Source organism: Myxococcus sp. MH1, assembly GCF_059738865.1.
The window spans coordinates 8,256,419-8,369,314 of the sequence record NZ_AP026947.1; the positions used below are offsets into that span (position 1 = coordinate 8,256,419).

Consider the following 112,896-nt stretch of genomic DNA (forward strand, 5'->3'; position numbering starts at 1 on the left):
CAGGGGCAGCACGCACACGTGCGTGGCGTGGCGGCCCAGGAAGCGCTGACGGCTCTCGTTGCTGTGGAACCCCGCGAGCCCCGGGTCACCCGTCACCGGGGCGTCCGGCGCGTGCGGCTGCACCGTGCCCACGTTGACGTCGATGGACACCGCGCAGCGATGCTCCACCACCGCCCGCCACGCCGTCGCCGACGTGAAGAAGGGCGTCCCCACACTCGCATCCGTAATCTCAGTAGCGCCCACATCCAGCGCGGCCAGGCGCCGATAGGCTTCCCCCGGGCGCAGGTGGACGATTCCGCGAAGCACGCGGGCTCGGGCTGCGTACCGACTGGACGCAACGGCGTCCTGCGCCACGGCCAACATGTGCTTGAGGGTGGTGGTCGCAGCGGTCTCGAAATCCTTCGCCCCCCGCAGCGCGCTCATGAGCTGCGGCATCTCCTCGTGCATCCACTCGCCTCCGTCCGGTGCCATCCGAGAGTACCCGCCAAGGGCCGCATCGGAGGGGAGGCAGTGTAGCGGAGATGAAGAACGCGGAAGGAGCGGCCCCTCCTTCCGCGTTCCCGAACCTCGCTGACGGCTGGGCACCCGGTTTCCCGTGGCGCCGCGTCGGAATCCCATGCGTGATTCATGCCAGACACGCATTTCACGTCTTTTCACGGGTTTGGCTCCGAAAGGGGCCTCCAGAGGCCCGAATCCGCGTCCAACTGGTACGCAGCCGCGTCCCAAAGCGACGCAGATGGGACGTGTGAGGGGGGCTCGCTATGCTTGACGCCCCTTATGACGGATTTTTCTCGGCTTCCCACGCTGCCTGGGGTGGGGGCGACCATTGGTCCGTACGAGCTGCTCGAGGTGCTCGGGCAGGGGGGCATGGGCGTCGTCTACCGGGGGCAGCATCCGGAGACGGGCGAGGCGGTGGCGGTGAAGACGGTGCGCGCGGCCTCGGAGGTTCCGCTGGCCAGCATCCGTCGGGAAATCCATGCGTTGCGCCGGCTCCGGCATCCGGGCGTGGTGCGAATCGTCGCGGAGGGCGTGACGCGGGGGCTGCCCTGGTACGCCATGGAGCTGCTCCGGGGACAGACGCTGCGGCTGGCCACGCCCGCGCCGGGGACGGGAGCGCTGGACCGCGAGCGGCTGAAGACAACGCTCAACCTGACCCGGCGGCTGTGCTCGGCGCTGGCGTTCCTGCACGGCAACGGGCTGGTGCACCGGGATCTCAAACCGGAGAACGTCTTCCTGCGTCCGGATGGGACGCCGGTGCTGGTGGACTTCGGCATCGCCGCGCGCTTCGGCGGCTCACGGGGGCGCGAGACGCTGGACGTGAGCGGCGTGGTGGTGGGCAGCGACACGTACATGGCGCCGGAGCAGCTCCGGGGCGACTACGTGGACGCGCGGGCGGACCTCTACGCCCTGGGCTGCATCCTCTACGAGCAGCTCACGGGACGGCCGCCCTTCGTCCCCGGCCGAGAGGGGCCGCTGCCCCATCAGCACCTGCACCTGACGCCCGTGCCGCCGGGCCTGCGCGTGGAGGGCGTGCCCGCGGCGCTGGACGCGTTGGTGTTGCGGCTGCTCGCCAAGCGCCCCCAGGAGCGGCCCGGGTACGCGGAGGACGTGTCGTCCGCGCTCGAGGCCCTGGGCGCGGAGCATGGTGAGGAGGGCGCCGCCGCGGCGCCCCGGACGCCGGCCTATCTGTATCGGCCGGACCTGTCGGGACGCGGTGGTGAGCTGGGCCGGCTGCTGGCGGCGCTCGACGCGGCGTCGCGCGGACAGGGCGGCCGGGTCTTCCTCGGCGGAGAGAGCGGCGCGGGCAAGACGCGGCTGGCGCTGGAGCTGGCGGCGGAGGCGGGCTGGCGGCGCATGGCGGTGGTGACGGGCGAGTGCGTGGCCATGGGCGAGGGCGGCACGGATCTACACGCCGCGCCCCTCCAACCCCTGCGTCCGCTGCTGCTCGCGGTGGCGGACCGCTGCAACGAGCGCGGCGCGGCCGAGTCGGCGCGGCTGCTCGGTCCACGGGGCCGCGTGCTCGAGGCGTACGAGCCGTCCTTGTCGCAGCTGCCCGGTCAGCGCGAGCTGCCCGAGCCCCCTGCCCTGCCCGCGCAGGAGGCGCGCCTGCGCGTGTTATCGGCGCTGCGCGACACGCTGTGCGCGCTGGCGGAGGCGCAGCCGCTGCTGCTGGTGCTGGATGACTTGCAGTGGGCGGACGAGCTGACGCTGAGCTTCCTGTTGGAGCTGGACGCGCGGCACCTGGCGAAGCGGCCGGTGTTGCTCGTGGGCACCTACCGGATGGACCAGATGGGGCAGGCCCTGCGCGAGGTGGTGGGCGCGTCCGACGCGGTGCGAGTCGAGGTGGGCCGGCTGGACGCGAGGAGCGCGGGGCAGATGGTGCGCGGCATGCTCGCGCTGCGCGAGGTGCCCGAGCCCTTCGTCGACGCGCTGGTGCACGAGACGAGCGGCAACCCCTTCTTCATCGCGGAGTACCTGCGCGCCGCCATCGACGCGGGCCTGCTCTTCCGCGCGCCGTCCGGCGAGTGGCTCTTCGAGGCGCAAGGCAGCGCCGGCGGCCGGCCCCTGCCCCTGCCCGGCAGCATCGCCGAGCTCATCGAGCGGCGCCTGTCGGACCTGGGCGAGCACGGGCGCGCGCTGGCGGAGGTCGCCTCGGTGCTGGGGCGCGAGCTGGATGAAGAGCTGCTGCTGTCCGCCGCCGCGCTGCCGGAGGGCGCGAGCGCGGAGGCCGTGGAGGAGCTGCGGCGTCGGCAGGTGCTGGAGGAGTCCGAAGGAGGCCGGCTGCGCTTCGTGCACGACAAGCTGCGCGAGGTGGCCTACGCGCGAATCCCGGACCCGCGCCGACGCACGCTGCACCATCGCTGCGCGGAGCGACTGGAGACGCAAGGCGCGACTTCACCCTCGGGCCTGACGCCGCTGGCCGCGGGGCTCGCCCACCACTGGTCCCGCGCGGGAGTGCCCGAGCGGGCCAGCGGCTGGTTCGCGCGGGCGGCGGACGCGGCGCGCGCGGCGTATGCCAATGGTGACGCCATCTCCTTCTACGAGTCCGCGCTGCGCGAGGCCGCGGCGTCCTCGGGGAACGCGCATGCGTCCGGCCCGGACGCGCCCCAGGTGGCGCTGGATGTCGTCTGGGAATCGCTGGGTGAGGTGCTCGCGCTGACCGGACGACAGCAGGCCGCGCGTCAGGCCTTCCTCCACGCCCTGGCACGGATTGAGCAGACCCAGCGTGTCCGTCGCGCCAATGTGTTGCGGAAGGTGGGCAAGTCCTTGCAGACGCACCATCAGAACGAGGAAGCGCTGCGGGTGTATGCCCAGGCCCAGGCCGAGCTGGGTCCCATGCCCGACAGCGTCTCCTCCTTGCCCGGGCAGGTGGAGGCCGCGTGGTGGCACGAGTGGGTGCAGCTGCAGGGTGAGCGCATCACCGTGCACTACTGGCTGGCCCAGCTCGACGAGATGCGGGCCCTGGTGGAGGGAGTGCGTCCGGTGATGAAGGCCCACGGCACGCCGCTGCAGCGCGCGCGGTTCTTCAACTCGCTGGTGCAGATGCAACTGCGCAGCGAACGCTATCGAGCATCGACAGAGACCGTGGCCCACGCCCGGGCCTACGCGGAAGCGGCGCTGGAGTCCGAGGGGGAAGCGGAGCACGCGGGGGCCCGGTGCGTGGTCGCCATGGTGTTGCTCTTCCATGGCGCGCTGGATGAGGCACAGAGCTGGATGGAGGAGTCCCTGCGCGGAGCCGAGCGGCAGGGAGACGTGACGTTGCAGACGCGCTGCCTCACCTACCTCACCGTCATCCTCCGCTTGAGGGAGCGGGTGGCGGAGGCGAGCGAGGCGACGGAGCGTACGCTGGAGCTGGCGACTCGCTCCGGCATGTCGGACTACCTGGGCGCGGCGCACGCCACCCGGGCCTGGGTGGCCTCGCGCGCCCGGGACCTCGTCTCGGCGAGACAGGCCGCCACGGAGTCGCTGCGGCTGTGGCAGGCGCTCTCGCTCGTGTACCCCTTCCAATGGCTCGCGCGCTGGCCCCTGCTCGCCGTGGAGCTCTCGGAAGGGGCGCTGCCCCAGGCGTTGGAGCAGGCCCGGGCGATGCTCGAGGCCCACCAGCAGCGGCAGCCGGACGTGCTCACGCAGGGATTGACGCAGGCGTTGGCGCTGGCGGACGCGGGTCGGGAGGAGGAAGCGCGGAGCGCGCTCCTCCAGGCCTGTGAGTCGGCCCGGCGGCTCTGCTATCTGTAACTGGATTGACCGCAGGTGCTTCCTTCCACCCGCCAGGGCCTCGGGGCCCGTGGCCTTGTCTCCGAGGTGCGCATGGCAGGCCCGTATGTGTATTTCTTCTTCAAGCCCGAGCGCGTCACGCTGCTGGAGGGCTTCTCCACCCAGGTCACCGTGTGGGGCGTCCCGTCGCGCAGTCCCAACCTGCCCGAGAACGTGACCAGCAAGATGAACTTCCGCATCGAGGGCAGCGACGGCTCCATCGGCCTCTCCCAGCCGGCGCCGGACGTCCTCGAGATTTCCGGACTGGATGACAACATCAAGCCCGCCACCGTCATCGCCGCGCCCAAGAACAACGACACCGAGTTCCCCCGCATCGAGGCCCGCCTGGAGTGCTCGGTGGACCAGTCGGATTTGCTCATCTACGCGCCGGACGGGAACATCTACTGGCTCAAGCCCGAGGAGTGGCAGAAGGCCCAGAAGCTGTCCCCCAAGGACAAGAGCCTGACGGGAGATCTGGAAACGCTCCTGAAGAACGAGACGGTGGTCGCCAACCTCCCGGTGCCCGCCTACGTCGCGGCGCCCACGAGCACGGCGGCCGAGAACCTGTCCGACGCCGCCGAGCCCATCACCTGCTTCCTGCTCAACCTCAACAGCATCCTCTTGAGCTACAGCCCGGGCGCGAACCTGAAGGCCGGCGAGCAGGGCCCCGTCTACCGCAATCCCGACCCCCAGCCTTGATGCGCCCTTTCAACTTCGACACCGGCAGCGCGTCCCCCGGGACGTCCAAGCAGTTCCGCCAGGGGACCCACCGGGTGATGACACCCGAGCAGACGCTGGAGCGCGTGCAACGGCTCATGCCCGTCATGGGCATCACCCGCGTCGCCAACGTCACGGGGTTGGACACGATTGGCCTCCCGGTGGTGATGGTGACGCGGCCCAACGCGCGCTCGCTGGCGGTGTCGCAGGGAAAGGGCACGAGCCTCGCCGCGGCGAAGGCGTCCGGGCTGATGGAGTCGGTGGAGGCGTACCACGCCGAGCACGTCACCCTGCCCCTGAAGCTGGCCACGTACAACGAGCTGCGCTTCCGCGCGCCCGTGGTCGACGTGGACAGGCTGCCTCGCCTGTCGGTGAGCCTGTTCCATCCCAACTGGCGCACGCTCTGGGTGGAGGGCGTGGACCTGCTGGGTTCGGGCCCGCTGTGGCTGCCCTTCGACCTGGTGCACACGGACTTCACGCTGCCGCTGCCCACGGGGAGCGGCGCGTTCCTCATGAGCAGCAATGGGCTGGCCTCCGGCAACCACGTGCTCGAGGCGATGCTGCATGGGCTGTGTGAAGTGGTGGAGCGCGACGCGACGGCGCTCTGGCAGGTGCGTGGCGAGCAGGCGCAGGCCGGCACGCGACTGAAACTCGACTCGGTGGACGACGCCGGATGTCGCCACGTGCTGGACCTCTACGAGCGCGCGGGCATGGCCGTGGGCGTCTGGGAGACGACGAGCGACATCGGAGTGCCCGCGTTCAGCTGTTACATCGTCGACCGGGAGCCCGAGCCGCTGCGCCCCGTCGCGGTGGCGGGTGGCATGGGCTGTCATCCCTCGCGAGCGGTGGCCCTGCTGCGCGCCCTGACGGAGGCCGCGCAGAGTCGACTCACGCGCATCAGCGGGGCACGAGATGACCTGCACCGCAAGGCGTACGAGGCCGCGCGCGAGGGCGTGACGGCGGAGCGACTGCGCAAGCGGCTGGCCGAGGATCCCGCGGTGCGGGAGTTCCAACAAGCGCCCCATCACGACGCGGACACGTTCGAGGAGGACCTCGCGTGGGTGCTCGCGAGGGTGCGCTCGGTGGGCGCAAGCCAGGTGGTGGCGGTGGACCTGACGAAGCCGGAGCTGGGGCTGCCCGTCGTGCGGGTGGTGGTGCCGGGACTGGAGACGACGCACGAGGCGCCCGGATATCAGCCAGGCCCAAGGGCACGGCAGATGATGCGCGGAGACGCGCGATGAAGGTCTTCATCTTCACCGGCCCCACGCTGCGCGCCGAGGAGGCGAAGCTGGAGCTCGACGCGGTGTACCTGCCTCCCGCTCAGCAGGGCGATGTCTACCGCGCGGCGTGCGAGAAGCCGGTGGCCCTGGGCATCATCGACGGGTTCTTCGAGCACGTGCCGGCGGTCTGGCACAAGGAGCTCCTCTGGGCGATGTCAGAGGGCATCCACGTCTTCGGGGCCTCGAGCATGGGGGCGCTGCGGGCCGCGGAGCTGGCCACCTTCGGAATGGAGGGCGTGGGCTCCGTCTTCGAGGACTTCCGTCAAGGCGTGCTGGAGGACGATGACGAGGTCGCGGTGGCGCACGCGAGCGCCGAGCATGATTGGCGCCCCCTGTCCGAGGCGATGGTCAACATCCGCGCCACGCTCGCGGCGGCGCAGGCAGCGGGTGCGGTGAGCGAGCCTGTTCGCGCCTCGCTCGAGCAGCGCGCCAAGGCGCTCTTCTACGTGGAGCGCGCGTGGCCGAAGCTGCTGTCCGGATTTCCCCGCGCGGAAGTGGAGGCGCTGGAGGCCTGGCTGCCGAAGGGGCGCGTGGATGTGAAGCGCGCGGACGCGGTGGCGATGCTGCGCATGATTCGCGCGCGCGTGGAGGCGGGCCTTTCGCCCAAGGAGACCCGCTTCCCCTTCCAGCACACGGATGCGTGGGAGGAGGCGCGACGGCGCGCGGCGCGGCAGCCGCTTCGACAGACGGCACGCGCCTCGGATGGCGTGGGAATCGAGGCGCTCCTCGATGAGCTTCGCCTGCGCGGAGAGCTGAAGGACGCGCGACGGGCGAGCATGGCGCGAGCGCTCGCGGTGGAGGAGGCAAGACGGCTGGGGCGCGTCCCGGATGCAGGGGAGCTGCACGCGACGAAGGAGGCGCTGAGCCACGAGCGGCACCTCACGCCGGAGTCCTTCGAGCGGTGGAAGACGGAGCAGCACGTGGACGACGTCGCCCGGCTGCTGCGGGACGAGTCCCATGTGCGCTGGGTGGAGGCGCTCATGGAGCCGGATGTCTTGCGGCACCTGGCCGACCACCTGCGACTGACGGGCGAGTACGCCACCCTGCTGGAACGCGCGCGCGACAAGGAGCAGGTGCTCGACGCGGCGGGGCTTTCACTGCCCAAGCTGGAGGACGCGGGCATCACCGAGGGCGCGCTGTGGGCCTGGTACTTCGAGGAGAACCAGGGGCGCATGGTGCCCTCGCAGTTGGAGCAGGCCGCGCGCGACGAGGGCTTCGCCGACGTGGCCTCCATGCGCAGGGCCGCGCTGCGTGAGCTTTGCTACGTCCTCACGAAGGCGGGCGCCGCGGCCTGAGAGGGATTGGACCTCCCCCCGCAAATCTTGCATGACCGGGTTCACCCAAAGCCCGTGCTAGACCCCGCGCGCGCTCGGCGGCGCGAGGGGTTTGGCACAGGGGGAACATCCGATGGACGCACCCGAGGAGCAGCGCGAATCACCCAGGCCCGGCTTCTTCAAGCAGTGGGGGCAGATGCTGGTGGGGACGCCCATCGTCGCCGCCCTGCTCATCGCCTGGCAGGACCCCATCGTGGTCTTCGGCCACGAGCTGGCTCCTCCAGTGAAGAGCTTCCTGAGCCTCCTGCTGGTCGTCCTGGTGGCGGTGGCCTGTACCGAGGTCATCCTGCGCCTCATCGCGGTGTGGCGCGACAACCGCGCGGACGAGAATCTCACCATGATGGTGCGAGTGCTCGCATCGAAGTACTCGATGGAGGGGGCGGACCCGGAGAGGCCCATGGCCATCTGCGTCCTCGAACACCTGAAAGCGCATCACGACTTCGGCACGGTGGAATGCCCCGATTGCGGCGGGGAGGGGTGCAAGCACTGTGGCCTCACAGGGGTCCATCTCGATTACACCGAGGGCCCCTGCGGCACCGACTGCCCCCTCCGCCCCGTCGTCCCGTCCTGACGCGCTCCGTCGCCGGCTACTTCCGCGGAGCGCTCGCGCGACGCGCGACCTTCTTCCGCGCATCCGCCGAGGGCTTCTTCACCTCCACCACCGAGCCCTCCGAGGGCACCGGTTGCAGGACGAAGACCCGGTCCAACCGGCGGCTGCCTCGCTCGACGGGCGTGCTCAGGTCGTAGTCGAAGTCATACGCCGCCACCACGCGCAGGCCCGCGTTGCGGAACAACCGGTTCGCCTGCGCCGCGTCGTACGTCCGGAAGAACCAGGTCGTCTCGATGAGCCAGTCCTTCCCCGGCCCGGTGATGCGCAGCCGGTTGCGCATGGGCGAGCGGCGGGCTCGCCGGTCCGGCAGTCCCTCGTGCGTGTTGCAGACGACCTTGTCCTTGCCCACCTTCCCCAGCCAGCGCTCGTGCTCGGCCGACGTGCGCGCGTAGTCGGTGAGGTGGAAGCCCAGCACGTAGAGCCCCTGGGGCTTGAGCAGCCGCCGCGTCCCCTTCAGGTGCGCCAGCGCCGCCGCCTCGCTGTCCAGGTAGCGGAAGGTGGAGACCAGGTTGTGGGCGACGTCCACCTTGCCCTCCAGCGAGGGCTCGAAGAACTCCTCCATGCGCGACACGGAGAGCTTCACCTGACGGCGGCGCGCGGGCGTCAGCCGCTTGCGCGCATGCGCGAGCATCGCCTCGGAGATGTCGTAACCGGTGACCTTCAGTCCCCGGCTCGTGGCCTCGGCCACCAGGCGACCGGCGCCGCACGCGGGCTCCAGCCACTGCTTGCCCCCCGTGCCGTGCCGTTCGCTCAGCGCCTGGAGGAAGTCCACCTCTCGCACGGTGTCGGTGCCGAAGATGGCTTCGTAATACTCGGGGTGCTCGTACCAGTCAGTGCGTTTTTCCATGGGAGGCGTGCCCGCTCGGGCGCGCGCATCCTCCGGTCCTCCGGCTCGAAAGCCAAGTCAAAGCGTGCCTCGCCCTCACGCGGGCTCGTGCGTGGGTGACACCAGCGACGAGCGCTCCGACATCGCCTCGCGCAGGCGCCCCCCGAACATCCGACGCAGGAGCACCATGCCCAGCGGCAGCGGCAGCCACAGCGTGTACCCGCGCAGCAACATCACCGCGGTGAGCCCCACCTCCACCGGCACGCCCAGCGACGACAGCGTCCCCACCGCGGTGGCCTCGAACGTGCCCACGCCTCCGGGGATGATGCTCAGGGTCATCACCAGCGTCGCCAGCATGAACGCGGCGAACACGGCGGCGAAGTCCACCGGGTGCCCCACCGCCTGGAACATGCACGACAAGGTGAGCGCATCCAGCGCGAAGGTCGCGAGCTGGAACGCGCTCGCTCGGACCAACAGCCAGGTGTCCCGCACCAGCGCGGGCGACACCTGGGAGATGGACTCGAGCAGCGAGGTGAGCCCCGGGATGCGGCGTGCCCAGCGCGGCGGTCGCCACCCACCATGCCGCGTCAGCCAGAGGATGCCGAACGGCACCGCGCACGCGAGCACCGCGAAGGCCGTGGCCAGTCCGAGGAGGGCCGCGTGCAGCGACGCGCGATACCAGAGGATGAAGATGGACACCGCCACGGCCACCGCGTGCGCCAGGTAGAAGGACACCATGTCGACCAGCAGCGCGCCCGTGGCCGCCCGGGGCGGCGCGCCCTCCCGCTGCAGCCCCTTCATCACCACCACCGAGCCGCCGATGCCCGCGGTGGGCACCAGTTGGTCGAACGAGAGCTTCATCAAGGCCAGGCTCGCGGTGCGCAGCCAGGGCGCCTTCACGCCCTCCACCTCCAGCACCACCCGCCAGCATCCCGCCATCGTCAGGTACGAGAGGAACTGGAGCGCCACGCCCACCAGCAGCCACTCCGGCCTCGCGCGCTGGAGCATCTGGGCGAACTGCTTCTCCTCCCCGAAGCGCAGCACCACGAACACCGTGAAGGCGACCAGCAGCACCACGCCCGGCAACCAGCCCCACACGTTGTGTCGGCCAGAGGCGGGCTCCGACGGGTCGCGCGCGGAGCCGTCACCCGACATGGAGGCGTCCTCGTGCATGCGCGCGCACCAGCCCGCCCTAGTGAGCGGAGGCCTCCGTCGCGTCTTCCCGACGGGCCTCCGCGGCCGTCAGCAGCCGCGCGGCCATGCGCATGAAGTCGGCCTCGGTGATGATGCCCACCAGCCTGCGCTCGCGGTCCACCACGGGCAGACAGCCGAAGCGATGGTCCAGGAGCTTGTAGATGGCCTCTCGCACCGGCAGGTCCGGCCGCACCATCTCCACATCCCGTGACATGAGCCGGGTGACGGAGATGGGCTCGTGGCCTGCAGCCGCGAGCTGCCGCGACAGCGCGCGGAGCAGGTCGCGATGGCTCACCATCCCCACCAGCCGGCCGTCGCGCACCACGGGCAGGTGGCGGATGTGATGGAGCTTCAACAGGTCGTCCACTCGGACCAGGTCATCGGTCTCGTCCAGCGTGACGACATCCCGGGTCATCAGGTCGCCCACGGTGAGCATGACGTGTCCGCCTCCCCGTCGGTCCACGAGCTGCCGCACACCTCGCGTTTCTCGGGCCGACTATTCCCGAGGGTGCACCCTCGCCCCCGTTCGCGCAGCGACAGGGCGGACAGACGGGCAAGGGGCCGGCGCTGTCTCACCCTCGGGCCCGACGCTCGAAACCGGAAGTGTCAACCACGAGCGCCCGGCAGGTTGCTCACCTGGCGCTCCCGCGGCTTCCACACCGGCGACGGACATCACACCTCCGTCGCGTGGCGCCCAAGGCCTCCTGCTTGAATTCACATCCACCCTGGCGCGTCACCAGGACAGTGGAACAGCGGCAAGGCCGCCTCTGCTGGAGACACCCGCAATGGCTCTCATCCTTCTCGTCGACGATGACTCCACCCTGCTCGAGATCTACACCGAGGCCCTCCGGGGTGAGGGCTGGGAGGTGGCCTCGGCCCGCGACGGCGAGATGGCCCTCGCGCTGGCGCAGGCGCTGCCCCCGGACCTCATCCTCACCGACGTGTCGATGCCGGGGATGAACGGCCTGGAGCTGTGCCGGCACCTGCGCGCCGACGAGACGCTGTGCCACGTCCCGCGCATCGTCCACAGCAGCATGGAGCGGCTCGCGAGCCTCTCGGGCGACGTCTTCCTGAGGAAGTCCGGGGACCTGACCGAGCTGCTCGCCTGCATCACCCGGTGCTTGTCGCGGGGCTCGCTCGCGCCCACCATGCCGGCGGCGGCGGCGTGAGCGGCCACTCCACCTCGAACACCTCCTCGAGCCTCCCCGACGACAGGGAGGCTCAAGGGCCTCAGTGCGCCGGGTGGCCCACCAGCCGCGCCAGCGCGAACATGAGCGCCAGGCCCACGAAGAGCGCCAACACGTTGCGGCCCGGCTGGTCCTTGCCGTGGCGGTGCACGTGCGGCAGCAGGTCCGACACGGCGATGTACAGGAACGTGCCCGCGGAGAACGCGAGCGCCTTGGGCGCCATGCTCTCGAAGCGCAGCACCGCGTCGAAGCCGAAGTAGATGAGCGCGCCCGCGGGCACCATCAGCCCGTACAGCGTGGAGAGCAGCAGGATGGAGCCCTTCGAGCGACCCTCCGTCTTCAGGATGGACGCGAGCGACAGCGCCGAGGGCACCTTGTGCGCGACAATCGCGATGAGCGCCATCAACCCCACGCCCTCCTCCACCGCCGAGCCCAGCGCGATTCCGTCGAACAGCGTGTGCGTGGACAGGCCGAGGAACGCGGTGAGCCCCAGCACCTGACCGGGCTCCGTGTGGCGGCCGTGGCCGGACATGTGGTCGCCGGGCAGGTCCTCCCCCGCGTGCGCCACCAGGTAGCGCTCCAGCACCAACAAGAAGACGAAGCCCCCGGGCACCAGCGCGAAGGCCCACCAGCCTCCGCCCTCGTACGCCTCCGGGAGCATGTGGAAGAACGCCGCGCCCAACATCACGCCGGCGGCGAAGGCCAGGAAGCGGACCAACTGCGTCTGCTGCTGGTTCCACAGCACCACCAGCGCGCCCAACAGCGCGCCGATGACGACGATGAGTGAGTAGAGGGCCACCGTGGCCAGGACCGACATGGGGCGCGCACCCTACAACAAATCCGTCACGTCAGTAGTAGCGCCTCACCACCAACAGCCCGACCCGTCCCGGCTTCACGTCCACCGTGTGCTCCGACACCCTCCCGCCCCCCTCCACCCGCACCACGTGGCTCCCCGCCGACACCCGGAAGCGCGCCACCTGGAACTCCGCAGGCAGGGAAAGCCAGGAACGCAGGTCCGCCGCGTTGCCGGCGTTGAGGATGAGGAAGGCCAGCGCGCCCAGCTCCTCGCTCTTGGTCGCCGCGCCCACGCCCGCCGCCAGGCCCGCCTTCACGGCCACGCCGGCAATCTGCTTCGCCAGCATCCCGCCGATGCGCGTGTCCAGGTGCAGCCTCGCCACGTCCGCCATGGACGTCACCGTGACGGCGCGCACGTGCTGCTCGCCCAGCGTCACGCCCACCTGCGGCGCGCTGCCCCGGTCCCGGTAGACGGGCACCTCGATGAGGTTGCCGCCGTTGACGTCGCGCGACGCGGGCTGCTTCTCCGGGGAGAGCCCCGCCTCCACGACGACGACGATCTGGGCCTCGTCCCGCGCCAGCGGAGGGTGCTCGACGCCCGGGTACTTCGCCTTCAGCTCCTCGTAGAGCTGGTCGCGTCCGGTGTACTTCGCCAGTCGGAGCAGCGGCTCCGCGAGCTCGCCCAGCCGGGGCTCCAGCTCGTACGCCTTCGCATAGTCGATGTAGGCCGCGTCCCAGTCGCGCTGGTCCTCGCGGATGACGCCGCCCAGGTAGCGGGCGATGGCGAGCTGCTGGTAGGGCTTCTTCTCCTCGACGACCATCTTCTGGAGGCGCTCGTTGACCTGGCGCACCTCCACCATGGCCGCCTCGTCGTCGCCCAGCTCCGCGTAGTTGAGCGCCTGGATGACGGAGATCATCAGCTTCTCGAAGTCCTCGCCGCGGTAGGCGCGCTGGCGCTCGTTCGTCACCAGCGCTCCGGCCTCCTCGCTGACGGAGACGGCGTCGAGCTGCGCGCTGAGCTTCTCGGCCTGCTCCAGCACCGCGTTGCTCTCCGCCCACTTGCGGGCCGAGTGCAGCACCATCCCCTTGTCCAAGAGGATGAGCAGCGTGTCCTTCGCCGAGCCGTCCTTGGCCAGGGCCTCCAGTTCGGCCAGGGCGTCGTTGTAGCGCCCCGATTGATACGACTCACGGACGCCGCGCGTGCGGGACACGTAGTCCCCCGCGCAGCCGGACAACAGCAGCGCGCTCACCAGCGCGAGCGCGCCCCAACCACGGGGGCGCGCCGGAGGGTGGTGGAGAGGAATCATGAGCAGTCGAGCCTTCACCACGAGCCGGCGGCCACCGTCGACGGAGCTACCAGCTCACGCCGCGCTTCTCGAACTTCTTGCGGATCTGCTTCTCGTCCGTCCACTCGATGAGGCCGGTGCGCACGTTGCTGAGCTTCGCGGTCATCTTGTAGTACACGAGCTTGTCGCGGCCGACCTCCTGGATGATGGAGGCCAGGTCACCCGACATCAGGAAGTCCACGGACACCTGCTGCCCGGGGCCCTTCGCCGCGTTCGGGTTCACGTAGCCGGACTGCTGGTACTCGTACTCCTCCGCGATGTCCTGGCGCGCGGCCTGGTCCACCATGGCGAAGCGGCCCGTCTGCGCGAGCGCCGTCTGGATCTTGTCCCCCAGGGAGCGCATGTCGATGTGCTCGGAGGTGCTGTTCTTCAGCTTGCCCACGAGGACGATGGGCAGCGAGCCGTCCGGCCGGGGCGTGGAGAAGCGCGGCGAGGAGGCCAGCGACTCCGCCATCTTCTTGGCGATGAGCTGCAGGTCGTTCTCGTTGAACTGGTCCGACAGCATCTCGATTTCGTTCGGGTCCTCGTACGTGCCACGCGTGAAGGCACGCGGGCCACCACACGCGGCGAGCGAGGCGGCGAGGCAGGCGGTCAGAAGCAGGCGATGAATCTTCATGGTGCGGTGACTCCTAGTTCCATTCGCATTCGAAGCGGCTGCCTTCGAAGTTCCACTTGTAGGCGAGCACCGCGTCGCGACGGTAGCCGGCCGTCAGGCGACACTGGCTCATCAGCGAGGCGCGCGGATAGTCGAAGGTGTACGTCTGCGCCTTCGAGCGCTCCTGCGCGTTGAGCTGGGAGGGATGCGTGAGCGTGGGGCTGGCGCTGGCGGCCACCATCACCGAGTGCTTGCCGTACGTCTTCAGGGGCACGCGGCCGGCCAGCTGCACCCGGCGCACGGTGCGCGCCACCAGGATGTCGCTGCGGTCCACGTTCGTCTCGTGGCGGTTGCGGCGCTGCAGCAGCTCCGAGATGTTCGCCGTGAAGACGCGGGTGAGGTCCCCGTCCTCCACGAAGAAGTAGAGGAACGCCTCGCGCGCCACGCGGCTCTCCCCCGTGAAGTCCAGGGTGATGAGCAGCTCCAGCTCCCGGTTGGGCGTGATGCCGTGGCGCGACACCGCCGCCAGCACCTTCTTGTCCACGCCCGCCTTCTTCAGCTTGATGAGCCCGTCCGCGCTCGCGTCACACGCGCAGCGGCGCTCTTCAATCATCTTCACCAGGTCCGCCGGCTCGAAGCCCGCCTGGGACAGCTTGGTCAGCTCCTCGTCCGTCAGGGGCAGCTGGTCCGAGCGCTCGTAGATGCGCGGCAGGTTGTTCGGGTCCCACTGGATGATGTTGTAGGTCTGCACGTTCCCTTCGGGGAACGGCAGGGCGATTCGAGGGCTTCCATTCGCCGTGGACAGGCTGACGGGCGACTGGCTCGCCGCCAGCGCCAGGGTCGCCGCGAGGACTTGGGCAATCATGTCGGGACCTCCCCCTCTAGAAGCGATAACCCACGGCCATGCCCAACCGGTGCGTCACGCCGCCACCGCCGATGGGAATGTCCGGAGTGTAGAACAACCCGAGCGACACCCGGTCGCGCGAGCCCATGAGCACCTCCGCGCCCACCTGGGGCGAGATGCCGAAGTGCAGCTCCTCCTTGTTGCCCCGCCCGCTGCCGGACGAGTCGTCCACGTAGTCGGGCGTGTAGATGGCGCCCGCCTTCAGGCCCAGCGAGAACACCAGCGGCCAGCCCCAGCTGCGGAAGCGCGGGCCCACCATGACGTTGGTGCGGCCGCCGTCGAAGACGTAGGTGACGTTGGCATCCAGCGCGAACCAGTCAGCGCCCCACCACGACACCGTGGCGCCGACGTAGAGCGGGGGGCCCTCGGGCGCGTCCCGGGGAGGCTCCTCGTCGTTGATGGCCGCGCCCCACTCGAGCTGGAACGACACGCCCGTGCTGCTCGAACCCGAGTAGCCGCCCTTGCCATATTCGGATTCCTCGGGCCCATCCGTGCGGCCACGTTCCTGCGCGGCCGCGGTCAACGGCGCCGCCACGGCCAGCGACAGGAGGGCTCCGCACAACCTGGAATGACGCTTCATCTCGAAGACTCCCACATGCGGTAGGTGCGAAAATTCCACTGCGTCCGACGTCCGGCCCCCGCCAATATTCAAAACACCGCTCGGGCTGGCAAGCGCACCTTGGGCCCGGGCCGTTCTCTCAGGAAGCGCGAGGCCCCGGAGGGGTGGCGTCCTGGGGAGCGTCCGGCTGGGGGTCGACCTGCACGGGGGGCGCCTGCCGGGACTCGGTGCGGGTGAAGGGCAGCCACTGGGGGTGGGCCCTGAGGAAGATGACCAGCTTCTCGCGGACCAGGGCGCGCAGCTCGAAGAGGCGGTCCGGGTTGGCGGCGCTGACGAGCGCGCGGATGGTGAGCGTGCGGTCCTGGGCCTCCAGGACGACCACCGTCTGCACGCGGCCGTCCCAGAGGGCCTTGGCCTCGTTGTCGAGGATGCGCTTGAGCTCCCCGCGCAGCGCGTCCACGTCCGTGGAGTAGTCCACCTGGAGGGTGACGGCGCCGAGCAGCTCGGGGCTGACCTTGCTCCAGTTCTGGAAGGGCTTGTCCAGGAAGTAGGTGATGGGGATGACCATGCGGCGCTGGTCCCAGACGCGCAGCACCACATACGTGAGGGTGATCTCCTCCACGGTGCCGAACTCGGTCTCCACCACCACCTGGTCGCCGATGCGCACCGGCTGGGTGATGGACAGCTGGATGCCGGCCAGCAGCGTGGCGATGGACTTCTGCGCGGCCAGACCAATCACGATGCCGGCGATACCGGCCGAGGCCAGCAGCGACACGCCGACGTTGCGCACCACCTCGAACTGCATCAGGAGCAGCGCGGCGGCCACCACGTACGTCGCCGCCTCGAAGACCGCGCGCAGCACGGCGAACTGGGTGCGCAGCGAGCGCGCCCGGGCCGGGTCGCGGCTCTCGGAGTTGACCCGGTTCTGGATGAAGTCCGCGAACACCCGCAGGAAGCGCAGGATGAACCACGCCACCGCGACGATGATGAGCGAGTAGCTCACCCGGTTGAACACCGTCTGCGTGGGGCGCGGCAGCAGCAGGAAGGACGTGCCCACCGCCAGCAGCACCGCGAAGAACGGCAGCCGCAAGGGCCCCTTCCCCGCCACCACCAGCTGGTCGTCCAGTTCGATGCTCGTCCAGCGCGCCAGCCTCAGGCCGAACGCCAGCGACACCTTCTCCAGGAGCAGCGACAGCCCCACCGAGGCGAGCAGCACCACCAGGAGGCCCAGCCACTGCCACGGCTCCAGGCCCAGCACCGTGCCGGAGAAGAAGAACGGCGGCAGCCACTCCGCCACGCGGGGGCCGTACGCCTCGAAGAGGGGGTCCACCAGCCGGACGGTGGACTCACTGAAGACCCAGAGCAGCGCGCCGTCCTGCGTCACGCGCTGGAGCCGGACGCTCACGTTGGCCCCGTCCAGGGGGATGGTGCCCACCAGGTCGAAGCGGGGGTCGGCCGGGTCTCCCTCGGGGGCCTTGGAGAGCGCCGACAGGTCGATGGAGAGCTTGCGGTCCAGCACGAACTTGAGCCGGCGCGCCAGCTGGGCGCCGCGCTCGGGCTGCTGGGCCTTGGGGATGAAGTCCAGGTCCAGGTAGTGGGCCGCGGAGGCGTAGTCCCCCCGGTGCGCGGCGGACAGGAAGCCCTGCGCCGTGGCATGGGGCGTCTGGCGGTCCATCGCCGCGGAGGGTGGCGGCAGACCCGAGTTGAGCGCCTGGGCGGGCAGCGCCCCGAGGACGAGTCCCATCACGAGGAGGGCCATCCAGGCCCTTCCGTCTGTGTGCATCATGCGGCCCTCCTTACTCCTTTTCGGCCCCTTTGCCGGAAGAAGTCGGGGCCTGGCCCCCTGGCGGAGGGGCGCCGAGGGGGACGTCGGGGACACCACCCCTCTCACCCCGTGGGAAAGGCGTTGGTGCGCCGGCTGGGGGTAGGATAGAAACGGCGCCCAAGGAAGGTCGACGTGTCCGAGAAGCGAAGAATCCTCCTGATTGACGACAGCGAAATCACGCTCGCCATGGAGAAGGCCGTGCTGGAAGCGCGCGGCTACGAGGTCGTCGCCACCTCCACGCTGATGGAGTTCGAGAAGACGCTCCAGGCCTGGCGCCCGGACCTCATCCTCACGGACATCCACATGCCCGAGGCCAAGGGCACCGACATCTGTCGCACCCTGAAGAACGAGTACGGCACCCAGGACATCCCCATCGTCCTGTTCTCCAGCCTCCCGGACGTGGAGCTGTCCAAGCTGGCCGAGCAGGTGGGCGCCGACGGCTTCCTCTCCAAGGAGAACGGGCTGGAGGCCATGGGCGAGAAGATCGACGAGCTGGTGCAGAGCATCCTCTGGTGATTCGCATGCCGCGCCCCGTCCTGGTCGCCGCCCTCTGGGGCCTGGTGCTGGTGCTCGGAGGCTGCAGGCGCACGGACCCCGCTCCCCGCCCGCCCGAGACACCCGAGGCGGGCGCGTCCCCCACGGCCGCGGCCTCCTCGCCGGGCGCCATCCTCTTCGTCTCCGCGGACACGCAGGGCTACCTGGGCCCGTGTGGCTGCAGTGAGAACATGCGCGGTGGCATCGCCCGCGCGGCCTTCCAGGTGAGCGAGGCCCGCCGGGGCGCGCTGCCCGTGCACTATGTGGACGGCGGCAACAGCCTCTTCGGGGAGAAGACGCTCAAGCCCGGGCAGGTGCCGCAGGAGGAGCTGAAGGCGAAGGCGCTCGCGGACGCCATGCGGATGATGGGGCTGTCGGTGCGCGCCACCGGCCCGCTGGACGACACGCGCGGCGCGGCCTTCCGTCAGGGATTGGGGCTGCCCGAGGTGGCGGACGGCGCGGTGAAGCTCCTGCCCGCGGGTCCTCGCAAGGTGGGCGTGGTGGCGGCGGACTCGCCGGAGCAGTTGGTGGCGGCGAGCGCGAAGGCCCGCTCGGACGGCGCGGACTTCGTGCTGGGGTTGTTGGATGCGCCGTTGGAGGAGGCGCAGAAGGCGGCGGAGCTGCCGGGGCTCGCGGTGGATGTGCTGGTGGCCACCCGCTCCGCGTCCGAGCTGAGCGGCGAGCAGAACCGGCTGGTGAAGGCCACGGTCCCCGTGGTCGCGCCGCAGAGCAAGGGCCGCTCGCTGGTGCGCGTGGACCTGAGCTACGCGAAGGCGCCCGGGAGCTTCTCGCTCCAGAAGGGACAGGCCGACCTGGAGCGCGAGGTGGCCGCACTGGAGCAGCGCACGGCGCTGTTGGACAAGGAGATCAACCTCCCGGGCATCGACCCGAAGCTCAAGGCGCTCAAGCAGGGCAAGCGCGACGAGCTGGTGGCGCGCAAGCAGGCGCTGGTGTCGGCGCCGCCCGCCGCGTCGCCCGACGTCAATGGCTTCACGGTGCGCTTCGTGCCGCTGGAGTCGGGGCTGCCGTCGCTGCCGGACGCGCAGGCGCTGGTGGCGCGCTACGACTCGGAGGTGGGCAAGCTGAACCTCGCGTGGGCGAAGGAGCACGGCCAGGACTGCCCCGCTCCCGCGAAGGGACAGGCGGGCTTCGTGGGCAACGAGCCGTGTCGCTCGTGCCACGAGGAGAGCTTCCCCGTCTGGGAGAAGTCCAAGCACCACCACGCGTGGCAGACGCTGGAGGAGGTGGGCAAGCAGCACCACCTCAACTGCGTGGGCTGTCACGTGACGGGCTGGGAGCAGCCGGACGGCGTGTGTCGGTTGGACAAGGTGGCGGGGCGCGAGGACGTGGGCTGCGAGAGCTGCCATGGCCCTGGCTCCGTGCACTCGGAGGAGCCGAGCGCGGACAACATCATCGCGTCGCCGGGTGAAGCGTTGTGCGTCACCTGCCACAACCCGGAGAACTCGCCGCACTTCGACTTCGCGACGTACCTGCCGCGAATCCTGGGACCGGGTCACGGGAAGCCCCTGGACGCCGCGTCACCCGACAAGCCGGCGGACGAGCGGAAACCCGCGAAGCCGTAAACCCGCAGCGTTTGCCTGGTTGGCCGCACCCACGGTGGGTGCTTCATTCGGCCATACCGGGCGACTCGTTGTTTGACTGTCAAGAAAAAGGGCGAATACTTGGGGCTTCGCCTGCTTCTGGGCGCACTCTTCTTGCGACCGCATGCTGCCCTTCTGCCTCCTCGTGCTGAACCTGGCCTCGCTTCCCGCCTCGCCGGGAGTGCCGCCACCCATGCCGCCGCCTCCCGCCGGCATGCGCGTGCTCGCCGCGAGCGAGACGCCGGCGCCCGCCGCGGCTGAGCTGAAGCCCGCGCCCGCGACGGCCACCACCATCGCTCCCACCGCGCAGGCGAGCATGCCAGACAGCGGCACGGCCACGCGCCCCACCGGGCTGGCGACCGAGCCGTCGCGCGCAGGCACGGCCGATTCAGCGAAGGGCGCAAAGGTCGAGGGCGCATCGCCGTCGAGCGGCTCGCCTTCCGCGACGACGGTGGCAAAGGGCACGAAGGTCGAGAGTATCTCGCCCTCCACGGGCTCGTCTTCCGCGACGGCGGCGACGGGCACGAAGGCCGAGGGTGTCTCGCCCTCCACGGGCTCGCCTTCCGCGACGGCGGCGACGGGCACGAAAGCCGAGGTCGCCTCGCCTTCTACAGGTTCGACCTCGGCGACGACCGTGGCGAAGGGCACGAAGGTCGAGGGCGCATCGAACGTTGTCGCGCCTCCCGCCGCGGGCACCGCCGACGCGGCGAAGGACGTGAAGGACGAGGGCACCTCGGGCGCGGACATGGCGAGCAAGCAGGAGCCGGTGGCTCCCGCGACCGACGCAGCGCCGGGGGATGACGAGGCCGACGAAGCGCGCGCCCTCGCAGGCGCTCCTGACGACGCGGACGAGGAGCCCGAGGCCACTCGCGAGGTCGTCGAGTCCGAGTCCGCGGAGCTGGAGGAGATGCGCGCGCTGGAGAGCGTGACGCTGGACCCCACCGCGAAGCCGAGCGCCGAGGTGATGCAGTCGCTGCGACGCCTGGGCCTCGCCAACCCGCTGCGCATGCGCATGCTGGACGCGCTCGAGGAGCCCACCTTCCGCGAGGACGACTCTCCCGAGCAGCTCCCGCTCATCACCAACCTGGCCACATTCGACGTCCGCAGCATCCAGGACCGCTACGACATCCCGGTGGAGATGCAGCCCCTGGTCGCGCAGTACATCCAGTTCTTCCAGGGGCCCGGCCGCCGCTGGTTCCGCAAGTGGATGTCCCGCTCCGCGCGCTACCTGCCGGTGATGCAGCCCATCCTCGAGAAGCACGGCATGCCGCTCGACACCGTGTACCTGGCGATGATCGAGAGCGGCTTCTCCGCGCACGCCTACTCATGGGCGCACGCCTCCGGGCCGTGGCAGTTCATCTCCAGCACGGGCAAGCAGTACGGCCTCAAGCAGGACTTCTGGGTGGACGAGCGCAGGGACCCCCTCAAGGCGACCCACGCCGCGGCCACCTATCTCAAGGACCTCTACCGGGAGCTGGGCCACTGGTATCTGGCATGGGCCGGCTACAACACGGGCTCCGGTCGCGTGCGGCGCATGATTGACCGCCACGGCACGCGCGACTTCTGGGCGCTCTCCGAGGAGAAGGGCCTGGCGAAGGAGACCAAGCACTACGTGCCCAAGCTCATCGCCGCCGCGCTCGTCGCGAAGAACCCGTCCGCGTTTGGCTTCTCCGACGAGGAGTTCGACTACGAGCAGCCCCTGGAGTTCGACGAGGTGGAGCTCACCGACGCCACGGACCTGGACGTGGTGGCCCGCGCGGCGGGCGTGAACATCCAGGACGTGCAGGACCTGAATCCGGAGCTCAAGCGCTGGTGCACGCCGCCCGCGAGCACGAAGCACCCCTACAAGCTGCGGCTGCCCAAGGGCGCGGGCCCCCGGTTCGTCGAGGGGTTCAAGCGCATCTCCCCCGCGGAGCGGCTGACCTTCCGCGTGCACAAGGTGAAGCGCGGCGACACGCTGTCGCAAATCGCGGAGCGCTACGGCACGGCCTCCGAGGCCATCCTCCAGATGAACCGGCTCAAGAGCGCGCGCACGCTGAAGCTCGGCGCGGACCTGGTCATCCCCATCCCCGCGAGCAAGGCCGCCGGAGCCTCGGGCGGCGCCATCGCGAGCAAGGTGGCCCAGGCCCGCCGCAGCGGCGTCGTGGCCCACCGCCCCGAGGACGAGGTGCCGGCCGGCACACCCAAGGGCCCCGTGGCCGCGGGCCCCGTGAAGACGGAGACGCTCAACGGCCGCACGCGCGTGACGTACGGCGTGCAGTCCGGCGACAGCCTCTGGGTCATCGCCACCAAGTTCAACGTGTCGGTGGATGACTTGAAGAAGTGGAACAACCTGCGCCGGCGCAACCCGACGCTGCAGGTGGGCTCGCTCGTGTACGTGTGGCCCCAGGGCACGGCGCAGGTGCAGGAGCGCGCGGGCACCGTCGTGGTGGCCAGGCAGGTCGCGTCGAACGCGGGCAAGCCCGTGAGCAGCGGCAAGGTGCACGCGCTGGCCGAGGGCGAGACGCTCTGGTCCGTCGCGCAGCGCTACGGCGTCAGCGTCCAGGACATCATGCGGTGGAACAACATCAAGGACCACCGCACCATCCCCACGGGCAAGGTCCTCTCGCTGAGCGCGCCGTGAGCGCCTTCTCGACAGGGGCCTTCCGGACACGATGACGCCGGGCGAGTGAATTGCATCGGGTGGGCGCATGACTTCGCCCATTTCGCGGAACGGCGCGCTCACCCACCCCTTCCCGCCCGACACCGACCCGCTCCTCGCTCCGAGCAGCCTCGGGACACACCTTTCCCGGGCCTCCGGCAACATCGTGGAGCCAGCGCCACGGCAGGTCTCCAGCATCCCGGTAACGCGACGTCCGTCCCACGGAATCGGAACGTCTCAAATCGAAGACACGTCCGTGCGGGCCGGCGGCACGCGCGTGGACCTCACCGGGTCCACTTCACGCCAGGGCCTCCCTCCGGACCCAGTCACCCGCGCCACCCCGTGGTTGGGCGGACACGCGCACCCGGCGGCGGTCAGCGCGCCAGATGCCAACTCGCGAACAGTCGCTTCCGTCGAACCGAGGCCCACGCTCTCCGCGAGCCTGGCGGATGAGATCGCCCGCGTGGCCCCCGAGGCGACCCCGGCGATGCCGATGGCCTCCAGCATCGCAAGCGCGAAGGGCCACGTGCCACCAGAGCCGAGGCCCGTGCTCCCCCTGTCTGCGCGTCAGGATGATGCGAAAGCGCGCGCCTCGCGCGAGCCGTCCCCCGTGATGCCGATGGCCTCCAGCTTCGCAAGCGCGAAGGGCCTCGTGCCGCCCGAGCCGAGTCTCACAATCGCGCTGTCCGCGAGCCGGGGGGATGCGCAAGCTCGCGCGTCGCTGAATCTGGAGCCCACGCTCGCGCTGCCCGCGAGCCTGGCGGATGCGCAAGCCCGCGCGTCACTCGTATCCAAGGCTGGCCTCGGCGCCGTGAAGCCGGCCACCTCGTCGCGGGTTTCCCAACACGACACCACCCCGCTCGCAGGCTCGGTGAACGGCTGGGGCCTCTCCACATGGACACCCTCGCCTTCCCCGCTCGGCAACGCGCGCTTCGCCGACGTCGTACAGCTGTCGCCCGTGGCCTCGGGACAGGAGGTGCTCGGCCCGGGCTCACGCGGTGAGGGCATCCGCGCGGTGCAGGGCGCGCTGCTCGAGATGGGCTTCGCCCTGCACGGCGGCGCGGACGGACAGTTCGGTCCCCAGACGGTCCGCGCGCTGCGCAACTTCCAGGTGCACGCCAGCCGCACGCTGCCGGGCATCAAGGTGACGGGCGCGCTGGACGCGGCCACGCTCAAGGCGCTCGACTCGCTGGCGCCCGCGCCCGGTGCCCGCGGACAATCGCGCGGGATTCCTCCCGCCATCTACGAAGGCCAGCCCGTGCGCGTCATCGTCGCGCTGCGCGAGCACCGCACCTTCCTCTACGACGCGGAAGGGCGACTGGTGGACATCTTCCCCAACGCCTCGGGCACCCAGGCCACGCCCACGCGCGCGGGCCTCAAGGTCGTCCGCTCACGTCTGGACCAGGCCGCCGCCGAGGCCGCCGGGGCTCGCCTCTGGAACGACAAGCACGTCTTCGGCACGCGCATCCTCGACCTGTCGTGGGCGGACGGACGCCACTCCGCCGAGGAGCTGCATGGCACCAACGCCCCCGCCCTGCTCGGCATGGACGTGTCCCATGGCTGCATCCGTCACTCGAACGAGGCCATCATCGTGCTCCACGACGCGCTGTCCGCGGGGGACCGCGTGGCCATCGTGGAGCACGTGAACGACCCGCACCTGGGCGCAGCAGCCCCGGTGCCGGTCTCCTGACCGACGAGCCGCTTACCCCTCCTCGAGCAGCGCCTTGAGCTCCCGCACCCGACGGGTGATGAGGTCGCGGTCCACCGTGCGGTAGACCTCCGGGAGCAGCTCGCGGCTGGTGCACTCCTGCACCGCCACCAGGTTCTGCAGCTCGATTTCCAGCGGGTAGCTGGGCGGCACGAAGTCCGCGAGCACCGCGACCAGGTCCTCCTTGGACACGGCCTCGCGCCCCTCGGCCAGCGCGCGGAACTTCGAGCGCACCATGACGGCCTCGATGTCCGCGCCGCTGAAGGCGCGCACGCCCTCCGGAATCAGCTTGGAGTAGGACTCGATGCCCTCCACGGACACGCCCGTCTTCTTGGACATGGCCTGGAACAGCTCGTCGCGCTCCGCGTCCGTCTGCGGATAGAAGAGCGCCAGGTGCTCCTCGGCGCGACCCTGCCGCTTCAGGTCGATGGGCAGCAGGTCCGGCCGCGCCGTCATCAGGAACCAGACGATCTTCCCGCGGTACTGCGTGTTGCCCATGAAGGAGGCAATCGAGCCGAACACGCGGCTGCTCGTCCCCGAGTCCCCGCCCGAGTCGCGGTTGCCCAGGAACGTGTCCGCCTCGTCGATCATCACCGCCACCGGCCACAGGGCCTTGAGCAGGTTGAAGATCTTCTCCAGGTTGGCCTCGGTGACGCCCTGCCACTGGCTGCGGAAGTTCAGGAACTTCACCACCGGGATGCCAATCTCCCCGGCGAAGCAGCTCACCATGAACGTCTTGCCCGTGCCCACGGGGCCCGACAAGAGGTAGCCCATGGGCATGACCTCCAGGCGCCCCTTCTTCAGCGCGGAGGCGGCCTGCCGCAGCATCTGCTTCGCCTTGGCGTGACCCGCCACCGCGTCCAGGGTGTGCGCCGGCTCGATGAACTCCAACAGGCCGTGGCACTCCGCCTGGATGATCTCCTTCTTCTTCTCCTTGAGGAGCTCCGCGGTGATGCGCACCTCGCGCTCCAGCGCCTCGGTGAGCACCCGGTCCAGGTTGATGCGCGACAGACCCGCCGTCATCTTCGCCAGGCCCGCGAGCGGCACGTCGGACAGCGACTGCAGCCGCTTGCCCTCCAGCTTGTAGCGCACGTACTCCAGCCGCTCCTCCTCGGTGGGCAGCGGCAATTCAATCGGCGCGACGTACGGGTTGCGGGAGATGCGCGGCGCGATGTCCGCCAGGTTCTCCGCCAGCAGCACCACGGACACGTCACCCGCGAGGAACTGCGGGTCGTGCGCCCACTTGTCCAGCGTGGCCAGCACGAAGCGGTCCTCGGAGGACAGGTGCGAAATCTCGCCGCCCGGCACCAGCGTCTCCGCGAAGTCGATGATGAGCGCCAGCGAGCGCCCCTCGCTCAGCCGCATCCGCAGGAAGTTCTCCAGAATCTGGAGCGCCCGGCCCGGGTCTCTCGGCATGACCTTGGCGTAGTCGGTGCCGTACATCGCGTCGTACCCGGACATCGTCCGCGCCAGGTCCTTCTGCGTCTCCGGCGTGGCCGAGCGGATGCCCGACGAGCGATCATAGAAGAGGACGTGGTCCCGTCCGCCGAAGAGCTCCTCGGAGAGGAAGGTCTTGAGCGTGCCGAAGCCCAGCGAGTCGTCCTCCATCTTGAGCGGCTGCAGGTCCCTCACCGCTCCGTAGAGCAGGAAGGTGCTCACCGTCTTCGTGTAGTACTTGCGCGCAAGCTGCTGCGCCCAGCGGGGGAGGTCCGCCAGCGGATCTTCCTTGTGGACCTTGCGTACCTTGCTCACGGACACACGCCTCCTGTCACTCCCCACGAAGGGAGTCGACACACCCGCTTCCCACGAAGGGAAGCGGGGCTCGATTTCATGGAATCTAACGGCAGCGCGGCTGGCGCTTGAGCGAAACCGTCGTCGTGGCGATGGATTCTCCGGCCTCGGGCGCCGGGACCTCCACCTCCGCGTCGTTGTGGCAGCGCAGCTTCAGGGTGAGCTGGCGCTCGTTCGGCGACACCTGCACCGTGGTGGGCGTCGCCCCCAGTTCCCGGCTGCCCGCGAAGATGACCGCGCCTGCCGGCTTGGAGTCGATGCGCACCGACAGCTTGGACACCACCGGCTCCAGCTTCACCGCCACCTCGGTCGGCCCCTCACCGGACGCCGACACGCGCTTGGACGCGGACTTGTGCTGGGGGGCGCTCACCTCCACCACCCACGGGTCCGCGCCCACCGGAACGCCCTTGATGAACGCATCCGTCTGGCCCTGCTCGCGCACCACCTTGCCGTCCACCTTCACCTGGGCGTCGGCCGGCTGGGTGACGAGCACCAGCGACGCGGTGCGCACCAGGCTCTCCAGCACCACCTCCACCGGGATGACTTCCTTGCCGCTCTTGACCTCGAGCGTGCGGACGAAGGTCTTGTAGCCCTCCGCGCTGACCGTCACCATCACCTGGCCGGCCGTCACCTCGCGCAGCACCGACGTCCCCGGGCCCTCCACCGCGATGGGCTGGGTGTCCAGCAGCACCTGCACGCGGCCGCGCACCTCCGACGGAACGCGCTGCAGGTCGAGCATCACGTAGCCCTGTCCCGGACGGGACAGCGCCCAGCCAAGTCCACCGAGCACCACCAGGGCCACGAGGCTGCACACGGCGTACAGCACCCGCTTGTCCAGGCCCCGTCGGCCGAGCGCGGGCACCGCCGTCGTCGAGCGCTCCTCCTCCTCTTCCTCCTCGTGCGCCACCGGGCGCGCGGGCGGCTTGGCCACCGGAGCGCCCGCGCCGAGCATGGGAGGCGGCGAGGGAGGACGCGAGCCTCCCTGGAGCCCCTCCGTCAGCGCCTGGCGGGAGATCCCCTGCGACACGTCGGGCGGGAGCGCCGAGCGCGAGATGCCCTGCGACACGTCGGGAGGCGCCTCGCGCACGATGCGCGGCAGCGACTCTCCCCCACCCCGGCTGCCGCGGGGCGCCGACGCGGCGACCTCCGGCGGCACCAGCGTGGGCACCGTCGTCGAGGGACGGACCACCGGCGGTCCGGACGGCGACAACACCGGCATGGACGCCTGCGACAGGCGCGGAGGCTGCGGCTGGGCCTGGGGCGGCGCCACCGGCAGGACGGCCGTCTTGCCCGTGGTGGGCTCCTCCTCGTCCTCCTCCTGGGCGCGCGTCTCCAGCGGGGTGACGGTGCGGCCCACGTTGGCGCCGGGCTGCGTGGTGGGCTCCGGGCTGTCCTCGAAGACGTGGTCGCTGGAGACGAGCTGCGTGGCCTGGACCTCGTCCTCCTTCGGCGCGGGCGCGGCGGTGGCCGCCGTCAGCTTGGGCAGCGCGGCCAGCGTGGGCGAGCGGCGCACGCCTCCGGGCGACACGGCGCCCATGGTCGCGGTGGACCGGGGCTGCGGGGCCACCGGCTGCACCACGGGCACGGCCACGGGCGGAGGCGCCGCGACGGGCTGTGGCGCGGCGGCCTGGGAGGGCATGCTACTGAAGCCGGCCGCGTCCAGCGCCGCGAGCATGCCCTCGGGGGGACGGATGTCGGCGTAGTCGGACAGGCGCTGCTTCTCGCGCTCCACTTCCTCCGCGAAGGTGGACTTCATGTACTGCATGAGGTCCTTGCGGCCGAAGATGGTCTCGCTGGTGATGAGGAAGCGCTGCAGGTCGTCGCCCAGCTCGCTGGCGTACTGGTAGCGCTCGTCCACGTCCTTGGCGAGCGCGCGCATCACAATCTTCTCGAGCGTCTCCGGGATGCGCCGGTTGTACGTGGACGGCGCGGGGACCTCCGCCTTGCGCACCTTCTCCAGCACGCTGAAGTCGCTGTCACCCACGAAGAGGCGCTCGCCCGTGAGCATCTCGTAGAGGCACACGCCGATGGCGAACACGTCCGAGCGGCGGTCCAACGGGAGGCCGCGGATCTGCTCCGGGCTCATGTAGCCGAACTTGCCCTTGAGGATGCCGGCCTGCGTCTTGGTCGCCTTGCCCGCGGCCTTGGCGATGCCGAAGTCGATGACCTTGACCTCGCCCTCGAAGGACAGCAGGACGTTCTGCGGCGAGATGTCGCGGTGGACGATGTTCATGTCCCGCCCCATCCCGTCCTTCTTCCGGTGGGCGTAGTCCAGGCCCTCGCACATCTTGGAGATGCAGAACGCCACCAGCGGCACCGGCGCCGGCTCCCCCTTCTTCCGGCAGCGGTCGAAGATGGCCCGCATGTCCTTGCCGGGGATGTACTCCATCGAGATGAAGTAGCTGCTGGCGATCTGCCCCAGTTCGTAGATCTGCGCGATGTTGGCGTGGCTCAGCTGGACGCTGATCTTCGCCTCATCGATGAACATCGAGATGAACTCTTCGTCCTCCGCGATGTTCGGCAGGATGCGCTTGATGGCCACGAGCCGCTCGAAGCCGCTCGCGCCGAACTGCTTGCCACGCCACACCTCCGCCATGCCGCCAATGTTGATGCGGTCCAGAAGGAGGTACTTCCCAAATGGAATGGGCTGCCGCTTCGGTTGAGAGGTCGTCACGTGGGGGAGGGTCCGTTCAACGCGAGCCTAGCGATCGCCCGTCCGCAGGGTCAACCACACGGCACCTCCCACGCGCCCTCCAGGCGAGCAGGCAACAGGCGCGTAGCGGCGCGTTTTTCTCAAGGTTGGAGACTGGAGGTGCTCCCCGCGTCCGCGGCGACATCCGTGGAGGGGGCCTGGGCGTCGCGGAAGGCGGTGCCCGGCTCGGGGGCCTCCTCGCCCAGGGCGGGCTGCACGAGCAGGAAGCGTGTCTGGCCCCCGACGGAGAGCACCTCGGGGGGACCGAAGCGCGTCTCCGCGGCCAGGCCCACCAGCGTCACCCACGCGCCCTTGCGCTCGGGGGCCACGCAGTACAGGAGCGTGCCAGGGCGCACCCCTGGGGCTTCTCGTACCGGGCCCTCGCAGTCCTTTCGGACCTGGAGGGTGTACCCGGGGAGCTGCTCCCCCCGCACCAGGTAGGGCGGGCGGCCGAGCTGCTCCAGGAAGGTCTGGAGCACGCGGGGGTCCTCCACGACGGCGTCCTGGGTGGACTGCTCCTGGGCCAGCTTCTGGAAGCGCTGCAGGGCCATGGAGGCCGCGTCCGTGGGCTCGATGGGGATGCGGCTCTCGGCGAGCATCAGGTCGAAGAAGAGCGCGCCCACCAGGAGGATGGGCAGAAGGCGGTAGCCCTTGAAGTCGTCGGCCCTGCCCCGCGCGAGCCCGCCGAAGAGGGCCACGCCCACGGCGAGCACGGTCAGGCCGAGCACCACCGCGGGCCTTACCGGCGAGGGCAGCTCGATGAGGGCGGACACGTCCGCGCTCCGGGCCCGCACGGCGTCGGCGAGGTCTCCTCCGTAGATCCAACCGAGTGCGGCCAGGCTGAGCAGGTTGCCCAACAGCGTCTTACGGGAGGGAAGCGTCATCCTGCGAGCGTCCGTGCGGGGTCGGTGGCGGCGGCGCGGCGGCTGGGGAAGTAGGCCCCCGCCAACGCGGCCAGGAGTCCCAGTACCACACCCCCGAGCACCACGGGCCAGGGGAAGGAGAAGAAGCTGTCCGGCTTGTACGGGAAGTTGGGCAGGTAGCTGGCGGCGAGCCGGTTGACGGCGAGGGACGCGGCGAGCGCCACCCCGGTGCCGATGGTGCCCCCGGCCAGCCCCACCACGGCGGCCTCGGCCAGCACGATGGCCCGGATGTCCGAGCGCGACGCGCCCACCGCCTGCATCACGCCAATCTCCTTGGCGCGAGCGCGCACCGAGGCCGACAGCGCGTGGGCGATGTTCACCGCCGCCAGGAAGCAGATGAGGATGGACAGGAGCGCCAACGCGGACGTGGTGAGCGCCACCGCGGCGCCGGTGTTCTCCGCCATGCGCCGCTCCTGGTCATCGATTTCCAGCCCCATCCCCTTCACCGCGTCCACCAGCGCGGGCACGTGGGACGGGTCCTTGGCCACCAGCGTCACGCCCGAGTAGCTGTCCGCGTCCACGCCCGCCGCGCGGTTGAGGCGCACCGCCGTCTCCAGCGGGATGGTGATGCCGGCGAACATGGCGCGGTCGGACGCGCCCACCACCTGCGTCTGCGCGGACGTGGTGGGGCCGGTGGCGGACTGGGACACGTAGGAGCGGTTGAACTCCACCGGGAAGCCGAAGCCGACAATCATGTTCGCGGACAGCTGCGGCAGCTTGCGCGCGGGGGCGAAGGTCTTGTTGTACAGCTCCAACAGGCGCGTGGACACGAGCGCGGGGATGGGCTGGCCCTCGCCGGGGTCCTTGAACTCGCCCATCTGCACGTCGCCCTTCACGAGCGCCGGCTCCACGCCCATGGCCAGCACCTCCATGCCCATGCGCAGCTTCGTGCCGAAGAAGACGCCGTCGTAGCGCGTCACCGCGGGCACGCGCACGTTCATCTTCCGGTACGCGGACTCCACGCCGGGCAGCGCGGTGAGCCGCTCCACCGCCTCCCGGTCCAGCTTGCCGCCGCCGAGCAGCGAGCCCAGCGACACCGACGAGGGCACCACGTCCACCAGCCGCGCGTCGGTGGGGAAGATCTTCTCGCGGATGACCGCGCCCACGCCCAGGCCCAGGCCGATGAAGAACACGAGCGTGCCCACGCCCATGGCCACGCCGAAGGCGGAGAAGAACGCGCCCCGGCGCTCGCGCGCGAGGCTCAGCCGGACCAGTCGCGACAGCGCATCCAACCTCACGGGACACCTCCCGAGGCCACCTGGGACGTGGCGCGCTCCTCCACGAGCTTGCCCTCCTTGAGCCGCAGCACGCGCCGGGCGGCCGCGCTCATCCGGTCCTCGTGGGTGACGGCCAGCACGGTGAGCCCCTCCTTGTGCAGCTCGCGGAACAACTGGATGACGCCGTCACCGGTGGCCGCGTCCAGGTTGCCCGTGGGCTCGTCGCACAACAGCAGCTTCGGGCCGCCGTAGAGCGCCCGGGCGATGGCCACGCGCTGACGCTCGCCGCCGGACAGGCGCACCGGCGCGCGGTCCTTCTTCGCGCCCAGGCCCACGCGCTCCAGCAGCGCCTCCGCGCGCTTGACGGCCTCGGGCGTGCGGGGACCGAAGTACGAGGGGAGCAGCACGTTCTCCAGCGCGGAGAGGTTGGGGATGAGGTGGAAGGACTGGAAGACGAAGCCCACGTGCGTGTTGCGGAAGCGCGCGAGCGCGGCGTCCTTCAATCCGCTGAGCGTCACGCCGCCCACCTTCACCTCGCCCCGGTAGTCGATGTCCAGCCCCCCCAACAGGTGCAGCAGCGTGGACTTGCCGCTGCCGGACGGGCCCACCACCGCGACGAAGTCCCCGTCGTCCACGTCGAGGGACATCCCGTCGAGCACCCGCACCCGGGTGCCATCGCCATCGAGGTATTCCTTGGTGACGTCTCGGGCTTGAATCACGGAGTGGCCGGCTGGGTCGTGGTGGAGGACGGAGCCGTCGGCGTGAGGCGCAGGGACAATTCGGCCTGGAGCGCGCGCTCCTTGCGCGACACGGCCAGCGTCACCGCGCGCAAATCGTCGGTGGCCTCCAGCCAGCGCACGGTGGTGGCCTTGATGGCGAAGCCGCCGATGCCCCACGCCTCCGAGGGAAGGTTCTTCACCGAGTCCGACAGGCGCCGCAAGTCGAGCACCGCGCTGAAGGCGGCGTCCTTGCCCACGTCCTTCAGGTCCGCGGCCACCTGGCCCTCCGCGGCCTTCTGGGTGAGCGCGGCGAGCGAGGCCTCCAGCTGCGACTGGGGCGAGGCCACCAGCAGCTTGCCGTTGGGCGCGAGCGCGAAGTGGGCGCCCTCCCCCGCTCGGTAGGACGTGAGGTAGACGCGCTGGCCCTTGAGGTCCGCGGCCTCCACCTTGGCGCCGAAGTCGGTGGCGAGCTGGGGCAGCTTCTCCAGCAGGCCCTTCGTGCGCTCCGGGTTCTCCAGGTCCGACAGGGCGACGAGGTTCACGAAGCGGAACGGGTTGGTGCGGCGCAGGTCCAGCGCGGGCATGCCCGAGCCCAGCTGCACCTTGGGCGACAGGGAGATGCCCAGCACCGTGCCCGGCTTGAAGTTGTCGAGCACCTCCGCCTTCACGTCGAGCCCGCTCTTCTGCACCGCGCGCGTCAGGTAGTCGCCGACGAGGTAGGGCCACACGCCGTCCAGGTGCGACGGGTCTCCCTGGAAGCGCGCGACGAGGAAGCTGTCCTGGGGCAGGAAGCCGCGCAGGTCCACGGCGTCCTTCACCGGGTCCAGCGCCGCGAGCGACGGCTTGGTGTCGGGCCACGGCGCGTCGGCGTGCAGGGTGAGGGCGCGCTCCTCGACGAGGCCGGTGAGCGTGAGGCCCTGCACCGTGCCGGCGGGCACCAGCAGGCCCGCGCCGCCGGGGAGGTACACGTGGAAGTCGCGCTTGGAGGGCAGCCGCGCGAGGGACGCGGTGAGGACGGGCTCCTTCGTGAGCGACTTGTCCTCGGGCTGCGTGGCCAGGGGCCGCAGCGACGCGACGGACGGGCCCACGCCCAGGAGGGCGAACTGGCCGCCGTCGATGAAGAAGAGTCCCAGCGCGGCGGTGGCGGAACCGGGGCGGCTGAAGGTGACGAGCTTGCCGCCCGCGCCACCCTCCTCCTTCCGCTCGGACGCGCCCAGGCGGGTGCGCGCGAAGCCGGCGAAGGTCTCCTCGAGCTTCTGGGCATCCTTGACGCCGACGACGGAGACGGCGCGGCTCTCACCGAGGAACGCGGCGCCGGCGCCCTTCTCCGGGGCGAGCCCGGCGGCCTCCAGGGCCTGGCGGCTGCGCAGGTCCACACCCATCTGGCGCATCACCGCGTTCACGTAGCCCTCCGCGGAGGAGAAGCTCTGCAGCTGCGCGGCGAAGGAGGCGACCTTCAGGTGCTGGAAGCGCGCGAGCTTCTCTCCGAGCGCGCCGAGGTCGTGGATGACGACGGACGCCTGCGCGTCGCGTGGCAGGTAGCGCGCCGGGCCGGAGGCACTCGGGGCGACGGGGCCCTGGTCCTTGCCACAGCGCGAGCAGCCCGCGACGGCGAGCAGGAGGAGGAGGGTCGGAAACCAGGCTCGGCGGAACATGACGGCAGGACAGGACGGCTGGGCCGGAGAGTCAATGGAATCCTGTGCGGGGCGGACGTCCGGCTCCCGGCCGAGGAGGCCGTATGACGGCCAGCCAACGTCCCACGTCTGGCCGCCCCCTGTCCCGCGAGGTCCCGGTCGCCTGCCCCTCTCAGGGCGACGGGTAGCTCAGCTCCGCGATGAGGTAGCCCGGCTTGCGCTTGAAGCCGAACGGCAGGATGTGAAGCGGCTTCACCTGGATGCCCGCCGCGTCGAAGTCCACCGGGTGGACATCGATGTAGAAGCGAGGGCGCATCTTCGTCACGTACGGCGTGGTGGTGGAGCCGCCGAGCAGGTAGCGCGCCGAGTCATCATTCGCGAGGCCATCCAGGTTCATCACGTGCTCGGGCAGCAACATCCCGAGTGAGCCGCAGCTGTAGCAGGCCACCCGCTCTCCAGGCTGGAGCGGGACGTTCTGCTTCAGCCACAGCCCCGCGCGAATCATCGTGTGCGGCCAGGACTGCGACACCGGGTCGAAGGACGTGAAGGGCTGGAGCCGCGACAGCTTGCCGTACTCCCGGGGCACCCGCGCGATGAACACGGACAGGGCCCCCGCCACCATCACCACGCCGAGGGCGAGCGTCGCGGGCCTTCCTGGAAGGGCCTTCTCGCGCCAGGACTCACGCGCGTCTTCCAGCATCGACAGCCCTCGGACACACGCGACGCCGAGCGCCACGGCGAAGAGCACCGGTGCATCGAAGACATACCAGACATAGTACGTGAGCTCGCCGGGCCGACGCGTCGCGATGAGCGAGCCCTGCGCCACGTAGGCGAAGAGCAGGCCCACCAGGAGCGCGGCCACCAGTCCGATGACCGCCGATGAGCCCCGAAGCTCCCGACGGCTCCGACAGCGGCCCGCGAGGATGAGCGCCACGAGCGTCGCCACGGCGAGGGTCATCCAGAGAGCGCCCTGGTTCGAACTGAACACCACCCGGCCCACATCTTGCTGAGGCAGGTAGAGCCGCCCCGGCATCCCCATCGCGAAGGTCAATGCGCTCTGCAGGTAGCCCCAGCCCTCCGTGGACACCACGTCCCAGGTGATGGGCAGGGAGCTGGACGCGAGGGCCTTCACTCGCGCCGAGGTCGGCAGCGGGTGACCGAACGCGAGGGTGGCATAGCCGAACCACAGCATGAGCGGGACCGTGAACGCGCCCATCAGCGCCCAGGGGCGCCGCCAGCGCAGCAGTGCCCCGAGCCCCACCAGCCCCACGATGACCAACGACGTGGGCAACATCCGGCACAGCAGCAGCGCGGAGAGCCCCAGCCCCACCACCCCGGACATCCGGCGGCGCTCCTCGGAGGTCCGCGCATCTGTCGTGGCCACGAGCAGCAACCCCACGAACACCAGGGCCGTCAGCGCGTTCTCCTTGCACGTCATCGCGCTGAGCAGCACGGTGCCGCGCGTGAAATAGAAGAGCCCCGCCACGCCCGCCAGCGCGAGTTGCAGGGCCCTCAGCCATGGAGCCTTCGCGTCGGCGACTCGCATCACCAGCAACACGATGAGGAAGCTGGTGAGCACGTGCAGCCACACGCCCAGCGCCATCGCGCCACGGAAGAAGGACTCGAAGTCATCGTGGAAGAAGGCGAGCCCGGCCAGAAGCAGCTCGTACATCGGCTGGAAGCCATAGCTCGGCGAGTGCCCATCGAAGGTGAAGAAGAGCTTCGTCTTGAAGTGATACGCGGGCAGCAGGTAGTAGAAGCTGTCGTCCTGGATGGATGCCGCCAGCTCCAGGAAATCGCTATCCCTGACGCGCGCGAGGATTCGCGGCAACGCCAGGGCCATGACGAGCGCGACACTCCCCAAGGTGATGAGCACCCCGGGCTCGACGCCTCGGCGCACACGCGAGTCCTCCAGCGTGACGCCCAAACGAACGCCATCCATGTCAGTCCATTTCGCCGGCCCCGTACTCTTCAGCGCTCAATCCTGCCACAGAACAGACACCACCCCATCATTCCAAGACGCAATTCTTCACTTCACGCCCTGGGACGAACCGCGCATCCCCGCGGACGGGGACCCAATTCATTGCCAGACCCCATTCACTCGCGAACGGCCACATCCACCCTCAATGACAGGTCAATCCCTCCCATCTTGGAGAGGGCCTGGCCCTGACGCCCCTGAGGAAGGCGCGGTTTGGGGCTCCTTCACGTCAGCCCGCACGGGCCCGCACGGGACAGATTGACGCGAGCAGGCACCTGCTCGCGGTCGAGCCTCCTCGACGGCCCCCAGGGCACGGGGATTGAACAGGCGAGCGCACTCCTCTCCCAGGAGCGTCCCGCCCATGCCCCTCATCGAGCTGTTGGTGATCCTCGGCATCCTCGCCGGCGCCGGAATCGGCGCCGTGCAGGGCTGGGTCCTTCATCCCCTGCTCGGCCTCGTCGGGCTCGCGCTGGGAGGCTGGCTGGGCGCCTACGCGTTGCCCCTTCTCGGCTTCGTCTTCGTCGCCGTCTTCACGTTCCTGGAGGAGGCCCCACGGTGGCTCCTCACACGAACCCGGGCACTGCGGTCATCGCGCCGGCGCACCGGGCCCGACCAGGACTGAGGCCAGGCCCCTGGACGCCCGGGCTCAGCGCACCCGCGAGCCATGCGGCAGCGGGCCGCGCGTCTCCTCGGTGAACTCCAGGAACTGCTCCATCTGCCGCACGGACTCCTCGGTGGCCTCGGCCTCCGCGCTCAGCATGGTGAGCTGGCGGTTGACCACCTCCGGGTCCCGGATGGCGATGGACTGCTCGTGCGTCAGCCGCATCATGTCCTCGATGCCGGCCAGCTGGTGGCTCACCACCTCGCGGCTCTCGCTCGCCTGCTCGAAGCGCGCCAGCCGCTTGCGCAGGATGTCCACCCGGTTCTGCTTCACGTCCTTCAACCGGGGGTTCGTCTCGCGCGCCACGTCCTCCTCCAGCTCGCGCACGTCCTTCTCCAGGTTTCCCCGGTCGGAGCTGTTCAGGTACGAGCGGTACTGGTTCAGCGTGGAGATGAGCCGCAGGAACGACGTCAGGAGCGCATCCAGCCGGGGCTCGCTGTCGGACTCCAGCACCTTGCCGCCCGGCAGCTTGCGGTAGTTGGCGAGGATCTTCTCCTTGAGCCCGACCAGCTGCTGGTAGTGCTCACGCTGCGACGGCGCCAGGTCCGCCAGCAGCGAGTCCACCGCCTTGCGCGCCGCCTCCGGGTCCGAGGGCTCCCGCGAGCGGATGGCCCGCTGGAAGCGCGGCATCGACGAGAAGAGCGCCAGGTAGAGCCCCTCCAACCCCAGCGCGATGAGCGCGGGCAACGGCTCGCCCGTCACCGCCGCGGACGCCGCCGCCGTGCCCAACCCCATCAGGTTGGCGGGCATCATGAATGCGGCCTTGATGTAGTTCGGAGACTTCTTCGCCACGTCCGACCTCCCCTGCCCGGTCGCTCGGTCGCCGCTGCTTCAGGGACCGCGCGCCTCCGACACGTACTTCAACGCCCCCAGGTCCCTCGTATCCTCCGCGAGTGGCACCGGTGGTCCCTGCTTGAGCTTCTGGAAGAGCGCGGCGGCGCTCTGGTACAGCTCGTCATAGGTGACCGGCGCCTCGCCGGAAAGACCGAAGAACGCTCGATTGTCCGCCAGCGTCGCCGGCGGCGCGCTGCGGATGGCCTCCGTCGGGTCTCCCAGGTACGGCGCCACCTCCCCCAACATCCTCGCCCCCGCCGCCGGGTCCTTCAGCACCGCCTGCCCCGCGTCCAGCATCCCTCTGAGCACCCGCCGCACGGCGTCCGGGTAGCGCGCCGCGAAGTCCCCCCGCGCCACCAGCACCGTGGCCACCAGGTGCGGCGCGTCCGCCGTCGTCGCCAGCACCGCCCCACCCCTGTCCCGCGCCGCCAGCTCCACGTCGCCCCACAGCCCCACCACCGCGTCCGCGCGGCCCTCGCGTAGCGCCCGCCCCGCGTCCAGCGTGGACGGCAGGTCCACCCACTTCACGTCCGTCGTCCTCAGCCCCGCCCGAGCCAGCACCCACAGCGCGAAGTAGTGCGTGGAGCTGAACGGGTAGACGCCCACGCGCTTGCCTCGAAGGCTCGCCAGGTCCGTGACGCCCACCGCCGCGAGCGCCTCCTGCCCCCGGCTTCGCCCCACCAGCAGCAACGTGCGCGGCGCGGCGTCCCGCAGGCCCGGCGCCCAGGACGCCAGCCGGTCCACCGACAGGAAGCCCATGTCCACGCCGCCGTTCTCCGCGCCGATGGCCAGGGCCTGCCGCAGCTCCTCCTCCCGGGCGAAGAGCACCGCGCGCGCATCCAGCGCATAGGCCGTCTTCAGCACGCCCTGCGCCGCGCCCGGAGGCGCCGCCGGGTTGTCCAGCGTCGTCGCCCCGCCGGCCGCCACCAGCAGGCTCGCCGCCGAGCCGCGCGCCGTGAAGCCGATGAGCACGGGCCGAAGCGGCACCGAGGCCACGTCCGCCACCGGCGCGGACACGCCCGCGGGGAAGTCACCGGGCGACAGCCGCACCGCCTCGCGCACCGAGGGGAAGAAGCGGGCCTGGAGGGTGTCCAGATATCCCATGCGGGACGCGACCACCCAGGCCGCGCCCAGCACACACAGGAACAAGAAGAGGAAGAGACCTGGTCCGCGGTGGAGCTTCATCCGTCAGTGTCCGGGGCTCTTCCCTTCTCCATGCGCCGACACGCTACTCGACGCCGACCTTCTTGCCGATGGTCTTCCCCGTCTGCCCGCTCACGTCGGACACCGGGGCGGGGCTGTCCATCAACCCCATCTCCATCTTGAACTGCTTCACCAGCTCGTTGGCCTGGATCTTCTCGGCCTCTTCTTCAATCTGCGCGGACTGGTGGTCCACCGACTCGAGCGCCATCTGCATGCGCGCCTCGTTCACGGCGGTGCGCTCCTCCACCTTGCGCAGCATCTCGTCGTGCGTCGAGTCGATGCCGGCGACGGTGAAGGACTCCATCGTGTCGGCCACCTTGGCCTGCCACTTGGCGCGCCGCGCGTCACGGATGGCCGTCATGGCCTCCGCCGTCTTGCGGTCCTTCTCCCGCATGAACGCCTTCTTGACGTTCAGCGCCTTCTCGTACGCCAGACGCGCCGTGTTCAGCTGCGCCTCGTTGCGCTCCAGCGCTTCCTTCTCCACCTGGAGCTTCGTCGCGTACTGCGCCGCCAGGTCGTCGCGACCGGCCTGGATGGCGGCCTTCACCTTGGCCGTCAGCCCGCGCACGTCGTCCTTGTACTTGGCGTTCTCCTTCTCCAGCAGCGTCACGTTCGCCCGAACCATGGCGATGGACTCGTTCATCTTCGGGACCTGGTCGTTCAGGTCACGGATGTTCTGCTCGAGGATGAGCTCCGGATCCTCGATGGAGGAGACGAAGAAGCCCGCGAAGCTGCGCAACGCCCTCTTGAGTCTGTCCCACATATCGCTGGTCTACCTCCGTCCAGACCTACTTGCAGCCACCTTACACGAACTCCGGGGCGTGCAAGCAGCCACATCACCCCTCTGATCAGTGCTACGCGAACTCACCTAAGGCGATTGCCGACCACCCACAAGTCCACCCGCGCCTTCCCGCTCGCAAGCCCCGCGTGAGGCCCCTCGAGCCGCTATCCGGTGGGCTCCCCCGGTTGGGGGGCTTGCTCCACGGACGCGAAGCGGGAAAACCTCCCCCCGCGTGGACATCGCCCCGGGTTGGCCCCATTCCTCCTATGACGAATCGCTGGCGAGGGCGGTGGATGCCCAACGCCGGAGCATCCTGGGCACGGGAGCGGCGGTGCGGCTGGTGGGCGCGTCGCTCTTCCTGCTCGTCACCACGACGCTCTGGCTGACGGGTGGAGAGGACTGGACGCCCTACCCGCTGCTGCTCGCGCCCTACGTGGGCGTGGCCGCCGTGCTCTTCGTCGTGAGGCACCGCCCGGAGGCGAGCTGGCTGGGGGTGCTGCAGGCCCCGGTGGACGTCGCGCTGGTGTACGGCCTCCAACACCTGGCGCTGCCCATCTCCCCGTTCCCCGCGGGAGTGGCGGGCTTCAGCCTGGGCCTCTTCGCGCTGGTGGTGACGCTCAGCGGGCTCACCCTGCGCCCCATCGTCGTCTACGGCACCGCCGCGCTGTCGTCCGTGGCCCAGGCCGCGCTGATGCGCGAGGCGGGCGTGGGCTGGGGCGCGGTGCTCATCGCCGTCGTCACGCTGATGATGGTGGCCGCGGTGAAGCACTACGGCACCGGGCGGCTGCGCGTGCTCGCCGGCGCCCTCACCCGCGTGGAGGTGGACCGGGCCCTGGAGGCCCGACGCTTCCAGGAGGTGGAGGAGGCGCGGACCCTCATCGCCCGGCTGCTCGACGAGGAGCACGAGAAGAACGACGAGCTGCGCGCGCTCCAGCGAGACAAGGAGCTGCTCACGCAGTTCCTCGTCCATGACCTGCGCTCGCCGCTGTCGGCCCTGACGATGACGCTGTCGTGGATGCAGCAGGAGCTGCCCCAGGGGCCCCTCAACGAGTCCGCGAACACGGGACTGGCCGTCACCGCGCGCCTGGACCGCATGATCACCGACTTGATGGACGTGTCCCGGCTGGAGCAGGGGCGGCTGGCGCCGCGCAAGGTGCCGCTCGACGCGCTCCGGCTCCTGGAGGACGTGCGGCGCTCGCTGGAGAGCGTGGCCCGCGCGCGCCGGCTCACCCTGGACATCACCCTGCCCGAGGGGCTGGCCCTCCAGGGCGACGCGGACCTGCTCACGCGCGTCGTGGAGAACCTGGCCACCAATGCCCTGCGCTACGCGCCCACCGGCGGCAAGGTGCGCCTGGAGGGTGGAGCGGACGCACGCGGCCCCTGGCTGGCGGTGCGCAACGACGGCCCGCCCATCCCCGCGGACCTGCGCGACAAGCTGTTCGACAAGTACGTGCAGGGCGCCCCGGAGCGCGACAGCCGCCGGGGCTACGGCCTGGGCCTGTACTTCGCGCGGCTGGCCACCGAGGCCCACGGCGGCAGGGTGGCCGTGGAGGACACGCCGGGCTGGCCCACCTCCTTCGTGGTGCGCCTGCCCGCCTGACGTCGCCCGTCAGCCCCGGGCGCGCTGCTTCTTGCGCTTGAGGATGCGCTCCACGTTGGACTTCGCGCTGGAGAGCACCGACGCCGCGTCCAGCGTGGTCAGCACGCCGTCCTTGAGCACCGGCCGCCCGTCGATGAACACGTGGGTGACGTCGCTGGAGCGCGCCGAGTGCACCAGCGGCACCAGCACGTCCTCCGGCGTGGGCCCCGCGTGCAGGCCGCCCAGGTCCACGACGGTGATGTCCGCGCGCTTGCCGGACTCGAGCGAGCCCACCTCGTCCTCCAGCCCCAGCGCCCTGGCGCCGTGCAGCGTGGCCATCTCCAGCACGCGCATGGGCGTCATCGCCAGCGGGCCCACGCGCGGGTTGTGCATCACCGCCGCGAGCCGCATCTCGTGGAACAGGTCGAGCGTGTTGTTGCAGGGCGCGCCGTCCGCGCCCAGCGCCACCGACACCCCGGCCTCGAGCAGCTCCGGCACCTTGGCGATGCCCGACGCCAGCTTCAGGTTGGAGCCGGGGCAGTGGCACACCACCGTCTGCGTCTCGCGGAGGATCTCCTGCTCCTCGGCGGACAGCCACACGCAGTGGGCCAGCGTCACGTGCCGGCCCGTGAGCCCCACCGTGTGGAAGAAGTCGACGTTGTCGCGGCCGCCCGTGTACTGGCGCACCGCCTCCGTCTCCTTCGCGTTCTCGCTCGCGTGCGTGTGGATGCGCACGCCCTTCTCGCGCGACAGCCGGGCCACCTCCCGCAGCAGCTCCGGCGTGCACGACAACACGAAGCGCGGCGCGAAGGCGTAGCGCAGGCGTCCCTCGTGCGTGCCGTGCCACTTCTCCAAGAGCGCCAGGCTCTCGGAGAGCGAGTCGGCGGTGGACTCGCGCAGGCCCGCGGGCACGCTGGCGCCCGCGTCCATCATCGCCTTGCCGCCCACCAGCCGGAACCCCGAGTCCCGCGCGGACTCGAAGACCGAGTCGTAGTGGTGCACGCTGCCCATGTCGAGCGCCGCCGTGGAGCCCGAGCGGATGAGCTCCGCGAACGTCAGGTCCGCCGACGCGCGCATGGAGGCCGCGTCGTGGGACGCCTCGTACGGCCAGATGCGCTCGCGCAGCCAGTCGAGCAGCTCCAGCCCGTCCGCGCGACCGCGGAACAGGGTCTGGCAGGCATGCAGGTGGCCATGGATGAGGCCGGGCAGCACCACCTTGCCCGTCACGTCCACCACGCGCCGCGTGCCCCGGGCCTTCAGGCCCCGGCCCACCTTCGCGATGCGCCCGTCCTGCACGAGCACGTCCGCGCCCACGAGCACCTCGCGCTCGCGGTTCATCGTCACCACGGTACCGCCGGTCAGAAGCAAATCCACGGGTACTCGCGCTCTCTCTAGAGGAAGTCCTTGGTGAAGGCGTGCGGCAGCAGCTCGCCCAGGGTGTAGCGCGCCTCGACCCCGCTCGGGGAGCGGCTGCGCACGGGCAGGTTCGGCCCCGCGAACTCCGCCATCACCTGTCGGCACATGCCGCACGGGGGCACCGGCGCCTCGGGGTTGGCCACCACGGCCACCGCCACCGGCTGCTTGCGCCCCTGGGCCACGCCCGCGGCCAGGGCGTTGCGCTCGGCGCACACCGTGAGGCCGTAGGTCGCGTTCTCCACGTTGCAGCCCGCCACCACGGAGCCGTCCGCGTAGAGCACCGCCGCCCCCACGGGGAAGCGGGAGTACGGCACGTGCGCCCGCTCGCGCACCCGGGTGGCCTCCTCGTACAGCCGCTCCCAGGCAATCTCGTCCGCCATGTCGCCCTCCTCCAACAAGGTGCCGCGGGTGGACTCAGCCCGGCTCGCCGGCCAGCCGCCGGTCATCCAGGTGGCGGGCGATGGCCAGCTCCGCCTCCACCGGCAGGTCCACGAAGCGCACGTGCGCGGCGGGCCCCTGCGGGCCGTTCGTCACGTGCAGCACCTCGCCGCGGGCCTCGACCTCGTCGGGGAGGATGGGGAGCTGGAAGCGCACCTCCACCTGGGCCCCCGCCTCCAGCCCCGGCCCGTTCCAGGCGCAGCCGCCAATGGACAGGTCGCCCTCACGTGTCTCGAACTCCGTCGAGCTTCCCGCCCGGCGCACCTTCAGGCGCATGGGAATCCGGGGGGAGTCGCGCCGGTCCTCGGCCTTGTCGCTCATCGAGTCGTTCCTCTCGGCCATCGCCGTTCCAGTCCTGCCACTCATGCCCGCGTCACCGTCGGGAGCGCCCGCGGGACGGCCCGCCTCCGGAGACACCCTCTCCGGAAGGTGCGCATCCACACCCGCTCCGCTCGCATGACTGCTGGCATCCGTTGAAGTCCCGCCGGGGCAGCCCCCGGCACGCGGCGCGCTCGAGGACACGTCACGGGCCCGCCCGGCCGCGCCAGGGAAAGCCCCGTGGGGAGGTCGAAGCCCGGGTGTGGCTTCCTCTCCCAGGCCCCCCGGCGAACGGCCCTCAGCGCGTCCGTCACGTGTTCCTGATGCACCATCTGCCGCCCATCATACGCTTGCCCACCCGCCGGGGAGGCGCCGATTTTCATGGGTGACGCGGGTTTGCCCCAAGAATGTCTTGTACCGGGAGTGAGGCGCCTTGCGCCCCGCGTCGAAGCCACGGGCCCGCTCAGGGAGGGACCCCCTGGCCCCGGGAGTCCCACCACTCCTCGCCGTAGCTGATGCAGATCTGCTCGCCGGGGTGGATGTCCCGGAGGGCGTAGAAGGTGAAGAGGTCCCGGTCCACCGCGCGGTAGTAGGCGGCGCTGGGCTCCTTGGCGTGGTTGTAGAGCATGCCGTAGCCCAGCACGAGCGCGACCCAGTCCCCCGCGGGCTGCTGCTCGCGGTCGCTCCAGCGAATCTGGAAGACGTAGTCGTCGAGCGGCGGGTGCCGGGTGTGCTTCTGCAGCACCTTGAGATAGCGACACTCCTCGATGAGCTCGCCGGCCTTGATGAATTCGTCGGTGAAGACGCCGTAGCCCCACTCGCAGGGCCGGACCTTCACACCCGGATGCAGATACAGCGCTTCGCCCGTGTTCATGCGCCCCTGCCGTTGGCGCGCGCGAAGATGCCTCTTTCCAGGGCCGAGGTGAAGACCGGAGCGAGGCTCAGGTCGGCCACGCCAGAAGCGACGTCCGGGCCACGCGCCGCAGCGACTCGCGGCTGGCCCCGGTGGCGGCCTGCACGGCCATCCCCTGCGTGACGGTGGTGAAGTAGCGCGCCAGGTCCGCGCAGTCGACGTGCGCGGGGACGTCACCCTCGCGTTGGCCCTGCTCCAGCCGCTCGCGCAGGGCCTGCTCCCCCGCCGCGCGCCGGGCGGCCAGCTCCCCCTGGATGGGCGCCGCGTCCGCCCCGCTCACCAGCGCGCCCTGCACCGTGATGCAGCCCTTGGGCTCGCGGGGCAGCGTCTGCGCGTCCGCCAGCCCCAGGAGCAGGTGCTCCACGGCCTCCCTGGCCGTGGGCTTCGCGAAGGCGTCGCGGTAGAGGCACAGGTGGCGCTCGACGTAGCGGTCCAGCGCCTTGCGGAACAGGGACTCCTTGTTGCCGAACGCCGCGTAGAGGCTGGGCCGGTTGATGCCGAGCGCCTCCGTCAGGTCCGACAGCGAGGTGCCCTCGTAGCCCTGCCGCCAGAACAGCCGCAGCGCACGGTCCAACGCCTCATCCACGTCGAAACCCCGGGGACGCCCCACCGGGGCGGCTGCCGTCTTTGGTTTCATACCGTTCGATACTAATCCCCTTGACCCGGGCCGGCCAGCGCCGCATATCTGTACCGGCCGGTACGAATCCAATGCGTGCGGCTCGCGTGTCCCGCGCGGAGCGCGCCCGGCGTGCGCCCGATTCAGTACCAATTGGTACACAACCTCATTGAAGGGATGACGAACATGTCGAAGAAGCTCGCAGGCAAGGTGGCGCTGGTGACGGGGGGTTCGCGGGGCATCGGCGCGGCGGCGGCGCGGGCGCTCGCGCGGGAGGGAGCGGACGTGGCCATCAGCTACGTGGCGTCGGCGGAGAAGGCGCAGGCGCTGGTGCGGGAGCTGGAGTCCGAGGGGGTGCGGGCGGCGGCCTTCCAGGCGGACCAGGCGGTGGCGGAGGAGGCGGCGAAGCTCATCCCGGCCGTCGCCGAGCGCTTCGGGCGGCTGGACATCCTGGTGAACAACGCGGGCGTGGCGACGCAGAGTCCCATCGACAACGCGCAGCAGGACGTGGCGGTGCTGGACCGGCAGCACCGGGTCAACGTCACCGGCGTCATCGCGGCCATCCGCGAGGCGGCGAAGGTGATGGGCGAGGGTGGGCGCATCATCACCGTGGGCTCGAGCATCACGGGCCGCGTCGGCATGCCGGGCATGGCGGACTACACGGCGACGAAGGCGGCGGTGGTGGGCTACACCAAGGGCGTGGCGAGAGACCTGGGCGCGCGCGGCATCACGGTCAACGTGGTGCAGCCGGGCTTCACGGACACGGACATGTCCGCGGGGCTGGAGCCGCACAAGCCCGCCATCAACGCGACCATCCCCCTGGGGCGCTTCGGCCGTCCCGAGGAGGTCGCCGAGAGCATCGTGTTCCTCGCCGGACCGGGCGCTTCCTACATCACCGGCGCCGTGCTCGACGTGGACGGAGGCCAGGGCGCGTGAGCACCGTGGGGTGAGGAGATTCCTGGGTGCGAGCGGACCGAGAAGGGACCACTGCTCGGCCCAGGCGCCCTACCTGCGACCGCGGAGAGCATCAGCAAGCCGTAGACGATGACTGCGCGCTCCGAGCGCGTGCCTCGCGCACACATGAGGCCGCAAACGCGGAGCGCTTCACCGTCGCGGAAGGGGCGTGCCACTCCGGACGCTCCGCCTTGTACACTTGAGGGAGCGCGGACGCGGGGCACTTCACCGCGTCGCGCAAAGGGGCGCCCCACGCAGAGCGCCCTGCCCCGCACTCGCGCGGCGCCTCCGTGCAACCGAGAGGGGCGCACCACCGAGGCGCGCCCCCCCTTCTCACCTACTCCACGCGCTCGCGAACCAGCGGGCGCGGCGCGGGCGCGGCATCGCCGAAGCGATAGGCCGCGAGCAGCCGCGCCTTGACGCCCTCGACGGGCGCCTCGTCGTTGTAGTGCACACGCACCACGGGCTCGCCCTTCTTCACCGCCTCGCCCGTCTTCTTCAGCAGCGTGAAGCCCACGGCCGGGTCGATCTTGCTGTCCACCCGCTGTCGGCCCGCGCCGAGCGCCACGCCCGCCAGGCCCACGCCCTCCGTGTCGATGCCCGTCACGAAGCCATCCCGCGGCGCCACCACGTCCACCGTGGCGCGCGCCTGCGGCAAGAGCGAGTAGTCGTCGATGGAGCGCGGGTCTCCGCCCTGCGACTGGACGATCTCCTTCAACTTCCGGATGGCGCTGCCGTCCTCGACGGACTTGCGCAGCTTCTCGCGCGCCTCGTCCACGGTGGCGGCCTTCTTGCCCAGCACCAGCATCTCCGCCGTCAGCGCGTAGGTGATTTCGGTGTAGTCCTCCGGCGCCTCGCCGCGGAGCATGTCCACCGCCTCCATCACCTCCAGCGCGTTGCCCACCTTGCGGCCCAGGGGCTGGTCCATGTCCGTCAGGAGCGCCACCACCTTGCGCCCCATCTCCGCGCCCAGGCCAATCATCGTCTTCGCCAGCGTGCGGGCATCCTCGTCGCGCTTCATGAACGCGCCGCTGCCCACCTTCACGTCCAGCACCAGCGCGTCGATGCCCTCCGCCAGCTTCTTGCTCATGATGGACGAGGCAATCAGCGGGATGCAGTCCACCGTCGCCGTCACGTCACGCAGCGCGTAGAGCTTCTTGTCCGCGGGCGCCACCTGCGCCGTCTGGCCAATCAGGCAGCAGCCCACCTCGCGCACCAGCCGGCGGTACTCGGCCGTGGACAGGTTCACGTTGAAGCCCGGGATGGACTCCAGCTTGTCCAGCGTCCCGCCCGTGTGGCCCAGGCCCCGGCCCGAAATCATCGGCACCGGCACCCCGCACGCGGCCGCCAGGGGCGCCAGGCTGAGCGACACCTTGTCCCCCACGCCGCCCGTCGAGTGCTTGTCCACCTTCACGGCCGGGGTGTCGGACAGGTCCAGCACCTCGCCTGAATTGAGCATGGCCCGAGCCCAGGCCCCCAGTTCCCGGGAGTCCAGCCCCCGGAAGAAGACGGCCATGCACATGGCCGCCATCTGGTAGTCCGCCACCGTTCCCGCCGTATACGCCTGGATGAACGCGGCGATGTCCGCCGGCTCCAGCCGGCCTCCATCCCGCTTTGCCTTGATGAGCTCGTAGGGTTGCACGGGGACTGCCCATACCAGGAACGAGGCCCCCCATGCACTTCCGCGAAAGGCGCCGCCGCATCTGGTAGATAGCCAGCCATGATGCTTCGCCTCCAGGTCCTCGCCCTCACGGCCCTCCTGTGCGCCTGTACCAAGTCCAAGGAGGAGTCGCCCCCCGCGGGCGCTCCCGCCACCTCCCAGCAGGCGGCGAAGAAGCCCCTCCCCGTCGGCCTCGTCATCGACGTGGGCGGCCGGGGTGACCATTCCTTCAACGACGCCGCCCTGCGCGGCCTGGAGCTGTGGGCCGCCGGCAAGCGCTATGAGGGCGGCAAGTACGTGGACGCGGCCCCGGACGAGGTGAGCAAGTCGCTCCCCGCCCACCTGTCCTCCATCGCCGCCACCCTGAAGCCGCTGCCCATCCAGCCCGTGGTCCTCCAGAGCAAGGCCCAGGAGGACTACATCCCCAACCTCCAGTTGCTCGTGGACCGGGGCTCGCAGCTGACCATCGGCAACGGCTACCTGCTGGCCAACGCCGTGCGCACCTCCGCCCAGGAGAACCCGAAGGCGCGCTTCCTGCTCATCGACAGCCAGGTGCTCGACTCGCAGGGCAAGGCGCTGAAGCTGCCCAACGTGCGCACCGTCCTCTTCAAGGAGCACGAGGGCAGCTTCCTCGTGGGCGCGCTGGCGGGCCTGGTGACGAAGACGAACAAGGTGGGCTTCGTGGGCGGCATCGAGGTGCCCCTCATCCAGCGCTTCGAGGTGGGCTACCGCGCGGGCGTGAAGACGACGAAGCCCGAGGCCGCCCAGGCCCTGATGTCCGTCTACACCGGCAGCTTCAACGACATGGCCGCCGGCAAGCAGGTGGCCCAGGACCTCATCGCCAAGGGCGCGGACGTCATCTTCCACGCGGCCGGCTCGGACGGCATCGGCGTCATCCAGGCGGTGAAGGAGGCGCGAGCCGCGGGCAAGAGCGTCTATGCCATCGGCGTGGACTCGGACCAGTCGCACGTGGCGCCGGAGGCCATCCTCACCTCCATGCTGAAGCACACGGACCTGGTCGTGTACCAGACGGCCAAGGACCTGGTGGACGACAAGTTCACCGCCAGCGAGCAGGTGCTGGGCATCAAGGAGAACGGCGTGGCCATGGCCGAGGTGCGGGTGGACTTCCCGGGCAAGGCGGAGGCGCTCCAGAAGGTGGAGGCCTTGCGCCAGCGCATCATCTCCGGCGACATCCAGGTGCCTTCCGTCCCGGCGGACCTCGCCTCCTTCCAGGCCGCCGCGCCCTGATCTCCCTCCGGCACATCCAGAAGCGGTTCGGCGCCGTCACGGCGCTGGACGACGTGTCGCTCGACATCCGCGAGAAGGAGCTGCTCGCCGTCGTGGGCGAGAACGGCGCGGGCAAGTCCAGCCTGATGAACGTCCTCTACGGGCTCTATCACCCGGACTCGGGTGAGGTGTCCGTGGAGGGCGCGCCCGTGCGCCTCAAGAGCCCGCGCGACGCCATCGACCGGGGCATCGGAATGGTGCACCAGCACTTCATGCTCGTGCCCACGCTGACGGTGGCGGAGAACGTGGTGCTCGGCCGCGAGCCCACGCGCCGGGGCCTGTTCGATTACGAGCGCGCCGTCGCGGAGGTGTCCGAGACGTGCGCCCGCTTCGGCTTCGCGCTGGACGCCCGGGCCCGGGTGGACACGCTCACCGTCGGCTCGCAGCAGAAGGTGGAGATCGTCAAGGCGCTGCACCGGGGCGCGCGGGTGCTCATCCTCGACGAGCCCACCGCCGTGCTCACGCCCCAGGAGGCCGACGAGCTGGCGCGCGTGATGCGCGGCCTCGTCGAGCAGGGGCGCTCCGTGGTGCTCATCAGCCACAAGCTCAAGGAAGTGCTCGGCGTGGCGGACCGCATCGCCGTGATGCGCCGGGGCCGGCTGGTCTCCGAGGTGCGCCCGGCGGACACCTCCGCGAGCGCGCTCGCCGCCCTCATGGTGGGCGACACCGCGCGCGCCGCTCCGACGGACACCGCCACGCAGGCCCCCGAGACGCCCTCCACGGGCGAGGTGCTGCTCGAGGTGTCAGGGCTGCAGGCCCAGGGCGACAACGGCCGGCCCGCGCTCCAGGGCGTGGACCTCACGGTGCGCGCGGGCGAAATCGTCGGCATCGCGGGCGTGGACGGCAACGGCCAGCGCGAGCTGGCGGAGGTGCTCACGGGCCTGCGTCCCTTGACGTCGGGCACCGGGACGCTGCTCGGAGGGAAGCTGGCGCACCTGACGCCCGCCCAGGCGCGCGAGCGCGGCGTGGGCCACGTGCCCGAGGACCGGCTGCGCCGCGCGGTGGTGAAGGCGCTCAGCGTGGAGGAGAACATCGCGCTGGGTCGGCACAACCGGCCGCCCTTCGCCAAGGGGCCGTGGATCGACTTCGACGGACGCCGCGCGCGGGCCACGGAGCTGCTCGCCGCCTACGACGTGCGCCCGCCGGAGCCGACGCTGCCGCTGCAGGCCCTGTCCGGTGGCAATCAGCAGAAGGTGGTGGTCGCGCGCGAGCTGGACGCGCGACCCCGCTTGCTGGTGGTGGTGCAGCCCACGCGAGGCCTGGACATCGGCGCGGTGGCCCAGGTGCACGCGAGGCTTCGCGAGGCCCGGGCCCAGGGCACCGGCGTGGTGCTGGTGTCGTTGGACCTGGAAGAGGTGCTGGCGCTGGCGGACCGCGTCTACGTGCTCTTCGAGGGGCGCGTGACGGGCCAGTTCACCCGGCCCGAGTACGACGAGCAGGAGCTGGGACGTCGCATGCTGGGAGCGGAGCCGGGCCATGGGTGAGCGCACGCGGCAGGCCCTGCCGTCGGTGCTGTCGGTGTTGTTGTCGCTGGGGGTGTGCTGGCTGCTCATCGCCTTCACGCGCGACGAGGGCGGCCTCGCCACGGCCACCGCGGCGTACCTCCAGATGCTCTGGGGCGGCGTGGGCGACTGGCCCCGGTTCCTCATCGAGGACGCGCCGGCCACCGTGCTCACGCGTCCGCTGGGCGAGGCGGCCATGAAGGCCGCGCTGCTCACCTTCACCGGGCTGTCGGTGGCGGTGGCCTTCAAGGTGGGCCTGTTCAACATCGGCGCGCAGGGGCAGATGCTGCTGGGCGCGCTCGCCGCCGCGGTGGTGGGCGCGCACGTGGCCCTGCCCTCGGTGCTGCACATCCCCGCGGCGCTGCTGGGCGCGGCGCTGGCCGGGGCCGCGTGGGCGGGCATCGCCGCCCTGCTGCGGCTCTACCGGGGCGTGCACGAGGTCATCTCCACCATCATGCTCAACTGGGTGGCGCTGCGGCTGGTCGACAACTGGCTCGTCGTGGGCCCACTGCGCGGCACAGCGGAGGCCGGCGCCTCCATCACCGGCACCGCCGAAATCCACCCCACCGCGGCGCTGCCGCGCCTGCTGGGTGACGCCTCGCGACTGAACCTGGGCTTCGTGCTGGCCACCCTCGCCGCGGTGGCGGTGTGGGCGTGGCTGACGCGCACGCGCTCGGGCTTCGAGACGCGCGCGGTGGGACTGGGCGACGAGGCCGCGCGCGCCGCCGGCATCCCCGTGGCGCGACGGGCGGGACTCGCCATGGCGCTGGCCGGCGCGCTGTCGGGCCTGGCCGGCGCGGTGCTGGTGCTGGGCACCGAGGGCCGCTACCCGGGCACGCTCGGCGCGCCCTACGGCTTCGACGGCATCGCCATCGCGCTCATCGGAAACAACCATCCGCTGGGCGTGGGCGCCGCGGCGCTGTTCTTCGGCGTGCTGCGCGCGGGCGGCACGCGCATGCAGTTGCTCGACGTGCACAAGAGCTTCCCCGAGCTCATCCAGGGCCTCGCGCTGCTCTTCGTCGCAGGCCGCCTCATCTGGCTGGCCGTGCTGCGCCGGCGCGCCGCGCCCGCCCCCGTCGCCTCGCCCGCCGCGCCCACCGCGCAGGTGCCCCATGCTTGAGGTCCTCCATCGGCTGCTGTTCGCCACGCTGGACGCCGCTCCGGCGCTCGTCTTCGCCGCGCTGGGCGCGGTGCTCTCCGAGCGCGCGGGCGTGGTGGCCGTCGGCGTCGAGGGCATGATGCGCGTGGGCGCCTTCTGCGCCGCCGTCGCCGCGCTCGTCATGCCCACGCCCCTGGCCGTCGTCATGGGCATGCTCGCGGGCGCGGGGCTCGCGGCGGTGCACGGCTTCCTGTGCATCCGCTGGCGCTCGGACCAGGTGGTGTCCGGCATCGCCCTCAACCTGGTGGCCCTGGCCGGCGGCACCTTCCTCCTGGAGACGCACTTCGGCCCCAACGGCACGCCCTCCATCCAGCAGCTCTCCACGTGGGAGCTGCCGGGGCTGTCCTCGGTGCCCGTGCTGGGCGCGCTCTCCGGCCACGCCGCGCCCACGTACCTGGCGCTGCTGCTCCCCGTGCTCCTGCAGCTCGTCCTGACACGCACGCCGCTGGGCCTGCGCCTGCGCGCCGTGGGCGACAAGCCCCACGCGGTCGCCACGCTGGGCCTGTCCGTCCCCGCGCTCAGGTGGGGCGCGGTGCTGGGCGGCGGACTGCTCGCAGGCCTGGGCGGCGCGGTGCTCTCCACCACCGTGTTGGACCGCTTCGAGCAGCACACCCCCGCGGGCCTGGGCTTCATGGCCCTGGCCGCCATGGTCTTCGGACGCTGGACGCCGCTGGGCGCCTTCCTCGCCGCCGCCTTCTTCGCTTTCGGCAACGCGCTCCGGATCGGCCTCGCCTCCAGCGCCCCGGGCCTCCTGGACGTCGTGCCCCAGGGCGTCCTGCTCGCCCTGCCCTACGTCCTCACCCTCGTGGTCCTCACGCTCCAGGGACAGCGAAACAGCACCCCCGCCGCACTCGGCGTCCCATACGAGCAGGAGTCCCGCTGAGCCTCGAATACCCAGGCGGTGTCCTTCTGCACCCGGGTATGAAATGATTCTTGGTCATGGGTGACACCCAGGTGTCGGGTGGCTGACGTCGGCTCCTTCGGGCAATGGAGGAAGCCGACACTCCAACCCCCTGCCGTTACTGGGGTGATCTCCGGGTTTCTCCGGGATTGAGACACAGAGCGTCGACGCACGGTCCGGCACGCGACTGGCATGTAGCCCAGGTGTCGGGCCGCGCCGGGATGGAGGAGGCCACCGGGGGGAGGTTTCATCCATTCAGACGCAAGGTTCGTAGGGACTCCTTGTGAACCCCGGGCCCGGTCGGCCCGGTCAACACGGCGGGGGTGGGTGATGCTGGAGACGACGGGAACGACCGAGGCGTATCGCCCCCGCGTGTTGGCGGTGGACGTGGAGTCAGAGGGCATGGAGCGGCTGTGCTCCATCCTGGCCCCGGCGGGCTATGACGTGCTGCCGGCGGGCGGGGCACAGGCCCATCAGCCCGCGGACCTGGTGCTCCTGGACGTGGAGCGGCCGGGGACGGACGGGCTCGCGGCCTATCGCCGGCTCCAGGCGGAGCTGGGCGGGCCGCCGGTGCCGGTGCTGATGCTGACGCGGCGGGCGGACCGCCAGACGCGGCGTCAGGTGCTGGAGGCCGGGGTGGATGATCTGCTCACCACCGAGCCGCTGGACCCGCTGGAGCTGAAGGTCCGCGTGCACACGCTCCTGGAGCTCAAGGCGCACCGCGAGCGCGGCGGCCAGCGGGCCGAGGAGCTGCTGGACCCGCGCACCCGCTGGGTGGAGATGGAGCGGCTGGCGCGCGTGGGCACGCTGGCGGCGGACGTGGCGCAGAACCTGGGCCACATCGGCGAGGGCCTGCAGCGGGCGCTGGGGCACGTGCGCGAGCGCGCGGTGCAGGGCCTGCCGCCGGACGCCGAGGAGCTCAAGAAGCTGGGCGTGGCGGGCGAGCAGATGCGGCTGTACGGCCAGCACCTGCTGTCGCTGGGCCCCACCAACCCCAAGGACATCCAGCGCTTCGACCTGCGGGAGCTGGTCCCCGCGGTGGTGGAGCGCCTGCGGGACAACGGCCGGCTGCTCACCGCCGAGGTGACGGTGGTGCTGCCCGAGGACCCCATCGCGGTGGTGTTCAACCGCCGTCAGCTGGAGCAGGTGCTGGTGGAGCTGCTCGCCAACGCGGCCGAGGCGGTGGAGTGCGTGATGGACCGCCCGCGCCGCATCCACGTGGGCGTGGAGATGCCGGACATGTTCGGCGACTTCGGCCCGCGCCTCTTCGTGAAGGACACGGGCATCGGCATCTTCGAGGACGAGCTGCAGGCCGTCTTCGAGCCCTACTACACGACGAAGCCGCCGGAGAAGGGCGCCGGCCTGGGCCTCACCGTGGCGCGCGCCCTGGTGGAGTCCATGGGCGGCAAGCTCACGGTGCAGAGCCGGGTCAACCTGGGCAGCACCTTCACGGTGGAGCTGCCCGAGCAGACGTCCTCCTGGTAGCCGCGCCTAGAAGCGGTAGGCGATGCCGAAGAGGGCCTCCATGGCGAACTCGCTCTCGTCCCAGTCGGGGATGAGGGCGGGCCCCATGCGCAGGTTGAAGGACACGGCCAGCTTGCTGTCGATGAAGTACTCCAGGCCGCCGCCCACCAGGATGGGGATGACGGGGCCGATGCTCCGGCCGAAGTACACGTGGAAGGGCATGTCCAGGCCCACGTTCACCATCAGCGCGCTGCTGACGGGGATGCCCACCACGAAGGCCACCGGCAGCGCCAGGCCCACGTCCGTGTCGCCGTCATCGAAGTAGAACAGCGGCCCGGGCTGGAAGGTGAGCGCGAAGGAGACGTTGTTCGCCTTCGCCAGCTCCACGCGCAGCCAGCCCTGCAGCTTGATGCCGGGAGAGGTGTGGCGCACCCAGCCCTCACGGCCCCAGTTGAAGCTGAACTTGCCGCCGATATCGACCTTCTCCGACGTGCCGTGGAGCACGCCCAGGGTGAGGCCCGGCCAGCCAATCTGACCCGAGAAGGCCGTGTTGCCCCGCCCCAGGGTGTCGGCGGCGAGGATGGACCAGCCCTGCCCACGCGCCAGCGCGGTGCCGGGGAGGGCCAGGAGACAAGTGAGGAGGAGTCCAGGGACGAGGCGCTTCACACGATGCCTTTCGGTGAGGGGCCGCGGCGACTGCGCGCGGCCAGGGGTGTGGAGTTGAGGAGTGATTCAGGACTCAGGTGGGTTGGCCCCGCTCACGGGCCAGGGCCACGAAGGCGTCGATGAAGGCGGTCAGCCGGGACTCGGCGCGCGCGCGGGCCTGGGCCAGGGGCTCGCCCGCGGCGGGCGTCTCCTTGCGCTCGAAGTAGTATTTGATTTTGGGCTCGGTGCCGGACGGACGCAGGGTGACGCGGCCGCCGCCCTCCAGCTCCAGCGCGAGCACATTGGACGGAGGCAGGCCGTTGACGCCGCGCTGGTAGTCGAGCACCGCGCGCACCGCCTCGCCACCGATGTGCGAGGGAGGCCTGGCCCGGAACGCGTCCATGATGCCGCGGATGGCCTGCGCGCCGGCAGCGCCCGGCAGCGTGACGTTGCGCTGGGCGCCGACGTAGAGGCCGTGCTTGCGCTGAATCTCCTCCAGGTACCCGAGCACCGTGGTGCCCCGGGCCTCGCACCACGCGGCCAGGTCCGCCATGACGAGCGCCGCGCCGACGCCGTCCTTGTCGCGCGTCACGGTGCCGGCGGTGTAGCCGAGCGCCTCCTCGTAGCCGAAGACGAACTGCGTGCCCTCGGCCTGCTCGCGCTCCAGCGCGCGGTTGGCGATCCACTTGAAGCCCGTGAGCACCTCGTCATAGGCCGCGTCCAGCGAGCGGGCGATGTCACCCAGCTGCGTGGAGGAGACGATGGTGGTGACGACATGCGGCCGGGCGCGCTTGGTCCCCTGGGTCAGGAGATAATGCCCCAGCAGCACGCCCACCTCGTTGCCGGTGAGCATGCGCAGGCCGCCCGTGGACTCGCGCGCCATGACGGCCAGCCGGTCCGCGTCCGGGTCATTGGCGAGCACCAGGTCCGCCTTCACGCGCTCGGCGGTGGCGCGCGACAGGTCCATGGCGCCGGGCTCCTCCGGGTTGGGGAAGCGCACCGTGGGGAAGCGCCCGTCCGGCTGCTGCTGCTCGGCCACCGGGGTGAAGCGCGGGAAGCCCGCGTCGCGAAGGGCCCGCTCCGCCCAGACGCCGCCCACGCCGTGCATCGCCGTGTAGACGATGGACAGCGTCGACGAGCCCTTCTTGTGCACGCGCAGGCCCAGGATGGCACGCAGGTACTCATCCCCCATCGAGTCTGGCAGGTCGCGCCACAGGCCCTGCTTGCGCGCGGCGTCCGGCGCGAGCAGCGGCACCCGGTTGGCGGGCTCCACCTTCGCGATGGCCGCGGCGATGCCCGTGTCGTGCGGGGGGATGATTTGAGCGCCGTTGCCCCAGTACACCTTGTAACCGTTGTACTCGGGTGGATTGTGGCTGGCCGTCACCATGATGGCGGCCGCGGCGTTGAGGTTCAGGCACGCGTACGCGGTGAGCGGCGTGGGCACGGGCTCAGGGAAGACGTGCGCGGGGATGCCCTCGGCGGCGAGCACGGCGGCGGTGTCCTCGGCCAGCTCCGCGCTCAGCCGGCGCGCGTCCCGTCCCACCACCACGCCCCGGGTGGCGACGTCCGGCACCTGCGCCTTGAGGTAGCGCGCCAAGCCCGCGGTGGTGCGCCGAACCACGGCGCGGTTCATCCGGTTGGGGCCGGCGCCCAGCACGCCGCGCAGGCCCGCGGTGCCGAACTCCAGGTCCCCCACGAAGCGGTCCGCCAGCTCCGCCTCGTCATTGGCGGCGAGCAGCCGCGCCAGCTCCTCGGCGGTGGTGGGGTCCGGGTCCGCCAGGCGCCACGCCTCTGCCCGCTCTCTCAATCCGCTGTCGCTCATGGAGCCTCGTTGCCTCGTGTCTCGAAAGAGGGCGCACGCGACGTCGTGCCCGGGCGCCTGTGGGGTTTCAGGAGTAGTCGGTGAGCTTGCGGCGGGTGGCGCGGCCCTTGGGGCCGTCCTTGCCGCCCTGGCACGTGACGCACAGCTCGGCGTAGGGCATGGCCCTGAGGCGACCGAGCGGAATCTCGTCGCCGCACTCCTCGCAGTCCCCGAAGGAGTCCGGCTCGTCGCGCAGCTTGCCCAGCGCCTTGAGCACGCGGGCCAGCACGCCGTCCATGTTCCGGTTCCGGTTGGAGGCGATGGCCTGCATCATCTCGTTGAGGGGCTGCTCGTCCTCGTCGCCGCCGATGCGCGCATCGTCGGTGCGGTTGGGCTCTATCTTCGCCGGCACCTTCTCCGTCAGCTCGGAGTGCAGCGCCAGCAGCAGGGCCTTGAGTTCGTCTCGCTGTTTCGCGTTCATCGAGGGCCCGCCGGTTCAGTACTTCGCGGTGGAGACCTGCCCGTTGACGATGGCCACCGACGCGGACGCACCCAGTCGGTTTGCGCCCGCGCGCAGCATCTTCAGCGCGTCCTCGGAGGAGCGGATGCCGCCGGAGGCCTTCACGCCCACGTCGTCGCCCACCGTCAGCCGCATCAGCGCCACGTCCTCCACCGTCGCCCCGCCCGAGCCGAAGCCCGTGGAGGTCTTCACGAAGGCGGCGCCCGCGGACTTCGACAGCAGGCAGCCGAAGACCTTCTCCTCGTCCGTGAGCAGCGACGTCTCGAGGATGACCTTCACCGGCACCGGACGGCACGCGTCCACCACCGCGCGGATGTCCTGGAACACGAGCGCGTGCTCGCGCGCCTTGAGCGCGCCGACGTTGAGCACCATGTCGATTTCACGCGCGCCGGCGCGGATGGCTTCGCGCGCCTCGAAGGCCTTGGCCGAGGAGAGGCTGGCGCCCAGGGGGAAGCCCACCACGGCGATGGGCACCGTCCTGGAGCCGGCGAGCACCTTCGCCGCGGTGGCCACCTGCGCGCTGTTCACGCACACGGTGGCGAAGCCATGCTCACGCGCCTCGCGGGCCACCTTCGCCACGTCCTCGGCGCGGGCCTCGGGCTTGAGCAGCGTGTGGTCGATGTACGGCGCCAGGTCCGCGGCCGAGCGGATGGAGGCCGGGTCCACGCGGGCCGTTGCGGGCGGAGCGAGGTCGACAGGGAACTCGCCGGGCGAGTCCTCCCGGGTGGCCGTCCACTCGGACACGTGGCGGCGGACCTGGTCGGCGAGCTCCTCGACGAACTTGGAGAGGTCCTTGGAGTCGGACATGGCGGCCCCTTAGCCCACTTCGCGGTCCTCGGGAAGCGCTCGGGAGAGTCGTTCGTTTCCCGCGCACACCTGACGTGCCGAGGGTGGGAGCGTGGCGGTAGAGTCCCCTTCGTGATGTCCCGTCTCCGCTGGTTCCGTCTCCTCGCCCTCCTGCTCGCCGCGCTGCCAGGTCTCGCCGCGGGCCTGCCCTCCCCCTTCACCGCGACGTCCGACAAGCCGCTGACGGTCCACTTCCTCGACGTGGGCCAGGGCGACGCGGCCCTCGTCATCTCGCCCACGGGCAAGACGGTGCTCATCGACGGCGGCCCGCCCGAGGCGCGCGAGCGGCTCAACAAGCGCCTGCGCGAGCTGGTGAACGGGCCGCTGGACCTGGTCATCCTCACGCACCCGCACCTGGACCACCTGGGTGGGCTCGCGCAGACCTTGCGCACGATTGGGGCCCGGCGGTTCATGGACCCCGGCTTCGACCACCCCAGCGAGGCGTACCGCGACCTGCTGGAGGTCGTCGGGGACACGGTGGGCCAGGTGATGAACCCCGAGCCGAGTCCCTCGTCCCCCAACGGGCTGCTCACCATCGGCCTGGGCGAGGGCGTCTCGCTCAGCGTGCTCTGGCCGCGCGCGCCCAAGGAGCCCTTCCTCGTCGGCACGCGCTCGGATGCGAACTCCAACTCCATCGTCGCGAAGCTGACGTATGGGAAGACGGCCTTCCTGCTCGTCGGTGACGCGGAGCCAGACACGGAGGGCATGCTGCTCAAGAAGGGGCTGGACCTGAGCACCACCGTGCTGAAGGTGGCGCACCACGGAGGCCGTCACTCCTCCACCGCCGCGTTCCTCGACGCCGCGAAGCCCCAGGCCGCCGTCATCTCCTGCGGGGCGAAGAACGACTACGGCCACCCCGCACAGGAGACGCTGGAGCGCCTGGGCGCGGTGGGCGCGCACGTGCTGCGCACGGACCGGGACGGAGAGGTGGTGGCCGCCAGCAACGGCCACACCGTCACGCTGCGCACCCACGGCGGCGACGGGGCCATGGTGGTGGTGTCGGGCGGCCAGGGGCTCGCTCCCTCCATCCCCGTCCTGGTGCCGCCCCCGGCGCCCGAGACGAAACGTCCGGGGGCCGGTGCGCGACAATCCCGCGACGACACGGGTGGAGCCTCGTCCCGAGGCGGCTCCGAGGGCCAGGAGCGCTACATCGGCCTCAAGGGCAGCAAGGTATTCCACCGCGAGACGTGCTCCACCCTGAAGCGTTCCAAGTCGGAGCGCACCGTGTACCCGAACCGCGAAGCCGCCCTGCGCGAGCGTCGCCCCTCCGAGGATTGCCATCCATGAGTTCGCGCCTACTCGCCCTGCTGAGCACCCTGCTCGTCCTGGGGGCCTGCAAGGAGCCCGCGCCGGACCCCGCCGCCCGAGCCCCGGAGGCCCGGCGCTACTTCGGCGCGGCCCCGGACGGGAAGCTGCGCGTCTACTTCTTCGACGTGGGCCAGGGGGACGCGGCGCTCATCGTGGCGCCCAACGGCACCACGGTGCTGGTGGACTCGGGTCCTGAGAGCGCCTCCCGGCACCTAGTGAACCGCCTGCCGGAGCTGCTCACCAAGCCCCTGGACCTGGTGGTCCTCACGCATCCCCACGTGGACCACCACGGCGCGCTGGACGCGGTGCTGCGCCGGGTGGGGGCCCGCCAGTTGATGGAGCCGCAGCTGCCCACCGCGCCGCCGGACTACGACGCGCTGCTCACGAAGCTCGGTGAGCGCCGGGTGCAGGTCGTCTCCCCCGCGCCCCCCACGTCCACGCCCAACGCGCCCCAGCGCATCAACCTGGGGGACGGCGTGTCGCTGACCATCCTGTGGCCCCGTGCGCCCAGCGAGCCGCTGCTGGACGCGCCCTCGGCCGCGCTGGAGGTCAACTCCATCGTCATGCGCCTGTCGTACGGCGAGACGTCGGTGCTGTTCACCGGTGATGCGCTGGCGCAGACGGAGGCGTACCTGCTCGCGCGTGAAGTGCCAGTGCAGTCCACCCTGCTCAAGGTGGGGGCGCACGGGCTCGATACCGCCACCACGGCGGCGTTCCTCACGCGCGTGGGGGCTCGCGCCGCCGTCATCTCCGTGGGCGCGGGCAATGCGTTCAAGGCGCCGGCGCCCGCCACACTGGAGCGCCTCAAGGCCGCGCACCTGGAGGTGTTCCGCACCGACGAGCACGGCGAGGTGCAGGTGGTCAGCGACGGCAAGTCGTTGGTTATCTCTCCGCAGCGGCTCAAGCAGGGCACGCCCAGCGACATGCGCTACACGCTGGTGGGCCAGGGCCCCACGCCGCTCCCGGACTTCTGGGCCGGCAAGCCCCTGGTCGAGAAGAAGCCCGTCGTCGAGGAGGTGCCCGTCGAGCCGGTGAAGACGACCGAGGCTCCAGCGGCTCCGCCCAAGGAGGAGCGCAACAACAAGAAGTACAAGGGGCCGTACCACGCGAGCCGCAAGCGCGACAAATTCCACATCCCCGACTGCGACGGCGCGCGGAAGATCCACGCCGAGAACCTCATCATCTACAAGACGCGCGAGGAGGCCATTCGTGAGCGGCGGCCCGCGCAGGACTGCAACCCGTGAAGAAGAAACCCACCCAGTCGCGGGCCACCCTGGACCGCATCGAAGATGAGGTCGCAGTGCTCATCGTGGACGGGCAAGAGGTGACCAGGCCCCTCGCCTCGCTCCCCGAGGGCGCGCGTGAAGGCGACGTCATCCACCTGGAGACAATGACGGTGGACCCGGAGGCCACCGAGGCGCTGCGCGAGGAGGTGCGCGCGGCGCGCGAGCGGGCGAAGAAGGGCAAGACGCCGCCACCGGGCGACTTCGACCTCTGAGCGGGGCGTGGCGCGCCTCAGCGCCCGCGGCGCGCTGGGCCTCGGCATCACCGAGGTCCACCCTCCAGCGAGCGCCTGAGCCTCGCACGCGGGGCGACGCGAGGCTCGCAGGTGGACTCCCCCGCGCCGCCGCCGAGCACCCCTCTCCAGGGTCGCTTTGGAGGGCGACGGGCCCGGCGGAGACCTCAGGTGACGGCTTCGTGTCGCTCGGTGACCCCCTGGTACTGATAGGCGCCGCCGTCATACGGAGTGACGGCGTCGTCGGCCTTCTTGGTGCAAGCCGCGGCGGTGGGGTCGAAGGCCTGGTACTGCCCCTTGTCGTCCTTGAACTCCACCCACGCATGGTCGCCCTGGGCCGTCTTGCCGAAGACCACGCGCGCATCCACGCCGGCCTTCTCGAAGCGCTGCTCGGCCTCGATGGCCATGTCCACGCAGACCCCGGCCTTGCTCGCGTCGAAGTTGCTGGCGTTCTTCATGGCGGCGTCCCACGTCTTGCCACCCGAGTAGTCGTACTTCCAGGACGTGGCCTCCTTCGCGATGTCCTGGGCCACCGCGTCCGCGCTCTTGCCCGAGGATGGACGCTTCGCGTCCTGAGCCTGCACGGGAGCCGGAGCCGGCGCGGGCTGGGGCGGCCTGGCCTTGGCCGGCTCGAAGCTGTCGCGGCTCCAGTTCTGCTGGAAGCTCCGCGACTCGGTGGGCTTCGGGCACGAGCCCTTCCCACCGTCGCCCTTCAGCAGGGACTCCTCCGTCAGGCCCAGCTTCTTCAGCAGCGCGGCGAACTCCTGGGGCTGCTTCGCGGAGTCCACCGTCTTCACCGCCGAGCCATCCGGGTTGACGACCTTCACCACGACACCTCGCGGAGCCTGGGCGGCTTCGGGCAGGCGCTTCGCACAGGAGGAGGAGGTCGGACGCGACAGGGAGGAGATCGCCATGGGACAGGGCCTCTCGGAGCCAAAAGGGGAGGCTCATCCCCAAAGCACCGCGCGTGCCAGTCCTGATGCGACCTGGGATGGGCGCCAAGCTCCCGTACTTCCTGGGCCCGTGGACAGGTCCTCCTCCGCGAAGGCCCGCGTCGCTGGTGACAGCCGTTGGCGGGGTGATGTGCGGAGGCATCACCCCACGCGCGCGTCACGGGCCTTGGCCGGGAGCGCTCGCACCGGAGGGGCGAGGACGCCCGTGCTCCCGTCCGACGGCCGCGGCTCGAGGCCCGTGGCCTCCTCTCGAGACGAGGAGGCCACCCAGGCCGAACCAGACGCGCTACCGACCGGAGAGGACCAGCGGAATCTCCAGCTCGATGTCCTCGCCGGAGAAGCTGGAGAACGTCATGCGCCGGGCGCGCTCACGGATGCACGAGCCCACCGCGTTCGCGTTGCCGTTGAGCTCCTTGCGGTCGAACTTCGCCTCCTTCACCGCGCCGGACGTGCCCACCGTCGCCGTGAGCGTCGCCTTGCCGCCCTTGTAGGACGGGTTGCGCTTGAGCTCCTGCTCCACGCAGTCGCGGAACGAGGTCTGCGCCTGCTCCACCACGCGCTCCACCTCCTCGTCCGACGGCCCGCCGACGTCCTCCGAGTCCGCCGCCGCGACCTCCGCCCCCTCGCGAACCTCCGGGGCGACGTCCTTCTTCTCCGCGTCGTTGTAGACGGCCTGCACCTGCTCCTGCGTCGGAGCCGCAGCCGCTCCTTCCGCGCCCGGCGTGGGCTCGGCGGCCTTCGGCTCCACCGCCTTGGGCTCGGTGGGGACCGGCGCGGCCTGAGGCGGCGCCTTCGGAATCGGAGCGACCGGAGGCGGCGTGTTGCCCAGGAGCTTGTCGCGCAGCGCGCCCACACCCGCGCCGGTGAAGACGGACTGCTCCACCGCCTGCCCCTGCGCATCCACCGTGGTGACCTTCAGCGGCATCACCCCGAGCGCCTCCGACAACACGTAGGCGACGACCAGCGGCAGCAGGAGCACCAGCAGCACGACGGCGACGTACTTCATCGGCGAGTTGCGCCGCGTCACGCCTGCCTTCTTGGCCACCTGGCGCGTGTTCTCGCGAGGATCACGCTTCGCGGGCGCCTGGGTCTCCTCACCGCCTTCCTCGCCCTGCGAGTCGTCGTACGGATTGCCGCCCTGCGCCTCGTCCTGCTCTCCACCCTTCTCGGGCAGATCCAGGTCGGAGAACAGCTCGTTGAGCGGCGCGGCGGTCGCGGCTGGCGCGGCGCCCTTGCGACCCGCGGGCTGCGGCTGGTTCCGGGGGTCCGGCTCGCCGAAGTACGTCGTGTCCGGATCCTCCTCCGGCACCCACTGGCGCGCCGACTGAGGCTCCTCCGGCTCGGGCTGCTGGAAGGCCTGCGGCTCCGGCTCCTGAGGGAACTGGGGCTCCGGCTCGGAGAAGACCGGATGCTGCGGCTCCGGCTCGCGGCGAGCGGGCGCGGGCTTCGCGGCGGCGCGCGCGGGCGGCTCCGCCACGGGAGGCGGCGGGGGCGGCGGAGGAGGCTCCGGCGCGGGCGGGGGAACGAACAGACCGGCGAGCTCCGGCACGTCCGCGCCGCGCTTCCAGTCCGCCATGCCCTGCTGCCAGAAGAAGCTCCGGCCGCTGATGGTGCCCGTGGCGATGAGCTCGCGCAGGGCACCCTCGTCCAGCGGGCCCTCCTGCTTGTTCTTCACCATCACGAACCAGGGCGAGCCCGTGGCGCGCAAGGGCGCGGCCCTGGTGGGCTCATCGTCCCAGGGCGTCTGGAGCGCCGCGGGCGGCGCCTTGGCCACCGGTGGCGCGGAGGCCACCGGCGCGGGGACGCTGACGGACGGGTCGGCCAGGGAGCGCTCTTGCGCCCTGAGCCGCTCCACGTCCGCGAGCGACACCACGCGGGTGCTCTCTTCTTCGGCGGGTCCTTCGACGGTGATGACGTTCTGGCAGTTCTTGCAACGGACCTTGACCGTCTTGCCGCGGACTTTTTCGTCCGCAATGGAGTACCGCTTCTGGCAATTGTCGCAGGTGAAGTTCAAGGGGAGCGTCCGGCTCGCGGGGGGAAAACGAGGTCCCGGATGCTACCGCTAGAAATCTCCCGCGCAAACCAATCGGTTGACTCCGCCGTGCGGCCCAACTATGGAGCCCGCCTCTGCCCCTGTCTTCTCTCGCCTTATTCAGAAGGTGGCGAATGCCGGCGAAGGACCTCGGTTCAAAGTTCGTTTGCTTCAAGTGTCAGACGAAGTTCTACGACATGAAGAAGCCTGACCCGCTGTGCCCGAAGTGCGGCGCGGACCAACGGGAAAGCCCCGCACTGAAGCCTCAGCCCGAGGGACGCCGTGGCCGCCTGGCCGCCGCTCCCAAGGTCATCGAGCCCGAGCCCGAGGAGCCAGCAGCCGCGAGCGAGGAAGAGGAGGAGGATCTCGACTCGTTCGACGACGACGAGAGCGCGGCCGCCGAGCCCGACGACGACGACACCTGATTCAGGGGTGTGCGGGCTTCCTGGCGAGCGCCAGGAGGCCTGCGAGCCTCGGACGTCCTCACGAGGCGGCTTGTGTCCACCCGGTGCGCCCTTCGCGGGGCGCGTGCCGGGCCTGCTTCACGACCGACGTGCTTCCGCTCAGGTCCCCGATGCCAGCGCCAGCTCCGTGAGCGCGCGGCGGATCTGCTCGTAGAGGCCGGGTCCCATCTCCTGCATCCCCACCGGCCGCGGCTCCTTGCGGGGCGCTTCCAGGGTCTGCATCGGGCTCGTCAGTGTGGTCCGCTTCTTGGGCTGCATCGTCATGCCCCCCTCTCGTGTTGAAACCCAGCAGCAGCGTAGCAATTTTCCCGTCGCAGCGGAAATGAAATCCGGACGCACACGCCGCACCTCCTAGTACGTGCTGGGGCGAAAACCTTCCGCCCTTTCGCCAAGAAAGTTGGAAACGGCCGGCGCGGGCTACTGCTGGAGGTCCGTGACGGCCCAGTCCTGCTCCACCTGGACGCGCTCGCCCGCGCGGACATTCACGGTCTTCTCGGCCTGGGGCAGCCGCTCGTGCCAGAAGACGAGGGTGTGGGCGCCCTCGGGGACCTCCAGCCGGAAGCGGCCGTCCGGGGAGGTGGTGGCGAAGTACGGGTGGTCGAACGTCCGCACCACGGCCCGCATCCACGGGTGGATGTCGCAGCGGATGGGGACGACGCCGGGCTCCTCGGGCAGCGGCTTGCGCGTGCTCATCCCCTCCAGGGGCATGGCCACGTTGAAGAAGGAGCGCTTGGTGCTGGAGGACGCGCGCACGTTGTGGACGAGCGGATCCGAGTTGCGCAGGGTGAGCTGGCCGCCGGCGCGCGCGGCGAGGACGGGTGGCTCATAGATGCACTTCTTCTGGTCCAGCACGGGCTCGGCGGGCGGCTGGGCCGGTGCGGGCAAAGCGCTCGCCGACTTCAGGGACACCACCGTGTAGGCCAGCGCTCCCTCGCTCCCCACGACGAGGGAGCGGTCCTCCGTCTGCTCGCCGCACACGGACACCACGGTGCCGCTGGTGGGCGACGAGGTGGGAGGCGGCGGGGTGCCGGTGAGCCGGACGCGCCCCTCGATGACGCCCCACTTCACGTCGGCCGCGGGGCGCGCGGGCGCGGGGGCCTGCGCCTGAGGGGCCGCGGGCACGGACGGGGGCGGCGAGGAGGACTCGCGGCAGGCGAAGGCGAGCGCGAACAGGGGCAGCGAGCGGAGAAAGGTGGCGCGGAGCACGTGTTCCCGTCTAACGGGTGCGTGAAGCTCTTTCAAATGGTGGATGGCGCCCCGAGCGCCCGGGGGATGACTCTGGGTCGATTTGGGCGTTGGACCCCCATCATCCTTGTTGGTACAAGAGCGCGCGGCCGTACACGGTGCGGCTCTGTGGGAGGCAGCAACTTTGCGGGAGAAATTGAAGGCGCTGGCGGAGCTTCAGAATGTGGACCTGGAGGTCGCATCGCTCCGGAAGGCCGCGGACATCCACCCCCGTCAGATTGCCGAGTTGGAGCGGGAGCTGGGGGTGGCTCGCAGCGCCATCGAGGCCGAGCGCGCACGGGTCGCCGACATGGAGCGGCAGAAGACCCAGGTCGAGCAGAACATCACGGACGAGAAGGACAAGGTGAAGAAGTGGGAGGCGCGCCTGGCAGAACAGCGCTCCACCCGCGAGTACTCCGCCCTGGCCCGTGAAATCGACATCGCCAAGAAGGCCAATCTGACGATGGCCGAGGAGCAGGTGGAGCTGACGAAGCAGCTCGGCCAGGCTCGCGAGGCGCTCAAGGGCAAGGAGGCGGAGTTCGCCACGAAGCAGCAGGGCCTGTCCGCGAGGATGGGTGAGCTGCGCGGCAAGCTGGGCGAGTCCGAGGCGCAGGTGAAGGCGCTCGAGGGCCGCCGCGCGGGTGTCGCGGAGGGCGTCGACTCGACGCTGCTGCGGCGCTACGAGGTGGTGCGCAAGAAGAAGCTGCCCGCGCTGGTCGGCGTGGTGGCCGGCACCTGCCAGGGCTGCAACATGAACGTGCCCCCGCAGCTCTACAACCAGCTGCGCACCTCGCTCGGCACGGACATCTGCCCGTCCTGCAACCGCATCATCTACGCGGTGGAAGCCCTCCAGGAAACGCCCGCGGCGGCGAAGTAGGCCGCACGGATGCCCGCGCCGTCGCTGGTCGACATCCTCCGCCACATCGCGCGCGAGGAGCCGCTCTCGTCGACGGTGCGCGCCTTCCGCGGCCTCACGCGGGAGCACCTGGGGCAGCTCCTCGACGAGGCCGCCACCCGCCTGGACCCGTCCCCGCCGCTCGGGGACGAGGTGGCGCGGGCGCCCGCCGAGGCGCTGTCCCCTCCCCCACCCTCCGAGCCCTTGCCCCGCGTGCGCGTCTATTCGGACGGCGCCGCCAGGGGCAACCCGGGGCCCGCGGGCGCGGGCGCGGTGGTGACGGACGCCGAGGGACACGTGGTCGCCCGGCTGGGCCGGTTCCTCGGCACGCAGACGAACAACCACGCCGAGTACATGGGGCTGCTGCTGGGCCTGAAGCACGCGAAGGCGCTGGGCGCGCGCGAGGTGGACGTCTACGCGGACAGCGAGCTGCTCATCCGGCAGTTGGGCGGGCAGTACCAGGTGAAGAGCGCCACGCTGCGGCCGCTGTTCGACGAGGCGAAGAAGCTCCTGTCGGGCTTCACCCGCGTGAAGCTGCACCACATCCCGCGCGCGAAGAACGCGGACGCGGACGCCATGAGCAACCGGGCCATCGACGAGCGGATGTAGGCCGGCTCCCGGAGTGGACCGCCCTCCCGGGCCTGTTGTAAGGGGCAGGAGTCGGAGTGGTCCAGATGAACGCCGGCCACTGCAATCCTGGGTGGCGGGAGGAAAGTCCGGGCTCCAGAGGGCAGGGTGCTGGCTAACGGCCAGTCGAGGCGACTCGCAGGAAAGTGCCACAGAAAACAGACCGCCCGTTCCGCGAGGGGCGGGTAAGGGTGAAACGGTGCGGTAAGAGCGCACCGCGTCCGGGGTGACTCGGACGGCTCGGTAAACCCCACCTGGAGCAAGAGCCAATAGGAGCGCGTCCCCGCTGTCCGGGGGACAGGGGTTGCCCGCCCCATGCGTTCGGGTTGCTCGCTGATGAGGCCCCTGGGCAACCAGGGCCCTAGATGAATGTTCATCGCCCGTCCCGAAAGGGGCGGGAACAGAACCCGGCTTACGGCCCACTCCGACGCTTTTCCCTCACCGCGCCACGGGCACCTGCGCGACCAGCAGGCGGTTCTTCCCGTCGTTGCGCACCGCGTCCGGGTTGGTCAGCGTCAGGCGCGTGTCCGTGCGGGGGTCCCACAGCCCCAGCCAGATGTTGAGCGCCTTCGGGTTGGCGTCCGCGGGGAGGTAGATGGAGAACTCGTCCTTCACCGTCTCGCCCGGCTTCCACTGGGACGTGGGCAGCATGCCGTTGGCCGGCTTGTGGTCCAGGTTCATCCGCTCCATGCGGCCGCCCGCGTCCTCGACGTGGACGAAGATGAGGTAGTCCTCGTCGATGGCCTGGAGCACCTTGAAGTAGAGGGTGACCTGGGCGCGCTCGCCGGGCGTCAGCCGCCCGGGTTGCACGGTGGCCGCCACCAGCTCCACCTTGCCTCCCAGGTTCGCGCCGTTGCGCACGGAGAGCGCCGGAACCTGCGTCACCGTGGCGGCCTTGCGCTGCTCGGCGCTGGCACCACCGGGAGCCTCGACGATGCAGGCGCTGGCCAGCAGGAGAACCGACGGGAGCACGACAGTGGGGAGCTTGAGGCGCATGGCCCGCTGTTTCTACTCGGCCGGGGGCGCTGCATCCACCGGCGTGTTGGTGTATGCGGAGCCGCGCCCATGAAGACCCCCAATGCCCTCGACGCCCTGACCGCGCAGGTGCCGCCCGCCCCCTCCCCCGCCCCCACCCCGGGCGGGGAAACCACCCAGCCCGGGACGGGCGTGCCCCCCTCGGACGGCCTCACCACGGGCGACGTGGTGGGCATCAGCGGGGCGGCCCTCTTCGCCCTGCTGATGGTGCTGGCGGCCCGCAAGCTCTTCTTCAAGAAGCGCGCGCCCGAGCCGGGCAAGAAGCCCGGCGTCCCCGTCCCGGAGAAGCCCGCGCTTCCCGCCGAGCGGCCGGAGCTGCGCGTCGAGCTGCCCCCCTCGGAGAAGGAGGCCGCCCGGCTGCGCGAGGTGGACGAGGCCCACGCCCGCGCCCAGGAGCTGGCCCGCCAGCGCGAGGAGCTGAGCCGCGCGGCCCGGACCACCACGGACGCCGGCGAGCGCGCCCGCCTGGAGGAGCAGGCCCGCGCCCTCAAGGAGCGAGAGGAAGAGGAGAAGCGCGTCGAGTACCGCGCGAAGAAGGCCGCCGACGACGAGGCCCGCGAGCGGCGCAAGCGTGAGCAGGCCGAGGCCCAGCGACTCCTGGAGGAGGAGCGGGCCCGCGAGGCCGCCGCCGTCGAGGAGGCCCGCCGCGCCGAGGAGGCCGCCGCCCGCGCCAAGGTGGACGCGGAGGCCGGCCGCACGCTGGCCCAGGGCCTGGACAAGACCAAGAGCCAGGGCTTCATGGCCCGCCTCAACGGGCTGTTCGGCTCGCAGCGCCAGGTGGACGAGTCCGTGCTGGCGGAGCTGGAGGAGATTCTCTTCACCGCGGACATCGGCGTGCGCACCGCGAGCACGCTGGTGGACGTGGCGCGCGAGAAGCTCAAGCGCAGCGAGCTGAAGGACTCCGAGCGCATCAAGGACCTCATCCGCACGGAGGTGGCGCGCATCGTCGACCTGCCGGTGCCGCGCTCGCTGGAGGGCGGCGGTCCGCCTCACGTCGTCATGGTGGTGGGCGTCAACGGCGCGGGGAAGACGACGACCATCGGCAAGCTGGCCGCGCAGCTCACCGGCGAGGGCAAGAAGGTGGTGCTGGCCGCGGGCGACACGTTCCGCGCGGCGGCCACCGAGCAGCTCGACGTGTGGGCCGAGCGCGCCAAGGCGCAGCTGGTGAAGGGCGCCGAGGGCGGAGACCCGGGCTCGGTCATCTTCGACGCCATCAAGAAGGCCCAGGCCGAGGGCGCCGACGTCGTCATCGCCGACACGGCGGGCCGGCTCCACACCAAGGCGCCGCTCATGGAGGAGCTCAAGAAGGTCAAGCGCGTGATGGACAAGGCCATGCCCGGCACGCCGCACGAGGTGCTGCTGGTGCTCGACTCCACCAACGGCCAGAACGCCATCCAGCAGGCCAAGCAGTTCCACGAGGCCGTGGGCGTCACAGCCATCGCCCTGACGAAGCTGGACGGCACCGCCAAGGGCGGCGTCATCATCGGCATCTGCGACGAGCTCAAGCTGCCCGTGGTCTGGGTGGGCGTGGGCGAGAAGGTCGCCGACCTGCGCCGCTTCGAGCCGCGCGAGTTCGTCCAGGCGCTCTTCGACTGAAGCGTCCTGCCCTCACTGTCCCAACAGTGAGGGCAGCAGTTGCTCAAGCAGCTCCTTGGCCTGGGCGTCCAGCGCATCCGCGTCCAGGCCGCTGCCCGCCCCCAGCGTGTCCATCACCGAGTCCAGGTTGGGCAGACCCAAATCATCGTCACCGCGAGCCTCCTGCCACCAGCGCACGCGCAGCCGCTCGAGCGCCTTGCCGTTGCCGGGGCTCGCCTTGGCGAGTTCCTTGGTGAAGCACTCCTTGCACGTCCACTTGAAGCGGTACGTGTCCACGTAGGAGCGCAGGCCCTGGAAGAAGGCCGCGTCGCCCACCAGCTTGCGCGACGCGTGGTGCAGCAGCGGTGCCTTGCCGTACACCAGCGCGCCGTACTCCATCTCCCCATCGAACGCGCCCGTGGGCCGGTCCGCCCGCGCGTCCTCGCCGCCCGACATCCGGTACATGTGGTACGGCGCCACCAGCGCTTCCTTGCGCATCGACTCGGCGGCCTTCTTGCCGTGCTTCCACTCGATGTAGAGCAGCGCCGCGTACTGCGCCAGGGACTCGTCCACCACGGGCGCGTTGATGGGGTCCGAGCCCACCAGCCCCGCGAAGTACTGGTGCGCCACCTCGTGCGCGACGGTGAACTCCAGCGTGCGCTCCAGCGTCTCGCCCATCTGCGCCATCGGTGCCCCCGCGCCCAACGGGCCCAGCGCCTCCATCACTTCCTTCAGTTGCTCCAGATCCACGTGGCCCGCCACCATCTCGAGCGGGTCCACCACGCCGCGGTACAGCGACGTCGCCACGGTGATGAGGCCGGGGAACTCCATCCCGCCCGCCCCTCCGGACAACGGCGCCTCCACCACCCGGAAGTGCGTGTACGGCAAGGGCCCCAGGCGCTTCTCGAACTCCGCCAGCGCGGACGTGGCGTACTTGAGCACGCGCTCGCCCACGTCCTGGTTGCGCGCGGCGTAGTGGCTCTCCACCGTGACGCCGTTCACCGTGGCCGTGGACACCGCGTAGCCCTTCGACACGAGGATGGGGAAGTCGCGCACCGCGCCCGCGGCGAAGGCGTAGCGCACCCGGCCGTCACGCTCCGGCACCTCGCCCATGGCCGCGCCGGTGGCGTGCACCACCCAGCCCGACGGCACGGTGATGGACGCGAGCACATGCGCCGGCGCATACAGCGCCAGATCTCCAATGCCCTGCGGCCCCGCCCACGGCTGCCCCTTGTCGTCCAGCGGCGGCACCTGGGGCACCACACCCACCAGGCTGACGAAGTCCTCCGTGATGGAGAAGGCGCCATGGTCTCCAGGGCCCTTCTTCCCGCCACCGGCGCCGGCCAGCAGCCCGCCCCCGCCCTTCTCCCCCCGAGGCACCACCGCGCGCACGGCGACGTCCAGCACCACCGCCATGCCCACGGGCATGGGCTCCGCGAGGCGGTGGCGATACAGCGTGGGCTCCGGCTGCTCCAGGACGATGGGCGCGGTGTTCATCCGCGCGTCGGACAACACCACCCGCTTGCCACCCAGGGCGTTGGGCGTCAGCCGCAGGTAGAGTTCCTTGATGGGCTGCTCACGCGCCAGCACCTCCACCTGCACCCGCCCGGTGGCTTCGCGCGTCTCGGGGTTCACGTCGAGTTGCACCCGGTAGCGCGGCAGTTCCTCCAGGGGGCCCAGCGCCTTCGCGGCGCGCTCGCGCTCGGCGGGCTTGAGGTGCTGGAGGCTCAGCGCCACCTCCGGAGGGATGTCCGCCCGGGCCGGCTGTCCGAGGAGCAGGCACCACGACAGCAGGCTGAGCAGGGCTGGGCGCATGAAGCGCATGCTAATTGACCCGGGCCACCACGGCTCGTCTAGCCTTGCGGGACATGCACTCTCGAACGCTCCTGCTGGCCGCCACCCTGGGGTGGATGGCGTGCGCGCGCAACGTCCCCGCGCCCACCGCCGCCCCGACGACTCCCCGCTCCGTCCGCCTGGTCGTGGACACGCCGCCCCAGGAGACGGAGACCCTGGACAAGGTGCGCGAGGACGTGGAGGTGGACACGGACGAGGGCGAGCGCACGCCCCGCGTCGTCACCTTCGGCGAGACGCCCGTGCTCCAGCGCGACGGCATGCGCGCGCGGCTCTACGGGGACGCGAAGGGCACGCTCGGCATCAGCGTGGACAACTTCCTGCTGTTCGAGGTGACCGACGCCAAGGGACAGGTGAAGCGCCGCGCCGTCGTGGGCTTCACCGAGAGCGTCCACCTGGGCAACGAGCAGGTGGACAACGTGGGGCGCCGCGCCTTCACCTTCGAGCCGGGAGAGGTGGACCTCACGGAGTTCCTGCCGGAGTCCGAGCCCTTCAAGGTGCGCACCACCGTGCTGGACACCTGGGGCGTGGGACGCGTGTCGGACGTGTACCTGGTCCTCTCCGCGCCCGAGCCCCGCGCCGTCGAGGACGACCTGCGCGGGGAGTGAGACGGAACCTCCGGGGCCGCGCCACCCATCCGAGGGGACCCGGCCTTTCGGGAGGCTAGAAGCGCAGCCCGCCCACGGGCGCCAGCTTCTGCGCGCCACCGTTGCCGCGCACCGGGCGGATGCCGCCCCCCAGCACGATGTCGCAGGGGCCGTTGTTGCAGGCCGTCCCGAGGTTGGGGGGCTTGATGCCCGGCTCCTTCGTCGCCATCACCGCGCCCACGGTGCCCGCGGCCACGACGGCGCCCACGCCGGCCCAGACGTACCAACGGCCGTACCAGGGCTTGCTGGAGCCCTCCAGCTCGGCGTCCGGCGACTTCTCGTTGAAGGCCAGGGCCGGGTTGTAGTCATCCCCCTGCGACGTGGAGGACGGGTCCAGCACGGGGTTGGCGGGCACGTCCTCGCGCGGCGTGTTGCTCGCCACCGCGGTGTCCACCAGGGGCCGCATCTTGCCCACCAGCTCGTAGTTGGTGCCGGCCAGCACGTTGATGCGCTGGATGTCGGGGCGGAAGCCCTCCGCGCGGAACTCGATTTCGCGCGAGCCGGGCTTGAGCAGGATGTCGCTCAGGGGCACCGTGCCCACCTCGACGTCGTCCACCAGGACCTTGGTGCCGGCCACATCGGAGATGGCCCGCGCGAAGCCCATGGTGGCCACCAGCGAGACCTTCACGTCCTGCGTCGAGCCCTCCTTGACGGTGAACCGGCGCGAGTAGTCCTCGTAGCCGGCCTTGCGCACCACGAGCAGGTGGTCGCCGGGCGCCACGGGCACCGTCATGGGCGTGGCCGACAGCGCGCCCGCGTCGCGGCCATCCAGCGTCAGCCGCGCGCCCCGGACACCCCCGGCGATGACGACGGCGAGCTCCGTCTTCACCGGCGCCAGGGGCGCCAGCAGGCTGTCATCCGGTGGCGGGAGGTTCTTCTTCTTCGAGCCCTTCGCGGTGGCGGCGGGCCTGGCGGCCTTCGGCGGCTTCTTCGCCGTCGCCTTCTCCGCCTTCTTCTTCTTCACCACCTTCGGCTTGGCCGGCTTCTTCGTCGCCGACTTCGACGGCGTGAGTGGAGCGAGCAGGTCGTCGGCCTGAGCGAGCGCGGAGGACGGTGCCGCCAGGACGGCCACCAGCGAAAAGAGGACGAGGCGTCGAATGCTCATGACGGTCCGAAGGTTAGAGAGTCGTCCAAGGGGAATCAAACGAAGTCCCGCTCGCACGTCCATTCAGCCAATATCCGCGCCCCATGCACCGCGCCCTGCCTTCGCTGGCCCTCGGCTTCAGTGTCCTCTGCCTCACGGCGTGCCCCGCCAAGGCGCCTCCCACCCTGGAGACGCGCTCCCCACCTCCACCGCCCATCCGTGTGCCGCCCGGCTGTGAGAGCAGCCAGGCGGGCGAGTACCGCCACGAGGAGAACCCCGCGTTCCGCTACCGGGGCGAGGAGGACGCGGGCACGCTGACGCTGGCCGTGGTGCGCGCGCTCGCGGACACGGATGCGGGCACCCCGGGCGCCGACTTGAGCGGGGCGACCATCGTCCTGCAGCGCACACCGGGCGGCTTCGTCGGGGAGACGCGCGCCACGGGCTTCACGGGCTCGGGCGCTCCCTGCCCCGTCGTGTTCCCCACGGAGCTGGTGGCATGCGACGACGCGGGCCTCACGCTGCGCGCGGTGGCCAGCACGTCCATCGACGAGGGCTGCCAGCCCTCCCGCACCGGACCTCCGCCGGTGCGCCTCAAGCAGGTGCTGCTGCGGGAGACGCCGGACGCGGGTCCCTGAAGGTCCCCGGCGCCCGGCTTCGCGTCACGCCCCGGAAGACCTCCCGGGGCGCGCACGGCTTGACCTCAGGCGGCGCGGCGCGCCTGCTCCTCGGCCGCGTTGACGGCGGGAGCGGCGTCGCTGAGCTTCACGCGGCCCGCGAACCCCTGCATCAGGCTGGAGACGCCCACGTACAGGAAGCCCGCCTGGAACAGGATGATGAAGGGCAGCGACGTGTAGATGCGCGCGTCGATGGCGAACCACAGCGCCCCGGTGAAGTACGCCGCGAAGAGCAGCTCCACCACCGGCATCAGCGTCTTGCTGCCGCGGTACGCCTTCTTCACCGCGACGACCTTCTTGCCCTCGGCGCCCGTCTTCGGCGTGCGGGCGAAGCCCGACTGCTGGTTGAGCAGCGCCTCCGCCACGGCCTTGGCGTTGTTGATGGCCAGGCCGATGCCCAGGCTCATCAGGAACGGCAGGTACTTCACCCGCTCCCAGCCCTTCACGCCCCGCTCGCGCTGCGCGGCCACGTAGAAGAAGCACACGCTCGCCGTGGCGGACACGAAGAAGGGCAGGTCCAGGAACAGCGTGCCGTACAGGCCGTGCTGGAAGCGCACCACCATGCTGATGGGCATCAGCACCGACAACAGCACCATCAACAGATAAGCCATGTTGTTGGTGAGGTGGAAGAACGCCTCGCGCTTGACCACCAGCGGCAGGTCGCTCTTGAGGATGGTGGGCAAGAGCTTCTTCGCCGTCTGGATGGAGCCCTTGGCCCAGCGGTGCTGCTGGCTCTTGAAGGCGTTCATGTCCACCGGCACCTCGGCCGGGGAGATGACCTCCGGGAGGAACACGAACTGCCAGCCCTTGAGCTGGGCGCGGTAGCTCAGGTCCAGGTCCTCGGTCAGCGTGTCGTGCTGCCAGCCGCCCGCGTCCGCGATGGTGCCCCGGCGCCAGATGCCGGCGGTGCCGTTGAAGTTGAAGAAGCAGCCGGAGCGGTTGCGCGCCGTGTGCTCGATGATGAAGTGGCCGTCCAGGAAGATGCTCTGGGCCTGCGTGAGGATGGAGAACTCACGGTTGAGGTGGCCCCAGCGCACCTGCACCATGCCCACCTTCGCGTCGGAGAAGAACGGCACCGTGCGCAGCAGGAAGTCGGGGCTCGGCACGAAGTCGGCGTCGAACACGGCGACGAACTCGCCGCGCGCGGACTTCAGGCCGTTCTCCAGCGCGCCCGCCTTGAAGCCCTCGCGGTTGACGCGGTGGATGTAGACGATGTCATGGCCCTTCTGGCGGTGACGCTCCACGCACGCCCGGGCGATGCCACACGTCTCGTCCGTCGAGTCGTCGAGGACCTGGATCTCCAGGAGGTCGCGCGGGTAGTCGATGCGGCACACCGACTCCACCAGGCGCTCCACCACGTACATCTCGTTGAAGATGGGCAGCTGGATGGTGACGCGAGGCAGCTCCTTCAGGGAGCCCTTGGGCGTCGGCAGCTTGAACTTGTGCCGGTAGTACAGGAACGCCATCCGGTACCTGTGCGAGCCGTAGACCGCCAGCACGCACAGGACGCTGAAATAGACGCCCAGGAAGATGATCTCGACGGTGGTCATCGGTGACGCTCAGCCCCTCCCGCACGGCCCCCGTGGCCCGCGGTCCTTCCATACGCGGCGGCTCCGGAATCCCGTCCTCACGCCGACCGCCGCCTCCTGGGTCCGCTGAGCCCCCGCCCCGTATGTGCCCGAAAAGACAAGGGTTTGACCTTCCGGGACTGATCGCGCCGGACAATAGGGAGGCGTCAAGGACGTGTCAAATTATTCCCCGAATTTGAACGTTCTGTTCAGGTCCATCGTGACCCACCGCGTCGGAGCGGGTCACGAGGGCCTGGAGGAACGCCCTGGGGAGCCGGGCAGGCGGCCTGGGGCTGTCGGGGCGTCGCTTCAGCTGACGGCGCGGCGGGGCTCGTCGACGACGGGAGCGGGGGTGACTTCGGGCGCGTCCAGGATACCCGCCTCGTCGCGCGTCGCGAGCGCCAGGATGCGCTCGACGAGCGCCGGGAAGTCCAGGCCCGCGTGGCCGGCAATCTTGGACAGGAGGCTGGTGGGGGTGAAGCCGGGCAGCGTGTTGACCTCCAGCACCACGTCGTTGTCGGTGTCCGAGCACAGCAGGTCCACCCGCGCGTAGCCCCGGCAGCCCAGGGCGCGGTACGCGGCGAGCGCCAGCGCCTCCACGTTGGCCACCCGCGTGGCGGACAGCCGGGGCGGCAGGAAGTAGCGGGCGCCCCCCTTGTACTTGGCCTCGAAGTCGAAGCCCTCGCGCGGCGTGGCCACCTCGCAGCTGCCCAGCACCGCGTCACCGAGGATGCCCACCGTCACCTCGCGCCCGGACACGAAGCGCTCCACCAGCGCCTCGCCCCCGAAGCGGCACGCCTGCGCCACCGCCTGGGCGAGCTCCTGAGGCTCGCGCACCACGCCCAGGCCCACCGAGGAGCCGCCACAGGCGGGCTTCACCACGCAGGGGAAGCCCAGGTCCCCATGCAGCTCCGGGGCGCGCGCAGCGTCGTCGCGGCCCACGCGGTACCCCTGGGGCGTGGGGAGGTTGTGCAGCCGGAAGAGCTTCTTGGCGAAGGGCTTGTTCATCGCCAGCGCGGACGCCAGGACGCCCGAGCCCGTGTACGGCAGCTCCAGCAGCTCCAGCAGGCCCTGCACGCGGCCGTCCTCGCCCATGCGCCCGTGCAGCGCGATGAAGGCCACGTCCAGCTCGGCGGCCCGCAGCGCGCGGTCCAGGCCCGGCCCCGCGAATATCCGGGTGACGTGGTGGCCGCGGGACTCGAGCGCCGCCACCACGGCCTCCCCGCTCTTGAGCGAAATCTCCCGCTCCTCACCCCACCCGCCCATCAGCACTCCGACGCGCTTGCCCATGTCGATGAAACCCTCCGTGGGTTCACGACAGAGCACGGCGGATGCCAACCCCACCCCGAGGGGTGGGACACAGGCGGCCAGGCCACGCGTCCCGAGTGGAGACGCGGGGTTGCGAGGACCAGCGGGCGGCCAGGCGGGCGTGTCCGCGGGGACGCGGCGCGGCAGCCCGGCCACGGGGCGCCAGGGGCTGTAGGAACTACCGCCCCTCGCGCCCGCGACTACAAGCCGCCGTCACCGGTTCCCGCGTCCACGGGGCCGGGGCCCGGGACAGGGCCGGCGTCACCACCCGCGTCCGGGGTGCCAGAGTCGGTGCCGGCATCCGTGGTGCCCGCGTCGGTGCCACCATCGGAGGGCCGAGGGGTGTCGTCCGCGGTGCAACTGCCGTCCTTGCAGACGTAGTTCTCCAGGCACTGGTTGCGGTCATCGCAGGGCTGACCCTCCTCGTCGAAGTCGACCAGGAGGCTGCACGCGGACAGGCCCAGGGAGAGGGCCGCCATGGGGATGAGCAAACGAAGGGGACGTCGCATGGCTAGTAATTCCGGAGATCGTCTTCGTCGATGGACGGCCGCTTCTTCTTCTCTTCTTCCTCGCGCTTGCGCTTCTCCTCTTCGTCGCGCTTGCGCTTGGCCTCCGCATCGGCCTCCTCCTGCTTGCGGCGCTCCTCCAGCTCACGGCGCTGGCGCTCGACCTCCTCGCGGCGCTTCTTGAGCTCCTCCTCGCGCTGGGCGGCGTCCTCGTCGCGCGAGCGCTTCGTGTCGCGCGCGGGGGGCGGCGCCGGAGCCGGCTCGGTGGCCTGGGGCGCGGGCGTCGTCTTGGCCGGCGCGGGCGTCGTCGTCTTCGACGGGGGCGGAGGCATGGGGAGCGGCTCGCTCACGGGCCGGGTGCCCTTGGGCGGAGGCGGCATGTCCAGGGACTCGCTCTTGGAGGGCGCGGCCTTGGACGGCGGAGGCGTGGCGCGCGAACGGGAGGGCGTGGCCGCGGCCTTGGAGGAGGAGGAGGACGAAGAGCTGCTTCCACCACCGGCGAAGGCGAAGTAGCTGCCCAGACCCGCGGAGACCAGACCCGTCACCAGGCCGATGTCGGCCACCAGCGCGTACGTCTTGCCCGTGTCCTTGAAGTCCTTGGCGCGGGGGCTCGTCTGGGGCGCGCGGCGGAAGTCATCCTCCTTCGAGGAGGCCTCCATGCCGAAGTAGATGCCGCCCGCCAGCAGCGCGACACCCGTGGCCATCAGCACGTAGCCCATCGTCTTGCGGTTGCTGCTGCCGCCGCTGGAGAAGTGCGTCACTGGCTTGTTGCCCGCGAGCCTCGCCGTGTCCGCGCCCACCAGCGAGGACAGGAACGTGTCGGAGCCCGTCGCCATGGCCTCGCCCACGGGCACCGAGCCCACGGCGTAGCCGAGGTTGTGGCCGTCCGTGACGTCCAGCCGCAGGCCCGTCACCTGCACGGGCGCGGTGCCCGTGCCGCCCTGGACCAGCAGCGCCAGCACCTGGGACACACCGGCCAGCGCGCCCAGTTCGCGCAGGGCCATGTCCCGCTCGACACCGTCGGGCTTGCGCACGACGCGCTCGGTGATGGCCTGCAACGCGCGCTGCGAAGCCGAGGGCCGCAGCGTGAGCGACGTCTCCCCTTCGCGGGCGCGGCGCTGCTCGAGCTCGTAGCCCGGCGCCATCACCGTCACGAAGTGGTCCGCCGCCGTCAGTCCCTGGAGCGACACGGGCGACACGCCGCGGAACTGGCCGTCCACGTACACCTGCGCGGGCACGGGCTCGGTGCGCACCGTCAGCGCGACGGTGGAGCCGGCGAGCGCCGCCTTGCGCTCCTTGTCCACGAAGGCCATCTCGTCGGGCGGGAAGAAGTTGGACGAGAACTGCGCCCGCGGGTCCACCGCGAGCACCGCGCGAATCTCCAGCTGCGCGGCGGCGTTCTCGCCGTTGGCCACCTGCGAGGCAGCCTTCATCACCCGGGCGCGGACGAAGTCGCCGAAGCCGCGCGACAGGTCTCCCGCCTCGAACGCCTTGGCGGCCACGTCGAAGCGCTCGAGCGCCTTCTGTGTGTCCAGCTCGTCGTACGCCGCCTGGCCGTCCTTCATGGCCTGGGTGCCCTCGGCGGCCTTCGCCTCGCGCTCGGCCCTGCCCTGCGCGTCCAGCGCCTCCGACAGACGCACCAGCTCCAGCCGGCCCGAGCGCGCCACGGACTGCTCGGCCCAGTACGCCAGCCGCGCCGCCTCCGTGCGCGCCGTGGCATCGAGCGGGATGGCCACCACCGTCACCGAGGACGGAGAGGCGGAGGGGACTGCTCGGGGCGTCAGCCTGAGGGGGAGGCTCGACTGCGCGGCGGCGGGGCCCACGGCCAGCATGCCCACCAACCACCCGCTGAGGGCCGCGTGCATCGCGCGATTGCTCGAAGGTCGCATCACTCGTTCACCTTTGTCCGCCCGCCATCAAACGGAGGTCGCGGCGAAAAGCAAGGGGGAAGCAGTGTCTTCAGCGACCCTCGGCGCGCGCCGGAGGCCGTCCACCAGGGGCCGCAAGCCCGTTGAGGTACTCGAGCGCGACCTTCAGCGGCGGGTCCTTCAGCGGCGCGGCGACGTCCCAGGGCACCAGGTTCTCCGGAGGGCCCTTGAGCGTGGACGGCTGGGACGAGGCCTCCTCCGAGCCCTCCGCGCGGAAGTGACGCTGCAGGTCCTTCTCGCGCGGCGCCTCGCGTCCGGGCTTTCCACCCGCCTCGTCCGGGACGACGTAGTCGGGGGTGATGCCGCGCTCCTGGATGCTGCGACCCTTGGGTGTGTAATAGCGGGCAATCGTCAGCTTCAGGCCGGAGCCGTCCTCCAGCTCGATGACCGTCTGCACGCTGCCCTTGCCGAACGTCGGCGTGCCGATGAGCGTGGCGCGGCCGTGGTCCTGGAGCGCGCCGGCGACGATTTCCGACGCGGAGGCGCTGCCCGCGTTGACCAGCACGACGACGGGGTAGTTCTTCTCCGTGTCGCGGTCCTTGCTGCGCTCCTCGGTGGAGTTGCGCCCGTCGCGCCCCCGGGTGGAGACGATGGGCAGGTTGCCCGGCAGGAAGCGGTCGCTCACCGCCACCGCCTGGTCCAACAGGCCCCCCGGGTTGTTGCGCAGGTCCAGCACCAGCCCGCGCAGCTCCTTGCCGCCGTTGAGGCCGCGCAGCCGGTCCAGCTCCTTGCGCAGGTACTGGTCCGTGCGCTCCTGGAAGTTCTTCACCTTGACGTGGCCGATGCCTCCGTAGAGCGCGCCCTCCACCGACACGATGCGGATGTGGTCCCGGATGATGGCGATCTCTCGCGGCGCGGTGAACCCCTGGCGCTGGATGGTGAGCAGGACGCGGCCACCCGCGGGCCCGCGCATCTTCTGCATCGCGCGGCCCACGTCCATGCCCCGCGTGCTCTCACCGTCGATGCCCACCAGCTCGTCGCCCGCCTTGAGGCCCGCGCGCGCCGCCGGCGTGTCGTCGATGGGCGCCACGACGATGATGCGGTCGTTCTTGCGCGCGATTTCGATGCCCAGTCCGCCCCACTCGCCCGAGGTGTCGATCTTCATCTCCCGGAACACGTCGGGCGGCATGAAGACGGTGTGCGGGTCCAGCGTGTCGAGCATCCCCTGGATGGCGCCGTAGACCAGCCGCTCGCGGTCGGGCGGCTCCACGTAGTTGTTCTCCACGTAGGAGAGCACGCGCGCGAAGGTCTCCAGCTGGCGATAGGTGGCGTCGTCCTTCTCCGCCCGCTCCGCCTTCCCCGGAGGTCTGCTCCCGCCCGCGTCCTTCTTCTCCTGTGCGGCCGAGGGCCCGGACACGAGGAGGAGCGCGGCCAGCGCCGCGCGCCATGGCTGGGAGAGACGCATCACGACGGTACGTCCTTTCGCGGAAGACAGCTCGAAGGGCGTCCCAGTCTATACCCGGCCCTCAGAGGCCCGACGCATCCGCGAAGCGCACCAGGTGCGACACCAGCTCGTCCGGACGCTCCATCTGCGGCACGTGGCCGAAGCCCTGCACCACCTTCACCTGCGCGTGGGCCGGCAGGTGGGAGCGGAACCAGTCCAGCGAGCGCGAGGGCAACAGCCGCTCGCTGCCGCCCCACAGGAACAGCACCGGCATGGCCAGCTTGCCCACCGCCTCCGGCGAGAGGCTCAGCCGCGACTCGAGCGCCTCGGCGGTGAGGGCCTTCACGGTGGGCGTGTCATAGAAGCGCCGCAGCTCGGTGGCCAGGAGCAGCGCCGGCAGCGGGGCCTGATGGAACAGGCGCCGGGTGAAGGCGCGCGCCTCCGCGGGCGTGCCCACCTTGAACGCGTTGAGCAGCGCGGTGCTCTCCTCCAGCGGCAGCTCCGCGCCCGCCGGGGCCACCAGCGCCAGCGCGCGCACCCACTGGGGAGACTCGGCCGCCAGGTTCACCGACATGGCGCCGCCCAGCGAGTTGCCCACCACGTACGCGGGCGCCTTCACCTCCTGCTCGACGAAGGCGCGCAGCACCTCGAACTGGTTGCGCACGCACACCTGGCCGCCGCAGTACTGCACGGAGAAGCCATGGCCCGGCAGGTCCGGCGCCACCACGCGCGAGAAGCGCTTCGACAGGCCGAAGAACGTGCGCCCGAAGCCGTTCGCCGAGCCGCCCAGCCCGTGCACCAGCACCACCGGCGGCCCCTTCCCCTGCCCCTTCAGCGAGTAGAAGTGCACCGACTGTCCGCCGACGTCGACTGTCGAGGACTGGACACCCCGGGCCACCAGCACCCGTCGCATCACCTTCTGCATTCCGCCCATGAGGTCCATGCGCCTGCTCGCTCCTCTCGTGCCGAAATCCCTTCACCCAGGATAACAAGCCCGCCTCAAGCGTGCCGCAATGCGTCAGGGCGTCGGGGCCAGCCAGGGTGCGGGGTCGACGGCCTGCCCGGCCTTGCGGACCTCGAAGTAGAGGTACGAGCCCTTGAGCGAGCCGGTGTCCCCCACCTCGCCCACCGGCTCACCGGCGACGACGGGGGCGCCCACCTCCGGGGTGACTGACGACAGGTGGGCCATGAGGGTGTGGTAGCCGTCCCCGTGGTCGAGGATGAGCAGGTTGCCGTAGCCGCGCAGCGAGCCGGCATAGACGACGGTGCCATCGGCCACGGCGATGACGGGCGTGCCGGAGGCGGCGCGGATGTCGAGCCCCTTCTGCACGGTGACGGTGTTGAAGCGCGGGTTGACGACCTTGCCGAAGCCCACCTCGACGATGCCGCGCGTGGGCGAGGGCAGCTTGCCCTTGAGCGCGCCGAAGCCGTGCGTGGCGGGCGCCTCCTTCAGCTCGCGCACCACCTGGGAGAGCTCTGCGTCCGCCTGCTCCAGTTCCTTCACCGCGCGGCGCGCCAGCTCCGCCTCACCCGCGAGCGAGCCCACCACCTCCTCGAGCGCCTCGTGCTGCGCGCGCGCCAGCCGCTCCTGCTCCTGGAGGAACGTCACGCGCGCGGCGAGCGAGGTCTGCAGCCGCTTGAGCTCCAGCGTGGACTGGCGCTGCAGGTGAGCCACGCGCTGCACGCCGCGCAGCAGGTCCAGGTCTCCGGCCATGCTCGCCTCCAACGCGCGGGCGCGCCACACCAGCGCGGAGAAGTCCTCGGCGGACAGCAGCACCTCCAGCGGGCGGCGGCGCATGACGCGGTAGAGGGTGCGCAGCCGCGGGGACAGCCGGCGCAGTTGCACGCGCAGGGCCTCGCGCAGCAACACCTCTTCACGCTCGGCCAGGATGACGCGCTTGCGGAACACGGCCAGGTCCGCCTCCAGCGCGCGCACGCGGCGCCGCGAGAAGGCGACCATCTCCTCCATCAGCTCCAGGCCCTCGAGCACGGTGAGCTTCTTGGCCTCCACCAGCGCCAGCGTCGCGCGCTGCGCGGCCAGCCTCTCGCGCAGCGCGGACTGCTCCGCCTCCTCCAGCTTCTGTGCGCGCGCGGGGAGGCCGAGGAGCGCCAGGCCGAGCGCGAGGACGAGGACGCGGCTCATACGCGCAGGAAGCGGCCCACCGCCACGAAGCTGCCGCCCAGCCCCAGGCCACAGCCCGCGCCCACCAGCTCCAGCACCAGGCGCGGCTCCACCCACGGCGCCGCCACGCCCGGCCCCAGGAGGAAGGCGAACAGCGAGCCCAGCGTGGGCCCCACCAGCTTGCCGAAGGCCCACAGCCCCAACAGCGCCACGCCCGCGCCGAGCAGCCCCTGCAGCAGCCCCTCCAGCAGGAAGGGCGCCTTGACGAAGCGGTCCGTGGCGCCGACCAGCTTCTGGATTTCAATCTCCTCGCGCCGCGAATAGATGGCGAGCTGGAGCGTGGCCGCGACGATGACGACGGTGGCGCCCAGCACCACCACGAAGGCCACCATCGCCCCGAAGCTCAGCGCGCGAGCAATCGCCGTGAGCCGCTCCACGGCCTGCTCACCGTAGTCCACGCCGGACACGCCGGGCAGCTGTCGCAGCTCCTTCGCCAGGGCCTGGAGCGCCTCGGGCGTGCGCTGCGCGGGCGGCACACGCAGCTCCAGCGCCGCGGGCAGCGGGTTCTCCGGCAGCTCCGACAAGGCCTCGCCCAAATCACCCAGCTCGGTGCGCAGCCTCGCCAGCGCCGCGTCCGGCGGCACCAGCGTCACCTGCCCCTGGCTGAGCGCCTCCACGCGGGCGCGCACGCCGTGCGCCTCGTCCTGGCCCAGCTCCGGCGCCAGGTACACCGTCACCTCCACCTCGCCGCCCAGGGACGCCAGGAGGTTGTCGAGCACCCGGGCGCCGCCACGCGCCAGCCCCGCGGAGAACAGGGCGATCGCGATGGTTGTCACGGCGATGAAGTGCACGAAGGGCGAGTGCTTGAGCCCCACCGCCGCCGAGCGCCAGAAGTACCGCGTCTTCGCCAGCGCGCTCATACCACCATCCGCCGCGCCGCCTTGACGCCGTCCTCGTCGGAGACAATCTGCCCGCGCTCCAGGCGCACCGTGCGCTTCTGGTAGCGCGCGAGCAGCGTGGCGTCGTGCGTGGCCACCACCACCGTGGTGCCCCGGATGTTCACCTGCGTGAGCAGGTCCATGATTTCGACGGTGAGCGCCGGGTCCAGGTTGCCGGTGGGCTCGTCCGCCAGGAGGATGGTCGGGTCGTTCACGAGCGCGCGCGCGATGACCACGCGCTGCTGCTCTCCACCCGACAGGCGCAGGGGGAACGAGTCCGCCTTGTGCTCCAGCCCCACCAGCTTGAGCATCCGCCGCACCTTGTCGCGCGCCTGCGCGCGCGGCACGCCCAGCACGTCCAGCGTGAAGGACACGTTGTCCTCCACGGTGCGGTGCGGCAGCAGCTTGAAGTCCTGGAACACCACGCCGATGTTGCGGCGCAGGTAGGGGACGGCGGACTCGCGGATGCGGGCGATGTTGCGGCCGCCCACCAGAATCTGCCCCTTGGTGGCCTTCTCCGCGCAGAAGATGAGCTTGAGCAGCGTCGTCTTGCCCGCGCCCGAGGGGCCCGTGAGGAAGAGGAACTCGCCCTTCTCCACGCTGAGGTTGATGTCCGAGAGCACCGGCGGATCGCCGGGATACGCCTTGTAGACGTGGAAGAATTGAATCATGGCGCGGCGCGGGAGGACGCCAACCTACCACGGCCGGGCGCGGGCGACCCACGCACGCCCGGCGGGAGGACCGGCTTTCCCCTCCCACCCCCGGCACCACCTGTGCGACGGTCCCACGCCATATGGGTGAGCAGGCCGCGCGCGGCGCGACGACGGGACAGTGGGTGGGACGTGTCGCGGGCCCCCTGGCCGCTGGCCTCATCTACGGGGTTCCCTCCGGTCTGCACACCCTGCCCGGCCTGGACCACCGCCCCGCCGCCGCCGCCGCCGTGGCCGCGTGGATGGCCCTCTGGTGGTTCACCGAGGCCGTCCCCATGGCCTGGACGGCCGTGCTCCCGGTGGTGCTCTTCCCGGTGCTCGGCGTGTTCGACACGGACAGCGTCGCGGTGGCCGCGGGCCGCTCCGTGCTGCCCTTCCTGGACCCGTACATCTTCCTCTTCATGGGCGGCATGGCGCTGGGCGCCGGCATGGAGCAGTGGGGCCTGCACCGCAGAATCGCCCTGCTCATCATGCGCGCGGTGGGCACCGGCCCCCAGCGGCTCTTGTTCGGCATGCTCGCGGCCACCGCCGCCGTGTCGCTCTGGATTTCCAACACCGCCACCGCGGTGATGATGGTGCCCATCGGCATGGCGCTGCTCGCCCAGCTGCGCGCGTCGGAGGGCCGCCCGCTGGAGCACTTCGGCGCGGCGCTGATGCTCGCGGTGGCCTACGGCTCCAACCTCGGCGGCATCGGCACCAAGATTGGCAGCCCCACCAACTCCGTCTTCGCCGGCGTGGTGTCGCGGCGGCTGGGCACGGACGTGGGCTTCGTCGAGTACATGGTCGCCGCCCTCCCCTTCGTCCTCCTCTTCCTGCCCGTGGCGTGGGCGGTGTTGTGGAGATGGGCCCGGCAGGACCGGATGGGCCCGGGCCAGGGCGGAGACGTCATCGCCCGGGAGCTCGAGCAGCTGGGCCCCATGTCCCGCGGGGAGCGCACCGTGGGCGTCGTCTTCCTCGTGGCCGCGGTGCTGTGGATTTTCGGCGACCCGCTGCGCGCGCTGCTCGCGCCGGGGGTGGCCCGCGCCTTCGACGGCTTCAAGCTGGGCGGCAAGCACTACGAGGCCGCGGTGGCCATCGTGGGCGCCGTGACGCTGGTGGTGCTGGGCCGGCTGTCGGTGGCCGCGCTGCGCCGGGTGCCCTGGGACACGCTGCTCCTGCTCGGCGGAGGCTTCGCGCTGGCGGCGGGCATCGAGGCCAGCGGGCTTGCCTCGTGGATGACCTCGCGCCTGTCGGAGCTGGAGTCACTGCCGGGGCTGGTCCAATACGGCACGGTGGCCAGCGCCACCATCCTGCTGTCGGCCATCGCCTCCAACACCGCCACGACGAACGTCATGCTGAACGTGCTGCCCGCCTCGCGGCCCTTGTTGGCGGTGAGCACCTTCGCGGCCTCGTGCGACTTCGCCCTGCCCGCGGGCACGCCGCCCAACGCCATCGTCTTCGGCAGCGGCGTGGTGCGCCTGCCGGTGATGATGCGCACGGGCATCCTGCTGGACGTCCTCGCCGCGCTGCTGCTCACGGTCTACGGCGCCACCTGGGTCCGGTGGGTGCTGCCCTAGCGAAGCGGGAGGAGGTGTCGACTGGAGGACAGTCGACGCGCCCGGGGCCACGAGGCCACCGGGGCGACGAACGGCGGGGGGCTACTGCTCGCCCTCTCCCGCCAGGTAGCTGAGGATGACCTCGTCGAGGCTCTTCTCGGAGATGAGGTCCTCGCCGAAGAGGGTCTCCACGCCGACCTCGTTGATCTTCGGCTTCTCCTTGAGGGCCCGAGCGGCGGCGACCTCCGGAGGCAACACGGGCGCGACAGGCGCGACGGGCACCACCACCGGCTTGGGGGCCATCGGCTGGCCGGTCTGCAGCTTCGCCTGGGCCTGGTCGGCCTCGGAGGCGAGCTGACCGGGCTGGTACGACCGGACGGCGGACTCGTAGTTGTCGTACACGCCGTTGATGAGGTTTCGCAGCATCTCCTTGTGCTGCTCCTCCATCAACTCGCGGACGACCTCCGCCAGGCTCTCCGCGTTGAGGATGTCCGAGTAGGACGTCTTCTTCGACGCGAGGATGTTCCCGCCCACGAACAGGTGGGTGATGATGTGGGGATTGTTGACGCCCGAGTCCTCGGTCTGGACGTGGTAGACCTTCCCCTTGTGCTTGATGTTGTGGTTGAAGCCGGTGACGGCCTTCTCGAAGGTTTTCGTCATTGCCGAGTGGGCGGACCGTACCAGCCGCTTCCCCACGTCGCAAGGTAAGCCTCGCCCCCGCATGTCCGTCCCGCGCGCCTGCCCGCCGGGCATGACGCAAAAGCTGCGGCGGGAGCCCGCCTGCCTTGCGACCCGGCCTTCGAGTGCGCCCGAGACTCCGGTCCGTTGAAAAGCCAAAAGCGGCTGGGGTACGTACAGGCTATGGGTGTGGTGCTCCACGACACCCCCGGCCCAGGGACGCCACGGATGAAGAAGACGAACGAGATCAAGAACAAGGTCCGCCTGCAGGACGCCCAGGTCCTGGCCGAGGGCTACTCCCCCGCCATCCGCGCCATGGAGATTGGCGCCATCGTCAGCTTCGTGGCGCTGGAGCTCCTCCTGGTCTACCGGCTCTACAACAACCCGCACGGTGGACCGTGGCTGCTGCTCGGCGCGGTGCTGCTGGGCTACCTGGCCGCGGACTTCGTCTCCGGCTTCGTGCACTGGATGGGGGACACGTGGGGCTCCACGGAGATGCCCATCCTCGGCAAGGCGCTCATCCGCCCCTTCCGCGAGCACCACGTCGACGAGAAGGCCATCACCCGCCACGACTTCGTGGAGACCAACGGCAACAACTGCCTCATCTCGCTGCCGGTGGCCGTGGCCGCGGTGAGCATGCCGCTGTCCAGCTCCGGCTGGGTGTTCGTGTCCAGCTTCCTGGGCGCGATGATCTTCTGGGTGATGGCGACCAACCAGTTCCACAAGTGGTCGCACATGGACGCGCCGCCGGCCCTCATCGGCTTCCTGCAGCGCATCCACCTCATCCTGCCGCCGGCCCACCACCAGATCCACCACACGGCGCCCTTCAACAAGTACTACTGCATCACCGTGGGCTGGCTGAACTGGCCGCTCAACCTGGTGTCCTTCTTCCCGCTGATGGAGCGGCTCATCACCCGCGTCACCGGGCTGGTGCCGCGCGAGGACGACATCGGCGACGAGGCCGCCCGCGCGCTCGTGGAGGCCGAGGGCGCCGCCGAGCCCCCCGTCGTCCAGGCCGCCAAGGAGCTGCTCACCAAGGCCACCACGACGGAGGAGGCCGCGCCCGCCACCGTCACCACCCGCCCCTCCGCCTGAGCACGCTGGGCCCGGAGCCGGGCCCACGCCGTCAGAACTTCAGGTCCACCTGCTCGGCGTGGGTGATGGGGCGGCCCAAAAAGCGCGCCCCCACCTCCATGAAGCGCTCGGGCACGTCGGTGACGAAGTAGTCGTGAGAAGGCGGCTTCTCCCCCGTCGCGGGCGCCAGCAGCCCCTTCTGTTCCAGCAGCGCCGCGACGGCCTGTGCGGTGGCCTCCGCCGAGTCCACCAGCGCGACGTCCGGGCCCACCACCTCCGCGATGACGCCCTTGAGCAGCGGATAGTGCGTGCAGCCCAGCACCAGCGTGTCCACGCCGTCCCGGGCGAAGTCCCCCAGGTACTCGCGCGCCGTCAGCAGCGGCACGTCCCCGGTGGTCCACCCCTCCTCCGCCAGCGGCACGAAGAGCGGACAGGCGCGGGCCTTCACCCGCACCCGCGGCCCACCGGCCTCCAGGGCCCGCTGGTAGGCGCCGGAGCGGATGGTGCCCGGCGTGCCGATGACGCCCACCCCACCGCCCCGCGTGCGCGCCAGGGCCGTGGAGGCGCCCGGCTGGATGACGCCCACCACCGGCACCGGCAGCGAGGCCTCCAGCGCGGGCAGCGCGGCGGCGGAGGCCGTGTTGCAGGCCACCACCAGCAGCTTGATGCCGCGCTCCAGCAGGAACTCCGCGTTCTTCAGCGAGTAGCGCGTCACCACCTCGCCGGACTTGGTGCCGTAGGGCACGCGCGCGGTGTCGCCCAGGTACACCGTGCTCTCGTGGGGGAGGCGGGCCATCAGGGCCTTGAGGACCGTGAGCCCGCCGATGCCGGAGTCGAATACGCCGATGGGATTGTGGCTGCCTTGCCGCATGTCCCGTGTCCCTATCACGTTTGATGCCAGCGACAGGGCCCACCCCCGCAAGCACGAAGGGCCGAGGCACCTGGCCCCGGCCCTTCTGTTCACCCCGCGAACGGGTGGGTTCGACTAGTTGGGGAACAGCGACACCAGCAGGGCATTGTTCGGGCCCGGGAAGGAGTGGCCCACCACGTCCACGGTGACGCTGTTGGCGACCGAGCGGTACTCGACGCCGTTGTTGGCCCGGGCGAACATCTCCACCTGGTAGCGGCCCGGACGCAGGAACTCGAAGACCACCGGCGCGTCGTTGCAGCCGTGCACGTCACCGACGATGCCGTACACCAGCTCTCCGGTGAAGACGTCGCGGAAGTTGATGGCCACGTCGTTGATGCCCGCCTGCGAGCAGCTCAGCGCGGAGCCACCGGCGCGCAGCTCCCACTTGATGGACGCGCCGCCAATCACCCACAGCGAGGCCAGCACGTTCGCCGAGCCACCCGACGGCACCGAGAACGAACCGGTGTAGTAGTACCAGGGGTTGTTCTGGGCATCGACCGCCACCAGCTGCAGGTCGTGGTTGCCCGCGCCCAGGTTGGTGTTGGTGATGGTGGCCCCCGCGCTGCCCGCCGAGCAGGAGAAGCGCTCCCACGGCCCGCCGTCGATGCGGATCTCCACGTGCGTCACCCCCGCCTGGCTGCAGTTGAAGCGGCTCGGCCCGTCCTGGAACTCCCAGCCCAGCGTCACGCCGGTGGCGGTGGAGCGCATGGAGCCGATGTACGAGGTCGGCGCGCCATAGTGCGTGGTCAGCCGGCCGTTGTGCTCGTAGACGGCGCGCAGCCGGGAGTCGAGCGCGACCATGATGACGTTGTGCTCCCCCGGGTCCACGTACAGCGACTTGATGGCGTTGCCGTTGCTGCCGGCCTCACAGTCGAAGCGGCCCCACTCGCTGTTGTCGATGCGCACGTCCACGTAGCGCACGCCGGCCGAGTTGCAGCTCGCGTTCCCCGGGAACTGCCACTCCAGGTACGCGTAGGACGGCGGGACGCCCGGCGGCAGCAAGTCGATCTCCACCGTCTGGTCGCCGTTGATGCGGAAGGTGCCGCTGCCCTCGTACAGCACCTCGTTGACGTAGCTGACCGCCTCCAACTGGAAGCTGTAGGTGCCCGGCTGGAAGCGGTGCAGGACGATGCCGTCGAAGCCATTGGCGCGGCACGGGTAGCGGCCATCGTTCTCCAGGCGCTCGCCCGGGATGTAGATGTTCACGCCCCGGACATCCGGGTCCTCGTCGCAGCGCAGCCCCGCGAGGGTCCAACGGAACGTCACGTCACCTTCGTAGGCGGGCTCGTCGTGGATGATACAGCCGGAGGAGACCGCCGCCAGGCAGAGGAATGCAACCAGCAGTCGGGAGTTCATGGGGGGCAACCTGTCTTGGGGTGATGAGGTGTTCGGCCCGTTTCAGTCACCTCGGACGACCCCTCCCGGGAATTATTCACCGGCACGGCCAATCCACTTCAAGCAGCCGGGCTTGCCCCGTTTGTTTGACCCAGTTGTAGCGGAGTGTTACGCGCTCCACCCCATGACGCCCCACCTGCCCCTGGCGCTCGGCGCCATGAACTACGTGGAGATCATCCGCGACGCGTCCTTCATCGAGCTGGCCGTGCTGCTGCTCCTGATGGGCGTCTCCGTGGCCTCCTGGGCCCTCATCGCGATGAAGGCCACCCAGCTCGCCAAGGCTCGCGCACAGTCTCTCACCTTCCTCGACACCTTCTGGAAGGCCTCCCGGCTGGAGGCCATCTACCAGACAGCCCAGAAGCTGGACGCCTCGCCGCTCTCCAAGGTCTTCTGTGCGGGCTACGAGGAGCTGACCAAGCTGGCGCAGGCCAAGGAAGGCGGCGCCGAGGGCGCCATGGCGGAGCGGCTGGGCGGAATCGAGAACGTGGAGCGCGCGCTGATGCGGGCGTCCACGTCGCAAATCACCGAGCTGGAAGCGCGCGTGTCCTTCCTGGGCACGGTGGGCGCGGCGTCGCCCTTCGTCGGCCTGTTCGGCACGGTCATCGGCATCCTGAGCGCGTTCAACCAGATTGCCGAGCAGGGCAACGCGACCTTGGCCACGGTGGCGGCGCCGGTGGGCAACGCGCTGTTCGCCACGGCGGCGGGCCTGTTCGCGGCGATTCCGGCCGTGGTCGCCTACAACTCGTTCGTCAGCCGCATCAAGGTGTTCGACACGGAGATGTCCAACTTCTCCGCGGACTTCCTCAACATCATCAAGCGTCACTTCTTCCGGTAGGCGGACCTCGACCATGGGCATGGGCGGAGGCAATCGCGGCGGTGGCCGCACCACGATGAGCGAGATCAACGTCACGCCCATGGTGGACGTGATGCTGGTGCTGCTCATCATCTTCATGGTGACCGCGCCCCTCATCCAGCAGGGCGTGAAGGTGAACCTGCCGGAGACCAAGGCGGCCCCGGTGGAGGCGACCGAGAAGAAGGTCGTGCTCTCCATCGACGCGGGCAAGAAGGTCTACATCGGCGACGCGGAGGTTGCGCTCGAGGAGCTGGAGGCGAAGCTTGCCGCCAACGCCAAGGTGCAGGCCGACAAGGAGGTCTTCCTCCACGCCGACCGGGACGTGCCCTACGGCACGGTCGTGGAGGTGATGGCGGCCGCCCAGCGCGCGGGCATCAATAACGTGGGGATGATCACGGACCCTTCCACGGGCTCCAAGACGTCCAACACGCAGTCGACCTCGAAGAAGCCCAAGGAGGCGAAGCGCTAGCCCATGCATTCCGCGGTGAGCCACAGCCTGCTCCTCAGCAAGAGCTCACGGGTGTCGCCGTTCATCATCGCGTCGGTGGTGGGGCACGTGGCCCTGCTGTTGGCGGGGATGCTGTACGCCCACCTCAACGCCGGGCCCAAGGTGGACCTCACCGCGCAGCCCATCCGCGCCACGCTGGTGCGCCAGGGCAAGCCGCGCGACTCCAAGCTGCTGCCGCGCAAGGAAGCCCTGCCGCCGCCGCCCAAGCAGGTGGACGCGCCCAAGCCCGCGCCCGAGGCGCCGCCCGCGCCCTCCTCCGCCGCCGTCGCGGTGCCCATCCCCGGCGTCAAGCCGGAGCCCTCGTCCGCGCCGAAGCCCACGCCGGTGAAGGGTGAGAAGGACGGCGAGGACCGGCGCAAGCGGCTGTTCGGCGCGTTCGACAAGACGGCCAAGGCGTCCGAGGAGGAGCCCGAGGGCGCCGAGGACGGCGACCCGGACGGCGACTCGGCCACCGCCGAGGGCGAGCGCTACTTCGGCCTCCTGCAGGCGCAGGTGCGCCGCAACTACAGCGTCGCGGACACGATTCCGGAGTCCGAGCGACTGCACCTCAAGGCCCTCGTGGCGCTGCGGCTGGGGCGCGCGGGCGAGGTGCTGGACGTGAGCCTCACCAAGCCCAGCGGCAATGATTTGTTCGACTCGGCGGTCGTCGCCGCCGTGCGCAAGGCCTCACCCTTCTCGCCTCCTCCCGACCACCTCCGAGACGCGCTGCAGAAGAACGGCGTCAACCTGATGTTCAACGCCCTATGAAAGCCCTGCTCCTCTCCCTCCTCCTCGTCCCGCTGGCGGCCTTCGCCCAGACGCCGACCATCGAAATCTCCGGCGCCAACTTCCGCCCGCTGCCGGTGGCGGTGGCCGCGCCCCTCACCCAGAACGAGGGCGCCAAGGGCGCGGCGAACGCCTTCGACACCGCCTTCACCTTCGACCTCACCGCGTCCGGCATCCTCCAGGTGCTGGACCGCAAGAGCTTCACGGCCGACCCCAAGGAGGGCATGGCCGCGGGCACCATCACCTTCAGCCGCTGGGCGGACGTGGGCGCCGAGGCGCTGGTGAAGGTCTCGCTGGCGGACGACGCCGGCACGCTGCGCGGAGAGCTGCGCCTGTACAACGTGGGCACCGGCCGCGAGGACCTCAAGGTGACCAAGGACGCGCCGGTGAAGAACCCGTCGCTCTTGGCCCACCGGCTGGCGGACGCGCTCTACCGGCACTTCACCCGCGAGCCCAGCCCCTTCCTGTCGCGCATCACGTACGTGAAGAAGGCGGGCAACAACCGCGACATCGCCGTGGCGGACTGGGACGGCGGCAACGCCGTGACGCTCACCAAGGGCGGCATCAACATCCTGCCCTCGCTGAGCCAGGACGGCGCGCAGGTGGCCTATACGTCGTACCGCAAGAACCGGCCGGACCTCTGGGTGCAGCGCCCGGGTGGCGATGCGCGCATGGTGGTCTCCGACGGACAGATGATCACCGGCGGCGCGTTCTCCCCGGACGGCAAGCGCCTGGCGTACTCGCAGGCCGAGGGTGAGAGCGCTCAAATCTACGTGGCCAACGCGGACGGCTCCGGCGCCAAGGCCGTCACCGACACGCCCTACGGCCTGAACACCAGCCCCACCTGGTCTCCCGACGGCAAGCGCATCGCCTTCGTGTCCAACCGCGGTGGCAGTCCGCAGATCTACATCATGGGCGCGGACGGCTCGGGCGTGCGGCGGCTCACCTTCCAGGGCAACTACAACCAGACGCCGGACTGGTCTCCTCGCGGCGACCTCATCGTCTTCACCGCGCGCGACGAGCGCAACGCGTTCGACCTGTTCACCATCCACGTCGAGACGGGCAAGGTCACGCGCCTGACGCAGGACCAGGGCAACAACGAGGAGCCCGCGTTCTCCCCCAACGGCCGGCTGGTGCTGTTCTCCTCCACGCGCGCGGGCGGCACGCAGCTGTTCGTGATGACGGCGGACGGCAACAACCAGCTGCCCCTGCGGGCGGAGAAGGGCACGCTGTTGACGCCCGACTGGGCGCCGCTCGCGGACAGCCAGCCGTAGGACTCGCGGAGCGTTGACAGGGGGCGCGTGCTCGGGTGCAGTCCCCGCGCATGAGCGCCTCCCTCCGTTCCCACTGGGGATTGGATCCCCAGGTCCGCTTCCTCAATCACGGTTCCTACGGTGCGTGCCCCACCGCCGTGCTCCAGAAGCAGTCGGAGCTGCGCGCGCGGATGGAGGCGGAGCCCGTCCGCTTCCTGCACCGTGAAATCGAGCCCCTGCTGGACGAGGCCCGCGGCGTGCTCGCGGACTTCCTCGACGCGGACACCGAGGACGTGTCCTTCGTCACCAACGCCACCAGCGGTGTCACCACGGTGCTGCGCTCGCTGCGCTTCCAGCCCGGCGACGAGCTGCTCACCACGGACCACGAATACAACGCGAGCCGCAACGCGCTGGACTTCGTCGCCGAGCACGGCGGCGCCAAGGTGGTGGTCGCGAAGCTGCCGTGGCCGGTGACGTCCGCTCGGTCCATCGTGGACACGGTGCTCGCGCACGTGACGCCACGCACGCGGCTGTTCCTCGTGGACCATGTCTCCAGCCAGACGGCGCTGGTGATGCCGCTGGCGAGGCTCGTCTCGGAGCTGCGCGCGCGCGGCGTGGAGACGCTGGTCGACGGCGCGCATGGGCCGGGACAGGTGCCGCTGTCGCTGCGCTCGCTGGGCGCTGGCTACTACACGGGCAACTGCCACAAGTGGCTGTGCGCGCCCAAGGGCGCCGCGTTCCTGCACGTGCGCAGGGATTTGCAGCAGGGCCTGACGCCGCTGGCGGTGAGCCATGGGCGCAACTCGCCCCGCACGGACCGCTCCCGCTACCGGCTGTTGTTCGACTGGACGGGGACGCATGACCCGTCCGCCGTGCTCTGCGTCCCGGAGGCACTGCGCGTGGTGGGTGGCCTGCTACCCGGCGGCTGGCCCGAGGTGATGGCGGCCAACCGGAGCAAGGCCCTGGCCGCGCGGGCCCTCCTGTGCGAGCGGCTGAAGGTCTCCCCCGCCTGCCCCGAGGACATGGTGGGCAGCATGGCGGTGGTGACGCTGCCACCGGGCTACCCGTTGGAGCCCGAAGCTCCGCTCTACCTGGACCCGCTCCACCTGCGCCTGTTCGACGAGCACCGCATCGAGGTGCCCATCGTCGCGTGGCCCCGGCCGCCCGAGCGGCACGTGCGACTGTCCGCGCAGCTCTACAACACCCCGGACGAGTACGCCGCGCTGGCAGACGCTTTGGAAGCGCTGCTGCGTTGAGTAGGCTGGATACACATATGCCGCGATTCGCCACCATCGACATCGGTACCAACTCCGTGCTGTTGCTGGTCGCGGAGCGCACCGGGGACGGCCGCTTCGAAGCCGTCCTCGAGCGCGCTGAAATCACCCGCCTGGGACGCGGCGTGGACGCCACCCGCCGCCTGTCTGCCGAGGGCATGGAGGCCACGCTGTCGGTGCTCGAGGCCTTCGCGCGCGAGGCGCGTGAGCAGGGCGCGCAGGACATCGCGGTGTCGGCCACCAGCGCCGCGCGCGACGCGGTGAACGGCGCGGAGTTCCTCGAGGCCGCGAAGACGCGCGCGGGCGTCACGGTGGAGATCATCTCAGGGCAGCTCGAAGCGGAGCTGTCGTTCGCCGCGGTGAGCTCGGACTTCTCGGGCGAGGCGGCCGGGCCCTTGCTGGTGTTGGACATCGGCGGAGGCTCCACCGAGTTCATCTACGGCAACCCCGCGGGCCACGTGGACTTCCGTCACAGCTTCGACGTGGGCGCGGTGCGGCTCACCGAGCGCTTCGTGCGTTCGGACCCGATGTCCGCCGAGGACCGCGCGCGCATCCAGGCGCACCTGCGCGACACGTTCAAGGCGCTGCCGCCTCCACCTCCCGCCTCGGTGCTGGTGGGCGTGGCGGGCACGGTGACCACGGTGTACGCGGTGAAGCACGCCATCGACCCGTACGACGCGGCGCGGGTGCACGGCGGCACGCTGTCGGTGGGCGAATTGAGCGCGCTGGTGGACCAGCTGTGCCAGCAGCCTCTCGAGGAGCGGCGCACGCTGCCGGGCATGCAGCCCAAGCGCGCGGACGTCATCCCCGCGGGTGCGCTCATCCTGCTGGAGGCGGTGAAGGCGCTGGGGCTGGATGGCTGCCGGGTGAGTGACCGGGGCTTGAGGTGGGGACTGCTCGCGCACCGCTTCGGCGCGGGGGCCTCCCGTTCATGAGCGCGCCCTCCGTGAGCGTCTCTCCACCCCCGTCTCCGTCACCCTCGCCCACCACCACAACCGTGGCACCGGCGGCGAACGCCGGCTACGCGCTGCTCATCCTCACGCTCATCAACCTGGTCAACTACCTCGACCGATACATCGTCGCGGTGGCGCTGCCGGGCATCCAGCAGGAGTTCGGCATCAACGACACCCAGTCGGGCCTGCTGGGCACCATGTTCATCGTGGTGTTCATGCTGGCCTCGCCGCTGGGCGGCTTCCTCGGTGACCGGTATCCCCGCAAGTTCCTGGTGGCAGGTGGCGTGTTGTTGTGGAGCCTCGCCACGGGGGCCAGCGGGCTCGCGACGTCGTTCATCGCGCTGCTCGTCGCGCGGGCGGTGATCGGCATCGGCGAGGCGGGCTATGGCGCGGTGGCGCCGAGCATCATCTCGGACCTGTACCCTCGCGACCGGCGCACGCGGATGCTGGCGCTCTTCTACATCGCCATCCCCGTGGGCGCGGCCGCGGGCTACGGCCTGGGCGGGTGGCTGACGCAGAAGTACTCGTGGCACGTGGCCTTCTTCGCCGGAGGCGTGCCGGGCCTGATTCTGGGCGCGATGGCTTTCTTCATGCCGGAGCCGAAGCGCGGCGCCATGGACGGCCCGGACGCGGAGGTGAAGCTGCCCTTCATGGTGGGTTTGAAGGGGCTGGGACGCAACGCGGCCTTCTGGGCGGTGACGGCGGGCTACACGCTGATGACGTTCTCCATCGGCGGCCTGGGCTTCTGGATGCCGACGTACCTGGTGCGCGAGCGCGCGATGTCGGCGGACAGCTCCGGGTTCCTCTTCGGCGCGATTACGGCGGTGGCGGGCCTGTTGGGCACCGTGGCCGGCGGGTGGCTGGGCGACAAGCTGGACCGCAAGCGCGAGGGCGGTGGCCTGTGGATGTCGGGCATCGGCCTCCTGCTCGCGGCGCCGTGCATGTACCTGGCCGTGCACCTGAAGGACGTGGGGCCCACGTTCGCGGCCATCGGCGCCGCGCAGTTCCTCATCTTCCTCAACAGCGGTCCCATCAACGCGGCCATCGTCAACTGCGTGCCGCCCGCGTTCCGCGCCTTCGCCATGGGGCTCAACGTGCTGTGCATCCACCTGCTCGGGGATGCGATTTCGCCCACGCTCATCGGCAACATCGCCGACGCGTCCAACCTGCGCACCGCCATCGCGGTGAATGCCCTGCCCGTGCTGCTCGGCGGACTGGCGCTGCTCGTCGGCGCGAGGTTGTTCCGGGACGCCGTTCCCCGGGAGCGCGCTACCGCCTGACGGCGGCGTCCACCTTCGGCCGGTATTCGTCCGCCAGTCGCTCCACCTCGGTCGCCAGCCGCTCGCCATCCGCGAGCAGCAGCGCCTTGAGGCGCGCGCGGTTGCCCAGCATGAAGAACACGTCCACGTCCCGGCGCAGCACATCCGAGCGCTCGGAGAAGTAGAGCGTGAAGAGGGCCAGCGGCGGTACCGCGACGAAGGTGAAGAGCGCGAGGAGCGCGCCCCCCAGCACGCCCGCCGTCACGGTGAGCCCTGCCCACCAGACGAGCATCACGACGAAGCCCGTGAGGAACTTCACCGTGGCCTGCACGTCGAGCTCCGCCTTGCGGCTGGCGGCCCGAGGCACCTGGTACGGCAGCCAGAACAGCACGAGCCCCAGCACGAACAGCGGCAGCCCGAACACCAGCGCGAGCAGGTTCTTCACGATGAACGACGTGACGTTGCCCGGCCGGTAGACGAGCGCCAGGTCCGACGGCCCCGTCGCGTGCACCAGGTCCAGCCGGCGCTTGAATGACGTGAGCTGGGCGCGCAAGTCCTCGAAGCGCTCCGGCTCCTGCGTGCGGAAGAGCTGCACGCCACGAGCCCACAGACGCAGTCGCTCCGCATCCAGCGCCCCGCCCTGCTTGAAGGCGAAGAGCTGCTCGGCCAGCTGAATCAACGGCAGGTCCGCCCACTGCTCCAGGTTGAGTGTCACCGCGCGCAGCCCCTCGGCGATGCGCTCCGTCAGCGCGCGCACCGAGTCCTGCTCCGAAGCGGCGTCCGCGGGCTGGAACGCCGTGGCGTCGATGGCGGGCCCCACGTCGATGAGGACCTCGCTGCGGAACACATGCTTCTCCGCGTACGTCAGCCCCACGGGGACGATGCGCACGGGCGCCCCCTCTCGGACGGCGCTCAGCGCGATGCGCGAGGCGCCCGTCTTCAGCTCAGCGAGCCCCGGCTCCGAGTGGCTCTTTCCCTCCGGAAAGATGGTGATGGCGCGCCCCTGCACGAGCGCGCCCTTGGCCGCGTCGAGCGTGCCCTCGTTGCCGCCCATCTTCGTCGGGTCGTCCTGCTTGCGATACACCGGCAGCGCATCGAGCCCCTTCAGCAGCCAGCCGATGACGGGCATGCGGAAAAGCGGCGCCTTCGCGAGGAACGTCACCTTGCGGCGCGTGAGGATGAAGACGAGCCCGGGGTCGATGAGTCCATTGGGGTGGTTGCCCACGAAGAGCACGGGCCCCTCGGGCTCGGCGCCGGAGGCATTCACCCTCACCCGGTAGAACAGGCGCAGACACACCGCCACCACGGCACGGACACAGGCGTAGAACACGCCGGGGACTGTACCTCACGCGGCGCGGACGGCGCTCACGGGTACTTGTCCACCACCAGGATGACGCCCGTGTTGTCCTGCACCACGGAGAACCCCTTCATAGGGCTCGGGTAGGCAATCAACCCCTCGCCATCGCGGTCCCACCTCGCGTCGAGCAGGATTCCGCAGAACGGCACGGACATGGCGCCGCTCTCCGGCAGGAAGACGCGGTCATAGCGGCCGAACACGCGGTGCTTCGTCACATAGAGCCGCCCGCCAATGCGAGCGCCGGGAAGCACCTTCTCCCCTTCGTCCCGGGGCAGCGCGATGACGAAGCTGTAGTTGTAACGCGCCGGTCCCGGGTGGTCCTGGATGGCATCCACGATGACGGGGAGCTTGTCGCCAGGCTTGAGCCCCAGCCGCTCCATCTGCACCAGCGCGCCCTTCGGACACGTCCCCTCCGGCGGCATCCACTTGGGACGCTCCGGCGCGTCGGTGACGTCCTGCGCGTGGCGGCACCCCGCGCCCCAGAGGCCCGTCAGCAGCAGCGCCATCCACCCCGTGGACCTGAGCCTCATCAGAACGTCCCGATGCTGAAGTGGAACTGCGTGCGCGCCTCGTTCACTTCCTCGTCCGGGTCCAGGTTGAAGCCCACGTCGAACGCGAGGGGGCCCACCGGCGTCATGTACCGCAGGCCCATGCCCGCCGCGTAGCGCAGCCGCTCCAAATCCAGCCGAGTCCTGTCCAGCCACAGGTTGCCCGCCTCGAAGAACAGGCCCAGGTCCAACGACGTCAGCGCAGGCAGCCGCAGCTCCGCCTTGCCCAAGGTGAAGAGCTCACCGCCCTGGCTCGCCGGCACCTGCCCCGCGAGCACCGCCTTCAGCTCGCCCGAGCACCCCGTCGGGCTGATGAGCGAGCGACAGTCGCGCAGCCGCTGATGCAGCGCCTCACGCACGTCCTCGGGCAGAACGCCGTCCTCGCGGAAGCCGCGCAGGCTCGACGAGCCGCCCAGGTAGAACAGCTTCGAGCCGATGGGCTGTGCGCCCATCTCCATCGGGACGATGGTGCCCGCGCGCGCCGACAGCGCGAGGCTCGCTCGACGCCCGAGCGGGATGTAGCCACTCAAGCTGCTCGCCAGCTTCAGACCGTTGATGGGGAACGCAGGCACGGCGTTGCCCGCGACATCCGTGGGGCTCACGCTGATGCCACGCGTGAGCTCCGCGCTGCTGATGAGCACCAGCCCACGCCGGGGGTTCGTCGCGTCGTCACGGAAGTCGAGCGTGATTGCGGGCCGCAGCGAGTGCAGCACGAAGTCGCCGAACGGATAGCGCAGCCGCTCCTGGTCCGCGCGGTTGAGCAGCTCCAGCACGCCGGCGCGCGAGCGCAGCCGGTTGTTCTCCACTTCGTACGACAGCGAGACGTTGAACCAGGACGCCACCGCCCAGTCCAACGCCGCCGCCGCCGCGAGCCGCGAGGACACGTACGAGGGCCGGTGCACACGCTCGGCGATCAGGTCCAGTCGCGCGCCCACCTCGAACGGCAGCAGGAAGTACAGCCGAGGCTGCGAGAGCGCGAGGTTGCCACGGCCACCCAGTCCGCTCAGTCCCTGGAGCTCCACGTCACAGCCCGCCGAGGCCGCGCCGCCCGACTGCTCACACGCAATCCGCCGGTCCGCCGACAATGCCTCCGCGCTCCAGCCCGCGTAGTTCACCTTGCCGCGCGCCAGCAGGCTCAGGCCCAGTCCATCCAGGTTGCGGTACGCCGTGTCCAAGGTGATTCGAGGACCGTCGACCAGGAAGTAGCCGCCGGACACCTGTCCATCGAGGCGAGGGCGCTCGTGCACCGTCACCACCACGTCCTTGGACGCCTCGCGCCGCGTGGGGTCCGCGAGCGTCACGTCCACCTGACGGAACAAGCCCAGCCGCGCGAGCCTGCGCTGACCCTCGGTGAGCGAGTCCATGGCCAGCGGCTGCCCCTCCTCCAGGTTCAGGTTGGCCATGATGAGGTCCGGGTCCGTGCGCGTCAGGCCCTGCACCAGCACCTTGCCCACCTTCACCTGCGGCCCCGTGTCCGCGTTGAACACCACCGTCGCGACCTGGTCGCCCTCCTCCAGCGAGGACTTCGTCGTGACGCGGGCGAAGAGGTAGCCCTGCGTGCCCAGCCCGCGCTCCAGCGCCACGCGCGCCGCCTCCACCGCCTCGAAGCTCAGCGGTAGGCCCTCGTGCACCCCCATGCCCGAGGCCGTCGCGCGCGCGGCCTTTGTGTCCGGGAACCCGTCGGGGACGACCTGCTTCACGCGCGTCTGGGGCCCCTCCACCACGTCGAAGTCCGCCGCCGCCGTGCGCGTGCGAGCATCCACCGTCAGCCCCCGGAGCGTCACCACCACCGACAAGAAGCCCCGCTCACGGTACTGCTCCATCATCGACTCCGTGGCCTCCAGCCACGCGTCCTCGACGTACACCGTGGCCGGGTCCGGCACCGGCTCCGTGGCGCCAGGCCCGCGGCCGTGACGACCCTCGACGTCCAGCGGGTCGTCCTGGAGCCGCAGGTCCAGCTCCGGCTGGAGCTCCCCGGCGCGGATGCGCTCCGCCAGCACCTCTCTCAGAGTGCCCGAGCCCAGCGACGCGTTGCCATGGAAGCGGACCTCGCTGACGCGCAGGGGCTGGCCCTCGTCCACGTCGAAGGCCAGCACCGCCACCTCACCATCCGGCCGCAGCACCTCGCGCGGACGCACGCGCGCGTCGTGGAACCCCCGGTGCCGGTAGAACGACTCCACCCGCCGCGCCAGCCGTCCGGCCACCACCTCGTCGAGCGGCTCGGCCACGTCGTACGCCAGCACCCGCTCCAGCACCTCGGCCGTGAAGCGGTGGTTGCCATGGAAGCGCACGCTGTAGCGAGGCCCCGCCGACAGCGGCACCGACACCGACGCGGCGCTCCCCTCCACCAGCACCGCGGGCGCGCCCACCTGCGCGCGCCAGTGCCCCGCCTCGCGCAACACCGTGCGCAGCTGGTCCAACCCCGCGTCCAGCCGCACGCGGTCGAACACCTCACCGGGGCGCATCGCGAGCGCCGCCAGCAAGCGGGGCAGCGGCAGGCCCGGGCTGCCGGAGAAGTTCACCTGTCGAACCAGCGTCGGCTGCCCCTCGGTGACGTGCAGCGACACCTGGATGCCCAGGGGCAGCGGCTCCTGCGTGGCCGTCACGCGCACGGAGTCGTAGCCCTTGCGCTGATATGCCTGGAGCACACCGGACACGGCGCCCTCCAGTTCCTCCTGGTCCAGCGGGCCGCCCTCCAGCAGGCCGCTGGCGTCGAGCAGCTCCCCGTCCGTCAGCACCTGGTTCCCGTCGAAGCGAAGCCGCGCCAACCGCGACACGGGCGTGAGCTGGAACACCAGTCGCACCCCGCCGCGCACCTCCTCCGCGCGCGCCACCACGTCCGAGAACCGCCCCGTGGCCCACAGTCGCTCCACCGAGCGGCGCACCAACGAAGGCATCAGCGCCTGGCCCTTGCGCACCGCCACCAGGCCGCTGAGCCCCTCGGCGTCCTCGCCTCCGGGCAGGTGCAGCTCCACGGCCACCACGTTCTGACCGGCGGCGCGGGCCTCGGGCGCCTGGGCGCGCGCGGAGGCCGAGGCCAGGACGCACAGCCAGAGCCCCAGCGCCACCGCGGCGCGGGTTACTCGACCTCCCAGCTGAGCTTCAGCTCGAGCCCGAGGTTGCCAAACGAGGCTTCGCTGTTCTCGTTGTCCCACTGGGCCTGCGCGGAAAGTCTGTCGTCGAAGCGGTACTCGGCACGCGCCCGCGTTCCGCGCCCACTCACCGGTTGAGTCATCCCGATTTTAAGCTGCTCGCTGAGGAACTTCGACTCCAGTTGCGCGGTGGGCTCCGCTTGTCGGGTGGCGTCATTGTAGGTGGTGGATATCTGGAGGGACAAATCCCTCAGCACCGGATTGCTGGGGAGAAACCGCTGGACCTGCCGGTCCAGACCCGACGCGTTGAAGAGGGCCTCGGCCGCCAGCCCGGCTCCGGCCGACGCCGCGGTGTCCCGGTCCGACGAGGTGAACCCCAGGGTGAGCAGGGAGACGATGTCCCCTTCCACCAGCGCAGGCTCCGACGAGAGGAGGATCTGCGGGTCCGTGGGCTTGCCGAAGGCGTGCAGCTTCACCAGGAACTCACGCACCTGCGTCTGGGCCTGGACCTCGAAGACGGGCTCCAGGCTGTTGGCGTCCTGGAACTCCAGCTGCCCCTGGCTGATGGTGAACGGGTTGTTGCGGAAGAACGCCTGGCTGCCCTCGGCCAGCTCCACCCGCCCCAAGAGGCCCGGCCGCAGGTCCGTCCCCGTCAGCCGCACGTCCCCGAGCATCCGCGCCTTGGCCAGGTTGTTGTCCACGCGCACGTCCCCGAAGTGGACGTTCACATCCCAGATGACCCACGGCTTCAACGCCTCGCCCAGGGCCGCCGACGGCGAGGGCGCCTGCACCGGGGCGCGCTTCTGCATGGACTTCAGCAGCGCCTCCACGTCCAGCGCCTTCTGGTAGCGCATCTTGACGATGTCGATGCCGCCCGTGACGGTGAAGCCCTTGGGCGGCCCCACCACCTGGAGCAGCCCGGAGAACGTCGCCGGCAGGTCCTCGGTGAGCCGGTAGGGCACCTCGTCCAGTTGCACCGTGAGTCCCAACCGCTGAGGCAGGAAGCGCGACAGCCGCACGTCACCGCGCGCGGACACCTTGCCCTCGTTGACCAGGCCCCGCAGGTGTTCCAGCAACATGCGCTGGCCCGTCAGCTCCACGCGCCCGGACATGCCCCGGACGTTGATGGGCAGATCCCGCATCGCCACGCGCAGGTCCAACAGCTCCGCGCTGCCCACCACCGAGGGTGCCTCCAGCGTCCCCGTGGCCTCCGCGTCCACGGTGAGCCGCCCCATGGAGCGCTCCACCATCGACGGCAGCAGTGACTCCAACAGGCGCAGGTCCCCACCTCCGCGCAGCGTCAGGCCGATGCCGCCGCGCGTGGTCATCCAGCCGCCCATGTTCAGGTCCACGTACGGCCCGAGGAAGCGGAACGGCTGCACCTCCAGCCGCCCCTTCTCGAAGGCGAGCGAGATGGGGGCCGTGTTCTCCGCGCGCACGTCGTCACGCGACAGCACCAGACGGTCCACCGTCGCGCGCACCTGCGCGGCCTGGGGCTCCATCAGCGGCCCCTTCGCCGTGAGCGAGCCGGACACCTGGCCGGACACGCCCGCCCACAGCGGCTCCGCCGGCAGCAGCGTGCGAATCTCCGGCAGCGCCAGCGTGAGCGAGGCGTCGTAGGGCCACGTGTCCTGCACCTTCATCTTCACGCGGCCGCTGGCGTCCTGGAAGGGCCGGCCCCAGACCTCGAAGTCCTTGCCCACCAGTCGCCCGGTGAGGTCCATGGCGCCCAGGTTGCGACCATCCAGCGCGATGTGCGGCGACTTCAGCGTGACGTCCACCACGGGGATGTCGGACGTGCCGGAAACGACGCCGTCCATCACCATCGTCCCCGTGAGCCCCATGCGCCCGGCCAGCTCCGGCCCCACCGTCTCCCCGAGCGACAGCCCGTCCCCGCCGAAGCGGTAGTCCAGCCCGCCCGCGAACAGCAGCGTGCCCTCCGCCCAGGTGCGGCCCAGCGGGCCCTTGAGCTCCGTGCGCTCGAGCACCATGGCCTTGCCGTCCACGAAGCGCAGCCGCGCCGAGCCGTCCCCCAGGCGCCGCCCGTAGTACGCGGTGTCCTTCACGTCGAAGGCCACCAGCCCCTCCAGCTTCTCGATGGGGCTGTCCACCTCCACGCGCCCGGACGCCGTGCCGCCCAGCGTGCCCTGCATCACCGCCAGCGACGGCGTCAGGCCCGCCACCACGTCGACCAGGTCCTCGGTGCGCCCCTGCGGGACGTTCACCTCGAGCTTCAGGTTGAGCAGCCGGCCGAAGCCCACCGCCGCCTTGCCGTAGTACTGCGTGCGCCCCTTCTGTCCCGTGAACGAGGGGAAGGCCAGCACCCCATCCGAGTAGCCCAGCTTCCCCTGCAGCACGCCCAGGTTGAAGCCCCAGAAGACGAAGTCGCGGAACGACAGGCCCGACTCCACCTTCACCTCGGAGACCGGCCCCGTAATCGAGTACGTCGCGTTGCCGCGCCCCGCCCACTTCAGTCCGGCGATGTGGCCGAAGTCCGACAGGTCCACCTCGCCCTGACCGTGGATGTCCAACCCCAGGCCATTGCCGATGAGCAGCCCCACGTCGGCCTGCACGCGCGAGCGGCCCACCTCCGCCTGGACGTGGTTGAAGGACACGCGGTCGGTCTGCAGCCGCACCTGCGCCTGCGCCCGCCCCTTGTCGAACTCCAGGATGTGGATGCCCTCGCTGGCCGGAGCGTCATAGGCGCGCGTGGCCAGCCGGAAGCGGCCCGTGCGCAAGTCCAGCGGCCCGGACAGCGAGAAGCGCGGCAGCAGGTTGCCGGAGAGCTGCGCCTCGAGCGACGCGGGGAAGTCCACCCACGAGCCCTTCACCCCCGCCTTGTCGAGGATGCGCGCCAGCGACGCATCCTCCGTCTTCAGGCTCACCTCCAGCGGCAGCAGCGGCGTCAGCAGCAGCTTGCCCGTGGCGCGCACCCGCCCCATCCCCACCGGCACCACCACCTCCTCCAGCCGCACCTCGTCGCCCGCGTAGGACAGCCGCGCGGAGATGTTGGCGGGTCCGAAGCGCTCGTAGCCCAGCCCATTGCCGGACAGCTCCAGCGACACCGCGGGAGACTCGGGCTTGCCGGCGATGGACACGCGGCTCCACAGGTGGCCCGTCGCCGGCTTCGGCAACAGCTTCGCCTGCGACAGCGTGCGCAGCGGCAGGAAGATCTGCGCGTCCAGCGCCAGGTGCGGCTGGCAGAGCGAGTCCACCCGTCCGGACACCGTGGTGCTGATGTCATCCAGTGACACCTCCGCGCGCTCCAGCTCCAGCAGTGCCTCGTCCGGGTCCACCGCACCGGCGATGGCCAGCCGCTGCAGCGCCAGCTCCTGGCCTCCGGGCCCCAGGCGCACGAGTCCCCGGCGTGCCTCCACGTCCAGCTCGATGACGCCCCAGCGCTCCGCCCAGCGGACATCCAGGTCCGCCACCTCCACGCGGCGCCCCTCGGGCAGCGCCACGCGCACCTCGGCGCCGACGATGTCCAGCTTCGCCACCCGCACCCGCTCCAGCGGGTCCAGGAAGCAGCCCTCCGACTTCGTCTCGGGACGCTCGCGAGGCTGGGACACGTCCAGCGACAGCCGCGGACGCACCGCGCGCACCGAGGCGAACGTCAGCCTGCCGGAGAGGGGGCGCAAAAAGCCGAACTGCACCTCCGCCAGGTCCGCCGCCAACAGCGGCGTGTCCGCGCCCGGCAGGAAGAGCGAGAAGCCGTGCACCAGCACGCGCGAGCCGAGCGGGTCCAACTCACAGCGGCCGATGCCCACGTCCAGGCCAAGCACGTCCGGCAGGTGCCGCCGCGCCACCGTGCAGGCCACCTCCCACGTGGCGGGCATGCGCAACGCGAGGACACTCCCCGAGATGACGAGGAGCACGAGCAGCAGCGCTCGAAGCGCACCGTTGCGGCTCTGTGTGGCCAAAGCCCCTAGAGCTTACCCAGCCCTTCGAGGTAGCGGTCTATCTCCGCGAGGTCGAGCTTGTTGTTGGCCGCTCGGGGCAGGTTCGTGGCGGGCACGCTCGCCCGCTCGGCTGCTCCAGGAGCGGCCGAGTTGATGCCCTGCAGGCCCAGGTTCTTCCCGATGCGGTTCACCAGGTCCGCGGACACGGTGTCCGCCCGGGCCAGGAAGGCCTCGAAGAGCGCGTTGTCGCACAGCGTGTTGATGACACGCGGCGAGCCGGACGAGTGCTCGTGCACGGCCAGCAGCGCCTCGGGCGAGAACGGCATGCGCGGGCAGCCGGCGAGCCGCAGGCGGTGCTTGATGTACGCCTCGGTGGACTCCGCCGTGAAGGGCTCGAGCTTGTAGCGCATGGCCACGCGCTGCGCGAGCGGCGGGTCCAGCTTCAGGTTCTTCTCGATCTCCGGCAGGCCGAAGAACACGAAGGAGATGAGCTTGCGCTCCGGCACTTCCAGGTTGAGCAGCCCGCGGAACTCCTCCATCAGCTCCCGCGTCTCCAGCATCTGCGCCTCGTCGATGAGGACGACGGCCTTCTTGCCGGACTCGTAGATCTGCAGGAGCCGCTGGTAGAGCTGCGACAGGAGCGCGAGCTTCTCCTGCGCGGGGTTCTCCACGCCCAGCTGCAGCGCGATTCGGCGCAACAGCCAGTTGGCGGTGATGCCCGAGTGGATGATGACGAGCAGCGCGGCCTCGTACTCGGACTCGGGAAGCGAGTCGAGCATGCGGCGCGCCAGCGTCGTCTTCCCCGCGCCGATGTCGCCGACGAGGATGGACAGGCCCTTCATGTAGCTGACGGCATGCATCAGCCGGGTGAGCGCCTGCGAGTGCTGAGCCGAGTTGTAATAGAAGCGGCTCACCGGAGCGTTGGAGAAGGGCTCCTGGGTGAGGTCGAAGAAATCGAGGTAGGTCGTCATGGGCTCGCCGGACCTCGGGGCAACTACACGTAACCGACCTTGCGCGCCTTGGGCGCGCCGGCGGCCGGCACGGGGGGATTGGCCACGGCCGCGGCTGCACCGCCGCCAGGGCTCTTCGTGCCGTTGGTGGTGGCGACGGGCGCGGGCATGGGGAGGGGGTCGTCTTCCGGTGACGTGCTGGCGGACAGTCGGGACACCTGCGAGCTCACGTCGCGGTACTTCGCGTCCATCGCCGCCACGCGCTGGTAGTGGTGCAGCGCCTTGCCCGGCTCGCCGCTCGCCTCCCAGGCCTGGGCCAGCTCGAAGCCCAGCGCCTTGGCGGCCTCGCCCGTGGCGTGGGGACTGGCGAGCCCCTCGCGGAAGGTGGCCACCGCGGACGCGCCGTCACCGCGCAGCAGGTGCAGCATGCCCATCATCGTGAGGCAGTCGAGTTCGCGCTTGGAGCCCATGGAGCCCTGACGCGCCACCTCGAACTCGTGGAGCGCGTCGTCCAGCAGGCCCATCTCCTTGTAGGCGATGCCCAGGTCGTAGTGCGTGTCCACGTCCTCGGGCTTCACCACCTTGGCCAGGCCCTTCTTGAACTCGGAGAACACCTCCTCCACCGAGTACTGGAAGTCCTCTTCCGCCGCGGGCGCCGCCGCCGTGTCGTCGCCCAGGTTGTCGATTTCGCCGGCCAGCTCCGCCGCCAGGTCGAACGCGTCGCGCTCCCCCGCCGGCTCCGTCATCGGAAGCACGGTGGGCACCGACACGGGCTCGGGCGGCTCCTCTTCCGGCGGCACGCCGCCGCTGGCCTCGAGCGCCTCCAGGCGCTCCATCAGCTCCGTGGCGCGCGCGTGGCCCGGGAAGGCGATGCTCACCGTCTCGAGGATTTCACGCGCCTCTTCCAGCAGGCCCTGGTCCAGGAAGAACGCGGCCTCGTCGCACTCCTCCGCGGCGGGCTCCTCCTCCGGCTCGCTGACGCTGTCGTCGGCGAGCTCGGCGGCGGCCTCCTCCTGAGGCTCCTCCACGGGCGAGCCGAAGTCCTGGGGCTCCTCCTCCACCGAGCCGAAGTCGGTCTCCGGCAGGGACTCGGGTTCGTCGAGGGGCGCGTCGTCCATCGCCACGATGGCGTGCGAGGCGGTGGGCTCCTCCTCCTCGAAGTCGCCCAGCGACGGCATGTCGGAGCCCGCGGGCTCCTCGAGGTCGTCGAGCATCGACGCGTCCAGCGGCGCGATGCCCACGCGCGTGGGGACCTCGTCCACGTCGAGCGAGGCCTCCTCGACGAGCGTCGCCTGCTTGCGCGTGTCGGGCGCGGCGTCCTGGAGGAGCTGACGGGTGGGCGCGCGCACCATCGTCGGCGGCGGCGCGTCGTCATCGTCGCCCAGCGACATGGCCGCCATCGTGGACGTGGCCTCGTCGTCCGAGTCGCCCAGCGAGTAGCTCTCGTCGTCGGAGAGCGGGCCGTCCAGGTCGGCCGACTCGACGAGCGGCTCGTCGTCCGTGGACGCGAGGCCGGGCTCGTCCGTGAGCACCATCCCGTCGTCGCCCGACACCAGCAGCTCGTCCTCGGCCGCCGCCGCCAGGTCCTCCGGCGCGGGGGAGTCGTAGACGTCGTGCTCGCCCGAGGTGATGGCCTCGCCGACGAGCGCCTCCTCGCTGACGACGGTGGCGTCGTGCTCGTCGTCGATGACCTCGTCGGAGTCGCTCGAGGGCAGCGTGGCCAGCGCCAGCTCGTCCCCCGGAGGATGCAGCAGCGCGTCCTCGGGCGGCGGCGCGACGAGCACCTCGTCGTCGCTGGAGTCCACCAGGATGGCGTCCTCGCCCACCGACTCCACCACCGTCGCGGACGGAGAGGCCGTCACCGGGCCCTCCACGCGCAGCACCGACAGGAACGCCGGCACCTCCGGGTGCGCGGGGTTCTGCTGGAGGATGGTCGCCAGGTACGGCTGCGCGCGCGTCGAGTCCGCGGCGCGCGTGCACAGGCGCAGCACGTTCAACAGCTGCTCGCCCGCCTGCGCCGTGTTCCCCGAAGCGACGTAGATTTGATACGCCTTCTCGTGCGCGTCCAGGTTCTCCGGGTCGACGGAGAAGACCTTGCGCAGGTGCTCCAGCGCTTTGTCGTGGAGCCCGTACTTCACGTAGACGTCCGTCTCCGTGAGCAGCTTCGCCAGCTGCTCGCGCGCCATCCCCGCCTGCGAGGGGGGCGGCGCCGCGACGGGCGCGGGCTGCGGCTGGGCCGCGGGCTGAGGCGCGGCGCGGGCGGCCGGCTGGGGCGCGGAGGGCTGCTGGGGCTGCGGCGCCGCCACGGGCTGGGGCTGCGCGGGAGCCGGCGCCGGCGCGCGGCGCGCGAGCAGCTCCGGGTCCTGCGGATCCAACACTTCAATCTGCGTCCAGACGGCCTCGGCCTCGGTGAGCCGGCCGCGCTCCTGGTGGATCTTCGCCAGCTCCTTGTAGACGGACACCGTCTTGGAGGTCTGCCCCAGCCCCTGGAACGCCTGGGCCAGGAGCGACAGCGTCTCCACGTCGCGGCCATCCGCCTTGAAGCACACCTGCAGCTTCGCGAGCGCGCGCTTCTGGTCGCCGCGCTGCAGGTACGAGGTCGCCAGCTCCTTGGCGAGCGGCAGGTTGTCCGGCTCGAGCGTGGACAGGCGCTCGGCCACGCGGGCCCAGTCGTCGCCGCGGCCGTTGCGCTTGAGGTACTCGGCGGCGCGCTTGAACTCCTGCACCGCCTCGCGCGACATGTTCTCGCGCGCGTACAGCTCCGCGAGCTTGATCTTCGACGCCACGTTCTCCGGGTCGAGGTCCACCATCTTCTTCAAGGTGTCGAGCGACGACTTGGTGTCGCCCGCCTTGTCGTAGTGGTTCGCCACGATCTGGAAGTAGGCCATCGCCTCCGACATCAGCCCGAGCTGCTGGTGCAGCTCCGCCAGCTTGAGGTTCACCTCGAGCAGGTTCGGGTTGAGCTTGAGGACCTGCTTGTAGAGGGCGACGGCCTTGAGGAAGAAGCCGTCCGAGGAGTAGCTCTCCGCGACCTTGGTGAAGAAGTGCGCCGCCTGGGCGTTGTCGTTCTTCTTCTGGTACAGCTCCCCCATCTTCTGGAGCACCCGGATGTCCTTCGGGTCGACCTCCAGGACCTTCTGATACTCCTTGATGGCCTTGTCGTACGCGCCCTTCGCGACCAGCTTCGCGGCGGCTTCGATGATCTTGTTCTTGTCCATCGAGCGTGGGCTTCCGGCGAGCCGAAACCCCTTGGAACTTCGCGGGTTTCTATCTTCAAAAGGGGGAGAGTCGGAGGCTAACGGAATCCTCCGACGCGGGTCAAGAAACAGCCCGGCTCCCCCCGGGGCCAGCTCACCTGCTTGCACACCCGCCCATTAGACGGACGCGCCACGTAGGCGGACGTGCGCTACGGCGTCTCTTCCACGGCTTTCTTGAGTCGACGGGAACCCGTCTCACTCGCGAGCAGCCGCTCCACGAAGCGCGTGTCGTAGTTGCCCTCCTGGAAGGACTCCTCGCCGAGCGCCGCGCGGTGGAACGGGATGTTGGTGCGGATGCCTTCCACCACGTACTCGCCGAGCGCGCGCTGCATGCGGCGGATGGCCGTCTCACGGTCCTCCGCATGCACGATGAGCTTGGCCAGCAGGCTGTCGTAGTACGGCAGCACCGTGTAGTTCTCGTAGGCCCCCGAGTCCACGCGCACCCCGTAGCCGCCCGGGACGCTGTAGCCGGTAATCTTGCCGGGCCACGGCGCGAAGGTGATGGGGTCCTCGGCGTTGACGCGGCACTCGATGGCGTGCCCGCGGATCTGGATGTCCTCCTGCTTGAAGCGCAGGGGGTGGCCGTAGGCCATGCGGATCTGCTCACGGACCAGGTCCACGCCCGTGACGAGCTCCGTCACCGGGTGCTCCACCTGGATGCGCGTGTTCATCTCCATGAAGTAGAACTCGCCGCGCTCGTCGAGCAGGTACTCGATGGTGCCGACGTTGTTGTAGCGCAGCTTGCGCATCGCCTCGACGGACACCCGGCCCATCCGCTCGCGCAGCTCCGGCGTGAGCGCCGGGGACGGAGCCTCCTCGATGAGCTTCTGGTGCCGGCGCTGCACCGAGCACTCGCGCTCGTTGAGGTGGATGATGTTGCCGTGCTCGTCCGCGACGATCTGGATTTCGATGTGGCGCGGCTTCTCCACGTACCGCTCGATGTAGAGGTCGCCGTTGTTGAAGGACGCCACCGCCTCCGCCTGCGCGGTGGAGAACGCCTGCGCCAGCGCGCTCGGCTCGCGGACGATCTTCATCCCCTTGCCACCGCCACCCGCGGCCGCCTTGAGGATGACGGGGAAGCCAATCTGGCGGGCGAACTCCTCCGCCTCGCGCGGGTCCTTCACGGTGCCGGGGCTGCCGGGCAGCAGCGGCATGCCCGCCTCCCGCGCCGCCTGCCGGGCCCGCACCTTGTTGCCCATCATCCGCAGCATCTCAGGGCGCGGACCGATGAAGCGAATCTTGCAGTTCTCGCAGACCTCCGCGAACTCGGCGTTCTCCGACAGGAAGCCGTAGCCGGGGTGGATGGCGTCCGCGCGGGTGATTTCGGCGGCGGACAAGAGCTGCGGGACGTTGAGGTAGCTCTCCTTGGACGACGGAGGGCCGATGCAGACGGCCTCGTCCGCGAAGCGCACGTGGAGGGCGTTGGCGTCCGCCGTGGAGTGCACCGCCACGGTGGCGATGCCCAGCTCCCGACAGGCGCGGATGACCCGCAGGGCAATCTCCCCGCGGTTGGCGATCAGCACCTTCTTGAACACGGGGATGTCTCCTGGAACGAGCAGCGTGGGGAGCGCGCCCATCAAGGGGCGAGGGGCGCGCCCGCCAGCGTCAGGCCGGCTCGATGCGGAACAGGGACTGGCCGAACTCCACCGGCCGCCCGTTCTCCACGAGGATCTCCACCACGCGGCCGGAGACCTCGGACTCGATTTCGTTCATCAACTTCATCGCCTCGATGATGCAGAGCACCTGGCCCTTCTTCACCACGGTGCCCACGTCGACGAAGGCCGGCTGGTCCGGCGCCGGCGTCCGGTAGAACGTGCCGACGAACGGGCTGGTCACCACGTGGCCGGGCTTCTCCGGGGCCTTCTCGGCCGCGGGGGCCGGGGCCGCGGAGGGCGCGGCGGCGGGAGCGGACGACACGGGGCGGGGCGCGGGCGCCGCGTACTCCACCGCCGGGCCCACCGGGACGGCCGACGGGGCCGCGTGGTGGACGATGGTCGTCTCCGGGGCGTGGCCGCGGCGGATGAAGAGCTTCTCCTCCCCGCGCTTCCACACCAGCCTCGTCACGTCCGAGGCCTCCAGGATGTTGACGATTTCCCGCAGGGCCTCCACGTCCAGCGACGTGTTGCCCGCGTTGGCCGCGTTCGCCGGAGCGGACGCGCTGGCGGGCGCGGAGGCCCGGGTCGACTTGCGCTTGGTTGCCATGCTCGCGTCCCCTCCCTCGGGCGTCCTGGGCTAGCCCGCGGTGGCCACGCGGGTCAGGTACTTGCCACCGTCGCGCGTGTCGATCTTGAGGACGTCACCCTCGTTGATGAACAGGGGGACGTTGACCTCGAAGCCGGTCTCCAGCGTGGCGGGCTTCAGCGCGCCGGACACCGTGTCGCCGCGCACGCCCGGGTCGCACTTGATGACCTTCAGGTCCACCGAGTTCGGCAGCGTGACGCTGATGGCCTTCCCGTTCCAGAACAGGATGGTCGCGTCGGTGTTCTCCTTCAGGAAGTTCTTCGCGTCGCCGAGCGCCTTCTCGCTGATGAAGGTCTGCTCGAAGTCGCGCTTGTCCATGAAGTAGTAGTCCTCGCCCTGGACATACAGGTACTGCATGTCCTTCTCTTCGATGTCGGGGCGGCCCACCTTCTCACCGGACTTCAGCGTCGGCTGCAGGACGCGGCCCGTGGTGAGGCTGCGGATCTTGGTGCGGACGAAGGCGGAACCCTTGCCGGGCTTCACGTGCTGGAACTCGACGATGACGAACGGCTCACCGTCGATTTCGATCTTCATACCGTTGTGAAACTCGGACGTATCGATGACACCGGCCATGGGGACCGACTCCTTCAGACTCGAAAATACGGAAGCTTGAAAAGTCGGGGGTGTCTAGCCCATGCCCCCTCCCATGGGAAGGGGAAAGCTGCGGAGCGCCGCGTCGTCCGGACGACTGCTTTACAGAGGGCGCGGCTAGAGCTCCGCGCTCACCTTGGGGGCCGTCACGCGAAGCACATAGCGGCCCTTGCCGTAGTTGCCATCCGCGCGCAGGGCGAGCACGAGGAAGTACTCCGGGGACACCAACCGCATCAGCGTGAGGACCTTGTCGCTGTTGACGCTGACCTCGCTCACCGCGCCCGTCTTGAGCGTCTCCGCGGCGTGGCGCAGCTGCGTGAGGAGGTTGGCGTACTCCACCCAGGCCCCGCCCAGGTCCAGTTCGCCCGCCTCCTCGCGCTGGTAGGTGTCCACGGAGATGCCGTCGAAGCCCATCACGCTGCAGGCGAGGGCTCCGTCCACCTGGTTGACGACTGACTCGAGGTGCGTGCGAAAGGACATGGGCTCGGGGGGGTTCCTGGGGGGCTGACGAAGGTCAGGGAGTCTCGCACTCCGGCACGACGCCATTCAGACCACGCAGGTCGCAGGCCTCCGTGGGTTGCGCGGGGACGTCGCCCGGCTTGGGGCAGACGAACCCCACGTTGGTGACGGTGAGCGGGAAGGTGAACTCGTTCGCTTCCACCTTGCTACCGGTAGCGGTCTTGCCCCGGAAGCGCATGGTGACGAGCGTGTCGACGAAGCCGCCACCCGCCGTCGCCGCGAAGAGCGCCGCCTGGGCGTCCCGCGTGAGCACCCCCAGCAGCAGGCTGCTGTCCTGATTCGGGCGGAACCCTCCGAAAAGAGGGATGTTCGCATCCTCGATGCCCAGGTCCGGCTCGGTCCGATACGACACGTCCACGGACGTGACGTAGATGGCCAGGCTGTCGGGATCGCTGACCTCACCACCCTCCCCCACGATGATGGGGCTGTCCACGAGGTTGGAGGTGATGACCAGCCCCAGGAGGAAGTCTCCCGCGAGCCCCAGGTTCAGGGAGCCCCGCAGAATCGCCTCGTCCTCCGGAATCGAGCAATCCGGCTCTGGAAGGGCCGCATGGATGACCTGCAACTTCGGAGTGTTGTCGACGCAAGACACCGAGCCGAACGCCATCAGCGCGGCGAGATAGATGGGCTTCATGAGCGTACTCTCTCCTCGGAGAAGAGGCGCGATGCCTTACAGGCTCTGCGCAATGGTCTGCCGGTTGAGGATGCGGGGCGTGATGAAGATGAGCAGTTCCTGACGCTCATCCGTGTCGTTCGTCTGCCGGAAGAAGAACCCGAGGACCGGAATCTTCGAGAGGAACGGCACCGAGTTGGTCCGCGTGGAGCCACGGCGCACGTAGATGCCGCCGATGACCGTGGTGTCCCCATCCTTCACCAGCACCTGGGTGACGGCCTCCTTGCGCTGGATGGAGGGCTGACCGTTGGCGCCCGTGTTGGCCGGGTCCGGCTGGTTGTTGGAGGCGTTGATGGCCATCAGGATGCTGCCGTCCTGGGTGATGTGCGGCGTCACCTCCAGCGACAGACGCGCTTCCACGAAGGTCGTGTTCACACCGGCCGCGGACGTCTGGCTGAACGGGATGGACACACCCTGGCTGATGCGAGCGGTGTTGTTGTCCAGCGTCGTCACGCGGGGCGCGGAGATGGTCTTGATGGTACCCTCGGTCTCCGCGGCGGACAGGCGCAGGTTGAGCTGCAGCGCGCCACCGGCAGAGCCGAAGACGAAGCCCAGCGCGCCACCGGCGTTCTCGCCCACCGGCGCCGGCAGGTTCACCGCG

General features: G+C 70.6%; 97 protein-coding genes and 1 other RNA gene (1 of these 98 running past the window's edge). 37 read left to right on the plus strand and 61 right to left on the minus strand.

Annotation, left to right across the window (positions count from 1 at the left end):
• Positions 1-777: 777 nt before the first annotated feature.
• The 5 genes from AC6JA9_RS32425 to AC6JA9_RS32445 all read left to right on the plus strand — a co-directional run bounded on the left by AC6JA9_RS32425 (position 778) and on the right by AC6JA9_RS32445 (position 8,156).
• Positions 778-4,236: a serine/threonine-protein kinase gene (locus tag AC6JA9_RS32425; RefSeq protein ID WP_497958337.1), complete on the plus strand. Its 3,459-nt coding sequence runs from the start codon at positions 778-780 to the stop codon at positions 4,234-4,236.
• Between the two features lie 72 nt (positions 4,237-4,308).
• Complete coding sequence (locus AC6JA9_RS32430; protein WP_141329272.1) at positions 4,309-4,953, plus strand: hypothetical protein; 645 nt, start codon at positions 4,309-4,311, stop codon at positions 4,951-4,953.
• Complete coding sequence (locus tag AC6JA9_RS32435; RefSeq protein ID WP_497958338.1) at positions 4,953-6,212, plus strand: YcaO-like family protein; 1,260 nt, start codon at positions 4,953-4,955, stop codon at positions 6,210-6,212. The genes AC6JA9_RS32430 and AC6JA9_RS32435 overlap by 1 nt, the downstream gene beginning before the upstream one ends.
• The gene (locus AC6JA9_RS32440; protein ID WP_483578529.1) at positions 6,209-7,546 is read left to right on the plus strand and encodes a TfuA-like protein; all 1,338 of its coding nucleotides are present in this window, start codon (positions 6,209-6,211) and stop codon (positions 7,544-7,546) included. Before AC6JA9_RS32435 ends, AC6JA9_RS32440 begins: the two co-directional genes overlap by 4 nt.
• Positions 7,547-7,658: 112 nt before the next feature.
• Positions 7,659-8,156: a hypothetical protein gene (locus AC6JA9_RS32445; protein WP_483578530.1), complete on the plus strand. Its 498-nt coding sequence runs from the start codon at positions 7,659-7,661 to the stop codon at positions 8,154-8,156.
• Positions 8,157-8,172: 16 nt separating this feature from the next.
• Here the strand turns inward: AC6JA9_RS32445 and AC6JA9_RS32450 are convergent, their stop codons facing one another.
• From AC6JA9_RS32450 to AC6JA9_RS32460, 3 genes are all read right to left on the minus strand, one after another.
• Positions 8,173-9,042 carry a class I SAM-dependent methyltransferase gene (locus tag AC6JA9_RS32450; RefSeq protein ID WP_223748210.1) on the minus strand — a complete coding sequence of 290 codons (870 nt, stop codon included), beginning with the start codon at positions 9,040-9,042 and terminating at the stop codon, positions 8,173-8,175.
• A gap of 75 nt (positions 9,043-9,117) precedes the next feature.
• A complete protein-coding gene (locus AC6JA9_RS32455) occupies positions 9,118-10,194 on the minus strand; it encodes a lysylphosphatidylglycerol synthase transmembrane domain-containing protein (protein ID WP_223748209.1) in 1,077 nt (358 codons plus the stop codon).
• A gap of 19 nt (positions 10,195-10,213) precedes the next feature.
• Entirely contained in the window at positions 10,214-10,651 is a 438-nt protein-coding gene (locus AC6JA9_RS32460; protein ID WP_141329280.1) for a CBS domain-containing protein, read from the minus strand.
• Between the two features lie 349 nt (positions 10,652-11,000).
• Between AC6JA9_RS32460 and AC6JA9_RS32465 the strand changes: the two genes are divergently transcribed.
• On the plus strand, positions 11,001-11,384 hold the full coding sequence (locus tag AC6JA9_RS32465) for a response regulator (RefSeq protein ID WP_223748208.1): 384 nt from the start codon (positions 11,001-11,003) through the stop codon (positions 11,382-11,384).
• Positions 11,385-11,445: 61 nt separating this feature from the next.
• Here AC6JA9_RS32465 and AC6JA9_RS32470 read toward each other — a convergent pair whose 3' ends face one another.
• The 6 genes from AC6JA9_RS32470 to AC6JA9_RS32495 all read right to left on the minus strand — a co-directional run bounded on the left by AC6JA9_RS32470 (position 11,446) and on the right by AC6JA9_RS32495 (position 17,387).
• Entirely contained in the window at positions 11,446-12,219 is a 774-nt protein-coding gene (locus AC6JA9_RS32470) for a ZIP family metal transporter (RefSeq protein WP_223748207.1), read from the minus strand.
• 31 nt (positions 12,220-12,250) lie between these two features.
• The gene (locus AC6JA9_RS32475) at positions 12,251-13,504 is read right to left on the minus strand and encodes a COG3014 family protein (RefSeq protein WP_223748206.1); all 1,254 of its coding nucleotides are present in this window, start codon (positions 13,502-13,504) and stop codon (positions 12,251-12,253) included.
• A 46-nt stretch (positions 13,505-13,550) separates the two neighbouring features.
• The gene (lpoB, locus tag AC6JA9_RS32480; protein ID WP_223748205.1) at positions 13,551-14,159 is read right to left on the minus strand and encodes a penicillin-binding protein activator LpoB; all 609 of its coding nucleotides are present in this window, start codon (positions 14,157-14,159) and stop codon (positions 13,551-13,553) included.
• Positions 14,160-14,172: 13 nt separating this feature from the next.
• Positions 14,173-15,003, minus strand: coding sequence for a hypothetical protein (locus AC6JA9_RS32485; RefSeq protein ID WP_141332376.1), 831 nt, complete (start codon positions 15,001-15,003; stop codon positions 14,173-14,175).
• Positions 15,004-15,019: 16 nt separating this feature from the next.
• Positions 15,020-15,622: a hypothetical protein gene (locus tag AC6JA9_RS32490; RefSeq protein WP_473567643.1), complete on the minus strand. Its 603-nt coding sequence runs from the start codon at positions 15,620-15,622 to the stop codon at positions 15,020-15,022.
• Positions 15,623-15,740: 118 nt separating this feature from the next.
• Entirely contained in the window at positions 15,741-17,387 is a 1,647-nt protein-coding gene (locus AC6JA9_RS32495) for a mechanosensitive ion channel family protein (RefSeq protein WP_267699864.1), read from the minus strand.
• A gap of 171 nt (positions 17,388-17,558) precedes the next feature.
• Here AC6JA9_RS32495 and AC6JA9_RS32500 point away from each other — a divergent pair, with 171 nt between their 5' ends.
• Both AC6JA9_RS32500 and AC6JA9_RS32505 read left to right on the plus strand, forming a co-directional pair.
• Positions 17,559-17,942, plus strand: a complete 384-nt coding sequence (locus tag AC6JA9_RS32500) for a response regulator (protein ID WP_141332373.1) — start codon at positions 17,559-17,561, stop codon at positions 17,940-17,942.
• A 5-nt stretch (positions 17,943-17,947) separates the two neighbouring features.
• On the plus strand, positions 17,948-19,543 hold the full coding sequence (locus AC6JA9_RS32505) for a multiheme c-type cytochrome (RefSeq protein WP_473567647.1): 1,596 nt from the start codon (positions 17,948-17,950) through the stop codon (positions 19,541-19,543).
• Here AC6JA9_RS32505 and AC6JA9_RS32510 read toward each other — a convergent pair.
• A complete protein-coding gene (locus tag AC6JA9_RS32510) occupies positions 19,499-20,209 on the minus strand; it encodes a hypothetical protein (protein WP_473567649.1) in 711 nt (236 codons plus the stop codon). The genes AC6JA9_RS32505 and AC6JA9_RS32510 overlap by 45 nt on opposite strands.
• A 97-nt stretch (positions 20,210-20,306) precedes the next feature.
• Here AC6JA9_RS32510 and AC6JA9_RS32515 point away from each other — a divergent pair, with 97 nt between their 5' ends.
• Both AC6JA9_RS32515 and AC6JA9_RS32520 read left to right on the plus strand, forming a co-directional pair.
• On the plus strand, positions 20,307-22,184 hold the full coding sequence (locus tag AC6JA9_RS32515; RefSeq protein WP_497960788.1) for a lytic transglycosylase domain-containing protein: 1,878 nt from the start codon (positions 20,307-20,309) through the stop codon (positions 22,182-22,184).
• 631 nt (positions 22,185-22,815) lie between these two features.
• Entirely contained in the window at positions 22,816-23,892 is a 1,077-nt protein-coding gene (locus AC6JA9_RS32520; protein WP_497960790.1) for a L,D-transpeptidase family protein, read from the plus strand.
• A gap of 12 nt (positions 23,893-23,904) precedes the next feature.
• On the opposite strand, the gene AC6JA9_RS32525 is transcribed toward AC6JA9_RS32520, so the two are convergent.
• The 7 genes from AC6JA9_RS32525 to AC6JA9_RS32555 all read right to left on the minus strand — a co-directional run bounded on the left by AC6JA9_RS32525 (position 23,905) and on the right by AC6JA9_RS32555 (position 34,828).
• Entirely contained in the window at positions 23,905-25,662 is a 1,758-nt protein-coding gene (locus AC6JA9_RS32525) for an ATP-binding protein (protein ID WP_223781790.1), read from the minus strand.
• Between the two features lie 85 nt (positions 25,663-25,747).
• The gene (locus AC6JA9_RS32530; RefSeq protein ID WP_497958339.1) at positions 25,748-28,375 is read right to left on the minus strand and encodes a serine/threonine-protein kinase; all 2,628 of its coding nucleotides are present in this window, start codon (positions 28,373-28,375) and stop codon (positions 25,748-25,750) included.
• 119 nt (positions 28,376-28,494) lie between these two features.
• On the minus strand, positions 28,495-29,277 hold the full coding sequence (locus AC6JA9_RS32535; RefSeq protein ID WP_408889486.1) for a hypothetical protein: 783 nt from the start codon (positions 29,275-29,277) through the stop codon (positions 28,495-28,497).
• Entirely contained in the window at positions 29,274-30,554 is a 1,281-nt protein-coding gene (locus tag AC6JA9_RS32540) for an ABC transporter permease (RefSeq protein WP_497958340.1), read from the minus strand. Before AC6JA9_RS32540 ends, AC6JA9_RS32535 begins: the two co-directional genes overlap by 4 nt.
• The gene (locus tag AC6JA9_RS32545; RefSeq protein ID WP_223748194.1) at positions 30,551-31,252 is read right to left on the minus strand and encodes an ABC transporter ATP-binding protein; all 702 of its coding nucleotides are present in this window, start codon (positions 31,250-31,252) and stop codon (positions 30,551-30,553) included. The genes AC6JA9_RS32540 and AC6JA9_RS32545 overlap by 4 nt, the downstream gene beginning before the upstream one ends.
• Positions 31,249-32,907, minus strand: a complete 1,659-nt coding sequence (locus AC6JA9_RS32550; protein ID WP_408889483.1) for a hypothetical protein — start codon at positions 32,905-32,907, stop codon at positions 31,249-31,251. Before AC6JA9_RS32550 ends, AC6JA9_RS32545 begins: the two co-directional genes overlap by 4 nt.
• A gap of 151 nt (positions 32,908-33,058) precedes the next feature.
• Positions 33,059-34,828 carry a hypothetical protein gene (locus AC6JA9_RS32555; RefSeq protein ID WP_497958341.1) on the minus strand — a complete coding sequence of 590 codons (1,770 nt, stop codon included), beginning with the start codon at positions 34,826-34,828 and terminating at the stop codon, positions 33,059-33,061.
• 397 nt (positions 34,829-35,225) lie between these two features.
• Here AC6JA9_RS32555 and AC6JA9_RS32560 point away from each other — a divergent pair, with 397 nt between their 5' ends.
• Positions 35,226-35,486, plus strand: coding sequence for a hypothetical protein (locus AC6JA9_RS32560; protein ID WP_223748191.1), 261 nt, complete (start codon positions 35,226-35,228; stop codon positions 35,484-35,486).
• 24 nt (positions 35,487-35,510) lie between these two features.
• On the opposite strand, the gene AC6JA9_RS32565 is transcribed toward AC6JA9_RS32560, so the two are convergent.
• The 3 genes from AC6JA9_RS32565 to AC6JA9_RS32575 form a co-directional block, all read right to left on the minus strand.
• The gene (locus tag AC6JA9_RS32565; RefSeq protein ID WP_223748291.1) at positions 35,511-36,278 is read right to left on the minus strand and encodes a hypothetical protein; all 768 of its coding nucleotides are present in this window, start codon (positions 36,276-36,278) and stop codon (positions 35,511-35,513) included.
• Between the two features lie 78 nt (positions 36,279-36,356).
• Positions 36,357-37,544: an ABC transporter substrate-binding protein gene (locus AC6JA9_RS32570; protein ID WP_223748190.1), complete on the minus strand. Its 1,188-nt coding sequence runs from the start codon at positions 37,542-37,544 to the stop codon at positions 36,357-36,359.
• 43 nt (positions 37,545-37,587) lie between these two features.
• Positions 37,588-38,325 (minus strand): PspA/IM30 family protein, encoded by a 738-nt coding sequence (locus AC6JA9_RS32575; RefSeq protein ID WP_141328147.1) that lies wholly within the window; start codon positions 38,323-38,325, stop codon positions 37,588-37,590.
• Positions 38,326-38,632: 307 nt separating this feature from the next.
• Between AC6JA9_RS32575 and AC6JA9_RS32580 the strand changes: the two genes are divergently transcribed.
• Positions 38,633-39,943 (plus strand): sensor histidine kinase, encoded by a 1,311-nt coding sequence (locus AC6JA9_RS32580; RefSeq protein ID WP_223748189.1) that lies wholly within the window; start codon positions 38,633-38,635, stop codon positions 39,941-39,943.
• 9 nt (positions 39,944-39,952) lie between these two features.
• On the opposite strand, the gene AC6JA9_RS32585 is transcribed toward AC6JA9_RS32580, so the two are convergent.
• The 5 genes from AC6JA9_RS32585 to AC6JA9_RS32605 all read right to left on the minus strand — a co-directional run bounded on the left by AC6JA9_RS32585 (position 39,953) and on the right by AC6JA9_RS32605 (position 43,644).
• The gene (locus AC6JA9_RS32585; RefSeq protein WP_267699853.1) at positions 39,953-41,296 is read right to left on the minus strand and encodes a 5'-deoxyadenosine deaminase; all 1,344 of its coding nucleotides are present in this window, start codon (positions 41,294-41,296) and stop codon (positions 39,953-39,955) included.
• A 17-nt stretch (positions 41,297-41,313) separates the two neighbouring features.
• Positions 41,314-41,718: a cytidine deaminase gene (locus AC6JA9_RS32590; RefSeq protein ID WP_497958342.1), complete on the minus strand. Its 405-nt coding sequence runs from the start codon at positions 41,716-41,718 to the stop codon at positions 41,314-41,316.
• A 34-nt stretch (positions 41,719-41,752) separates the two neighbouring features.
• Positions 41,753-42,118: a PilZ domain-containing protein gene (locus AC6JA9_RS32595; RefSeq protein ID WP_223748186.1), complete on the minus strand. Its 366-nt coding sequence runs from the start codon at positions 42,116-42,118 to the stop codon at positions 41,753-41,755.
• 439 nt (positions 42,119-42,557) lie between these two features.
• Positions 42,558-42,968 carry an SET domain-containing protein-lysine N-methyltransferase gene (locus AC6JA9_RS32600; RefSeq protein ID WP_473567662.1) on the minus strand — a complete coding sequence of 137 codons (411 nt, stop codon included), beginning with the start codon at positions 42,966-42,968 and terminating at the stop codon, positions 42,558-42,560.
• 67 nt (positions 42,969-43,035) lie between these two features.
• Complete coding sequence (locus AC6JA9_RS32605; RefSeq protein ID WP_223748184.1) at positions 43,036-43,644, minus strand: TetR/AcrR family transcriptional regulator; 609 nt, start codon at positions 43,642-43,644, stop codon at positions 43,036-43,038.
• 165 nt (positions 43,645-43,809) lie between these two features.
• Between AC6JA9_RS32605 and AC6JA9_RS32610 the strand changes: the two genes are divergently transcribed.
• Positions 43,810-44,559 (plus strand): SDR family NAD(P)-dependent oxidoreductase, encoded by a 750-nt coding sequence (locus AC6JA9_RS32610; RefSeq protein WP_223748183.1) that lies wholly within the window; start codon positions 43,810-43,812, stop codon positions 44,557-44,559.
• Positions 44,560-44,914: 355 nt separating this feature from the next.
• Here the strand turns inward: AC6JA9_RS32610 and AC6JA9_RS32615 are convergent, their stop codons facing one another.
• Positions 44,915-46,219, minus strand: a complete 1,305-nt coding sequence (locus AC6JA9_RS32615; protein WP_483578538.1) for a thymidine phosphorylase — start codon at positions 46,217-46,219, stop codon at positions 44,915-44,917.
• Between the two features lie 78 nt (positions 46,220-46,297).
• Here AC6JA9_RS32615 and AC6JA9_RS32620 point away from each other — a divergent pair, with 78 nt between their 5' ends.
• From AC6JA9_RS32620 to AC6JA9_RS32640, 5 genes are all read left to right on the plus strand, one after another.
• On the plus strand, positions 46,298-47,485 hold the full coding sequence (locus AC6JA9_RS32620) for a BMP family lipoprotein (RefSeq protein WP_223748181.1): 1,188 nt from the start codon (positions 46,298-46,300) through the stop codon (positions 47,483-47,485).
• Between the two features lie 53 nt (positions 47,486-47,538).
• Complete coding sequence (locus tag AC6JA9_RS32625) at positions 47,539-49,008, plus strand: ABC transporter ATP-binding protein (RefSeq protein ID WP_223748180.1); 1,470 nt, start codon at positions 47,539-47,541, stop codon at positions 49,006-49,008.
• Complete coding sequence (locus tag AC6JA9_RS32630; RefSeq protein ID WP_497958343.1) at positions 49,001-50,146, plus strand: ABC transporter permease; 1,146 nt, start codon at positions 49,001-49,003, stop codon at positions 50,144-50,146. The genes AC6JA9_RS32625 and AC6JA9_RS32630 overlap by 8 nt, the downstream gene beginning before the upstream one ends.
• Complete coding sequence (locus AC6JA9_RS32635) at positions 50,139-51,068, plus strand: ABC transporter permease (protein WP_046715597.1); 930 nt, start codon at positions 50,139-50,141, stop codon at positions 51,066-51,068. The genes AC6JA9_RS32630 and AC6JA9_RS32635 overlap by 8 nt, the downstream gene beginning before the upstream one ends.
• A gap of 348 nt (positions 51,069-51,416) precedes the next feature.
• Positions 51,417-52,571: a sensor histidine kinase gene (locus AC6JA9_RS32640; RefSeq protein WP_267699847.1), complete on the plus strand. Its 1,155-nt coding sequence runs from the start codon at positions 51,417-51,419 to the stop codon at positions 52,569-52,571.
• A gap of 6 nt (positions 52,572-52,577) precedes the next feature.
• On the opposite strand, the gene AC6JA9_RS32645 is transcribed toward AC6JA9_RS32640, so the two are convergent.
• The 4 genes from AC6JA9_RS32645 to deoC all read right to left on the minus strand — a co-directional run bounded on the left by AC6JA9_RS32645 (position 52,578) and on the right by deoC (position 56,323).
• Positions 52,578-53,216, minus strand: coding sequence for a hypothetical protein (locus AC6JA9_RS32645; RefSeq protein ID WP_473567666.1), 639 nt, complete (start codon positions 53,214-53,216; stop codon positions 52,578-52,580).
• A gap of 73 nt (positions 53,217-53,289) precedes the next feature.
• Positions 53,290-55,017: a phospho-sugar mutase gene (locus AC6JA9_RS32650; RefSeq protein WP_408889476.1), complete on the minus strand. Its 1,728-nt coding sequence runs from the start codon at positions 55,015-55,017 to the stop codon at positions 53,290-53,292.
• A gap of 67 nt (positions 55,018-55,084) precedes the next feature.
• Positions 55,085-55,477, minus strand: coding sequence for a TraR/DksA family transcriptional regulator (locus AC6JA9_RS32655; protein ID WP_046715601.1), 393 nt, complete (start codon positions 55,475-55,477; stop codon positions 55,085-55,087).
• A 15-nt stretch (positions 55,478-55,492) separates the two neighbouring features.
• Positions 55,493-56,323 (minus strand): deoxyribose-phosphate aldolase, encoded by an 831-nt coding sequence (deoC, locus tag AC6JA9_RS32660; protein WP_473567669.1) that lies wholly within the window; start codon positions 56,321-56,323, stop codon positions 55,493-55,495.
• Between the two features lie 114 nt (positions 56,324-56,437).
• Here deoC and AC6JA9_RS32665 point away from each other — a divergent pair, with 114 nt between their 5' ends.
• Genes AC6JA9_RS32665 through AC6JA9_RS32675 form a run of 3 tightly spaced genes read left to right on the plus strand, consistent with a single transcriptional unit; the run spans position 56,438 to position 59,168 of the window.
• A complete protein-coding gene (locus AC6JA9_RS32665) occupies positions 56,438-57,649 on the plus strand; it encodes an MBL fold metallo-hydrolase (RefSeq protein ID WP_408891823.1) in 1,212 nt (403 codons plus the stop codon).
• The gene (locus AC6JA9_RS32670) at positions 57,646-58,914 is read left to right on the plus strand and encodes a ComEC/Rec2 family competence protein (RefSeq protein WP_408889474.1); all 1,269 of its coding nucleotides are present in this window, start codon (positions 57,646-57,648) and stop codon (positions 58,912-58,914) included. The genes AC6JA9_RS32665 and AC6JA9_RS32670 overlap by 4 nt, the downstream gene beginning before the upstream one ends.
• On the plus strand, positions 58,911-59,168 hold the full coding sequence (locus AC6JA9_RS32675) for a DUF3006 domain-containing protein (protein ID WP_223748173.1): 258 nt from the start codon (positions 58,911-58,913) through the stop codon (positions 59,166-59,168). Before AC6JA9_RS32670 ends, AC6JA9_RS32675 begins: the two co-directional genes overlap by 4 nt.
• Before the next feature lie 185 nt (positions 59,169-59,353).
• Here the strand turns inward: AC6JA9_RS32675 and AC6JA9_RS32680 are convergent, their stop codons facing one another.
• Both AC6JA9_RS32680 and AC6JA9_RS32685 read right to left on the minus strand, forming a co-directional pair.
• The gene (locus AC6JA9_RS32680) at positions 59,354-60,100 is read right to left on the minus strand and encodes a transglutaminase domain-containing protein (protein ID WP_497958344.1); all 747 of its coding nucleotides are present in this window, start codon (positions 60,098-60,100) and stop codon (positions 59,354-59,356) included.
• A 325-nt stretch (positions 60,101-60,425) separates the two neighbouring features.
• Complete coding sequence (locus AC6JA9_RS32685) at positions 60,426-62,153, minus strand: AgmX/PglI C-terminal domain-containing protein (RefSeq protein WP_248541925.1); 1,728 nt, start codon at positions 62,151-62,153, stop codon at positions 60,426-60,428.
• Between the two features lie 152 nt (positions 62,154-62,305).
• On the opposite strand from AC6JA9_RS32685, the gene AC6JA9_RS32690 reads away from it, so the two are divergent.
• On the plus strand, positions 62,306-62,596 hold the full coding sequence (locus AC6JA9_RS32690) for an FYDLN acid domain-containing protein (protein WP_141333389.1): 291 nt from the start codon (positions 62,306-62,308) through the stop codon (positions 62,594-62,596).
• 138 nt (positions 62,597-62,734) lie between these two features.
• On the opposite strand, the gene AC6JA9_RS32695 is transcribed toward AC6JA9_RS32690, so the two are convergent.
• Positions 62,735-62,899, minus strand: a complete 165-nt coding sequence (locus tag AC6JA9_RS32695) for a hypothetical protein (RefSeq protein ID WP_170300416.1) — start codon at positions 62,897-62,899, stop codon at positions 62,735-62,737.
• 153 nt (positions 62,900-63,052) lie between these two features.
• Positions 63,053-63,841, minus strand: a complete 789-nt coding sequence (locus AC6JA9_RS32700; protein WP_267699840.1) for a cupredoxin domain-containing protein — start codon at positions 63,839-63,841, stop codon at positions 63,053-63,055.
• A 163-nt stretch (positions 63,842-64,004) separates the two neighbouring features.
• Between AC6JA9_RS32700 and AC6JA9_RS32705 the strand changes: the two genes are divergently transcribed.
• The 3 genes from AC6JA9_RS32705 to rnpB all read left to right on the plus strand — a co-directional run bounded on the left by AC6JA9_RS32705 (position 64,005) and on the right by rnpB (position 65,811).
• Complete coding sequence (locus tag AC6JA9_RS32705; RefSeq protein WP_223748169.1) at positions 64,005-64,736, plus strand: zinc ribbon domain-containing protein; 732 nt, start codon at positions 64,005-64,007, stop codon at positions 64,734-64,736.
• Positions 64,737-64,745: 9 nt separating this feature from the next.
• Positions 64,746-65,363: a ribonuclease HI family protein gene (locus AC6JA9_RS32710; RefSeq protein WP_223748168.1), complete on the plus strand. Its 618-nt coding sequence runs from the start codon at positions 64,746-64,748 to the stop codon at positions 65,361-65,363.
• Positions 65,364-65,416: 53 nt separating this feature from the next.
• An RNA gene (gene rnpB, locus AC6JA9_RS32715) (RNase P RNA component class A) lies at positions 65,417-65,811 on the plus strand.
• Positions 65,812-65,819: 8 nt separating this feature from the next.
• Here the strand turns inward: rnpB and AC6JA9_RS32720 are convergent.
• Complete coding sequence (locus AC6JA9_RS32720; protein WP_046715611.1) at positions 65,820-66,377, minus strand: hypothetical protein; 558 nt, start codon at positions 66,375-66,377, stop codon at positions 65,820-65,822.
• Positions 66,378-66,446: 69 nt separating this feature from the next.
• On the opposite strand from AC6JA9_RS32720, the gene ftsY reads away from it, so the two are divergent.
• Positions 66,447-68,012: a signal recognition particle-docking protein FtsY gene (ftsY, locus tag AC6JA9_RS32725; RefSeq protein ID WP_497958345.1), complete on the plus strand. Its 1,566-nt coding sequence runs from the start codon at positions 66,447-66,449 to the stop codon at positions 68,010-68,012.
• A gap of 12 nt (positions 68,013-68,024) precedes the next feature.
• Here ftsY and AC6JA9_RS32730 read toward each other — a convergent pair whose 3' ends face one another.
• Positions 68,025-69,806 (minus strand): M1 family aminopeptidase, encoded by a 1,782-nt coding sequence (locus tag AC6JA9_RS32730; protein WP_223781775.1) that lies wholly within the window; start codon positions 69,804-69,806, stop codon positions 68,025-68,027.
• A 53-nt stretch (positions 69,807-69,859) separates the two neighbouring features.
• Between AC6JA9_RS32730 and AC6JA9_RS32735 the strand changes: the two genes are divergently transcribed.
• Positions 69,860-70,450 carry a hypothetical protein gene (locus tag AC6JA9_RS32735; protein ID WP_141323768.1) on the plus strand — a complete coding sequence of 197 codons (591 nt, stop codon included), beginning with the start codon at positions 69,860-69,862 and terminating at the stop codon, positions 70,448-70,450.
• Between the two features lie 55 nt (positions 70,451-70,505).
• On the opposite strand, the gene AC6JA9_RS32740 is transcribed toward AC6JA9_RS32735, so the two are convergent.
• Positions 70,506-71,594 (minus strand): PEGA domain-containing protein, encoded by a 1,089-nt coding sequence (locus AC6JA9_RS32740; protein WP_267699836.1) that lies wholly within the window; start codon positions 71,592-71,594, stop codon positions 70,506-70,508.
• An 83-nt stretch (positions 71,595-71,677) separates the two neighbouring features.
• On the opposite strand from AC6JA9_RS32740, the gene AC6JA9_RS32745 reads away from it, so the two are divergent.
• A complete protein-coding gene (locus AC6JA9_RS32745; protein ID WP_497958346.1) occupies positions 71,678-72,208 on the plus strand; it encodes a hypothetical protein in 531 nt (176 codons plus the stop codon).
• 65 nt (positions 72,209-72,273) lie between these two features.
• Here the strand turns inward: AC6JA9_RS32745 and AC6JA9_RS32750 are convergent, their stop codons facing one another.
• The 9 genes from AC6JA9_RS32750 to ftsE all read right to left on the minus strand — a co-directional run bounded on the left by AC6JA9_RS32750 (position 72,274) and on the right by ftsE (position 82,672).
• Positions 72,274-73,797, minus strand: a complete 1,524-nt coding sequence (locus AC6JA9_RS32750; RefSeq protein ID WP_223748161.1) for a cellulose synthase family protein — start codon at positions 73,795-73,797, stop codon at positions 72,274-72,276.
• A gap of 327 nt (positions 73,798-74,124) precedes the next feature.
• A complete protein-coding gene (locus AC6JA9_RS32755; RefSeq protein WP_497958347.1) occupies positions 74,125-75,105 on the minus strand; it encodes a D-alanine--D-alanine ligase family protein in 981 nt (326 codons plus the stop codon).
• A gap of 218 nt (positions 75,106-75,323) precedes the next feature.
• Positions 75,324-75,632, minus strand: a complete 309-nt coding sequence (locus AC6JA9_RS32760; protein WP_223748159.1) for a hypothetical protein — start codon at positions 75,630-75,632, stop codon at positions 75,324-75,326.
• Positions 75,633-75,634: 2 nt separating this feature from the next.
• Positions 75,635-77,518 carry a PEGA domain-containing protein gene (locus tag AC6JA9_RS32765; protein ID WP_223781772.1) on the minus strand — a complete coding sequence of 628 codons (1,884 nt, stop codon included), beginning with the start codon at positions 77,516-77,518 and terminating at the stop codon, positions 75,635-75,637.
• 70 nt (positions 77,519-77,588) lie between these two features.
• On the minus strand, positions 77,589-78,962 hold the full coding sequence (locus AC6JA9_RS32770; RefSeq protein WP_497960791.1) for a S41 family peptidase: 1,374 nt from the start codon (positions 78,960-78,962) through the stop codon (positions 77,589-77,591).
• 61 nt (positions 78,963-79,023) lie between these two features.
• Positions 79,024-79,884 (minus strand): alpha/beta fold hydrolase, encoded by an 861-nt coding sequence (locus tag AC6JA9_RS32775; protein WP_497958348.1) that lies wholly within the window; start codon positions 79,882-79,884, stop codon positions 79,024-79,026.
• 75 nt (positions 79,885-79,959) lie between these two features.
• The gene (locus AC6JA9_RS32780) at positions 79,960-81,084 is read right to left on the minus strand and encodes a murein hydrolase activator EnvC family protein (RefSeq protein ID WP_497958349.1); all 1,125 of its coding nucleotides are present in this window, start codon (positions 81,082-81,084) and stop codon (positions 79,960-79,962) included.
• A complete protein-coding gene (locus AC6JA9_RS32785) occupies positions 81,081-81,983 on the minus strand; it encodes a cell division protein FtsX (protein WP_223748154.1) in 903 nt (300 codons plus the stop codon). Before AC6JA9_RS32785 ends, AC6JA9_RS32780 begins: the two co-directional genes overlap by 4 nt.
• Positions 81,980-82,672, minus strand: a complete 693-nt coding sequence (gene ftsE, locus AC6JA9_RS32790) for a cell division ATP-binding protein FtsE (RefSeq protein ID WP_223748153.1) — start codon at positions 82,670-82,672, stop codon at positions 81,980-81,982. The genes AC6JA9_RS32785 and ftsE overlap by 4 nt, the downstream gene beginning before the upstream one ends.
• Positions 82,673-82,794: 122 nt before the next feature.
• Between ftsE and AC6JA9_RS32795 the strand changes: the two genes are divergently transcribed.
• Positions 82,795-84,267, plus strand: a complete 1,473-nt coding sequence (locus AC6JA9_RS32795; RefSeq protein WP_223781769.1) for an SLC13 family permease — start codon at positions 82,795-82,797, stop codon at positions 84,265-84,267.
• A gap of 81 nt (positions 84,268-84,348) precedes the next feature.
• Here the strand turns inward: AC6JA9_RS32795 and AC6JA9_RS32800 are convergent, their stop codons facing one another.
• Positions 84,349-84,906, minus strand: a complete 558-nt coding sequence (locus tag AC6JA9_RS32800) for a RomY N-terminal domain-containing regulatory protein (RefSeq protein ID WP_046715624.1) — start codon at positions 84,904-84,906, stop codon at positions 84,349-84,351.
• A 246-nt stretch (positions 84,907-85,152) separates the two neighbouring features.
• Between AC6JA9_RS32800 and carF the strand changes: the two genes are divergently transcribed.
• The gene (gene carF, locus AC6JA9_RS32805; RefSeq protein WP_141323756.1) at positions 85,153-86,019 is read left to right on the plus strand and encodes a plasmanylethanolamine desaturase; all 867 of its coding nucleotides are present in this window, start codon (positions 85,153-85,155) and stop codon (positions 86,017-86,019) included.
• A gap of 31 nt (positions 86,020-86,050) precedes the next feature.
• On the opposite strand, the gene murI is transcribed toward carF, so the two are convergent.
• Together murI and AC6JA9_RS32815 are read right to left on the minus strand one after the other, a co-directional pair.
• Positions 86,051-86,869: a glutamate racemase gene (murI, locus tag AC6JA9_RS32810; RefSeq protein ID WP_223748151.1), complete on the minus strand. Its 819-nt coding sequence runs from the start codon at positions 86,867-86,869 to the stop codon at positions 86,051-86,053.
• 114 nt (positions 86,870-86,983) lie between these two features.
• Positions 86,984-88,264 (minus strand): hypothetical protein, encoded by a 1,281-nt coding sequence (locus tag AC6JA9_RS32815; protein WP_223748150.1) that lies wholly within the window; start codon positions 88,262-88,264, stop codon positions 86,984-86,986.
• Positions 88,265-88,427: 163 nt separating this feature from the next.
• Here AC6JA9_RS32815 and AC6JA9_RS32820 point away from each other — a divergent pair, with 163 nt between their 5' ends.
• The 7 genes from AC6JA9_RS32820 to AC6JA9_RS32850 are packed head-to-tail and all read left to right on the plus strand — an operon-like array spanning position 88,428 to position 95,189.
• The gene (locus AC6JA9_RS32820; protein ID WP_046715628.1) at positions 88,428-89,138 is read left to right on the plus strand and encodes a MotA/TolQ/ExbB proton channel family protein; all 711 of its coding nucleotides are present in this window, start codon (positions 88,428-88,430) and stop codon (positions 89,136-89,138) included.
• Between the two features lie 13 nt (positions 89,139-89,151).
• Complete coding sequence (gene tolR, locus AC6JA9_RS32825; protein WP_141323753.1) at positions 89,152-89,625, plus strand: protein TolR; 474 nt, start codon at positions 89,152-89,154, stop codon at positions 89,623-89,625.
• Positions 89,626-89,628: 3 nt separating this feature from the next.
• Positions 89,629-90,411 carry a TonB family protein gene (locus AC6JA9_RS32830; RefSeq protein WP_141323752.1) on the plus strand — a complete coding sequence of 261 codons (783 nt, stop codon included), beginning with the start codon at positions 89,629-89,631 and terminating at the stop codon, positions 90,409-90,411.
• Complete coding sequence (locus AC6JA9_RS32835) at positions 90,408-91,703, plus strand: LpqB family beta-propeller domain-containing protein (RefSeq protein ID WP_223748148.1); 1,296 nt, start codon at positions 90,408-90,410, stop codon at positions 91,701-91,703. The genes AC6JA9_RS32830 and AC6JA9_RS32835 overlap by 4 nt, the downstream gene beginning before the upstream one ends.
• Before the next feature lie 50 nt (positions 91,704-91,753).
• Positions 91,754-92,938, plus strand: coding sequence for an aminotransferase class V-fold PLP-dependent enzyme (locus AC6JA9_RS32840; protein WP_223748147.1), 1,185 nt, complete (start codon positions 91,754-91,756; stop codon positions 92,936-92,938).
• Between the two features lie 17 nt (positions 92,939-92,955).
• The gene (locus AC6JA9_RS32845) at positions 92,956-93,891 is read left to right on the plus strand and encodes a Ppx/GppA phosphatase family protein (RefSeq protein ID WP_223781767.1); all 936 of its coding nucleotides are present in this window, start codon (positions 92,956-92,958) and stop codon (positions 93,889-93,891) included.
• Positions 93,888-95,189 carry a spinster family MFS transporter gene (locus AC6JA9_RS32850; RefSeq protein ID WP_497958350.1) on the plus strand — a complete coding sequence of 434 codons (1,302 nt, stop codon included), beginning with the start codon at positions 93,888-93,890 and terminating at the stop codon, positions 95,187-95,189. The genes AC6JA9_RS32845 and AC6JA9_RS32850 overlap by 4 nt, the downstream gene beginning before the upstream one ends.
• Here AC6JA9_RS32850 and AC6JA9_RS32855 read toward each other — a convergent pair.
• From AC6JA9_RS32855 to AC6JA9_RS32910, 12 genes are all read right to left on the minus strand, one after another.
• Positions 95,179-96,498, minus strand: coding sequence for a lysophospholipid acyltransferase family protein (locus AC6JA9_RS32855; protein ID WP_223781765.1), 1,320 nt, complete (start codon positions 96,496-96,498; stop codon positions 95,179-95,181). The genes AC6JA9_RS32850 and AC6JA9_RS32855 overlap by 11 nt on opposite strands.
• A 35-nt stretch (positions 96,499-96,533) precedes the next feature.
• Positions 96,534-97,055, minus strand: a complete 522-nt coding sequence (locus AC6JA9_RS32860) for a hypothetical protein (RefSeq protein WP_223781764.1) — start codon at positions 97,053-97,055, stop codon at positions 96,534-96,536.
• Entirely contained in the window at positions 97,055-100,141 is a 3,087-nt protein-coding gene (locus AC6JA9_RS32865; RefSeq protein WP_223748143.1) for a POTRA domain-containing protein, read from the minus strand. The genes AC6JA9_RS32860 and AC6JA9_RS32865 overlap by 1 nt, the downstream gene beginning before the upstream one ends.
• Positions 100,142-100,152: 11 nt before the next feature.
• Positions 100,153-104,085 carry a translocation/assembly module TamB domain-containing protein gene (locus AC6JA9_RS32870; RefSeq protein WP_223781763.1) on the minus strand — a complete coding sequence of 1,311 codons (3,933 nt, stop codon included), beginning with the start codon at positions 104,083-104,085 and terminating at the stop codon, positions 100,153-100,155.
• A 5-nt stretch (positions 104,086-104,090) separates the two neighbouring features.
• Complete coding sequence (locus tag AC6JA9_RS32875) at positions 104,091-105,035, minus strand: ExeA family protein (RefSeq protein WP_223748141.1); 945 nt, start codon at positions 105,033-105,035, stop codon at positions 104,091-104,093.
• Between the two features lie 23 nt (positions 105,036-105,058).
• Complete coding sequence (sgmX, locus tag AC6JA9_RS32880) at positions 105,059-108,232, minus strand: type IV pili formation protein SgmX (RefSeq protein ID WP_497958351.1); 3,174 nt, start codon at positions 108,230-108,232, stop codon at positions 105,059-105,061.
• Between the two features lie 188 nt (positions 108,233-108,420).
• Entirely contained in the window at positions 108,421-109,806 is a 1,386-nt protein-coding gene (gene accC / locus AC6JA9_RS32885) for an acetyl-CoA carboxylase biotin carboxylase subunit (protein ID WP_141323742.1), read from the minus strand.
• A 70-nt stretch (positions 109,807-109,876) separates the two neighbouring features.
• Positions 109,877-110,473 (minus strand): acetyl-CoA carboxylase biotin carboxyl carrier protein, encoded by a 597-nt coding sequence (gene accB / locus AC6JA9_RS32890; RefSeq protein ID WP_223748139.1) that lies wholly within the window; start codon positions 110,471-110,473, stop codon positions 109,877-109,879.
• A gap of 30 nt (positions 110,474-110,503) precedes the next feature.
• Positions 110,504-111,085 (minus strand): elongation factor P, encoded by a 582-nt coding sequence (efp, locus tag AC6JA9_RS32895; protein WP_223748138.1) that lies wholly within the window; start codon positions 111,083-111,085, stop codon positions 110,504-110,506.
• A 135-nt stretch (positions 111,086-111,220) separates the two neighbouring features.
• Positions 111,221-111,583 (minus strand): roadblock/LC7 domain-containing protein, encoded by a 363-nt coding sequence (locus AC6JA9_RS32900; RefSeq protein ID WP_141323739.1) that lies wholly within the window; start codon positions 111,581-111,583, stop codon positions 111,221-111,223.
• A gap of 34 nt (positions 111,584-111,617) precedes the next feature.
• A complete protein-coding gene (locus AC6JA9_RS32905; RefSeq protein ID WP_426745324.1) occupies positions 111,618-112,256 on the minus strand; it encodes a hypothetical protein in 639 nt (212 codons plus the stop codon).
• Between the two features lie 36 nt (positions 112,257-112,292).
• Positions 112,293-112,896 carry the 3' end of a type IV pilus secretin PilQ gene (locus AC6JA9_RS32910; protein WP_483578553.1) on the minus strand. 2,114 nt of this gene lie beyond the right edge of the window, so only the last 604 of its 2,718 coding nucleotides appear in the window; the start codon falls outside the window, past its right edge; it ends in the stop codon at positions 112,293-112,295.

What these genes read in the sequence shown, in the direction of transcription:
- AC6JA9_RS32425 (WP_497958337.1), top strand. Translation starts at nt 778, where the DNA reads ATGACGGATTTTTCTCGGCTTCCCACGCTGCCTGGGGTGGGGGCGACC.
- AC6JA9_RS32430 (WP_141329272.1), top strand. Translation starts at nt 4,309, where the DNA reads ATGGCAGGCCCGTATGTGTATTTCTTCTTCAAGCCCGAGCGCGTCACG.
- AC6JA9_RS32435 (WP_497958338.1), top strand. Translation starts at nt 4,953, where the DNA reads ATGCGCCCTTTCAACTTCGACACCGGCAGCGCGTCCCCCGGGACGTCC.
- AC6JA9_RS32440 (WP_483578529.1), top strand. Translation starts at nt 6,209, where the DNA reads ATGAAGGTCTTCATCTTCACCGGCCCCACGCTGCGCGCCGAGGAGGCG.
- AC6JA9_RS32445 (WP_483578530.1), top strand. Translation starts at nt 7,659, where the DNA reads ATGGACGCACCCGAGGAGCAGCGCGAATCACCCAGGCCCGGCTTCTTC.
- AC6JA9_RS32450 (WP_223748210.1), bottom strand. Translation starts at nt 9,042, where the DNA reads ATGGAAAAACGCACTGACTGGTACGAGCACCCCGAGTATTACGAAGCC.
- AC6JA9_RS32455 (WP_223748209.1), bottom strand. Translation starts at nt 10,194, where the DNA reads ATGCACGAGGACGCCTCCATGTCGGGTGACGGCTCCGCGCGCGACCCG.
- AC6JA9_RS32460 (WP_141329280.1), bottom strand. Translation starts at nt 10,651, where the DNA reads ATGCTCACCGTGGGCGACCTGATGACCCGGGATGTCGTCACGCTGGAC.
- AC6JA9_RS32465 (WP_223748208.1), top strand. Translation starts at nt 11,001, where the DNA reads ATGGCTCTCATCCTTCTCGTCGACGATGACTCCACCCTGCTCGAGATC.
- AC6JA9_RS32470 (WP_223748207.1), bottom strand. Translation starts at nt 12,219, where the DNA reads ATGTCGGTCCTGGCCACGGTGGCCCTCTACTCACTCATCGTCGTCATC.
- AC6JA9_RS32475 (WP_223748206.1), bottom strand. Translation starts at nt 13,504, where the DNA reads ATGATTCCTCTCCACCACCCTCCGGCGCGCCCCCGTGGTTGGGGCGCG.
- lpoB (WP_223748205.1), bottom strand. Translation starts at nt 14,159, where the DNA reads ATGAAGATTCATCGCCTGCTTCTGACCGCCTGCCTCGCCGCCTCGCTC.
- AC6JA9_RS32485 (WP_141332376.1), bottom strand. Translation starts at nt 15,003, where the DNA reads ATGATTGCCCAAGTCCTCGCGGCGACCCTGGCGCTGGCGGCGAGCCAG.
- AC6JA9_RS32490 (WP_473567643.1), bottom strand. Translation starts at nt 15,622, where the DNA reads ATGAAGCGTCATTCCAGGTTGTGCGGAGCCCTCCTGTCGCTGGCCGTG.
- AC6JA9_RS32495 (WP_267699864.1), bottom strand. Translation starts at nt 17,387, where the DNA reads ATGATGCACACAGACGGAAGGGCCTGGATGGCCCTCCTCGTGATGGGA.
- AC6JA9_RS32505 (WP_473567647.1), top strand. Translation starts at nt 17,948, where the DNA reads ATGCCGCGCCCCGTCCTGGTCGCCGCCCTCTGGGGCCTGGTGCTGGTG.
- AC6JA9_RS32515 (WP_497960788.1), top strand. Translation starts at nt 20,307, where the DNA reads ATGGCGAGCAAGCAGGAGCCGGTGGCTCCCGCGACCGACGCAGCGCCG.
- AC6JA9_RS32520 (WP_497960790.1), top strand. Translation starts at nt 22,816, where the DNA reads ATGCCGATGGCCTCCAGCTTCGCAAGCGCGAAGGGCCTCGTGCCGCCC.
- AC6JA9_RS32535 (WP_408889486.1), bottom strand. Translation starts at nt 29,277, where the DNA reads ATGACGCTTCCCTCCCGTAAGACGCTGTTGGGCAACCTGCTCAGCCTG.
- AC6JA9_RS32550 (WP_408889483.1), bottom strand. Translation starts at nt 32,907, where the DNA reads ATGTTCCGCCGAGCCTGGTTTCCGACCCTCCTCCTCCTGCTCGCCGTC.
- AC6JA9_RS32555 (WP_497958341.1), bottom strand. Translation starts at nt 34,828, where the DNA reads ATGGATGGCGTTCGTTTGGGCGTCACGCTGGAGGACTCGCGTGTGCGC.
- AC6JA9_RS32560 (WP_223748191.1), top strand. Translation starts at nt 35,226, where the DNA reads ATGCCCCTCATCGAGCTGTTGGTGATCCTCGGCATCCTCGCCGGCGCC.
- AC6JA9_RS32565 (WP_223748291.1), bottom strand. Translation starts at nt 36,278, where the DNA reads ATGATGCCCGCCAACCTGATGGGGTTGGGCACGGCGGCGGCGTCCGCG.
- AC6JA9_RS32570 (WP_223748190.1), bottom strand. Translation starts at nt 37,544, where the DNA reads ATGAAGCTCCACCGCGGACCAGGTCTCTTCCTCTTCTTGTTCCTGTGT.
- AC6JA9_RS32575 (WP_141328147.1), bottom strand. Translation starts at nt 38,325, where the DNA reads ATGTGGGACAGACTCAAGAGGGCGTTGCGCAGCTTCGCGGGCTTCTTC.
- AC6JA9_RS32590 (WP_497958342.1), bottom strand. Translation starts at nt 41,718, where the DNA reads ATGGCGGACGAGATTGCCTGGGAGCGGCTGTACGAGGAGGCCACCCGG.
- AC6JA9_RS32595 (WP_223748186.1), bottom strand. Translation starts at nt 42,118, where the DNA reads ATGGCCGAGAGGAACGACTCGATGAGCGACAAGGCCGAGGACCGGCGC.
- AC6JA9_RS32600 (WP_473567662.1), bottom strand. Translation starts at nt 42,968, where the DNA reads ATGAACACGGGCGAAGCGCTGTATCTGCATCCGGGTGTGAAGGTCCGG.
- AC6JA9_RS32605 (WP_223748184.1), bottom strand. Translation starts at nt 43,644, where the DNA reads ATGAAACCAAAGACGGCAGCCGCCCCGGTGGGGCGTCCCCGGGGTTTC.
- AC6JA9_RS32610 (WP_223748183.1), top strand. Translation starts at nt 43,810, where the DNA reads ATGTCGAAGAAGCTCGCAGGCAAGGTGGCGCTGGTGACGGGGGGTTCG.
- AC6JA9_RS32620 (WP_223748181.1), top strand. Translation starts at nt 46,298, where the DNA reads ATGATGCTTCGCCTCCAGGTCCTCGCCCTCACGGCCCTCCTGTGCGCC.
- AC6JA9_RS32630 (WP_497958343.1), top strand. Translation starts at nt 49,001, where the DNA reads ATGGGTGAGCGCACGCGGCAGGCCCTGCCGTCGGTGCTGTCGGTGTTG.
- AC6JA9_RS32635 (WP_046715597.1), top strand. Translation starts at nt 50,139, where the DNA reads ATGCTTGAGGTCCTCCATCGGCTGCTGTTCGCCACGCTGGACGCCGCT.
- AC6JA9_RS32640 (WP_267699847.1), top strand. Translation starts at nt 51,417, where the DNA reads ATGCTGGAGACGACGGGAACGACCGAGGCGTATCGCCCCCGCGTGTTG.
- AC6JA9_RS32650 (WP_408889476.1), bottom strand. Translation starts at nt 55,017, where the DNA reads ATGAGCGACAGCGGATTGAGAGAGCGGGCAGAGGCGTGGCGCCTGGCG.
- AC6JA9_RS32655 (WP_046715601.1), bottom strand. Translation starts at nt 55,477, where the DNA reads ATGAACGCGAAACAGCGAGACGAACTCAAGGCCCTGCTGCTGGCGCTG.
- deoC (WP_473567669.1), bottom strand. Translation starts at nt 56,323, where the DNA reads ATGTCCGACTCCAAGGACCTCTCCAAGTTCGTCGAGGAGCTCGCCGAC.
- AC6JA9_RS32665 (WP_408891823.1), top strand. Translation starts at nt 56,438, where the DNA reads ATGTCCCGTCTCCGCTGGTTCCGTCTCCTCGCCCTCCTGCTCGCCGCG.
- AC6JA9_RS32670 (WP_408889474.1), top strand. Translation starts at nt 57,646, where the DNA reads ATGAGTTCGCGCCTACTCGCCCTGCTGAGCACCCTGCTCGTCCTGGGG.
- AC6JA9_RS32680 (WP_497958344.1), bottom strand. Translation starts at nt 60,100, where the DNA reads ATGGCGATCTCCTCCCTGTCGCGTCCGACCTCCTCCTCCTGTGCGAAG.
- AC6JA9_RS32690 (WP_141333389.1), top strand. Translation starts at nt 62,306, where the DNA reads ATGCCGGCGAAGGACCTCGGTTCAAAGTTCGTTTGCTTCAAGTGTCAG.
- AC6JA9_RS32695 (WP_170300416.1), bottom strand. Translation starts at nt 62,899, where the DNA reads ATGACGATGCAGCCCAAGAAGCGGACCACACTGACGAGCCCGATGCAG.
- AC6JA9_RS32710 (WP_223748168.1), top strand. Translation starts at nt 64,746, where the DNA reads ATGCCCGCGCCGTCGCTGGTCGACATCCTCCGCCACATCGCGCGCGAG.
- AC6JA9_RS32720 (WP_046715611.1), bottom strand. Translation starts at nt 66,377, where the DNA reads ATGCGCCTCAAGCTCCCCACTGTCGTGCTCCCGTCGGTTCTCCTGCTG.
- ftsY (WP_497958345.1), top strand. Translation starts at nt 66,447, where the DNA reads ATGAAGACCCCCAATGCCCTCGACGCCCTGACCGCGCAGGTGCCGCCC.
- AC6JA9_RS32730 (WP_223781775.1), bottom strand. Translation starts at nt 69,806, where the DNA reads ATGCGCCCAGCCCTGCTCAGCCTGCTGTCGTGGTGCCTGCTCCTCGGA.
- AC6JA9_RS32735 (WP_141323768.1), top strand. Translation starts at nt 69,860, where the DNA reads ATGCACTCTCGAACGCTCCTGCTGGCCGCCACCCTGGGGTGGATGGCG.
- AC6JA9_RS32740 (WP_267699836.1), bottom strand. Translation starts at nt 71,594, where the DNA reads ATGAGCATTCGACGCCTCGTCCTCTTTTCGCTGGTGGCCGTCCTGGCG.
- AC6JA9_RS32745 (WP_497958346.1), top strand. Translation starts at nt 71,678, where the DNA reads ATGCACCGCGCCCTGCCTTCGCTGGCCCTCGGCTTCAGTGTCCTCTGC.
- AC6JA9_RS32750 (WP_223748161.1), bottom strand. Translation starts at nt 73,797, where the DNA reads ATGACCACCGTCGAGATCATCTTCCTGGGCGTCTATTTCAGCGTCCTG.
- AC6JA9_RS32755 (WP_497958347.1), bottom strand. Translation starts at nt 75,105, where the DNA reads ATGGGCAAGCGCGTCGGAGTGCTGATGGGCGGGTGGGGTGAGGAGCGG.
- AC6JA9_RS32760 (WP_223748159.1), bottom strand. Translation starts at nt 75,632, where the DNA reads ATGCGACGTCCCCTTCGTTTGCTCATCCCCATGGCGGCCCTCTCCCTG.
- AC6JA9_RS32765 (WP_223781772.1), bottom strand. Translation starts at nt 77,518, where the DNA reads ATGCGACCTTCGAGCAATCGCGCGATGCACGCGGCCCTCAGCGGGTGG.
- AC6JA9_RS32770 (WP_497960791.1), bottom strand. Translation starts at nt 78,962, where the DNA reads ATGCGTCTCTCCCAGCCATGGCGCGCGGCGCTGGCCGCGCTCCTCCTC.
- AC6JA9_RS32775 (WP_497958348.1), bottom strand. Translation starts at nt 79,884, where the DNA reads ATGGACCTCATGGGCGGAATGCAGAAGGTGATGCGACGGGTGCTGGTG.
- AC6JA9_RS32780 (WP_497958349.1), bottom strand. Translation starts at nt 81,084, where the DNA reads ATGAGCCGCGTCCTCGTCCTCGCGCTCGGCCTGGCGCTCCTCGGCCTC.
- AC6JA9_RS32785 (WP_223748154.1), bottom strand. Translation starts at nt 81,983, where the DNA reads ATGAGCGCGCTGGCGAAGACGCGGTACTTCTGGCGCTCGGCGGCGGTG.
- ftsE (WP_223748153.1), bottom strand. Translation starts at nt 82,672, where the DNA reads ATGATTCAATTCTTCCACGTCTACAAGGCGTATCCCGGCGATCCGCCG.
- AC6JA9_RS32795 (WP_223781769.1), top strand. Translation starts at nt 82,795, where the DNA reads ATGGGTGAGCAGGCCGCGCGCGGCGCGACGACGGGACAGTGGGTGGGA.
- AC6JA9_RS32800 (WP_046715624.1), bottom strand. Translation starts at nt 84,906, where the DNA reads ATGACGAAAACCTTCGAGAAGGCCGTCACCGGCTTCAACCACAACATC.
- carF (WP_141323756.1), top strand. Translation starts at nt 85,153, where the DNA reads ATGAAGAAGACGAACGAGATCAAGAACAAGGTCCGCCTGCAGGACGCC.
- murI (WP_223748151.1), bottom strand. Translation starts at nt 86,869, where the DNA reads ATGCGGCAAGGCAGCCACAATCCCATCGGCGTATTCGACTCCGGCATC.
- AC6JA9_RS32815 (WP_223748150.1), bottom strand. Translation starts at nt 88,264, where the DNA reads ATGAACTCCCGACTGCTGGTTGCATTCCTCTGCCTGGCGGCGGTCTCC.
- AC6JA9_RS32820 (WP_046715628.1), top strand. Translation starts at nt 88,428, where the DNA reads ATGACGCCCCACCTGCCCCTGGCGCTCGGCGCCATGAACTACGTGGAG.
- tolR (WP_141323753.1), top strand. Translation starts at nt 89,152, where the DNA reads ATGGGCATGGGCGGAGGCAATCGCGGCGGTGGCCGCACCACGATGAGC.
- AC6JA9_RS32830 (WP_141323752.1), top strand. Translation starts at nt 89,629, where the DNA reads ATGCATTCCGCGGTGAGCCACAGCCTGCTCCTCAGCAAGAGCTCACGG.
- AC6JA9_RS32835 (WP_223748148.1), top strand. Translation starts at nt 90,408, where the DNA reads ATGAAAGCCCTGCTCCTCTCCCTCCTCCTCGTCCCGCTGGCGGCCTTC.
- AC6JA9_RS32840 (WP_223748147.1), top strand. Translation starts at nt 91,754, where the DNA reads ATGAGCGCCTCCCTCCGTTCCCACTGGGGATTGGATCCCCAGGTCCGC.
- AC6JA9_RS32845 (WP_223781767.1), top strand. Translation starts at nt 92,956, where the DNA reads ATGCCGCGATTCGCCACCATCGACATCGGTACCAACTCCGTGCTGTTG.
- AC6JA9_RS32850 (WP_497958350.1), top strand. Translation starts at nt 93,888, where the DNA reads ATGAGCGCGCCCTCCGTGAGCGTCTCTCCACCCCCGTCTCCGTCACCC.
- AC6JA9_RS32860 (WP_223781764.1), bottom strand. Translation starts at nt 97,055, where the DNA reads ATGAGGCTCAGGTCCACGGGGTGGATGGCGCTGCTGCTGACGGGCCTC.
- AC6JA9_RS32875 (WP_223748141.1), bottom strand. Translation starts at nt 105,035, where the DNA reads ATGACGACCTACCTCGATTTCTTCGACCTCACCCAGGAGCCCTTCTCC.
- sgmX (WP_497958351.1), bottom strand. Translation starts at nt 108,232, where the DNA reads ATGGACAAGAACAAGATCATCGAAGCCGCCGCGAAGCTGGTCGCGAAG.
- accB (WP_223748139.1), bottom strand. Translation starts at nt 110,473, where the DNA reads ATGGCAACCAAGCGCAAGTCGACCCGGGCCTCCGCGCCCGCCAGCGCG.
- efp (WP_223748138.1), bottom strand. Translation starts at nt 111,085, where the DNA reads ATGGCCGGTGTCATCGATACGTCCGAGTTTCACAACGGTATGAAGATC.
- AC6JA9_RS32900 (WP_141323739.1), bottom strand. Translation starts at nt 111,583, where the DNA reads ATGTCCTTTCGCACGCACCTCGAGTCAGTCGTCAACCAGGTGGACGGA.
- AC6JA9_RS32905 (WP_426745324.1), bottom strand. Translation starts at nt 112,256, where the DNA reads ATGAAGCCCATCTATCTCGCCGCGCTGATGGCGTTCGGCTCGGTGTCT.